This window comes from Acidimicrobiales bacterium (genome assembly GCA_035294085.1).
GTDB lineage: Bacteria > Actinomycetota > Acidimicrobiia > Acidimicrobiales > Bog-793 > DATGLP01.
Genome location: DATGLP010000029.1, coordinates 1 through 83,743 on the forward strand (window position 1 = coordinate 1; position 83,743 = coordinate 83,743).

The following is an 83,743-nucleotide window of genomic DNA, read 5'->3' on the forward strand; positions in this document are numbered from 1 at the left end:
TTCGCCCTCGAGACCCAGCACGGCAAGGTGCACGAGTTCGGCGTGCGCATCGAGGAGATGCTCATCGTCCACGAGGACCGCACCGAGATCATCTCCACCTTCCCGGTACAGGAGATCACCCTCGCTGGCTGAGGAAGGCGCTGCGCCCGAATCGGGGCCAGCTGGCCGCGGCGCGGTCGGCGGTGGCTGGAACCGCGCCGCCGCGCTGCGTTCCTTCTCGCCCGGCGACGGCGCGCGCGTGAGCTACCTGCCCGACGGCTACCTGCAGCTGTCGCCGCTGCGCTTCCTGCCCGACTCGGACGTCGGCCTCTGGTCGTCGTACTCCGGCGCGCTCGACGCCGAGGGCTACCTCGTGGCGAGCGTCGGAAGCCTGCTCGTGGAGGCAGGAGAGCGAGCCCTGCTCGTCGACGCCGGCTTCGGGCCGGTGAGCGAGCCGGCGGAGCGCACCCCCGCCGAGCTCGGTGCCATCCGCTGCGGCGCGCTGCTCGACAGCCTCGCCGGGGTGGGTCGCGACCCGGCGAGCATCGAGGCCGTCGCCTTCACCCACCTGCACGACGACCACGTCGGGTGGGCGCGCACCGGCTCTCCGTTCGCGAACGCGACGTGGCTCGTGCCCGCCGAGGAGGTCCGGCACGCGCTCGCCACCGCCGGCTTCCTGCCCCTCGGCGAGCCCGAGGACCGCGTGCGTCCGGTGGAGGCGGGCGAGGAGGTCTTCCCCGGCGTGAGCGCGCTGCCGACGCCGGGCCACACACCCGGCCATTGCAGCTACGTCGTGGAGGTGGGCGGCGTGCGCATCGTCGTCATCGGCGACGTGATGCACTCGCCGGTCCAGGTAGCGCGCCACGACCTGCGGGCGGCGAGCGACTGGCACCCAGAGCTCGGCCGGGCGACGCGACGCCGCCTCCTCGGTCGCCTCGAAGCCGACGGCAGCGTCGGCTTCGCCGTCCACTTCGGGAGTGTCGTCTTCGGGCGGGTCGAGCGGGCCGGCTCGGTGCTCGCCTGGCGCGGCTCGGACCCGGTGCCGCCCGAGGCCACGGGAGGGGAGGAACCATGACCACGACCGATCCCGGCGCGAACCCCACGACGGCGCGCGCGCTCTGGTTCACGGCCGCCCGCAACGCCGAGCTGATCGAGGAGCCGGTGGCGGCGCCGAGGGGCGACGAGGTGACGGTGCGGGCGATCGTCTCGCTCGTCAGCGCCGGCACCGAGCTCCTCGTGTACCGGGGCGAGCTTCCCGCCGAGGACGACCTCGGGCTCGCGACGTGCAAGGGCAGCTTCGGCTTCCCGGTGAAGTACGCCTACCAGGTCGTGGGGCAGGTGGTCGCCGCGGGGGAGGACGCCGACTACCGCCCGGGCGACGTCGTCTTCGCGCGTCACCCACACCAGGAGCTGTTCACGATGACGAGCACGGGCTGGCTGCTGCGGCGCGTGCCGGCCACCGTCTCGCCCGAGCGCGCCGCGTTCGTCAACCTCCTCGAGGTGGCGCTCAACTGCATGCTCGACGTGCCCGTCCGCTTCGGCGACGTCGTCGCCGTCTACGGGCAGGGCGTCGTCGGGAGCTTCTGCGCGCAGCTGGCGCGCCGCACGGCGGGCGTGCTCGTCGTGGTCGACCCGATCGCGCAGCGGCGCGAGGCGGCGCTGCGCTGGGGCGCTGACGCCGCGGTGACCCCCGAGGAGGCGCCCGAGACCATCGCCCGCCTGAGCGGGGGACGCGGCGCCGACGTGTGCATCGAGGCGAGCGGTGCGCCGCCGGCACTGCAGGACGCCATCCGAGCCGCCGGCCAGGAGGCCACGATCGCCGAGGTGTCCTTCTTCGGCGCTCGCGACGTGCACCTCCGGCTGTCGCCGGAGTTCCACTACCGGCGGCAGCGGATCGTGAGCTCCCAGGTGAGCAGCGTCGGCTCCGGACTGCAGCCGCGGTGGGACTTCGCCCGCCGGAACGCCGCCGCCTTCGGCATCCTCGAGCAGGAGTGGCTGGAGACGCCCGTCTCCCACAGGATCCCCTTCGACCGAGCGCCCGAGGCCTACCGCATCATCGACGAGCGGCCGAACGAGGCCACCGGGATCCTCCTCGTCTACGGCACGGACGGCTGAGCGCTCAGGAGCCCGCCAGGGCGTCGAGCGCGGCGAGCTGGCCCTCGGAGAGCTCCAGCCCCGCTGCCGCGCAGTTCTCCTCCAGGTGGGCCACCGAGCCGGTGCCGGGGATCGGGAGCATGACCGGCGATCGCGCGAGCAGCCATGCCAGGGCGACCTGCGCCGGAGTGGCGCCCGTCTCGGCCGCGATCGCCAGGTGCACCGGGCTCCGCTGGGCGAGCGCCCCGTTGCCGAGCGGCCACCAGGGGATGAAGCCGAGCCCCTCGCGCTCGCAGTAGCGCAGGACGTCCTCGGCGGCGCGGCTCTGGAGGTTGTACTCGTTCTGGACGGTCACCACGTCGACGAGCTGCTGGGCGGCGACCACCTGGTCGAGGGTCACGCTGGACAGCCCGATGGCTCGCACCTTGCCCTCGGCCTGCAGCTCGCCGAACACGCCCACCTGCTCCTCGAAGCTCACCTTCGGGTCGACCTTGTGGAGCTGGAACAGGTCGATGCGCTCGAGGCCGAGGCGCCGCAGGCTCATCTCGCACTCCTGGCGGATGAACTCGGCCCGCCCCACCGGCACGTAGACCCCCGGGCCGGTCCGCACCGTGCCCGCCTTCGTGGCGATGACCAGTCCTTCGGGGTAGGGCCACAGCGCCTCGCGGATGAGCTCCTCGCTCACGTAGGGGCCGTAGGAATCGGCCGTGTCGATCAGGTCGACGCCGAGCTCGACCGCTCGGCGCAGGACGCGGATCGCCTCGTCGCGGTCGGCCGGTGGGCCCCAGCAGCCGCTGCCCGTGAGCTGCGCCGCGCCGAAGCCCAGACGGTGGACGGTTAGGCCGGCGATCGTGAAGGTCCCAGCCGCCGCGACGCCAGCCGAGTGATGACCGGTCAAGAAGGCCCCCTTCGAGGTCGGTAGCACAGAGATTGTATGATGCACGATCCATCGCTGCAGAACCCGTGCCCCTGCGTGGCGGCTGCGGGGCGCGCCTGGAGGTCCTGCATTTGTCCCGGTGGGCGATCCTCGGAACGAGCAGCTTCGCCGATCACGCCGTGGCGCCGGCGATCCTCGCGCTCGATGGCGCCAGCATCGCCGCGGTGCTGAGCCGGGACCGCTCCCGCGGCGAGGCCTTCGCGGCTCGTCACGGGGCCCGCCGGGTCTACACCTCCTACGAGGAGCTGCTGCGAGACGAGGACGTCGACATCGTCTACGTCGCGACGCCGAACGCGCTCCATGCCGACCAGGTGGTCGCTGCTGCCGGTGCGGGCAAGCACGTCCTGTGCGAGAAGCCGCTCGCGACGTCGGTGCGGGACGCCCGGCGCGCGCTCGAGGCGTGCCGGGCCGCGGGGGTCCGGCTCGGCGTGAACTTCCAGGCCCGACACCACCGCTTCGTCCCCGAGCTCAAGCAGCTCCTCGCGGCTGGCCGCATCGGGGAGGTCGTCACCGCCGAGGTCTGGGCGTGCCCCGGGCGTTTCCCGTCGCTCGGCTGGCGCGCCGACCCGCGCCTCGCCGGCCTCGGCGCCGTCCACAACCTCGGCGTGCACTGCTACGACCTGCTGCGCTGCCTGCTCGAGGTGGAGATCGTCGAGGTGACGGCGCTGCTCGACGTCGGGCGCACGGCGGCGCTCGAGCACGTCGCGCTCGTCCTGGCCCGGCTGTCGAACGGCGCCCTCGCCTACGTCAACGCCGGCGACGCCTCTGCCGAGCCGTCCGGCGACCTCGTGCTGCGCGGGAGCGAGGGCTCCGTGGTGGGCCGCTCGGTGACGCCGCCGGGCGGCGACCTCGTCGAGGTCGTCGTCACCTCGGCCGCGGGCTCCGCCGAGCGGCTCACGGGCGCGACGGACGAGACGCACCTCGGCGCGGTGGCGGCGTTCGAGCGAGCGGTGCACGAGGGCCGGGAGCCCGACGCGTCCGGTCTCGACGGGCTGCGCGCCGCTCAGGTGGTTGAGGCCGTCGTCGCCTCGGCGCGAGAGGGGCGGACGGTGCAGGTCGACCTGGACGACTGAGGGGCGCCGAGGCGCTGGCGCCGATTCCCCCTCAGGCGAGGAGGCGTTCGTCGTAGTCGACCCGGCTGAGCACCCGGGGGGCGCCGTCGGTGACGAGCACCATGTCCTCGATGCGCACGCCGACCCCGCCGGAGTCCTCGACCCAGACGAGGGGCTCGAGCGCGAAGACCATGTTGGGCCGGAGCTCGTCGGCCGTCGCGCCGGCGAGGGTCTCGCCGACGTAGGGAGGCTCGTTCGCACCGGCGCCGATGCCGTGGCCGATGAAGAGGGAGAAGAGGTGCTCCTCGAGGCCGTGGCGGGCGACGGCGGCGCGCACGGCGCTCGCCACGTGCGCCGTGGTGTTGCCGGGGCGGAGCGCGTCGATCCCCGCCATCAGCCCCTCGTACACGGCGGTGTAGACCTGCCGCTGACGATCCGAGGGGCGCCCGACGACCGTCGTGCGCCCGATGTCGGCGAAGTAGCCGTTCCACATGGCGCCGATGTCGATGAAGCACAGGTCGCGGTTGCGGATGATCTTGTCGGTCGCGAGCCGGTGCGGCGGCGACATGTGCTCACCGGACGCGACGAAGGGGGTGATGACGTGCGCCATCTCGCCGCCGAGGTAGAAGAGGGTCTGCATCGCGTCGCCGGCGACCTCGCACTCGCGGGCACCGGCGCGCGCCGACTCGATGGCTCGGATGGTCACGCTGTCCCCGATCGCGCACGCCTCCTCGATGAGCGCGATCTCCTCCTCGAGCTTCACCATGCGCGCGCGCTGCATCGGCGCGTCCCCGTCGACGACCCGAAGCGACGGAAGCTCGGCGGCGAGGCTCTCGAGCAGGGCCATCCCGACCTGGTCCACACCGAGGCGGCCCCGGTCTGCCCCCGCCTCGCGAAGCAGCGGCGCGAGCGTCGTGCGCACGAACCCTTCGACGAGCTCCCGCTGCTCCATGATCGGGACGGCGTGCACGGCGCCGAGCCAGGGCATGAAGCGGTTCGCCTTGTCCACCTCCCCGCCCGACGCGAGCAGCACGGGCGCGCCGCCGGGCAGGAGGAGGGCGCCGTTGAGGATCGAGGCCTTGCCGGCGATCACCTGGCTGCGCAGCGCCGTGAGGTAGCGGACGTTCTCCATCTTCCACACCAAGAGCGCGTCGAGGCCGGCCAGCGCCATGGCGTCGTGGGCGCGGGCGACGCGCTTCGCGCGCAGCGCCTCGAAGTCGAAGCGCGCCTCCCAGTCGACGGCCGACGTTCCGCGCGCGTAGCCCGGCTGCCGGCGCTGGTCCACGGTGCTCACCCTCGCTGCCGGCTGGACGCGGTGCGCCGAGCCCGGCACGTCGCCGACGAGGCGCCCCCAGGGCCCAGCGCCCCGTCGGGGAGGCAGCCGGCGGTAGCGGAGGGCGGGCGCCGCGTCGCAGCGCGCGCCTGCCTCGACAGCAGGTGGCTGCTCGGGCGTCTCCTCGGCGCGCGGCCCGGACCGACGTGCCGCGGGCGCGTCTCGGGGCGGCCGAGCGGTGCGCTCATCGCGTCAGCCCACGACCTCCTCGGCGATCGCTCGGAAGTCCGCGTCGTCGATCAGGCCCTTCAGCTCGATCGAGCGCTGCTTGACTCGCGCGAGGATCGCCTGCTTCTCCTCCTCGGAGGCCTTGATGCCCGTGCGCTCGAGCGCCTCGTTGACGTTGTCGATCCCGCTCCCCTTGCCGAGGACGATGCGGGGCCCGCTCTGGCCCACGAGGCTCGGCACGTAGGGGAACGACTCGGTGAGGTCGACGTCGCGCACGTTGCGCACCCAGGTCGTGATGATCCCGGACTCGACGTCGAACAGGCGCGAGCCGGAGATCGGTCGGTTGCTCGGCTGCTCGACGCCGGCGATCTCGCAGACCGTGCGCGACAGGCCGGCCAGCTTCTCCGTGCGGATCCCGATGTCCACGCCGTAGCAGGTGAGGAGCGCGAGCACCGTCTCCTCGAGCGGCGTGTTCCCGGCGCGCTCGCCGAGGCCGGACACGGTCGTCTGGATGACGTTCGCGCCGAGCGCGGCGGCGATGAGGCTGTTCGCGACCCCGAGGCCGTAGTCCATGTGGAAGTGCGTCTCCACCGGCACGTCGAGACGCTCGCGGCTGACCGTGACGAAGCGCTCCACGGCGTGGGGCATGAGCGAGCCGAAGGTGTCGACGAGGCCGAGTCCGTCGAGGTGGCCCTCGCGGGCGACCTGCTCCACGAGATTCAGGTAGTCGGCGAGCGAGGCACGCGTGGCGTCGATGGGGAAGAACGAGACCTTGAGCCCGTTCTCGTGGGCGAGCGCGGTCGCCTCGACCGAGAGCGCGATCGCCCGCTCGACCGACCAGCGGTAGCCGAGCTCGATGAGGTGGCGGCTGGAGGGCACCTCGGTCACGACGCCGTCGACGCCGCAGTCGACCGCCTTCATGATGTCGTCGGTCATGCAGCGGGAGAAGGCGTAGACCTCGGCGCCGAGGCCCGCCGCGGCGATCCGCTTCACGGCCTGGAAGTCCTCGTCCGAGACCGCCGGGAGGCCGGCTTCGATGCGCTGCACGCCCGCCTCCGCGAGCGCCTCCGCGATCCGGACCTTCTCGTCCGCGGTGAAGACCACGCCGGCCTGCTGCTCACCGTCCCGGAGCGTGACGTCGTGGATCTGGAGCTCCGGGCTGAAGCGGTAGGAGCTCGCGACCTCGTCGTCGTGGTTCCACGGGCTCGTGAACCACCGGTCCGTATGCCATCGCTCCTCGGCCACCGTGAACCTCCAGTCCTGCCTGCCCCACTGGAACGAGACCGACGCGGCCACGCGCCGACGCGGCCGAGGTCAGAATCGATCCTGCACGTTACACGATGTCAGGAACGCGGCTCGCCTGCGAGGTGCGTGCGGCGGTACGGCGATCGGCCCCTTCGGAGGAGAGCCGTCCTCCGCCCGACCGCACCGGTCGGCACGCGACGGGTGGCGGCGTCGAGCAGCTGGCCGAGGCCGGGCGCACGAGCGTTGGTGCGGGCCTCGCGCGCTGCGTGGCCGCTCGGCGCGGCGGGGCGTCGAGGAGGACGTCGTGCCCGCACGGGAGCTCGCGCCCGAGGCGAGGCGACCTCGGCCGGTCCGGTGGGCCGGCCACGCCAGGCGCTCTCGGCGCCCGCCTCCGTCTCCCCCCGGATCGGGCCGGCCACCGAGGTTCGCCCCCGGCCGGCCGGCCGGCGGGCCCGACGCCTCCGAGGCACGGGCTCGCCGGGCGGGAGCCGAGCGGGACGTCGGGCGGGTTCGCAGCGCCCTCCTACGGCGAGGTGGGGCGCGCTCCTCGAGCCGCCGGCGTGCCTCGCAGCCCGCGAGCTGGCGAGGGCGTCTCGCGCACCTGCGCCCGAGGCGCGGCGACGAGCGCCACGGTCCCGGCCCAGATCGCCGCGGCGAGCGCGAGGTGGAGGTCGGCGATGGTCGGCGTCGTGTGGAGCGCCGACGCGGCGCCAGCGGCGACCTGCGCGCCGAGGGCGGCGAGCAGGGCCCCGGCGAGCGCCGTCGAGCCGCGCATCCCCTCGGCCGCGCGGATCGTGCGCAGGGCCAGCCTGGCCACGAGCACGGCGGCGAGCGCGGCGAGGCTGCGGTGGAGGAGCTGGAGCGCGACGAGCGGCCCGAGGGTCCCGCCCGCGAGCCTGCACAGCGGCCACGACGGGCACGCGCCCATCGCCCCGGCGTTGACGACGGCGGCTCCGGAGGCGAGGAGGGCGAGGAGGGCGCCGAGCGCGCCGAGCGCGAGGGGGTCGTGCCGGCGAGGCCGCTCGCCCGGAGGAACAGGATCGACGACGCTCTCGACGACGGTCACGGCAGCGGCTCCGAGGAGCAGGAGGGCGCACACGAGGTGCGCCGCGACCGTCGCGGGTGCGTTGTGGGTCACCACCGTCACCGCTCCGAGGAGCACCTGGACGCCGACGAGGACCACCATCGCGAGCGCGGGCCCGAGCGCGCGCGCCCGCTGGCGCCAGGCGGCGAGCGCCGTGGCGAGCACGGCGACGGTCACTCCCGCCGCGACGTAGCGGTGGACCTGCTCGAGGAGGGCGTGGTAGCTGTCGACCGGCCCGAGCTTGCCGTAGCACAGGGGCCAGCCCGGACAGCCCATCCCCGACTCCGTCACGCGCACGGTGCTGCCGAGCACCACGAGGAGGTAGGTCGCGACGAGCGTCGCCACGGCGAGGGCGCGCAGCCCCGCACGGCGCGGGCTGGCGCGCCCGGAGGGGGCGGCCGTCGTGGGGGCCTCGCCGGTCACCGGTGCGCGCCGTTCGCCGGGGCGAAGATCGTGCAGGCGCCGGGCGGCAGGCCGGGCGCGCACCGCAGCGTCGGCGTCGGCAGCCAGGAGGCCTCGCGCTCGAGCAGGGAGTAGGGCGGCGCGAGGTCCACGCCGTCGGGTTCGTCGAGGTAGCCAGGTCGGCGGCCGGGCACCCCGTCGTGGCCGTACTGCCAGACGATCCGGTTCGAGCGCGGGTCGATCACGACGACGCGATCGTTGCCGTCGTCGTTGCACAGGAAGTCGCCGCTCGACGGCACCGGCTCGCACAGCGAGGGGTTGCGGAGCATGCCGGGACCGCTGCGGGGACCGTAGCGCCACAGGAGGTTCCCATGGCGGTCGAACTCGACGACCTGCCCTGGCGTGCTGTAGTCCGCGGTGACGTAGCGCCCCGGGGCGACCTCGTTGGTGTCGGAGGGGTACGAGACGCCAGGCGGGTGGGTGGACCATCGGACGCGCCCGGCGAGGTCGAGGGCGTCGACCCAGTCGCCGTTGATCTCCGTGACGAGCTCCTCGCCACGAGGGAGGGGGAACGCGCCGTTCGGGCTTCCGAAGCGGAGCGGCGGCGCGTGCAGGCAGCCCCTGTCGGCCGCTCCGAGGCGCTCGAGCGGGGTGTGGGCGCCGATGCGGGTGAGGAGCAGGCTGCAGTTCCTGATGTCCGCGATGAGCACGTGGTTGCCGGGCAGCACCATCGCGTCGTCGGGGTTCGAGAGGCGGTTCGGCCCGGCGCCTGAGTCGCCGAGGCGTCCGTAGCGCCACGTGAGGCGCCGCTGTCGCACGTCGAGCAGGGAGACGACCTGTGCCGCCTCCTCGGTGACGATGATGCTCCGACCGCCGCGCGCGAAGAATGCGTCGTCAGGCGAGGCGAGGCGCGCGCTCGCGCCCGGGGGCGGGAACTGCCACACGACCTGGCCCGTCCGGCTGACGAGCAGGAGGCGGTCGTTGCCCTCGTCCGCGATGAGGACGTCACCGGGCAGCGCCGACGGATCGGAGCCGGGCGCGAGGTTCGGGCTCGGCCGCGGCGCGACCGGGCGACTCCGAGGGCGCGCGACGGCACGCTGGCGCGCCGGGGCGCCGTGCGCGAGCACACCCGCCACGGCGAGCGGAACGAGAAGGCCGAGGCCGGTGCGTGCGACGAGCACGGCCAGCCTTCGGCGTCGGGCGCGCCGAGCGTGCAGGGCCGCGGTCTCCTGCGTGACGGTGGGCACGCTCCCTCCCGGACGCGGCTGGCATCGGACGATGACCGTAAGACACTACGTCAACTGCGACACCTGAGGTGAGTCCGAGCGAGGGGCGGCGACCTGGCGCCACCTCGGCGGGCGGCGCCACCTGCAGCGGTGCCGGAGGCTCCGGGCGCGGCCGCCGTCCCTAGCCCTCGGTGGGGACGACCGCGCGAACCACCGTCCCGGCGCCGGGCGAGGAGCGCAGCTCGAGGCGCCCGCCGAGCAGCACCGCCCGCTCGCGCATCCCGATCACGCCGAGGTGGGCCCCGAGCTCGTCGAGATCGGCGGGCGAGAACCCGCGCCCGTCGTCTGCGACGGCGAGGTCGACGCTCGCTGGGTCGAAGCGGACGCTGATCCGAACGTGGCTGGCGGCGGCGTGGCGAGCCGCGTTCCGCACGGCCTCCTGGGCGATGCGGAACACGCCGAGCTCGACCTCCGCGTGCAGGCGTCGCTCGCGGCCGTCGACGGCGAGGTGCGTCGTGGGCCCGTCTTCCTCTTCGAGCTCGGCGAGCATGCTGCGCAGGGCGGCGACGAGACCGAGCTGGTCGAGCGCCGGCGGGCGCAGCCCCCGGGCCAGCCCCCGCAGGCAGTCCGCGACCTGCAGGGTCTGCAGGCGCGCCGCGACGAGGCCACCGGCGATCGCCTCGGGGAGCTCCGGTGCCTCGGCGAGGGTCTCGAGGCACCTGTTGAGGTGCAGGACCTGCTGGAGCGGCTCGTCGTGGAGCTCGCGGGCGAGCCGTCCACGCTGCTCCTCCTCCGCCTTCACGACGAGCTCGGCGTAGTGGCGCACGCGGCGCTGCTCGGACCGCTCCTCGGTCACGTCGACGAGCAGGATCTGGACCGGCGCGCTCGTCGCGCTCGGCGTGACGACGCGCACCTGGTAGTCGCGCCCGCCGGGCGCCGAGACGACCCATCCGGAGCCCTCGTCCGGCTCGGGCGGGCTGCCGAGCAGGTCGGTGGCGGGGCGCCCGATGAGTCCGTCCCCGAGGAGCGCCGCGGCGGCCGGATTGGCGTCTTGGATGCTCCAGCCGTCGTCGAGGACGAGGATCGGCGCCGCATTGGCGTCGAAGAGCTGCCGGTAGCGTGCCTCGGCGGCGAGCTGGCGGCGGACGGCCGACTGCGCGCGCGCGTGGGAGAGGCGTTCGGCCTCGATGTGCCGCCCGACGAAGATCGCGACGGCGTCCACGAGCACGAGGCTGACGAGGTCGTTGCCGACGTGGCCGCGGTCGTGGGGCAGGAGCAGGTCGGGGAGCCACAGCAGCGTCGCCCAGACACCGGTGGCGGCGGAGCCGGACAAGCCGTAGCGCAAGGCCGCGTAGCCGACCGGGAGGATGAGCAGCGCGACCGGGATGCCCTCGGGGAACGCGCGCGTCTCGAGCGAGGAGGTGAGATCGACGCCGAGGTGCGTGGCCGCGAGCGCGAGCACCGCCGCCTGGAGGGCCCAGAAGCGGGGATCGCGAAGCGGCGGGTGCAGCGCCCGGCGGAAGACCGTGGCGAGGTCAGCGCCGCGGCAGTCCGACGTGCCGTTCCTCATGGTCGACCAGGTGGGTGGCCGCGTACAGGGCTGCCTCGGTCCTCGAGGCGAGGCCGAGCTTCGCCCGCAGGTTCGAGACGTACCCCTCGATTGTCCGGGTCCCGAGACCGAGCTCGACGGCGATCTCGCGGTTCGTGAGCCCGCGTCCGAGCAGACGGAGGACGGACGTCTCGCGCCGCGTGAGGGGCGAGCGTGCATCTCGCGGGTCGGCCCGCCAGCGGCGCGCGAGCCGGCGGGAGATCGCCCGGTCGAGGACGAACGTGCCGCTCGCGACGGCGCGCACGGCGTCGACGAGCTCGCGCCCCGAGCTCGTCTTCAGCAGGTACCCGGCGACGGCGACTTCGAGCGCCTCGACGACGTAGGCGTAGTCGTCGTAGGCGCTCACGATGAGGACGCGCAGGTCAGGGAACCGCTCGGCGGCGAGGCGGGCGAGCGCCAAGCCGCTCAGCCCCGGGAGGTTCACGTCGATCAGCGCGACGTCGGGACGGAGGTGGTCGAGCAGTTCGAGCGCGTCCTCGGCGGTGCCCGTGGCGCCGACGACTTCGAAGTCGCGCTCTCGCGCGAGGAGCTGGACGGTGCCGTCGCGCAGCAGCGCGTGGTCGTCGACGATGAGGACGCGGATCCGCGGTGGCGGGTCGGGCGCGACCACACGGTGGTGCGTGGCGGCAAGCTCGGCGTGCTCCCAGGGGGTCGACCGGTGTTCACCGTCGGCCGTCGGGCGGATGATGGGTGCGTGACCAGGATCGCCAGCGAGGCCGCTGCGTTCGCCCTCCTCGCCTCGCTCGCCACCCTCGTCCTCTACGCAGCCGCTGCCGTGGCAGTCGCCCTCCTGGCCGTCTCGAGCGGCCTGCGGAGCAGGCACCTGCGCCGCGAGCTCGACCGAGTGCTGCGCGAGATCCTCGGGTCGGGCGAGCTGGCTGGCGGGCGGGGCCGCCGCTGAGCTCGCCTCGCCGACGCGCCCGGCGAGGGCGCCTCCGGGCGTAGCGAGCGCCGCCTCGAGGGTCGTGGCGCCGAGCACCTGGCGGAGGGCCTGCGCGGCAGCGTTGAAGGTCCGCTGCACCGAGCCGCCGGCCTCGCCGAGCGGCGGTGGGTCGGGCGTCGCGGGGCGCGGCCGCTGACGCCCGCCGAGGGCGCCCTCGGCCGCCTCGACGACCTCGAGCAGCGTTATGGCAGCCGGCGAGCGCGAGAGCCAGTAGCCACCGCCCTTGCCCGCCTTCGAGCGCACGAGACCCGCTCGCACGAGGTCGGCGAGGACCTGCGAGGCGAAGGCGCGCGGCAGGCCGGCCTCGGCCGCCACCTCGCGGATCTTGCGCCCCTGCCCTCCTCGCGCCGCGCTCGCGAGGCACACCGCGGCCCGCAGTGCGTAGTCGCCACGCCTCGAGAGGGTGAGGTCCACCAAACAAAAGTTTAGTGAGTAGCTTGACGTTAGATCAAGGGATCAATAATCTGAGCCGAGAGCGGGGCGCCCGATCGAGCAGGGGAGGAGCGACATGACGGTCCTCGACGACAGCGCCGCGGTGCGAACGATCACGACGGGCGTGCCCGCTGGTGACGAGCGGGCTCCCGACCCGGTCAACGCCGCGATCCACCTCCGCCCCAGGCGGCGAGACGGCGTCGGGGAGCGCTTCGCCGCGACGGATCCCGCGAGCGAGTTCGAGCTGACGCGCTTCCCACGGGTCGCCACCCTCGTGCGCAGCCGGCGATTCCAGTTCTTCCTGATCCTCCCGAACCAGATCATCTTCTGGCTCGTCATCTTCGTGGGGATCCTCGGCACGGTCGACCCCGTCCTCAACTTCGGCACCGCCATCACCTGGTTCGTGTGGTTCTGCCTCGTGTTCGTGCTCATGGTCGTCGTCGGACGAGCCTGGTGCGCGATGTGCCCGTTCGGCGGGTTCGCCGAGTGGATCCAGCGTCGAGCGCTGTGGCAGCGGGTTCAGCGCCAGCTCGGGCTCGGGCGGAAGATGCCGGCGCGCGTCGCCCAGTACGGGCTGCTGCTGTCGGTGGCGTCCTTCCTCGGCCTCACCTTCGTCGAGGAGTACTTCAACATCGCGGGTCCGGGGTCTCCGGTCGCAACGAGCATCATGGTCCTCGGGATCGTCGCGACGGCGCTGGCCTTCTTCCTCGTGTTCGAGCGGCGGACCTTCTGCCGCTACATCTGCCCGCTGTCTGCGCTCATCGGATCGGTCGGGGCGATGGGCTCGGTGGCCGGGTTCCGGACACGAGACCGCGACCGCTGCCTCGAGTGCAAGACGAAGGACTGCATGCGAGGCGGCACGCGCGGCTACGGGTGCCCCTGGTACACGTGGCCGGGCAGCGCGGACTCGAACCTGACGTGCGGGCTGTGCAGCGAGTGCTACAAGGCGTGCCCGTCGGGCAACGTGGGGCTCTTCCTCCAGAAGCCGCTGACGTCGGTGATCGCTCCGGTCAGGCGCCGGGCAGACGTCGCCTGGGCGGTCGCGATCCTGCTCGGCCTCGTCGTCTTCCAGCAGGTGAACGCGCTGGGCTGGTACTCGACGCTCGATGCCCGGCTGAACAGCGCGCTGCACTTCCCCGGCTACCCGAACCCCGTCGACTACTTCGGCATCATCGCCGTGGTCGCCGGGGCGCTCGCGGCGCTCGCGGCGCTCGCGAGCCGCGCGCTGCTCGACGGATCGGCCGTCGGGTCGAGCACCGGCGGCGATTTCATGACGCGCACCACACGCTTTCGCCGGTTCTTCCTCCCCGCCTCCTACGGCCTCATCCCGGTCGTTGGCGCCGACTACTTCGCGCGGCAGCTCCCGAAGTTCTTCCAGCACTCACCGGCCGTGGTGCCCGCCGTGCTGAACATCTTCGGGCACGGTGCCGTCGCCGGGAGGCTCGGGCACGTCGCGCTCTTGCCGGTCGGCGGGATCGTCACGGCGCAGGTCGTGGTGATCGGCCTCGGCACGCTCGGTGCGATGTGGTCGAGCTGGCGCATCGCGGGACGAGACCTGGCGCCCGTGGCTCGCCGCCCGCTCGCCGTGCGGGTGGCGACCACCTCGTTCGCGCTCTCGCTCGGCCTCGGCCTCGCTGTCCTGTACGTCCTCATGCACGGCGCCAACTAGGAGGTCGATCATGTCGATCACGGCGGCCATCCCCACCCGTGCCGAGGAGCCGGCGATGGCTCTGGAGGTCACGGTGGTGAAGGAGCGCTGCGCGGGTTGCCAGGAGTGCGTCGTCCGCTGCCCGACCGAGGCGCTGCGGATGGACGTCGCAACGTGGACCGTCGTCGCGGACGACGACGCGTGCGTGGGCTGCCGCCAGTGCGAGCGGACCTGTCCGTTCGCGGCCATCCGCGTGCAGGGCGCACCGCGCGTCGCCGCGCGGACGCCTGCGCGTGCCAGCCAGCCGGCACAGCTCGTGGGCGACCTGAGCGAGACGCGCCACGGCTTCGCGAGCCTCGACGAGGCCCGCCGGGAGGCGGCGCGCTGTCTCGCGTGCCCAGACCCGACCTGCGTGCGCGGCTGCCCCGCCCACAACGACATCCCCGGCTTCATCGCGGCGATCGCGGCCGGGGAGCTCGGAGCTGCGCACGAGGTGCTCCGGCGCACGACCGTGCTCCCCGACGTGTGCAGCCGCGTGTGCGACCAGGCGATCCAGTGCGAGGGCGCCTGCTCCTGGTCGCTCGCGGGGGGGTCGCCGGTGGCCATCGGGGCGCTCGAGCGGTTCGTGGCCGACAGCGCGCCCGTTCCGCCCCCGACGCGCCGCAGCGCGCGCGGGCGCTCCCTGTCGGTGGCCATCGTCGGCTCCGGTCCCGCGGCCATCGCCGCGGCATGGGAGCTCGTGGAGCACGGCGCCGCGGTGACGGTGCTCGAGCGGTCGTCGAAGCCGGGAGGGCTCCTCGGGTGGGGCATCCCGGCCTTCACGCTCCCTCGCGCGGTCGCGGGCCGGGCCTGGGACCAGCTCCTCGCCGCGGGGGTGGCGCTGCGGTGCGGCGTCGAGGTCACCCCCGCCGACCTGGACGACCTCTTACAGCGGTACGACGCCGTCGTCCTCGCGTTCGGCGCCGGCGAGGCGCTCCGCCTGCCGGTGCCTGGCGGCGACCTCGACGGCGTCGTCGACGCGACGGCCTTCCTGACGCGAGCCGAGGAGGCGCTTCGCGAGGGCGGCGCCCTGCCGGGGCTCGACCCGGCGAGGGCCTCGCGCGACGGCGCGCCTCCGCTCGTGCTCGTGATCGGCGGTGGCAACACCGCGATGGACGTCGCCCGCAGCGCGCGCCGGTTCGGGGCCCGCGCGCTGTGCGTCGAGTGGATGGACCGGCGCTTCGCACCGGTGCGACCGGACGAGCTCGCGGAGGCAGAGGCCGAGGGGGTGGAGGTGCGCTTCGCGACGACGCTCGCCGGCCTGGAGGGCGAGGGGGGTCGGGTCAACGCCGCGCTCCTCGGCCGCACGCTGCAGCGCCACGCCGGCGAGCGGCCGAAGCTCGTTCCGGGCTCCTCCGAGCGCGTTCGTGTCGACCTGGTGGTCATGGCCATGGGCTACCGAAACGACCCGGTCTTCTCCGCGGTGTTGCCCGGCATCCCCTTGCGGCGGATCGACGAGCGGCTCGCCGATCGGACGTGGCAGGCGAGCGGCCTCCTCGCGGTCCCGGCTCCGACCTTCGCTCGCGGCCGGCCCGTCGGCCGGCTCGCGCTCGGGCGCGAGGCGGGGCGCGTCGCGGCAGGCCTCCCGCGGCGCGACCGGGTCTGGGTCGTCGGCGACGCGCTCGTCGGTCCGTCCACGGTGGTCGAGGCGATGGCGCACGGACGGCGAGCCGCCCAGGCGATCCTCGCCCGCCAGCCGTCGCGCCCAGGCGCATCTCGCCGGGGAGGGCCGGCGGCGATCCTCGTCGCGGTCGAGAGCCGCGCCGGCAGGACCCGTGCACGCGCCGAGCAGCTCGCCGAGGTGCTTCGGCGCGACGGCGCCCAGGTCGCCGTCGCGCCGCTCGACGAGGTCGGCGCAGCGCAGCTCGCCTGGGCCGACCTCCTCGTCGTCGGGACGTGGGTCGAGGGGGCCGTGGTCGCGAACGTCCGCGCCGCGCGCGCCACGAGGCGATGGATCGCGAGCCTCGGCGAGCTCGGCGGCCTCCCGGTCGGGATCTTCTGCACCTACGGTCTGCACCCACGAGGGGCTCTCGCCGAGATGCGGCGTTCCTTCGAGGCACGCGGCGCGCGGGTCGTCGCCGAGGCGGCGTTCGGTCCGCGCTCGCGTGCCGATGTCGACGAGTACGCGCGGGAGCTCGTGCGCTGCAACTGACCGGCGGTGCCGGGTCGGCCGCGCCCTCGCTCCCAGCTTCGACCCCGACCTGCGGGGCGGAGGGGGTCGACGGGGACCAGACCGGCTGCGCCGCTACCCGCGTGGAACCCCGAGGGGCCGGCGCGCGCGGATCCGTCCGTCATCGAGCTCGTCCGCTCGGCGGGATCCGCCTGGCCCCGGCGCAGCGGCTCGCGGCCGCTTGCGTCAGCGGCGCGCTCGAGTCGGACGCCGGCTGGGCGCGGGCCGCTCCAGCTGGCTGGCCAGGCGCCGGAGGAAGGCACGCAGGATCTGGCGCGTCTCGCGCTCGCGCTCGGTCCGGACGGGCGCCGGGTACTCGTCGTGCCAGGTGCCCTCGACCCGCAGCTCGCTTCGATCGGCGTCGAGTGCCGCGACGGTCGCGTCTGCCTCGAAGCGGCACGCTCGCGCACCGCCGATCCGCCAGGCGAGCAGGTAGCGCGCGCTGTCCTCCGTCGCGGGGTCGTCGGCGGCGACCGGGGCGAGCGAGACCTCGACCGGTGCGGGGCGAGGCCGGGCGCTGCGGCTCGGCTGCTTCCCGTCTGCTGCGGCGCCGAGGGACCCGGCGAGGACGCTCCCGAGGTGACCCGCGACCCGCGCCAGCGCCACCTGGGCGTCGCGGAAGGACAGCTCGACCTGGACGTGATCCGAGCAGGCGTAGGCCGAAGGGTGGAGACGGTGCGAGTCGTCGGGGACGGGGTAGCTGCCCGCCGTGATGGCCGTGTCCCTCGCCGCGACCTCGGCGAGGGAGGTCCTCGCCAGGAGCTCGCGCAGCGCCACGGTCGCCTCCGTCCAGGTTGCATGCAGCGGACACACCGCGTCCCAGCGGCACGGACCGTCGCCGAGGGCGCACCGCTCGGCGTGCAGCGGTCCCTCGCCGGCTTCTATGACCTCGAGGACCGTGATCTGGTCCGGCGACCGGCTGAGCCGGAAGCCGCCGGCGCGCCCTGCCTTCGATGTCGCGAGCCCGGCCCGCACGAGGTCGGCGAGGATCTGCGACGCGAACGTCGCGGGCACCTCGGTGTCCGCCACGATCTCCCGGATCTTGCGAGCGACTCCTGCATCGTGGCCCTTGGCAAGCGCGATCGCCGAGCGCATCACGTAGTCGCCTCGCTTCGACAACGTCAGGTCCATGGCTGGGAGGTCAGCTCCAAGGCTCGAGGTTCTGCACTCGCCCAAGCGCAACCCTAACGCGGGCGCGATCCGCTGTTGCGCTCCGGGCCGATCGGCGGGGGTGCGGCTCCCGCAGCCTTCGTGTAGTGTTCGCAACTATACGTTAAGTAGTAGACATCTCTTACTATGAGCTGGCGCGCCACAGGGGAGCGACGGTGACCGCAGCGCCGTACGCGTCGGGGGTCGGCCGGGCAACGGAGCAGGCGCGCGCGCGATCGCCCCGCCAGTCGGTGGAACGGACGGACCTCTCCCCGGTCGGGCGGGTGCGGCGCCTCCGCTTCGACGTGCAGGTCCGTCCGTTCCTCGTCCTGTTCGAGCTGACGCGCGCGTGCGACCTTGCCTGCCTCCACTGCCGGGCGGAGGCGGTGCCGCGCCGTCACCGCGAGGAGCTCACGACCGCGGAGGCCCGCGCCGTCCTCGACGACCTCGCGCAGCTCGGCCCGCCTCGACCGGTCGTCGTCTTCACCGGTGGGGATCCGCTCCAGCGTCCCGATCTGGCCGCCCTCGTCCGGCACGCGTCACGCGCCGGGCTGGCGGCCGCGGTCTCACCTGCAGGGACGCCCCGTGCCACCAAGGGGCGCCTCTCGGCGCTGCGTGCGGCCGGTGTCCGCACGGTCTCCTTCTCGCTCGACGGTTCGAGCGCGAGCGTCCACGACGGCTTCCGGCAGGTGGCCGGGTCGTTCGCCTGGACCCTGGCAGCGTGCAGATCGGCGCGGTCGGCAGGCCTTCGGCTCCAGGTGAACACGACCGTCAGTCGGGAGACGGTGCTCGAGCTGCCGGGGATCTGCCGGCTCGTCGCCGAGCTCGGCGCGGACCTGTGGAGCGTCTTCTTCCTCGTGCCGACCGGCCGCGGCCGCGTCCTCCAGGCGCTCTCCGCCCGAGAGACCGAGGATGTCCTGGCCATCCTCTACGACGCGGCGGCATTCGTCCCGCTGAAGACGACGGAGGCGCCCGCGTTCCGGCGCCTCGTCCTTCGGGGGGGGCCAGCGACCGGAGGACTGCCGCCAGGCCCGCTCTACCGGGCGCTGCGTCGTCGCTTCGACCGGATCATCGCCGAGGGGTTCGCCGGCAACGGGCACGCGACGCGCACGCGCTCGCCGCTCGCGCTCGGCGACGGCAGGGGCGTGGTCTTCGTCTCCCATCGCGGCGACGTCCAGCCGAGCGGATTCCTGCCGCTCGTCGCCGGCAACGTCCGTCAGGCCACGCTGTCGAGCATCTACGCGTGTTCGCCGCTGCTGCGCACGATGCGCGATCCCGCGGCTCTCCAGGGTCGCTGCGGCCGCTGCGAGCTGCGGGAGGTGTGCGGTGGCTCTCGGGCGCAGGCGTTCGCGCGCCTCGGCGATCCGCTCGGCGAGGATCCGACGTGTCCGTACGAGCCACCGCCCCCGGCACGGGTCGGCGCGGGCTCGGGGAGGTAGGCGATGGGATTGCGCATCCGCTTGGTCGAGCCGCGACCGGCCGGTCACAACGTCTACGACCTCGCCCTGCTGCCGCGCCTCGGGCTGCCACTCATGGGCCGTCTGCTCGCCGACGCCGGCCACGACGTCCGCATCTACTGCGAGGTGCTGGCCCCGGTCGACCTCGAGGACTGCCTGCGCGCCGACCTCGTCGGGATCTCCTCGACGACCGCCACCGCCCCCGCCGCGTACCGCCTCGCGGACCTGCTCGCCTCCGCGGGCGTCCCCGTCGTCCTCGGTGGTCCCCACGTCACGTTCTGCGCCGATGAGGGGCTGGCCCACGCGCCCTACGTCGTGCGAGGGGAGGGTCAGCAGACGATCGTCGAGCTCGTGTCGTGCATCGAGCGCGACGAGGATCCGTCAGGCGTGCTCGGCCTCTCCTACCTCGATGGTGCCGGCGAGCCGCGCCACAACCCGGACCGGCGGCGCGCGACGCAGGCCGAGTTCGAGGCGCTCCCGATCCCTGACTTGCGCTTGATCGAGGGCCACGCGCGCCTCGTGACGAAGCCGATCATGACCCAGTGGGGCTGTCCGTTCGACTGCGAGTTCTGCTCGGTCACGGCGCTGTTCTCCCGGGCGGTCCGCTACCGGCGGACCGACCAGGTGATCGCCGAGCTGGGCGAGCTCGGCGCACAGCGGGTCTTCTTCCACGATGACAACTTCGTCGTGAACAAGCGCCGTAGCGCCGAGCTCTTCGAGGCAATGCTCAGGAGAGACCTGTGTCCCACCTGGTTCGCGCAGGTGCGGGCCGCAACTGCTCTGCGTTCTCCGGCGCGACCCGAGGCCGACCACGACTTCCTGGCGCTGATGCGGCGCGCGGGTTGCCAGATGGTGATGATCGGCGTCGAGACGATCACCGACGAGGGCCTCGCCAGCATCGGCAAGCACCAGAGCGTCGACACGATCGAGCGAGCGGTCCGCGCCTTCCACGAGCACGGCATCGCCGTGCACGGGATGTTCGTCGCCGGCCTCGACGGCGACACGTCCTCGAGCGCCGAGGCCGCCGCGCACTTCGCCCGCCGCCTCGGCATCGACACCTTCCAGCTGATGGTGGAGACCCCACTGCCGGGTACGGCGCTCTGGCGGCGCGTGGGCGACCAGGAGCGCCTGCTGAGCGGGGACTGGTCGCTGTTCGACGGGCATCACGTCGTCATGCGGCCCGCCCGCATGACGCCGCTCGAGCTGCAGCTCGGCGTGCTCGAGGCCATGCGCCAGTTCTACTCGTGGCCGAGGATCCTCGCCTCGGGGATGGTGGGTGGGCTCCGCCGGCTGCCCGACCTCGCTGCAGCCTGCCGCCCGGCACTGCTGGGTCGCGTGCCTGCCATCTCCCGGGCCGTCCGGTCCCGGCGCTTCGAGGAGGTCGTGCCCGTGCTGCGGGCGATCCTCCCGCCCGAGCGGTGGCATCGTCTGGCAACGGATCTCTGGCTGCCCGCCCTGCGCTTCTACGCTCGGCGCCAGCTCGCTGCCTGGCGCCGGCAGGAGCAGTCCCGACGCCACCTCGAGTTCCTCGCGTCGCTTCCGTAGGTTGGTGGAGGAAGGCGCAGCGTGGCGTTCTCGTGTACGAGGTCGCGACGGTCCCTGCGACCGGTTCGCGGCGGCGTTCCCGCCGGATGCGCCGTCGGAGGTGGATGGCGCCGGCTCGGCGCTGCAGTGCCTGCCGACCGGAGAGTGCCCGCGCGCCTCGCGAGCCACCTCGGCCCAGCGGAAGAGGCCAGGCTCGGAGAGCCGGCGCTCACCTGAGCCTCCTCGCCTCCACCTCGACGCGCGGGTGCTCGCGTGGCCGCGCGTCGAGGACGGCGGTCGGCTCAGTCACCACGCTGCCTTCCCAACCTGCCGGCCTGCCGCCAGATCGATCCCAGCGTACCCTTCGGCACCTCGTCACTCGGCTTGCCTGCCACCGTCATCGTTCGCGGCCGGTCGGGATCGCGGAACCGGCGGCGAGAGCCCACCTGTCTGTCCAGGCGCCAGCCGTCACGCTCCAGGGTACGGATGACGTCTCGCACCTTCACGAGTTCAAGGTACGGGATCGATGTGACGATCTCCTCGAGCCGTCGCACCCGCTGCGCGACCGCCGCTCTCCGATTGCGCGCCGTGGAAGGGAGTCCCCAGCGAAGTCGCTGTTCGTCGGGTCGGCGCCCCCGGCAGGACTTGAACCTGCGACACGCGGTTTAGGAAACCGCTGCTCTATCCCCTGAGCTACGGGGGCGGCACCGTGAGGAAGCTCACGCGCCCGGCGATCCTACCCGCCCGGGCGCGTGCGGCTCGGCGCCGCTCGCCCGCGATGGAGCGGCTCGCGCCGCCATCGATCGGCGCGTCGCGAGCGTCCTCGTCCCTCGGGGCGCGCCGTCGCACCGCCGCCGCGGAGCGAGAGGCGCTGAGTCCCTGCCCACGCCTCGTCGCGCGGACACCGACCGGGTAGCACGGCTCCCGCGCCCCCGCCGGGACCCTGCGAGGTCCTACAGCGCGCGCACGAAGCTCGCGTACTGCTGGCTCAGACGGACGAAGGTGCTCTCGAGCGCGTAGGCGTCGCGCACGACGACTGTGGCGGAAGCCGCCGTGACGATCCCGCGGGCCTCGGTCGCGGCCACGCCGGCGCTCGAGGCGAGCGCTGCTCTCGCCTCGGCCGCCGAGGGCGGGACCGTCATCGACTCGATGGCGTCCTCGAAGGCGACGAGGGCCCGCTGCAGCGGCGCCGTGGCGCGGGCGACGCAGGCGACGGCGGCGCTCGAGCTCGCGCAGGGCCGGACCGCACGGGACCAGTTCGTGAAGGCGTCCGAGAGCCTCGAGTAGGCGAGCTCCGCGCGCGGCGCCGCCGAGTAGGTGGACTGCGCGACGAGGTCGAGGAGGGAGTAGCACAATCCGAGGAGGATGAACACACCGAGGAGGAGGCGCGCGCCTCCCGACAGGTGGCCGGGCAGCGGGCGCGCCGCGCTCTCGTCGTCCACGCCGCCCGGCCGCTCGCCGACCGGGTCACCGAAGAGCCCTGCCGGGTAGGCGGGGGTGACGAGCAGGAGGTACGCATTGGTCCTGGCATGGAAGCGGAGCGCGGCCGCCTCGGCCTGGAACAGGGCCCGCGGGAGGCGCCCGCCGACGAGTGCGACGAGCCAGGCGATCGGCGAGAACACGGTGGCACCGAGGTCCACCACCGTCGCGAGGAGGTACGCGGGGAGCCCGAGGAAGGCGCGCAGCAGCACGGCGAGCCGGTTGAGGCGCTCGCGTTCGAGGACGAGCCGCGGCAGCTCGTCCCGCCACGCGAGCCGGAAGCCGGGGAAGCGCCCCGTCACGAAGCTGAGGTAGGCAGCGCAGCGCAGCCCGAGGTTCACGTAGCCCTCGAGGAAGTCGGCGAGCGGACCGGGCACACGTCCGAGCACGAGCGCCGACAACCAGGCGATCGGGACGACGACGACGGCAGCGATGCCGCACACCCCGAGCCACAGCACGCTCGGAAGGGCGAGCAGGAGCCGCACGAGGATGGAGAGGCGGCTCTGGTGGGCGTTCGCCGGGCCGATCAGCGGCGGCCTCGTCGGCGGCGTCGCACTCGTCGGTGCCCCCTGCGTCTCGGTCGGCGTCAGTGACATGGACCCACCTCCTGTCGGGATGCCACGGGCTGTCGGGATGCCACGGGCTCGTCGCCATTCCGGCGCGTGGTCGCGAGCGCTGCTCCGGACCGGCCTCGGCGCTGCAGCCGGCGCCCGGGCGTCGACCCCTTCGTCACGGCGAGCGCTCGCTAGGCCAGCGCACGCTGTCGACGGAGTTGTCGGCGAGGAGCGCGGAGAACTCGTCGGCGATCGTGGCGTGGTGGATGATGGCTGGGATCCCGTCCTGGCTGAAGTCGAGGTAGGGGCCGTCGGCGAGGGCGAACACGGCGAGGCCGGCGTGCACGGCGCACAGCACGATGAGCCGGTACCGCTCGGCTGTGCCGGCTCCCGTGCTCGGGTAGTAGTCGTACGCGGCGCCGTAGCCGGGCACGTAGCCGACGCTGGCGCCCGGCAGGACGTACGCGAGCGCAGCACCGGGGGCGAGGCGGCCGACGACCTGCGCGACGAGCTGTTCGGGGCTCGCCCCCTGCGCCTCGAGCGCGAAGAACTGCAGCTGCCCGTAGTAGGCGCCCGCCGGGCTGCCCGGCGGCATGTTCGCGAGGCTCGCGAAGCTGAGCTCGAGCTCGTTCCCCGCCGTGGACGCGCTGCCGGTCGCGGGGAGGAGAGGTGGGATCCAGTAGCGGACCGAGAAGCCCGACGTCGGGTTGACGTAGAGCGAGCCGCTCGCAACCGGCGGGCCGACGGGCTGCCCGCTGCAGGCGAGGACCGTGCAGCGGACGGGTGCGCCGGGGCGGGCGAGCAGCGCGACCGCGACGAGCAGCACGCTGAACCCCGCGAGCGCGCCGAGGAGGATCCCGAGCAGCTGCGGTCGAGACAGCCGCACCGTGCGCCCCACCTGGTCGGGCGTGGCAGCGGGGTAGGAGAACCACCCGTGGGCGTGCGCGACGGCGCGCCAGCCAGCGCTCACCGGACTGCTCGACGGGCGGCGCGCGCGGCGCCGCCCGTCACTGGCGGACGGTGCGCTCCTCGGGCGGCGCGGGGCGCGGGGGAGCTCATCGGCTGGCTCGCTCGTAGGCGAGGAGGTCCTGGGCGAGGACGGCGGTGTCCGGGGAGCCGAGCCCGGTGGCGAGGTCGTAGCCGGGGGTGGCCCGGTAGAAGTCGTTCCCGCCGACCACGACGTCGTGGAAGGGCGGCGGCTCGAGCGCGCGCTCGGCGCCGAGGGCGTAGAAGGCGGGGTTCGCGAAGCCGAGCGGGCGAGCGCCCGACCGGACGAGGAACTCGTCGACGAGGGCCGTGAGACCGGCCCAGACCGGGGCGGCGAGCGAGGTCCCCGAGCCTTCTGCCGGCTGGCCGTGCACGACGATCGCGTTGCCGGTGAGCACGTCGGCGACCGCCGAGACGTCCGGGACCTCCCTGCCCGAGGGACCGGCCCCTAGAGCGGTGGGCTGCCAGGCGGGACGGGGGACGAGCGTCGAGACGCCGCCGCCGGTCCCGAGCGAGAGCATCGGCAGCGTCCAGGCCTCCTCGCCGAGGTAGTCGCCGCGCGTCGTCACGTCGAGCGTCGTGCCACCGACGCCGGTGACGGCGGGCAGGTCCGCCGGGAAGTCGACACCCTCGCCGGGGCTCACGGAGTCCTCCCCGAACTGCAGGCAGTCGGCGCCGCCCTGGTCGCCGCTCGAGGCGTAGGCGGTCGTCCCTCGCGCCGCCGCGGCGGCGACGGCGTCCTCCATCGCCGCGAGGTCGGCGGCGCCGAGCACCTTCTCGCAGGCGGCGAGGCTGATGCTCCAGATCGCCCCGGGGAAGCGCTGCGCCGCGTCCGCGAAGCTCGCCGTGAGCGCCGTCGCGAACTCAGCGTACGTCGTGCGCAGCCCGACGCCGATGTTGTAGTAGACGAGGTGGGCGAGCGGGGCGATCTCGTGGACCGTCTCGAGGTCCATGTCCGCCTCCACCATCTCCGCGGCGAACGCGCCCTGGCCGTTCACGACCTGGACGTCGAAGGGCGGGAGGCCGAAGCGGCGCGCGAAGGCCGCGAGGTCGCTGGGCGAGTAGGGGCTGTCCTCGAAGAGGACCACCGTCTCCCCCGCGCCAGCGATCCCGCGCTCGAGGAGCGGGCCGGCGTCGTAGGCGGTGCGCAGGCCCGTCGGGGTCAGCCCACCCGCCGGGACGTAGGCGGCGACGGGCTGACCGTAGGAGCTGATGCGCCCGAGTCCTGCGACGGTTCGTGCGAGCGCCGGCGGGATCGCCGGCGCTCGCACGCTCGCGTAGAAGCGCTCGCCGCTGCGTGCCCGGAAGTCGTCGATCCGCACCCGGAGGGCGCGCCCGAGGCGTGCGGGCGAGCCGAGGACGATGGCGAAGCGCTCGCCAGGCCAGCTGCGCACGGCGAGACCCGCCGACGCCGCCCAGCGCCGCACCGGACCCGGTCCCGGCGCGCCCGCCGCCAGCGCCATGACGACGGAGGCGATGCGCGCCCGGCTCGGCCCGAGATCGGTCGAGGCCTCGAGCAGCCGGTGCCACGCGGCGCTGGCGCTCGGGGGCCGCCCCGCGCCGGGCGCGCGCGCCACGGCGGGCAGCGCGGCCCCGGCGAGCAGCGCCAGCGCGACGGCGCCGAACCCTGCGGGCACCCGGCGCGCGCGAGCGCAGGCGGCGCCGACGCGACGCGAGCCGAGCGCCACCCGCCTCCAGCCGGGCACCTCGTGCCCCGTGGCGCTCTCGGCCATGCGCAGGAAGCTCCCGGATCGTGTGGTGGCGGACGCTACCAAGCGGGCGCGCGATGAGCAACGATCGTTCTCGCGCGCTTTCGTGGCGGGCCTGCCGCAGCGCGCCGGTGGTCGTCGGCGCGCGACGCACCGCCCGGCACCGTACGCTCGTCGGGGGGCCAGCCGTGCGGCTGGCGAGGCCGGTCGGTCGGTCGAGGGGCGCCGGGATGCACGCGAACGGGACGTTGCTGGGGGACCACGCCGCAGGCGCGCCCCTCGCGCCGCGCCTGCCGGGCCGTCGCTCCCGGGCGCGCCGGGCCGCCCTCGCCCTCGCCGCGGCGGCGCTGGCGGCCTTCGCCGCCGTGGGCAGCTTCGGCGCCTTCCGCTACGTGTGGACGTTCCTCCTCTACCGCGGCGAGCCGCCGCCGTCGGTGCCGAGTCGCGTCGCGCTGCCGGGCGCGAGGCACCGGGTCGTCTCGGTCGTCCCGGCGCAGGTCGTGCACATCTCGGTGCGCAGCCCGGCGCTCGGCGGGCGCGCGGTGCCGGTCGTCGTCGTCCTGCCGCCCGGCTACGCGTCGCACCCGGCGCAGCGCTACCCGACCTTCTACCTCCTCGAGGGCTACCCCGCCTTCGGGGGGCCGCAGTCGTTCGTCAACGTCGGCAACATCGCCGGCCTCGAGTCCGTCCTCGTCGCCGAGGGCCGCATGTCCCCCACGATCCTCGTGATGCCGTCCGGCTCGCCGAGCCTGCTCGTCGACACGGAGTGGGCGAACGGCGTACGCCGGGACAACGGGTGGGAGACCTTCGTCGCCCGGGACCTCGTGCGGGCGATCCAGGCCCGCTACCGCGCCCTGCGGTCCGGGGCGAGCCGGGCGATCGGCGGCCTGTCCGAGGGCGGCTACGGGGCCCTCAACATCGCGATCCACCACCCCGGCGAGTTCCGGGTCGTCGAGAGCTGGTCGGGCTACATGCTCGCCGACGACATCCCGGCGGTCTTCGGCCGGAACCCGGCGCGCCGACGCCTCAACAGCCCGGCCATCCAGGTCGTGGCGGCTGCCGCGCGCCTTCGGGCTGCGAGGACCTACATCTGGTTCTACTGCGGCACCGCCGACTACGACGTCGCCCAGAACCGGTCGTTCGCCGCGCTCTTGACGAGGCTCGGCATCGCGCACCGCTTCCGCATCGTGCCGGGCAACCACAACTGGGGGCTGTGGCGCTCGCAGCTGCCCGCCGCCCTCCTCGCGGCATCCTCCCACCTCGCCCATGGCTGAGCGTTCCCGCTACCTCGCGCTGCGCGGCCTCGCCTTCGCCGGCCTCGCCGCGGCGACCCTCGCCATGCCGGCGATGGCGCTCGGCTGCCTCTACCTCCTGCGCCCCGTCGTGAGCGGCTGGCCCGGGCCGCAGGTCTCGCAGGCCCTCGAGCTCGACGCGATCCCGCACCACGCGAGCGTCCCGCTCGTCGCCTTCGTCGCGGTCTTCGCCGTCGGCAGCGCCGGGCTCGCGCTCGTCACGAGGGCGATGCGCCTGAACCGGCTGTCCGCGGCGCTCGTGCTGCTGAGCGGCGTCGGCCTGTGGACGTACCTCATCGAGGCGGGGTCGGTCTTCGTCGTCCTGCAGGTCTCCCTCGCCGAGGCGCTGCGGCATGCCGCCTCGATGCAGTCCGTGTACCTGGCTGGCGCGCTGGCGGGCCTCGCGGGCGCCCTCGTCGCGCGCGAGCCCACCGGGAGCCGGCGCGCCGTGACGCTCATCGTCTACGCCGTGACGGTCGGGGCCCTGCTCGACCTGCTCGCCGTCGTCGTACCGCACGGGCGCGAGGGCGGCGTGGTCGGGGAGGTCGCGACGAGCTTCGTGCCGCCCGTCGCCGCCGCGCTCATCGTCCCGACCGCGGTGCTCCTGCTCATCACGTCGCGCGGCCTCAGCCGGCGGAACCGCAGCGCCTGGCGGATCGCGCTCGCGCTCCTCGGGCTCTCGGCGCTGCTGCACCTCCTGCACGGCCTCGACTACGCGGACGCCTCGGTCACCGGCGTCATCACGATCGCGCTCGTCGCCCGCCGCCGCGACTTCGTCTCGAGGACCGATCCGCACGCACGCCTGCCGGCCCTCGAGCGCATCGCGGGGTTCGTCGCCGCAGCGTTCGTCTTCGGCTTCCTCGCCATCGTCGTCAACCGGGTCGCCGCCGACCTCCCGGTGCACGCCGGCAGGGCGGCCGTGGCCGCGCTGCGTGCCCTCGTCGGCCTCGCCCCGGGCGGGCGGTCGTTCTTCCGAGGGAACTTCGGCGACTGGCTCCCGTGGGCGGTGGTCGGGATCGAGGCCGTCGGCGTCGCCCGCGGCGTCGCGGCGTGGCTCGCGCCCTGGCGCCACCAGCTCGGCGCGGACGAGCGGGCCGCGAGCCGCGCCGCGGACCTCGTGCGCCGCTACGGCGTCGACACGCTCGCGCCCTTCGCGCTGCGCGCCGACAAGGACCGCTTCTTCTACGAGGACCCGGCGGCGAGCCCCGACGCGGGCACCGTCCTCGTCGCGTACCGGGCCGTGCGCGGCGTCGCCATCATCACCGGCGACCCCGTCGGGCCGCCGCAGCTCGTCGAGGCCGCGCTGCGCTCGTTCCTCGACGGCGTCGTGCGCGAGCGGGGGTGGCGGCCCACCGTGCTCGGCGCGTCGTCCCGCTACCTCGACACCTACCGCGCCCTCGGGCTGAAGACGCTCTACCACGGCGACGAGGCCGTCCTCGACGTGAAGACGTTCAGCCTGGAGGGACCGCCGATGCGCACCGCGCGCCAGGCCGTCCACCGCGTCGAGCGCCGGGGCTACCGCGCGGAGGTGCGCTACGCGGGGGACGTCCCTCCCTCGCTGTGGGACGAGCTCCGGGAGATCGAGGCGGAGTGGCTCGGCGGCCGGCCGAAGACGGGGTTCGTCATGCAGCTCGACGACCTCGGCGCGCTCGGCGGCACGGACGCCCTGTTCGTCATCGGGCGCTCCCCCGACGGTGCCGTCGCCGGCTTCCTGCACCTCGCGGTGTGCCCGGCGAGCCGGAGCCTGTCGCTCTCCTCGATGCCGCGGCGCCGGACGACGCCGAACGGCTTCAACGCCTTCCTCATCTCCGCGGCCGCCTCGTGGGGGCGCGAGCACGACTTCGTGGCGCTGTCGCTGAACTTCTCGCCCTTCGCCGGCCTGCTCGCGTCGGGCGCCGAGCCCTCGGGGGTCCGCCGGCTGGAGCGGCGCGCGCTCCTCGCGGTGAAGCGGCGCCTCGAGCTCCAGCTCGACAACCTGGCCGTGTTCAACCGCCAGTTCGCACCGCACTGGGAGCCGCGCTTCGTCGCGTTCGAGCGGCACTCGGACCTGCCACGGGCGCTCGTCGCGATGCTCGCCGCCGAGGGCTACCTGCCGTTCGCGGCGCGGGTGCGGGGCCGCAGCTGGACCCCAGTCCGCGTCCCCCCGATGGCGCCCGCGCCGGTCGCCTAGGGGCCGCGGTGGCCCTCGCCGCGGGGCTCCTCCTCGCCGTCGCCTCGGCCGTCGCGTTGAGCTGGGGCTTCTTCGTGCAGCACGGCGTCGCGAGCGGCCTGGAGACCCTCTCGGTGCGCCGGCCCGTGCGCTCGCTGTGGCTCCTCTTCTCGAACCTCCGGTGGCTGAGCGGCTACCTCGTCGGCTGGCTCGGGTGGGGGCTGTACGTCGCCGCGCTGCACTTCGTGGCGCTGTCGGTGGTGCAGGCGATCGCGGCCGGCGGGATCGGCGTCCTCGCCCTCCTCGTGCGGCGCGCCGCACGGCTCTCGCGCCGCGAGCTCGCGGCCTCGGCGGTGTCGGTCGTCGGCCTCGCGCTCCTCGGGGCCAGCCTGGTCGGGAACGTCCCGCGCTCGCAGCACGTCGGCTGGGCACCCGTCGCCGTGGCCGTCGGCGCGTCGCTCGCAGCCGCGCTCCTCGGCGTCCTCGTCTCCTGGCGCACCGGTGCGCTCGCCTTCGCACTCGGCGCCGCGTCCGGCCTGTGCTACGCGGCCGGGGACATCGCCACGAAGGGGGCGCTCGGCGGGAGCGGCCTCGTCTTCGTGCCGATCCTGCTCGCGTGCCACGCGAGCGGCTTCGTGGCGCTCCAGCTCGCCTTCCAGCGCGGCGGTGCGATCTCGACGGCCGGCGCGTCGACGCTGCTCACGAACTCGGTCCCCATCGCCGCGGGGGTGGCCCTCTTCGGCGAGCGCGTGCCGGCCGGCGCGCTCGGCGTCGCCCGGGTGGCGAGCTTCGCCCTCGTCGTCGCCGCCGCCGTCCTGCTCGCTCGCGCGGACGGCCGCTGAGGGCGCCGCGCCGGGACAGAGCGCACCGCCAGGCGCCAACATGAGGCGGTGCGCGCCGTCCCTCCTCGGCAGGTCGCGCGCCGCGCGCGGGCGGCGGTCCGGCCGCGATCGCTCGCCAAGGGCGCGCTCGCGCTCGCGGCCGCGGCGCTCCTCGGGGGCATGCCCTCGGCCGCCGCGGCGCCCCCCCGGGCGCGACCGCGCCGGCCCGGCCCGTTCGCCGAGCTTGCGGGGCCGGCGGTCGTCTCGGTCGAGGTGCCCTCCGCCGCGTTGCACCGACTCGTCCCCACCCTCGTCTACCTGCCACCGGGCTACCCGAGGGCGCGCGCACGCTACCCGACCCTCGTCCTCCTCCACGGGGTGCCGGGCAGCGGCCACCAGCTGTTCGCCAAGCTCGACCTGGCGAACGTGCTCACCGCGCTCGTGCGGGCCCGCCGGATGCCGCCGACGATCGTCGTGGCCCCGAGCGACGGCCCGTCGTCGGGCACCGACACGGAGTGGGAGGACTCGCCGGTGAAGCCGAGCTCTCGCTGGGGGACGTTCGTGGCCGACGACCTCGCGCGCTACCTCCAGGGCAACCTGCCGGTGTGCACGTCGCGCGCGGCGCACGCGATCGGCGGCCTGTCGATGGGCGCCTTCGGCGCGGTCAACCTGGCGCTGCGCCACCCCGACGAGTACGGCGCGGCGACGCTGTGGTCGGGCTACTTCGTCGCCAACACGCCTGCCATCGACGGTCCTCGCAACTCGCCGGAGTGGCGCGACGACTCGCCGCTCTACTACCTGCCGACGATCGCGAGACGGGTGCGCGAGTCGGGGCTGCGCCTCTCCTTCTACACGGGCAGGAAGGACGAGTTCTACGCCGAGAACGTGGCGTTCGCGCGCCTGCTCGGCGCCGAGCGCATCCCCTACCGCTTCCAGGTCCTGCCGGGGCGCCACTCCTGGCGGCTCTGGCGCGCCGAGCTCGTCCCCCAGCTCACCTGGGTCGGCGCCGTCGAGCACTGCTGACGCTGCGGCCCGCGTCCTCGGGCGAGCGCCTCACCTGCCGCCGGCGCCCTCGCCGAGGAGGGCGAGCACGGCCTCGAGCTCGAGGTGCTCCTCGAGGGCATCGGCGAGGCGGTCGATCCGCGCCTCACGCAGGGCCGCGAAGCGGACGCTCGAGGGCCCGAGCGGCCTCCCGCGCCGTGCCGCCGCGGCGGCGAGGAAGCGGTGCCGCAGCTCGTCGGACTCGAACAGGCCGTGCACGCTCGTGGCGTAGATGCCCCTCGCCTCGTCGGCGACGCCCTCGCCCGCAGGCTGCCCGTCGGTCACGAGCCAGGCCGGCACGCCCGGGCGCGGGACGGGGCGGCCGTGGCGGATCTCGTAGCCGACGACCGGCTCGCCCGACGACGAGCGGCCGACGACCCGGCGCGTCACCTTCTCCTCCTCGAAGGTCGTCACGACGTCGAGGAGGCCGAGCCCGGGCACCGTGCCGGCCCTCGACTCGACCTCGTCGTGGATCTCGACGCCGAGCATCTGGTAGCCGGCGCAGATGCCGAGGAGCGTGCTGCGCCGGGAGAGGGCCCTCGCGAGCGCCTCGTCGAGGCCCACCGAGCGCAGCCAGGCGAGATCCGCGACGGTCGCCTTCGAGCCCGGCAGGACGACGAGATCCGGGTCGCCGAAGGCGCTCGGGTGGCGCACGTAGCGCACGGCGACGCCCGGCTCGCAGGCGAGCGGGTCGAGGTCGGTGAAGTTGGCGAGGTGGGGCAGCCCGATGACGGCGACGTCGAGGCGGTCGCCCGCGCCGCCGGCGGGCGCCTCGCCTGCGAGCGAGAGGGAGTCCTCGGCATCGAGGCCGAGCGCGCCGAGGTGCGGGAGGACCCCGAGGGCGGGGAGCCTGCAGCGCCGCTCGAGCTTAGCGATCCCGGGCGCGAGGACCTCCTTGGCGCCGTGCAGCTTGTTCACCACGAAGCCGCGCAGCGTGCGCCGCAGGGGCGCCGGCAGGAGCGCGACGGTGCCGTAGAGCGAGGCGAAGACGCCGCCGCGCTCGATGTCGCCGACGAGGATCGCCGGGATGCCCGCCGCGCGCGCGAGCGGGAGGTTGGCGAGGTCCGCCTCGAGCAGGTTGATCTCGGCTGCGCCGCCGGAGCCCTCGACGAGCACGGCGTCGAAGCGGCTGCGCAGGTCGGCGAGCGCCGCCTCGACGACGCCCGCGAGGCGCGGGCGCGCCCGGGGCCAGTCGCCGGCGAGCGGGTCCGCAAGCGGCCGCCCGAGCACGACCACCTGGCAGTCGCCGTCGGCGCCGGGCTTGCACAGGACCGGGTTCATCGCCGCCTCCGGCTCGACGCGGGCCGCGGCCGCCTGGAGCGCCTGGGAGCGGGCGATCTCGTGGCCCGCAGCGGTGACCGCGGCGTTGAGCGCCACGTTCTGCGCCTTGAACGGGGCGACGCGCACGCCCCGCCGGGCGAGGACGCGGCACAGCCCCGTGACGATGCTCGTCTTGCCGACGCCGCTCGCGGTGCCGCAGACCAGGAGCGCGCCGGCGGACGCGGCCATCAGAAGTCGATGCCCCGGCGCGCCGCGATCCCCGCGTCGAAGGCGTGCTTCACCTTCACCATCTCGGTGACCGTGTCGGCGATCGCGACGAGCGCCTCGCTCGCGTCGCGCCCGGTGACGATGACGTTGACGCCGGGCGGGCGGCTCGCGATCGCCGCCAGCACCTCCTCCTCGTCGATCCAGCCCCAGTTGCACGGGTAGGTCACCTCGTCGAGGAGCACGAGGTCGAACGCGCCCGACGCGATCGCCTCGCGTGCCGTGGCCCAGGCCGCCCGGGCGAGCTCGGCCGAGCGCGCGAGGTCGTCGACGACCCAGGTGAAGCCGTCGCCGGTGGTGTGCCACGTGGCCCCGAGCTCGCGCAGCAGCCGCTCCTCCCCGGTGCGGAAGCGGCCGGACTTCACGAACTGGACGACGCACACGCGCCAGCCCCGGGCGAGGGCGCGCAGCGCGGTGCCGAGGGCAGCGGTCGACTTGCCCTTGCCGTCCCCGGTGTTCACGAGCACGAGGGAAGCCGCTCGCCGGCGGGCGCGCGGGGGCGGCGTCGTGGGCGGGGTCGACCTCACGCGCCGCCCGCCTCCGCCGCGACCGGCCCGGGGACCTCGAGGTCCTTCGGCCGCGCCGGCACGACTGCGCGCCCCGAGCGCGCCGGCAGCACCTCGACGCTCGCGGCGAAGAAGCGTCCGACGTTCGCCTCGGTGAGCACCTCGTCCGCCGTCCCGGCGGCGACGGCTCGCCCGCCCGCCAGCACGAGCAGCTCGTCGGCGTACTGGGCGGCGAGGGTGAGGTCGTGGATCGCGCACAGCACGCTGAGGGAGCGCTCGCGCCGCAGCTCGTCGGCGAGCTCGAGGACGCGCTGGCCGTGGCCGAGGTCGAGCGACGCGGTCGGCTCGTCGAGGACGAGCACGGGGGCCTCCTGGGCGAGGGCCCGTGCCAGCACCGCCCGCTGCGCCTCGCCGCCGGAGACCTCCCCGAGCGTGCGCCCGGCGAGGCCGGCGAGGCCGAGCCGCTCGAGCACGGCGGCCGCCACGAGGCGATCGCGCCTCGTCTCGCCCCCGAGGTAGGGGCGGTGGGGCGCGCGGCCGAGGAGCACGTAGTCGGTGACGGTCATCCCGGGCGGGAGCACGGGGCGCTGGGGGACGTAGGCGACGAGGCGCGCGGCGCGCCGACGGCTGGCGAGGTCCCGGCGCTGGCCCGCGACGCGGACCTCGCCCGCGTAGGGGACGAGGCCGGCGACGGCGCGCAGCAGCGTCGACTTGCCGGCGCCGTTCGGCCCGATCACCCCGAGGAAGCCGCCGTGCCGGACGCGCGCCGTGACGCCGGCGAGCACGACGCGCCCGCCGAGGGTCACCGACACGGCGTCGACCTCGAGGGTCACGCCAGCCTCCTCGCCTGGCGCAGCACGACGAGGAAGAAGGGAGCGCCGAGGAAGGCGGTGACCACCCCGAGCGGCACCTCCCCCGGGGCGAGCACGGTGCGGGCGAGCAGGTCGGCGAGGATGAGGAAGCCGGCGCCGAACAGCAGCGACAGGGGCAGGATGCGCTGGTAGCTCGGCCCGACGAGCAGGCGGATGGTGTGCGGCACGATGATCCCGACGAAGCCGATGAGGCCGCTCACCGAGACCGCCGCGGCGGTCCCCAGCGTCGCCGCCGCGATGACGACGAGGCGGACGCGCTCCGCGCGCACCCCGAGGCTCGTCGCCTCCTCGTCGCCGACGCTGAGGACGTCGAGCAGGCGCCGACAGGCGAGGAGCGCGACCGCCGCGACGCCGACGTAGGGCAGGACGAGGGTGACGTCGCTCCATCCCGCGGTCGACAGGCCGCCGAGGATCCACGTGTAGACCTGCTGGAGGACGGGCGTGTTGCGCTGCTGGAGGAAGGTCTGCGCTGCGGTGAAGAAGGCGCCGACCGCCACGCCGGCGAGGATGAGGTTGCCCGCCGGCCCACCCCGGCGGGAGCGGCCGAGGGCGAAGGTGGCGAGCACGGCGAGGATCGCGCCGGCGAAGGCCAGGGCGGGCACCGGGCCGGCGGGGAGCTGGGCCAGCCGGGGCAGCTCGATCACCGCGACGGTGGCGCCGAGGCCGGCCCCCGAGGCGACGCCGAGCAGGTACGGGTCGGCGAGCGGGTTCGAGAAGACCCCCTGGTAGGCAGCGCCGGCGAGGGCGAGCATCGCCCCGACGACGCCGCCGAGCACGATCCTCGGGGCTCGCAGCTGCCAGACGACGGCGACGCCCTCGGGCGACAGGTGCGGGTGGAGCGCGACGAAGGGCAGCCGACTGACGACCTCCTCGAGCACGGCGCCGGGAGGCAGGTCGGCGGGCCCGACGACGACGCTCGCCACCGCCGCGCCGAGGAGGAAGGCGATCCCCGCGACCACCTGCACCGGCCTCAGGCGCGTCGGCTCGACGGTGGCCGTGGCGGCGTCGTCGATCTCCCACAGGCGCAGCGCCGGTGCTCGGGAGGCCTCACGCGCCTCCCGGCGCTCCCGCCGAGGGGCGAGGCTCACGTCCCGGCCGGCCGTGCGGCCCTCGCGTGCGCGCCTCGGGCCGTCAGGATGCGATCGAGGACGGCGACGAGCGTCTCGAGGCTGTGGGGTCCCCACTCCGAGGCGAGCGAGTCGGGGATCCCGTAGACGTGGTGGAGGCGGACGGCCCGCAACCGGGCGAAGCCGGGGCGGTGGGCGAAGGTCGCGGGGCTCTGCCTGCAGCAGTCGGTGTCCGCGAGGAAGACGTAGTCGGGGTTGGCCCGCAGGAGGTACTCGGCGGACAGCTGCGGGTAGGCGGAGCCGTGCGCCGCCGCGTCCGCGATGTCGCGCAGCTTCAGTCGGGCGAAGATCGCGCCGACGAAGGTCTTCGAGGTGGCGCTGTACAGCGTCGGGTCGAGCTCGAGGTAGTAGGTCTTGCCGCGCGCCGCCGAGCCGGCAGCGCTCGCGGCGCGGGCGATGCGCTGGGCGAGCGTGCGGGCGACGCGGGACGCCGCGGCGACGTGCCCCGTCGCTCGGCCGAGCTCGGCGAGCTGGGCGTCGACGCCGGCGAGCGAGGTCGCGGGAGGCAGCAGGAGCGCCGGGATGCCGAGCGTGCGCAGCTGGGCGACGAGGTGGCTGGCGTCGAAGGCGAGCAGGACGAGGTCCGGCCGCAGGCTCAGGTAGTCCTCGGCGCTCGTCTCCCCGCCGGTGAAGCTGGTGCGGGGGGCGTTCGGCGGGTACGTCGAGTAGCGGTCGACGCCGACGACCTGGGGGCCCGCCCCGATGGCGTAGAGCATCTGGGTCGCGCTCGGCGAGAGCGAGAGGATCCGCGTCGGTCGCGCCGGGATGCGCGCGACCCCCTCGGGCGTCGCGATCGCCACCGGGAAGCCGCGCCGGTGCGCGCCAGCCCCTCGGGGCGCCGCGCTCGCGACCGCGCCGGGCGCGAGCAGCCCGACGGCGAGGGCGAGAGCGAGGGCTCGGGCAGAAGGTCTTCTCATGGCACTCCTCCTCGTGGTCGAGGGCTCGTGCCGCCAGCAGGAGAGGACCCCTGCGACCTGCCCGTTACCTCGACGCGCCTGGTCGCTGCCGACTGGCCAGGCGACCTGGCTCGTCCTCCCTCGAGAGCTCGGAGGAACGACAGTTGCGGGACAGCGCCGGACTCCCACCGGACTTCGCTGACCAGCCGGTTGCTGCGTGCACCCTAGGCGCGCGCCGCGCGCCGTGGCAAGGAGTCGAGCGCCGCGCGCACGAACCGCTGCGCGAGCACCGGGCGCGCCGCGAGGTGCTGGTGCAGGTAGCTGGCGAACAGGGTCGGCGACGAGAACCCTGCCCGCCCGCGGCCGAAGCGGCCCTCGAGCTCGAGGGCGTCGCCCGCGGGTTCGACGGTCGAGCGGTGGAACTCGTGGCCGACGAGCTCGGTGCCCGCGGGGCCGAGGAGCCCCGGCACCCGCGTCGTCGCTCGCCGGTAGCCGATCGCGAGGGTGTCGCCCAGGCGCGCCCGCACGCCGGCCAGCGCGCCGGCGAGGGGGACGCCGTCGAGCGATTCGCACAGGAGGAGGAAGCCCCCGCACTCGGCCCAGGTGACGAGGCCCGCCGAGACCCGAGCGGCGAGCTCGTCGAGGAGCGGTCGGTTGGCTGCGAGCTCGGAGGCGAAGACCTCCGGGAAGCCGCCACCGGCGTACAGCGCCGCCGCGCCGTCCGGCAGGCGCGCCGCGCGGCACGGGTCGAAGGGGACGAGCTCGGCGCCGGCCTGCTCGAGCAGCTCGAGGTTCTCGGGGTACACGAAGCTGAAGGCCGGCCCGGCGCACAGCGCGACGACGCAGCGCCCGACGAACGAGGCGCTCGGCGGGTCGACGGCGCGCCGCGTCGGCGCGGCGCGCGCCAGGCGGAGGAGGGCCTCGAGGTCGACGTGGCGCGCGACCACCTCGCCGAGGCGGGCGATCGCGGCCTGCGTCTCGGCGGGCCGCTCGGCGACCGGCACGAGGCCGAGGTGGCGCTCGCGCCAGACGAGGTCGTCGCGTCGGGGGATGGCCCCGAGGACGGGCAGGCCGAGGGGTGCGAGCGCCTCGCGCAGCAGCTCGGCGTGCCCCGCGCCGCCGACCCGGTTGAGCACGACGCCGGCGACGTCGAGGGACGGGTCGTAGCTCGCGTAGCCGTGGACGAGGGCGGCCACCGAGCCGCTCATGGCCGACGCGTCGACGACGAGGACGGTGGGCGCCTCGAGGACCCGGCTGACCTCGGCGGTCGAGCCGTCCACGCCGGGGAGCCCCGCCCCGTCGAAGAGCCCCATCACCCCCTCGACGACGAGGAGGTCGGCGCCGCGGGCCGCGGCGGCGGCGAGCCCCGGCAGGAGCTCGCGACCGGCCAGGAAGGCGTCGAGGGAGCGCCCCGGCCGCCCCGTGGCGGCACGGTGGTAGCCGGGGTCGATGAAGTCGGGCCCGACCTTCGCCGCGCCGACGCGCAGCCCGCGTGACGCGAGCGCGGCCATGATCCCGGTGGCGACCGTCGTCTTGCCGACGCCCGAGTGCGTGCCGGCAACGACGAGGCGCGGGCCGAGGAGGGCCATGGCTCGATCCTTGCACCGACGCGCCCGCCGTCGGGCACGATGTGGCGTGCGCATCGTCTCGCTCCTGCCCTCGGCGACCGAGATCGTCTACCTCCTCGGCCTCGGTGGCGACCTCGTCGGGGCGACCCACGAGTGCGACTGGCCACCCGCGGCGCGCCGGGTCCGGCGGGTGTCGGCGTCCAACCTGCCGCCGGGCGCGTCGCCGGCCGAGATCGACCGGCTCGTCAGCGCGAGCGTCTCGGGCGGCGCGCCGGCCTACGTGCTCGACCACGAGGCGATCCGCGAGCTCGCCCCCGATCTCGTCATCACCCAGGACCTGTGCGCGGTGTGCGCGGTGCCCGCTGGCCACCTGCGCGCCGCGCTGGACGTGCTCGGGATCGAGGCGCAGGTCCTCTCGCTCGATCCCTCCTCGCTCGGCGAGGTGCTCGACTCGATCGTCGCGGTCGGGCGCGCGACGGGGACCGAGGCGCGCGCCCGGGAGGCCGTGGCCGCGCTGCGCGAGCGCCTCGAGGCCGTGCGCCGCGCCGTCGCGGCGCGACCTCGGCCGGCGACGCTCGCCCTCGAGTGGAGCGACCCGCCCTACAACGCCGGCCACTGGGTCCCCGAGATGGTGCGTCTCGCCGGTGGCGAGCCGCTCCTGGCGTCCGCCGGGGTGCCCTCGACGCGCCTCGCGTGGGAGGCGATCGGCCGCTCGCGCCCGGAGGTCGTCGTCTTCCTGCCCTGCGGCTACGGGCTCGACGCGGCGTGCGAGGAGGCGAGCGCGCTCCTCGCCAGCCGGCCCGAGCTGGCCGGCGCGCGGCGCCTGTTCGCGGGCGACGCCTCCGGGTACTTCTCCCGGCCCGGACCGCGCCTCGTCGACGGCACGGCCGCCCTGGCCGCGGCGCTGCACGACCGCTGCGGGATCGAGGCGCCGGCGGGGGTCCTGGCGAGGCTGCGCTGAGCCAGCTCGCCGGCGGGCCGGTGGTGCCACCGGCGAGCGCCGCGGCGTGGCGCTCGCTACGACCGGACCCGCGCCACGGCCGTGGGCGCAGCGCTCTCGTGCCGCCGGCCTCCGCCCGTGGGGGACTCGAGGGAGCCCGGCGGGCGCGCCCCGGGAGGCGGCGGTCCGCACGGCGGCGGCGCCGATCGCCGGCGGGCGACCGCCTTGCGCAGCTCGTCGGCGCCTGCGACCACGACGGGGAAGGGGAGGAGCAGGGCGAGCTGCGCGGGGGACAGCGACGCGGTCCCGAAGAGCGCCTCGAGCGGCGGCGCGTAGGCGAGGAGCAGGGCGAAGGCGACCTCGAAGGCGACCCCCGCGAGCAGCGCACGGCTGCGCCGCAGGCCGAGCGACCAGATCGGCGCCCGCTCGGCGCGCACCGCGAAGGCGGTGCCGACCTGGCACGCGACGATCCCGAGCCAGGCGACCGTCGTCGCCTGCCGGTAGGCCTCGTGCAGCGGCGTGCCTGGCCCGGTCGGCGTCCCCGGGTGCCAGCCGGCACGCAGCAGGACGAGGAAGAAGCCGCCGAGGACGAGCGCGGCCGACACGACGCCGAGGAAGCCCCACGAGCGCGCGAGCATCGACCGGCGGACGACGCTCTCGTGCCGGCCCCGCGGCGGCCGCTGCATGAGTCCGGGCTCGGCGGGCTCGCGGCTGAGGGCGAGGGCGGGGAGCGTGTCGGTGCCGAGGTCGATGGCGAGGATCTGCATGACCGTGAGCGGCAGGGGGATCGTGCCACCCGACAGGGCGAAGGCGAGGAAGGGGACGATCTCCGGTACGGCGTGGGTGAAGATGTAGACGATGAACTTCCGCACGTTGTCGTAGACGCGCCGTCCCTCTTCGATCGCGGCGACGATCGTGGCGAAGTTGTCGTCCGTCAGCACCATCGTCGCCGCCTCGCGGGCGACGTCGGTGCCTGCCCTGCCCATGGCGACGCCGATGTCGGCGCGCCGCAGCGCCGGGGCGTCGTTCACCCCGTCGCCGGTCACGGCGACGACCTCGCCGAGCGCCCGCAGCGCGTCGGTGATCCGCAGCTTGGCCTCCGGCGAGCTGCGGGCGAAGATGATCTCGTCGCCGCTCGTGAGCAGCGCGTCGAGCTCGTCCTCGCTGAGGCGGTCGAGCTCCTCGCCGCTGACGACCCTGCTCGCCGCCGAGCCGATGCCGACCTGCCGGGCGACGGCCGCGGCCGTGAGCCCGTAGTCGCCGGTGACGACGTGGATCCGAACCCCCGCGGCGTGGGCCTTCGCGACCGACGCCGCCACCTCCGGACGGGGCGGGTCGAAGAGCGCGACGAGGCCGAGGAAGCACAGGTTGCGCTCGACCTCGTCGCGCCGGGGCGTCCCCTCGAGCCCCGCCGGCGCGGCGCGCCGCGCGACGGCGAGGACGCGAAGGCCCGCCCTCGCCTGCTCGGCGACGACCTCCTCGACGCGCTCGCGCCAGCTCGCCGTCATCGCCTCCTCGGCGCCGTGGCGCGTGGCGATCCGGTCGCACAGCGGGAGCACGCTCTCGGGCGCGCCCTTCGTGTGCACGACGAGGGCGCCATCCACCTCGTCGAGCGTCGACATCCGCTTCAGGTGGGGGTCGAAGTGGTAGAGGGCGCGGCGCGACCGGTCGCGCTCGGCGGGCCGGACCGGGACGCGTGCCCCGGCGGCGAGCTCGAGGAGGGCGAGCTCGGTCGGGTCGCCGGTCGGGCCGGCGAGCCCGTCCCCGCGGCTCGCCGTCGTGCACGTCGCGCCGGCGCGCGCGAGCGCCCGCAGCTCGGGAGGCGCTGCGGCGAGCTCCTCCGGCGATGCCGTGCCCGCGGCGGTCCACACGGCGGCGGCGCGCATCTGGTTGGCCGTCAGCGTCCCGGTCTTGTCGGTGCAGATGACCGTCGTCGACCCGAGCGTCTCGACCGCGGAGAGGCGCTTCACGACGGCGCCTCGCCGCGCCAGGTCGCGCGCGCCGACGGCGAGTGCCAGCGTGATCGTCGGCAGGAGCCCCTCGGGTACGTTGGCCACGATCAGGCCGACGGAGAAGCTGACGGCCGCCCGCAGGGAGAGGCCGGCCGCGGCGCCGAGGGGCAGGAAGGCGATCGCCGCCGCGAGCGCGACCGAGGCGATCAGCCACGCCACCCGCTTCACCTGCCGCTCGAGCGGGCTCTGCTCCCGGACGGTGCGCTGGGAGAGCGAGGCGATCCGCCCGAGCTCCGTGCGCATCCCCGTGCGCGTCACGACGGCGCGCGCCTCGCCCCCGGTGCAGGTCGACCCGCTCAGGACGAGGTTCCGGGCGCTGAGGAGCGGACCGTGCGTCTCGACGACGTGCGCCGCGCGGTAGGCGGGGAGCGACTCGCCCGTGAGGGTCGACAGGTCGACCTCGACCTCGCCTTCGATGAGCCGAGCGTCTGCGCTGATCCGGTCTCCCTCCTCGATGAGGACGACGTCACCGGGCACGAGCCGGCTCGCCTCCACCTCGGTGGGCTGGCCGTCGCGAAGGACGCGGGCCCGCTCGGGCAGGTAGGCGGCGAGCGCCTCGACCGCCCGCTCCGCCTGCTCCTCCTGGGCGAACGCGACGACGGCGTTGAGGACGATGACCGCGGCGATGGCGCCCGCCAGGAGCGCGCTCCGGTTGACGAGCGCGAGGGCGGCGGCAGCGGCGAGGAGGAGGGCGAGCGGGTGCGTGAACTGCCGGGCCAGGTCGCCGGGCCAGTGCCGGCCGCCGCGGCGGGCGAGCTCGTTCGGGCCTTCGGCGACGAGTCGACGGGCTGCCTCGCGCTCCGAGAGGCCCGTCGGCGAGGTGCGCAGGCGCCAGAAGAGCTCGGCGAGGGGCTGGCGCGGGTCGAGGGGGGCCTCGCGACCGAGGCCGTCCGCCCCTCGCGACGGCTCGTTCGCGTCCCCGGTCACGTCGGTCTCCCGCCGCGACGGCGCCGCCTCCGCTCGCGGCGCGACCCGCCGCTCGGTCGGAGGGAGCGGGCCGCTCGAGGCCCCGCTCGCACCCCGGGTGGAGCTCCGGGCGCTGCGGCGGCCGCGCCGACGGCGGTCATGGTGTGCTCCTCTCGTCACACGCCGGTCCGGGCGGCTGCTCCAGGCTCGCGAGGGCGCCCGCCCGCGCTGTAGGGGCGAAGGTCACGCCGGCAACCGAGCGGCCGTGCCGGCGCGAGCCGCTACACGCGATCGCCGAGCAGGCCGGAGAAGACCTGGCGCATCGAGAGGATGCCGGCCACGCGGCCTTCGGGCGTGACGACGAGGAGGTGGCGTACCTCATGGGCGAGCATCATCCTCGCCGCGTCGACGAGGTGGCTCGTCGTCGTCACCCAGTAGGGCCAGGGCGAGGCGACGGTCTCGACCTGCTCGTCGCCGCCGAGGCCGAGCGCGAGCGCGCGCGTGAGGTCCCGCTCGGTGACGAGCTCGCGCGGGAGCTCGCCGACGAGCAGCGCGGACACGTCCGCGGCCCGCATCACGCGGGCCGCCTGCCGCAGGCTGGCGCCGTGCGGGACGTGCACGACCGGGCGCAGCTCGAGCTCGCCGACCTCGACGTCGAGTCCGCGACGCCCCCGCCCGCCCTCCTCGCCTGCGGCGGCCGGCTCGCCACCGGCCGCGCCGGGAGCGCTCATCGCCGCGCGCCGGGCAGCTTCGGCCGGTGCCGGGGCGCGAGCGGGCTCGGGATCGCGGGCTGGTCGCGACGCGCGCCCGCGAGGACGAGACGCCACTCGGCGTCGGCGACCGAGCGGCGCACGGCCTCGACAGCGTCGGGGTTCACCGAGATCGAGGTGATGCCGAGCTGCACGAGGTACTCGGCGAACTCGGGGCGGTTCGACGGCGCCTGGCCGCACAGCGACGAGGTGATGCCAGCCGCCTGGCAGGCCGCGACGATCCGGCCGATCGCGTCGAGCACCGCAGGGTCGGCCTCGTCGAAGAGGGGGGCGAGGACCTCCGAGTCACGATCGACGCCGAGTACGAGCTGGGTCAGGTCGTTGCTGCCGATCGACACGCCCTCGACGCCCATCGCCGCGTAGGTAGGGATCCAGGAGGCGGCCGAGGGCACCTCGGCCATCACCCACACGGGGAGCGCGCTCGCCTCGGGGTGGGCCGCGACGAGCTCGAGGCAGCGCTCGAGCTCCCAGGCCGTCCGGACGAAGGGGATCATGAGGCGCAGGTTCGGGCTCGTCGTGGCCACCGTGCCGAGCACGTCGAGCTCGAGGCGGAACAGGTCGGGCTGGTCCACGTAGCGGAAGCAGCCCCGGTAGCCGATCATCGGGTTGTCCTCCTGCGGCTCGACGTCGCCGCCGTCGAGCTTCCGGAACTCGTTGCTGCGGAAGTCGATGCTGCGGTAGACGACGGGACGGGGGGCGAAGGCCGTCACGATGCGCGTGAGGTGGGCCGCCATCGTGTCGACGAACGATCGGGCCTCGCCGCGCTCGAGCAGCTTGCGCGGGTGGACGCCGCGCAGCGCGTCGGTCACCATGAACTCGGCGCGCAGCAGGCCGACCCCGTCGACGGGGAGCGCGGCGACCTCCTCGGCGTGCTCGGCGACGGCGAGGTTGACGTACAGGCGCGTCGCCAGCGGCTGCGTCGCGGCCGGTCGTGCCGGCGCCGCCGGCGGTGGCGGCGCCTCGCCCACCACGCCCTCGAGGACCTGGCCCTTCGCGCCGTCGACCGTCACCACCTCGCCGTCGCGAAGCACGGTCGTCGCGTTGCGCGTCCCGACGACGCAGGGCACCTGCAGCTCGCGCGCCACGATGGCGGCGTGGCAGGTCATGCCCCCGCCGTCGGTGACGAGCGCGGCCGCACGTCGCATCACCGGTACCCAGTCCGGGCTCGTCATGGTGGCGACGAGGACCTCGCCGTCGCGCAGCCGGTCGCCCTCGTCGGGCGAGGCGAGGACGCGCACGGCGCCCGACGCCCGCCCCGCGGAGGCGGCGAGGCCGTTCAGCAGGACCCGTCCGGGCGCACCCGCCTTCGCCGCGCGGGCGTGCAGGGTCGTGATGGGTCGTGACTGGACGAGGAAGGTCCTGCCGGCCGCCATGGCCCACTCGGCGTCCTGCGGGGACCCGTAGTGGCGCTCGAGGGCGAGGCCGAGGCGGGCGAGGTCGACGACCTCCTCGTCGCTGAGGACGCGACGCGCGCCCGTCTCGGCGTCGAGCTCGACCTCGCGATCCGCGCCGTCCGGCCCGCGCACGACGGCCACTCGCTTGCGGCCGACGCGCACGCTCACGAGCGTGGGTCCGTCCTTCGAGACGACGTAGGTGTCGGGCTCGACCCGGCCGGAGACGACGACCTCGCCCTGGCCGAAGGCGGCCTCGATGACGATCCGGTCGGCGCGGTCCGAGGCGGGGTCCGCCGTGAACATGACCCCGGAGCGCTCGGAGGGGACCATCTCCTGGACGATCACCGCCAGGGAGGGCTCCTCGGTCACGCCCTCGAAGGCTCGGTAGGCGACGACGCGCTCGCCGTAGAGGGACGCCCAGCAGTCGACGATCGCCGCGAGGAGCGCCTCCTCGCCTGCGACGTTCGTCCGGGTGAGGTTCATCCCGGCGAAGGAGGTCCCCGCGGTGTCCTCGCTCGTGCCCGAGGAGCGGACGGCGACGCTGGCCTTCTCGCCGAGCTCCCGGTAGGCGGCGAGCACCTCCGCGGCGAGTTCGGGCGGCACCGGGGTGCGCCGCAGGAGCTCCTGCGCCTGCGCCGCGGTCGAGGCGAGGCTCGCCGGGTCCTCCGGCCGCACGTCGGCGAGGAGGCGGCGCAGGGCGTCGCGCTGGCCGGAGCGCTCGACGGCCTCGAGGTAGGCCTCGCTCGTGATCACGAACCCGGGCGGCACCGGCAGGCCGGCCCGGGTCATCTCGCCGAGGTTGGCGCCCTTGCCGCCGACGAGGCCCACGTCCTCGAGGCCGACGTCCTTGAACCAGCGGATCCGCTCCATGCGTCCTCCTTCGAGAGCCCTGCCTCCAGCCTGTCGGCGGCGCCGGGCGCCGCCAGGGTCGAACGGCACCTCCCGCCCGCGCGTCGCGCGCCGCGGCGCGCGCGCCGGTGCCGGGTACGCTCCCCGCGGACGTGCGCGCGATCGATGTGCTGAGCGTCGGAGACGTGACCACCGACGTCTTCATTCGCCTCCTCGAGGCGCGCGTCGTCGACGCCGGCGAGGGGGACCGCCGTCTCGAGCTCCCCTACGGGGGCAAGGTGCGCTTCGAGCACGCCGAGACCGTGGCCGCGGGGGGGAACTCGTCGAACGCCGCGGTCTGCTTCGCCCGTCTCGGGCTCGCCGCCGCGCTCGTCGCCAACGTCGGCGGCGACCAGGTGGGTCGCGACGTGCTCACGGCGCTCCACCGCGAGGGCGTGGACACGCGCTTCGTGCGCATCGACCCGGGGCTGCCGACGAACCGCAACTTCGTGCTGTGGTACGGGGACGAGCGGACGATCCTCGTCCACCACGAGTCGTACGAGTACCACTGGCCGCACCTGCGCCCCTCGGAGGTGCCTCGCTGGCTCTACCTGAGCTCGCTCGGCGACGAGACCCTCGAGTACTACGGGCAGCTGGCCGACTGGCTCGAGGCCGAGCCCGCGGTGCGCCTCGCCTTCCAGCCCGGGACCTTCCAGATCCAGCTCGGCACCGAGCGGCTCGCCCGCCTCTACCGGCGGGCCGACCTCCTTGTGTGCAACCGGGAGGAGGCAGCGGTCATCGGCGGTGGTCGCCACGCCGACGTCGCCGACCTCCTCGACCACCTGCACGCGCTCGGGCCTCGGGTCGCCGTCGTCACCGACGGCCCGGCGGGCGCCTACGCGTCGGATGGCCGGCGCCGCTACCGGGTCCCCTGCTACCCCGACCGCGAGCCGCCCCTCGAGCGGACGGGGGCCGGCGACGCCTTCGCCGCCACGCTCGTCGCCGCGCTCGCGAGGGGGCTCCCCCTCGAGGTGGGACTCGCCTGGGCGCCGGCGAACGCGATGAGCGTCGTCCACCGCGTCGGCTCCCAGGGCGGCCTGCTCACCGAGAAGGAGCTCGAGGCGGAGCTCGAGCAGGCGCCGCCCGGCTACGCGGTGCGCCCCCTGTAGTGGCCTAGCGCAGCGGCATCCCCTCCGCGATGCGCTGCAGGTGCTCGAGGATGAGGATGTGCTTCCTCGTGTCGAGCTCCATCGTCTCGACGAGCAGCGGCCACAGCGTGGTCTGCGCAACCGGCTTGAGCGACCTGCGCAGCAGCTTCAGGCGGCGCGCGTCCTCCCGCTCGAAGCGAAGGAGGGCCGCGGTGGCCTCCCGCAGCGCCGCCGCGTCGGCGCGCCGCACCGGCACGTCGGGAACCGCGTCGGCGCGCTCCCCGAGCTCGATGTCCGCCCGAAGCGTCTCGGCCAGCTGCTCGAAGAGGCGGTGGTGGCGCTGCTCGTCCTCGACGATGAGGTCGACGAGGTACGCGACGTCCGGCGACTCGAGGCTCGCGCCGAGACGCAGGTACGAGTCGAGGAGGTCGCTCTCCTCCTGGACGTGGGCGCGGAAGGCGTCGTAGAGCTCGACGTCCCACGAACGCGTCTCGCTCGGACCGGTCTGCGTGCTCATCGCGCCTCCTCCCCCGGGGCTGGCCACGAGGCTCGGGCCGCTCCCACCCCGGCCTGCGCAACCATCGAAGCCGCTCGAGCCGGAACGGGACAGGGACGAACGGCCTCTTCGGCCGGCCCGCTTCGGGCGCCGCGGCGCGCCCGCCCCGGCTCGCGTCCTCGCCGGCGGCTACGAACGGACGATGACGACCGGGCAGCTCGCGTGGTGCGCGACCTGGGTGCTCACCGAGCCGAGGAGCAGGCCCGCGAAGCCGCCCCTGCCGCGCGAGCCGACGACGACGAGCAGGGCGTCCTTCGCCGCGCCGAGGATGACGTTCGCTGGCGGGCCGCTCTCGATCTCGTAGTCGACCGGGACGTCCGGCTCGTCGCCGAGCACCTCGGCGACCTGGCGCCTGACGAGGCGCTCGGCGTCCTCCGCCACCCCCTCGAAGGCTTCCGGGGGCAGGTAGGCGGTCGTGCTCAGTGCCGGGAGGCTCCAGGCGTAGACGACCCTGAGCGACGCCCCCCGGAGGCGGGCCTCCTCGGCCGCGAAGGCGAGCGCCCTCGAGGACGGCTCCGACCCGTCGACGCCGACGACCACGGCGCGCCGGCGTTCGCTCGCCGTGGCCGCCTCCGCCGTCCCCTCGTTCGCTGGCATGGTCGCGCTCCACCTCCAGGTCGGCGTCGGTGCTGCCGGTGCGCCCGATCCCCGTCGTCAGCCCGGCCGGCGCGCGGCGTGGCTGCGACGCTCGGCGAGGCGTGCCGCGTACACGGCGGCCTCGGTGCGCCGGCCCATGCCGAGCTTGGCGAGCAGGTTCGAGACGTAGTTCTTCACCGTCTTCTCGGCGAGGTAGAGCTCGGCGCCGATCTGGCGGTTCGTCTTGCCCTCGGCGATGAGGTCCAGGATCTGCCGTTCGCGGGCGGTGAGCCGCTCCACGTCCTGGCGCTCGGCCTGGGCACGCCGCAGGCCGTCGAGCACGCGCCGCGTCGTCGCCGCGTCGATGAGGGAGTGGCCGTTCGCGACGGCCCGGATCGAGGCGACGAGCTCGTTGCCCTGGATCTGCTTCAGGACGTAGCCGGCGGCCCCCGCCATGACCGCCTCGGCGAGCGCCTCGTCCTCGGCGAAGGAGGTGAGGATGAGGCAGGCGGTCTCGGGGTGGCGCGAGCGGATCTCGCGGCACACGTCGATCCCGTCGCCGTCGGGGAGGCGCACGTCGAGCACGGCGACGTCCGGGCGCGCGGCGTCGATCCGCTCGAGCGCCTCGGCGGCGGTCGCCGCCTCCCCGACGACCTCGATGTCCTGGTCGGTCTCGAGGACGCGCCGCACGCCCTCGCGCACGACCTGGTGGTCGTCGAGGAGGAAGACGCGCACGGGCACCGCCATAGTCTGCCCGATGCGTCAAGCGACCGTACGTGCCACGCGAGGTGGCAGGATGTCGCGGTGGCCTTCGAGGCGCTGCACGACCCGGCCCGGCTGCGAGCGCTGCTCGCGTCCGTCCTCGCCGTCGAGTCCGACCTCGAGCTGCCGGGCGTGCTGCAGCGCGTCGTCGACGCGGCGCGCGAGCTCACCGGTGCCCGCTACGGCGCCCTCGGCGTCCTCGACCCACAGGGCAAGGGGCTCGCCGAGTTCGTCTACACGGGGGTCGACGAGGAGGTGGCGCAGGCCGTCGGGCACCTGCCGGAGGGCGCCGGGATCCTCGGGCTGCTGATCGTGGACCCGCGGCCGCTGCGCCTCGCGGACCTCACGAAGCACCCCGACTCGGTCGGCTTCCCCCCCGGGCACCCCCCGATGCGCTCGTTCCTCGGCGTGCCGATCCGCGTGCGAGACGAGGTCTTCGGCAACCTCTACCTCACCGAGAAGGTGGGGGCGCCGGAGTTCTCCGAGGAGGACGAGGCTCTCGCCGTCGCGCTCGCGGGGGCCGCCGGGCTCGCCGTCGGCAACGCCCGCCTGTACGCGCGCGTGCGCGAGCTCAGCGTCGCGGCGGACCGCGAGCGCATCGCGCGGGACCTGCACGACCGGGTCATCCAGCAGCTGTTCGCCACGGGCCTCGCCCTGCAGTCCGTGCTGCCGGTCACCGAGGTGCCGGAGGTGCGCGAGCGCATCCAGGAGGCGGTCGCCGAGCTCGACGACACCATCCGCCAGATCCGCACGACCATCTTCGCCCTCGAGCCGCCGCCGGCCGCCGCCAAGGGCGTGCGCGCCCAGGTGCTCGAGGTGTGCGCCGAGGCGACCCGGAGCCTCGGCTTCGAGCCCGAGGTCCGCTTCGTCGGCACCGTCGACCGCAGCGTCGACGGCGCGGTGGCGCCCGAGCTCCTCTCGACGCTTCGCGAGGCGCTGTCGAACGTGGCGCGCCACGCCAGGGCCCGCCACGTCGAGGTGACGCTGTCAGCGATCGACGGCGGCGTCGAGCTCACCGTCGCCGACGACGGCGTCGGGATCCCCACGGCGAGGGCTCCGGGCGGGCGCGGCCTCGCGAACATGGCCGAGCGTGCCGCGGCGCTCGGCGGCGACCTCGCGCTCGCCTCGCGTCCGGGCGGCGGGACCGCGCTGTCCTGGCGGGTGCCGGTCCGAGGCTGAGGCGGCGGGGCGCGCGAGCCCGGACGCGCCGCCGCCCGGCCGGGTGGCCGGGCGGCGGGAGCTCGGGAGGCAGCGCTCAGGCGGCGCGCAGCCCTCCGGAGGAGCGCCCGAGGAGCTCGGCGTCCTCGCGGGTGCGCGAGGCGTGCCAGAAGCCGAGGACGACGAGGACGGCCAGCACGCCGGCGAGGCAGAACGAGGCGACCGACGCCCACAGGGCGATCTGGCCGAAGGTCCAGAAGCCGTAGGCCTCGAGCAGGAGGCCGCGCAGCGTCGTTCCCCGGAACACCGTCTGCACGAGCCCTGCGAGCTTCGCGTCGTTCGGGTGCGCGAGCGACGCCGCGCTCACCTTCGAGTAGACGCCGTGGTAGGGCATCTCGGACAGGTGCACGGCGATGAAGTGGTCAGCGTAGGCCTCCGCCTGCGGGCCGGTGAGCACCTGCTGCCCGGCGTACTGCTCCAGGTAGGGGCGCATCCCCGGCGTCACCTCCGTCCCCGGCTTGGCGTGGGCGAAGGCAGCCTTCGACGGGAAGAAGATCTGCTGCTCGGCCAGCTGGTTGTGCACGTTGCTGTTGGCGAAGGTGTAGCCCCACATGAGCAGCGCGCCGGCCACCACCAGCACCACGACGAGCAGCGCGCCCCCGGCGCTGACGAGAACGTCGAAGACCTTGCGTCGCATCTCGTGCTCCTCTCACTCGCTCCCTGGTCGTGACCACCATCCCCGCTGGACGCCGCTCGCCGACAGGGGAGAACGACCCGGCCGGAGGGCCCCACTTCGACGCCCCCGCTCGATGCTCAGCGCAGCCGGCGCCGGTCGTCGGGTGGGGCCGGCGGCGTCGACGCGACCCGCAGGCGCGCGTCCACGACGACGACGCCCGCCGGCGTGGCGATCGCCGGGTTGCAGTCGGCCTCCGCGACCTCCGGGAGGTCCTCGGCGAGGCGGCTGACGCGCAGCACGAGGTCGACGAGGGCGTCGACGTCGACGGGGGACGAGCCCCGGTAGCCGGTCAGCAGGGGGGCGCCGCGCACGCCGAGGACCATCTCGCGCGCCTCCTCGGAGCTGAGCGGCGCGAGGCCCACCCGGTGGTCGGCGAGGAGCTCGACGGCGACGCCACCGAGGCCGAAGAGGACGACGGGCCCGAACTGGGGGTCCTGGACGAAGCCGGCGATCACCTCGACGCCGCCGTGCACCTGGGGCTGGACGACGGCGCCGGTCATCGCCGAGCCGATCGAGCGCGCCATGCTCTCGAACGCGGCGCGTGCCGCGGCCGGGCCCTCGACGCCGAGGCGCACCCCGCCGACGTCGCTCTTGTGGATGATCCCCGGGCCGAGCGCCTTCACGACGACGGTCCCGCCGAGCTCCTCGGCGGCCCGCGCGGCGTCCTCGGCGCTCGCCACCTCGACGGTCGCGAGCGCGGGGATCTCGTAGGCCTCGAGCACGGCGAGCGCGCGCCGGCCCGTCAGCCAGCCGTCGGGGCCGGCCGGCGCGAGGCGCCGGCGGGCCTCGTTCGCGTCGGTGCCGGCGACGACCGCCGGCAGGCGTGCCGGCAGCGACCGCCAGCGGCCGTAGGCGACGGCGTGGGCGAGCGCCCGGACGGCGGTCTCCGGGTAGGTGAAGGTCGGCACCGGCCGGCGGGCGTTCGCGAGGATGCTGCGCCCCGCGTGGGTGCCGAACAAGGTGGCGAGGACGGGTCGGTCGATCCCCCGCGCGCCGGCCGCGTCGACCGCCGCGGCGATGGCGGCCGCGACGTCCACCGCCTCGGTCGTGAGCGGCGGGGTGAAGATCACGACCGCGGCATCCGCCTCCCCGCTCGCCAGGACGAGCTCGAGCGCGCGGCCGAAGGCGTCCGCGCTCGCCGAGGCGACGAGGTCGATCGGGTTGCGCACGCTCGCCGCGGCGGGGGCCGCCTGGCGCACCAGCGCCTGCAGCTCGTCGGACAGCGCCGGCACGGACAGGCCCGACCGCACGCAGGCGTCGGCCGCGAGCACCCCGGGACCGCCCGCGTTCGTGATGATGGCCACCCGCTCGCCTGCGGGCACGGGCTGGTGCGCGAGCAGCGAGGCGACGTCGAAGAGCTCCTCGACGGTGTCGACGCGCACCACGCCGCTCTGACGGAACAGCGCCTCGACGGCCTGCTCCGAGCTCGCCATCGCCGCGGTGTGCGAGGACGCCGCGGCGATGCCCGCGCGCGTGCGCCCCGCCTTCACCGCCACGATCGGGGTGCGCCGCCCGACGCGCCGGGCGAGGCGGGCGAACTTGCGGGGGTTGCCGAAGGACTCGAGGTAGAGCAGGGCGACAGCGGTGGCCGGGTCCTCGTCCCACCAGACGAGGAGGTCGTTGCCGCTGACGTCGGCCTTGTTGCCCATCGACACGAAGCTCGAGATGCCGAGCCCCCGGGCGCTCGCCTCCGCGAGGATGGCGATGCCGAGGCCGCCCGACTGCGACGCGAAGCCGACCCGGCCGGCGAGCGGCCGCTCGGGGGCGAACGTGGCGTTCATCTGGACGGCGGGGTCGGTGTTCACCACGCCGAAGCAGTTCGGGCCGACGAGGCGCATCCCCCATCCGTGGGCGAGCCGGGTGAGGGCCGCCTGCGCTGCTTCCCCGTCGCTCCCGACCTCCGCGAAGCCGGCCGAGACGACGACGAGCGCGCCTACCCCCTTCGCGCCGCACTCGCCGACGACCCCGAGCACCGCCGGGGCCGGCACGGCGATGACCGCGAGGTCGACCCTCGCGGGCACGTCGGTCACGCTCGGCCAGCACGGAAGGCTCGCCACGGCCTCCGCCCTCGGGTTGACGGGGTAGACGGCCCCCTGGAAGCCGCCGGCGACGAGGTTGCGCACGATCTCGTGGCCGATCGAGCCGGGCCGGCGCGACGCGCCGATCACCGCGATCGACCTCGGCCGCAGGAGGCGGCTCATCGAGCGCAGGACGGCCTCGCGGTCGCGGCGCTCGGTGGCCTCGATCGACGCCTGGGAGGGGGCGATGTCGAGCACGACGTGGACGGCGCCGTCGGACCGGCTCGAGACGGTCGCGAAGCCGGCACCGTCGAAGACCTGGCGCATGCGGGCGTTCGACGGCAGCATGTCCGCGACGAAGCGCCGCACGCCGCGCAGCCGGGCCTCGCTGGCGAGGTGCTCGAGGAGCAGCGTGCCGAGGCCCCGCCCCTGGTAGGCGTCGTCGACGACGAGGGCGACCTCGGCCTCCTCGTGGCCGACGACGCGGTGGTACTCGGCGAGGCCGACGACGCGGCCGTCGCGCTCCGCGACGAGCGCGAGGTCGTCCGGGCCGCCCGAGGTGACCCGGGCGAGGTCGGCCTCGCTGAGGCGGGGGTGGGCCCCGAAGTAGCGGGAGGACGCGCTCTCCGGCGAGAGGCGGGCGTGGAAGTCGACGAGGGCAGCGCGGTCCTCCGGCGTCGCGGGGCGCACGCGCGCCGTCGAGCCGTCGGCGAGGAGCACGTCGACGGGTGCCAGCGCGGCCGGCGGCGGGCTCGCCGGCGCCCCCGTGGGACGCGTCCCGGGCATCACGCAGGCCTCCTCGTCTGGGCGGTTGCGCCCAGCTTGCAGGTTCGAGCTCGCAGCGCCGCCAGGGTCGATCGTCACACGCCTGCCGGTGTGACGATCGACCCTATCGATTCAGGCCGTGCGCTCTGGCAGCATCGCGCCATGATCAAGAAGCGGTCGACCGAGGCCCTGTCCAACGACTGGCAGCTGCGCATCGCGCACGCCTTCAGCTCGCACGTGCGCGAGGAGACGCACGTGCTCGACGCCTACGAGCTCGTCGCCCAGACGACCGGGGACGAGGGGACGCGCTACCTGCTGCGGCTCATCCTCGACGACGAGCGCCGCCACCACGAGATCTTCGAGCAGCTCAGCGCGTCGCTCGATCGCGGGGAGGCTCCGAGGATCCCGGATCCGCCGAACCCCGCGCCCGCCGACCGCCCCGCGCTGAGCGCGCAGACCCGCCGCCTGCTCGAGCTCGAACGCTCCGACGAGCGCTCCCTGCGGGAGCTCGCTCGCGAGCTGCGCCCTGCCGAGCGAGCGACGCTGTGGCGGCTGCTCGTCGACCTCATGGAGCTCGACACGACGAAGCACATCAGGATCCTCGAGTACCTCCAGGAGCGGCTGGACGCCCTGGGGTGAGCCCGCCCGAGGGCGCGCGCGCCGCACCGGGCGCCCACCGCTCACAGGTGGAGCGTCACGGCGTGGCCCTCCCTGGTCGCGATGTGCTCCTCGGCCTCGTAGACGAGGCGGTGGACGAGCTGGGAGAGCGCCCTCGCCGCGGCGAGCTCCTCGCCGATGAGCGGCACGTCCGGGTCGGCCGGGTGGCGGCGCGCCGCGCCCCATCCTGCGAGGTCGCGCCCGCCTGCGTGCAGGTGCGCATCGGCGCGGGTGCGATCCTCGTCCTCGGTGAAGACCACCTCGATCGTCCACACTCGGTTCTCGGACATCGCGCTCCTCCTCGCCTCCGGGCCGGCGAACGCCGCGGCTCGCCCCCGCCAGCTCCCTGGCGTCGCGAGCATGCCTGCCGGCGCCGAACGCCGACAGGGCTGGAGGTCCCCTCCGAGCGTCCCCGCAGGCGCCGCGCGGGGCCACCACCGCCGTGAGCGGCCCGTCGAGAGGGACGGGCGTGGCGCGCCACGCTCGGCGTGCCGCCCGGCTGGGTCGCCGCCTTGCGGCGCGCTTCGGCCTTCCCGGCGTCGGCCTGCTCCGGGCGCGCCCGGTCCCGGGCGCGGGGATCGCCACCCTGTGGCCGTTCGCCAACGCCCTCGCCGCGCTCTGCGCGCTGGCCGGTACCTGGCCGGCTCGCTCGGCCTCGCGGGACGAGGCCGTCGAGCGGCTGGAGCACGCCGTCGCGGCCCTCGACGCCTACCGACGGGGGCCCGGCGCCTACTGCTCGGTCGTGCTCCCGCCGCTCGGTCCGGGGGGCGACCTCTACTTCGACGACAACGCCTGGGTCGGGCTCGCGCTGCTGCACGAGCACGACCTCACCGGCGCCGTCGCGTCCCTCGAGCGCGCCGCGGCGATCTTCGAGCTCCTCGCCCGCGGGTGGTCCGACGAGGAGGGCTGGGCGCACCCCGGCGGCATCCGCTGGGCCGAGCCCGCCTGGAGCACGGGGCGTACCGCCTGCTCGAACGCTCCCGCTGCCGCGCTCGCGCTGCGCCTCTACCTCCTCGGCGGTGCGACGCGGCACCTGGAGTGGGGGAGACGCCTCTATGGCTGGGTGCGCCGGAGCCTGCTCACGCCGGCGCAGCTGTACGCCGACCAGATCGCGCCCGACGGCCGGGTCGACGGCCGGATCTACAGCTACAACCAGGGGGCGATGATCGGGGCCGGCGTCCTCCTCGCGAGGGCGTCGGGCCGGCACCGCCACCTCGAGGAGGCGGCGAGCACCGCGCGCGCCTGCCTGGCGCGCCTCCGTGCCGTTCGGGCGCTCGACCAGCAGGGACCGGCGTTCAACGCCATCCTGGCGCGCAACCTGCTCCTCCTCGACGCCGCGCGGCCCGTGCCGGAGGCCGCCGACCTCGTCCGGCGGTACGCGGCGAGGCTGTGGCGGCGCCAGCTCGCGGGGAATCTCGCCGCGAGCCTCAACGGCGCGGCGGCGCCGATCGCCCTGAACGCCCTCCTCGCCGGGAGCGCGCCGACGCCGTAGGGTCCGCCGCAGATGTTAGGGAAGTGTTACGATGCCCCTCCCGCGGCCTCGGCGCAGCAGGGCCGCGCCGTCCAGGGAGGGGAGGAGCGTGTCGCCGACGCCGCGCGAGGCGCGGGCGAAGCGGCTCGCGGCGCGAGCGGCCTGCGGGCGGCGGCCATGAGCCTCCAGGCGCTCGCGCAGCCGCTCGAGCTGCGGCCGAGCGCCGCGGGGGCGCCGGCGCGCCGGCGCGTCCGTCTGGTCGGCCCGGGACTGCTCGCTGCCGTGGTCTACGCGGGTCTGGCGCTGGCGGCCGACTGGCCGATCTGGCCGGGCGATCCGTCGGCGCTGCCGACCCAGCCGGGCGGGGACATCACCCAGACGGTCTGGTTCCTCGCCTGGACGCCCTTCGCCCTGCTGCACGGCCACAACCTGTTCGCGACGAACTGGCTGAACGCCCCGGTCGGGGTCGACCTCGCCCAGAACACGGGGATACCGCTGCTCGGCCTGCTCGGCGCCCCCCTCACCGTGGCCGTGAGCCCCGTCGCCACCTTGAACCTGCTGCGGTTCCTCGCCTTCCCGCTGTCGGCCGGCTCCGCCTACCTCGTGTTCCGCCGCTGGGGCTGCTCGGCTGCTCCGGCCTTCCTCGGCGGCCTGCTCTACGGCTTCTCCCCCTACATGGTCACCCAGGGATCGGTCCACCTCGACCTCATCTTCGTCCCGATCCCGCCGCTGCTCCTCTACGCGTCCTACGAGCTCGTGGCGGGCGAGCGGGGGAGCGCCGTCGGCTGGGGGCTCTCGCTCGGGGCGCTCGCCACGGCGCAGTTCTTCATCTCGGCCGAGGTCCTGGCCACGACGACGCTGCTCGTCGCGATCGGGACCGTCTACCTGCTGGTCCTCCGGCCGGCGGCGGCCCCCCGGCGCTGGCGGCGCGTCGCGACCGGGCTCGCGTGCGCGGCGGGCGTCGCGGCGCCGCTCGTCGCCTACCCGATCTGGATGATGTTCCACGGCCCGGCGCACTACGTCGGCCCGGCGCAGGGCTACTCGAACGTCTACAACGCCGACCTGCTCGGCCCCATCCTGCCGACGAAGGCCCAGCTCGTCGCGCCCGTGCGGCTCGCCAGGCTCGGCACGTCCCTCGTCGGCGGACCGCTCAACGTGGACGAGAACGGGAGCTACCTCGGCCTGCCGCTCCTCGTCAGCGCCGCCTGGCTCGTCGTCCGCCTCCGCCGTCGGCGCTGGCTCCCCTTCCTCGCCCTGATGGCGGCCACGGCCTTCGTCCTCTCCCTTGGGCCGAGCCTCCACGTCGACCGGCGGGCCGAGCGCCTGCCGGTGGGCCTGCCGTGGCGCGCGCTCGGCCGCCTGCCGGTGCTCTCGAACGTGCTGCCCGTCCGTTTCTCGCTCTACGTCGCCTTCTTCGTCGCGGCCATCGTCGCCCTCGGCGTCGAGGCGCTGCGCGCCGAGGGCGCGCTCGGCTGGCGCGAGGCGACGGGGCGCCCACGCGCCCGTCGCGCCGCGACGGGCGTCGTCGCCGCGCTCGCGGCGTGCGCGACGTGCGCGTCGCTCGTCCCGCGCTGGCCGTACCGGACGGTCCGTCTGGCGCCGAACGACGCCGTCGGACCGGCGGCGTGGCGCGTCCTGCGGCCGGGCACGGCCGTCCTCGCCTACCCCTACCCGACGGCGTTCCGCGACAACGCGATGCTCTGGCAGGCGCTGTCGGGCATGCGCTTTCGGCTCCTCGGCGGCTACGCCCTCGTGCCGGACCGCCACGGGCGCGCCTGGCTCCTCCCGTCGGTCCTCGCGCCCGAGCGTGTCGAGGCGATGTTCATCGACTCGATGCTGCCCTTCGCCGCCCCGGGCTTCCCGGCGGCGCGCGTGCCGTCCGCGATCACCCCGTCGCTCGTGGCCGAGCTGCGGCGGTTCCTTCGCGACCAGCGCGTCGGCGCCGTCGTCGTCCAGGTCGGCCCGCGCGACTGGTCCGGCATCGCCGCCTGGGTGGGCGCCGCGCTCGGGCCGCCGACGGCGGCCTTCGCGCGCGCCGAGGTCTGGACCGACGTCGGGCGACTGGCCGGAGCCGGGCGCCGTGCGCCGCCGCGCCCGCGCCTCGCGCTCGCCGGCGGCGCGCCGTCGGGTGGGGCACGCGCCTACCGTTAGGTCTGCGGGCACCGAGGGCGGTGCCCGTCGAGGACGGAGCGGCATGACGACGGGAGGCAGCGAGGCTCGAGCCGCCGTCGAGGCGGTGGCGCGCCTGCGCGAGAGCTTCGCGGCCGGCATCACGCGGCCGCTCGGCTGGCGGCGCGCGCAGCTCGCCGCCCTCGAGCGGCTCCTCGCCGAGCAGGCAGGGGCGATCGAGGCGGCGGTGGGCGCCGACCTCGGCCGGCCGTCGATCGAGGCCTTCCTCGCCGACGTCGCGTCGGTGCGCCGGGAGCTCGCCGCCCTGCAGGCCGGCCTCGGGCGCTGGGCGCGACCCGAGCGCGTCCGGGTCCCGCTCGCCCTGTTCGGGGCGCGTGCCTGCGTGCGGCGCGAGCCCCTCGGCGTCGTGCTCGTCGTCGCGCCGTGGAACTACCCGGTCAACCTCGTGCTCGCGCCGCTCGCCGCCGCGCTCGCGGCGGGCAACTGCGTCCTGGCGAGCCCCTCGGAGCACGCGCCGGCGTGCTCGTCGCTCCTCGCCGAGCTGCTCCCCCGCTACCTCGACGAGCGCTGCGTGGCGGTCGTCGAGGGCGGCGGGGAGGTGACCCAGGCGGCCATCGCGGCGCGCGTCGACCACGTCTTCTTCACGGGCAGCGCGACGATCGCCCGCTCGGTGATGGCGGCCGCGGCCGCCACCCTCACGCCGGTGACCCTCGAGCTCGGCGGCAAGAGCCCGGCCCTCGTCTGGCACGACGCCGAGGTGCGGGCCGCGGCGCGCCGCATCGCCTGGGGACGGTTCTTCAACGCCGGCCAGACCTGCCTCGCCCCGGACTACGTCCTCGTCCACCGCTCGGTCGCCGGCGAGCTCGTCGAGGCCCTCGCGCAGGAGGTGGCGCGCTTCTACGGGCCGGACCCCGCGGCCAGCCCCGACCTCGCCCGTATCGTCGACGACCGCCACGTCGAGCGGCTCGCCGCCCTGCTGCGCGACCACGGCGGCACCGTCGTGACCGGCGGCAGCGTCGATCGCGCCCGTCGGTACGTGGCGCCGACGATCCTGCTCGGGGTCGACCTCGACGCCCCGGTGATGCGCGAGGAGATCTTCGGGCCGATCCTGCCGGTCGTCCCGGTCGCCGACCTCGAGGAGGCGCTCTCGATCATCGACGACCGCCCGACCCCCCTCGGCGTGTACGTCTTCGCGCGGGACCGCGCCCTCCTCGAGACGGTGCTCGAGCGGACGCGCTCGGGCGCGTTCGTCGTCAACTCCGTGCTCGAGCACTTCGCCGTGCCGGGCCTGCCCTTCGGGGGCCTCGGCGAGAGCGGCACCGGCGCCTACCACGGGCGGTGGGGCTTCGAGACGTTCTCGCACCGGCGGGCCGTGCTGCGGCGCCGATCCGCCCGCGACCTGCCCGTCGTCTACCCCCCCTACCGGCGCGCCCGCGCCGCCCTACTGCGCCGCTTCGCCTGAGCGCGTCCTCGCTCGCGCGGCCGTCGTCGCGTGCACCGGCGTGGCGCGAGCGCCGCAGGACGGCGAGCGCGCCGCTACTGGTAGCTCGCCTGCTCGGGCACGAAGGAGATGACGACGCGCTCGTCGCCCGGCTGGTCGAAGGGGTAGGCGTCCTCGCCGAGGTACTTCCTCGCCATGGCGTCGATGAAGGCGTTGCCCGGGTCGTCCGAGATCGTGGCGCGGCCTCGCAGCTCGAGGTAGCGGTAGGGGTTCGCCGGGTCCACGATCGACACGGCGACGGCGGGGTTGCGCCGCACGTTGCGGTACTTCTGGCGACGCGTCGTGGTCGAGAAGGCGACGCGCCGACCGTCCCAGTCGAACCAGACGGGGGTCGAGTGCGGCTCGCCGGACGGTCCGACCGTCGCGAGGTGGGCGATGACGGTCGCCCCGAGGAGGTCGGCGTGGCTGTCGGGGACGACGGCGTCGCTCGGCTCGGGCACGTTCCACCTCCTCTCGCGCTCGGACCGCGAGGCTAGCGGCGGCACGGTGCCGATGGCCGTCCGGGCGCGCGCCTGGGTAGCGTCGGCGGGTGCGCGTCGCGAGCTCCGAGGCCGCCTCGAGCGGGTCAGGCGTCGACCTCGACCGCTACGGTGCGCCGGAGCTTCGCGCCCGCGCCGGCGCGAAGTGGTCCTCCGTCGGCCCGGACGGCCTCGCGGCGGGCCTCGCGGACATGGACTTCCCCCTCGCCCCGGCGGTGCGGGATGCGCTCATCGACGCGGTGCGGCGCGACGACCTCGGGTACCCCTCGCCCCGGCTCGCCGAGTCCTGCCGCCAGGCGTTCGCCCGCCGGTACGCCGAGCGGCACGGGCTCGAGGTGGACCCCGGCTGCGTCGTGCTGACGAGCGACGTCGTCCAGGCCATCTACGCGGCCGTCTGGTCCCTCACAGCCGAGGGCGACGGCGTCGTCTTCCTCACCCCCTCCTACCCGCCGTTCTTCGACGCGGTGCGCGAGACGCGCCGGCGGGTGCTCACCGCCGATCTCGTCGCCGGACCCAGCGGCTACGAGCTCGACCTCGAGCGTCTCGGCGACCTCGTGGCCAGGGAGCGCCCACGCTGCCTCCTGCTGTGCAACCCGCACAACCCGACCGGCCGGGCCTTCCGGCGAGAGGAGCTCGCCGCGCTCGGCGCGCTCGCCTGCGAGCACGACCTCCTCGTCGTCGCCGACGAGATCCACGCCGACCTCGTGCTGCCCGGGGCTTCCCACGTCCCGATCGCCTCGCTCGACGCCGAGGTGGCGCGCCGCTGCGTGACGCTCTCGTCGGCGAGCAAGGCCTTCAACGTCGCCGGCCTGCGCTGCGCGTTCGCCGCCTTCCCCTCGCGCGACCTGCTCGAGGCCTTCGACGTCCTGCCGGCCGCGATCCGCGGGAGCGTCTCGGTGGCCGGGATGCACGCCACCCTGGCGGCCTTCTCGGCGGGGGACGCCTGGCTCGACGCCGTGCTCCGTCGGCTCGCGGTCAACCGAGCGGAGGTGGTACGCGCCCTCGGGTCGCTCGCGGGCGTGCGCGTGCACCCGCCCGAGGCCACCTACCTCGCGTGGCTCGACCTCCGGGCGGCGGGCCTCGGCGACGACCCGGCCGAGGTCATCGCGCGCCGCTCGGGCGTCGTGTGCTCCTCGGGGCCGAGCTTCGGGCCGGCCGGGAGGGGCCACGTTCGCCTCAACTTCGCGACGAGCGCGCCCGTGCTCGAGGAGATCTGCCGGCGCGTCGCCGCGGTGATCCGCTCGTCCGCCCCGTCGAGCGCGTCCCGTTCGGATCGCGGCGGCGCCTGAGCCGGCGAGCGCGCCGGCCCGCCGCTAGCCGCGCCCGGTCCGCTTCGGCGCGAAGGCGGCCCGCCAGGCGTGGCGATCGAGCGGCGCGAGCACCGGGTTCTCGCGCCGAAGCGTGCCGAGGCGACCCGAGGGGGCGGCGTCGTAGGCGTGGCCGGGGAAGACCCGGGTCCCATCCGGGAGCGGCGCGAGACGGCGCGTCAGGCTCTCGTAGAGCTCGTCGGGGTCGCCGCCGGGAAGGTCGGTCCGGCCGCAGCCGGAGAGGAAGAGGGTGTCGCCGGTGCACAGGAGGTCGCCGACGAGCAGGCACTGGCTCCCGGGCGTGTGCCCGGGGGTGTGCACGAGCGTGACCGCCAGGGCGCCGACCCGGAGGACCTCGCCGGGCTCGCAGGGCCGGAAGGCACGCTCCGGGAGCCCGGTCGAGCGCGCCAGCCAGGCGACCTCGCTCGCCTGCGCGTACACGGGCACGTCGCGCGCCTCGAGCAGCTCGGCGACGCCGCGGATCGCCGTCGGGCCGAGCGCCCCGCCGGCGTGGTCGGCGTGGTAGTGGGTCACGACCGCGCCGACGAGGGCCATCGAGTCCTCCTCGAGGAGCGCCACGAGCTCCTCGGGGTCGTAGGCGGGGTCGACGAGGACGGCCTCGCCGCTCGAGCGGTCCCCCAGCGCGTAGACGTAGTTCGCCATCTGGCGGGCGACGGGGTCGTCCCTCGCGAAGTCCGAGCCGGCGAGGAGCTGGCGGAAGTAGCGCCGCGGCGCGTCCTCGCCGGTCACGAGGCGCTCGACGCGGCCGGCGGCTCCCCGCAGAGGGCGTCGAGGTCGCGCAGGCGCGGGTCGTTCGAGAAGATCTCCACCATCGGTCGGCGCAGCCCGAGGCGACGCTGGAGGCGCTCGGTGCTCAGCTCCTGATCCCACAGCACGAGGGTGACGGCGATGCCGCGCGCCCCGGCGCGCGCCGTGCGCCCCGAGCGGTGCAGGTAGGCCTTGTGGTCCTCGGGCGGGTCGTAGTGGACGACGACGTCGACGCCCTCGATGTGCAGGCCGCGCGCCGCCACGTCGGTGGCGACGAGGGCGGGCAGCTTCCCCGCGGCGAAGGCGGCGAGGGCCCGCTCCCGCATCGGCTGGCGCAGGTCGCCGTGGACCGCCGCGGCGCGCACCCCGGCCTGGCGCAGCTCGGCGACGAGCCGGTCCGCCCCACGCTTGGTGCGGCAGAACAGGATCGTCTTGCCGGCCCCCGCCACGATCGCGGCGGCGACCCTCGCCTTGTCCATCTGGTGGACCTTCAAGAAGACGTGCTCCATGGCGCGCACGGTGACGGTGTCGGAGCGGACCTCGTGGAAGACGGGCTCGTGCAGGTAGCGGGCGACGAGGCGGTTCACCGCCGGCTCGAGGGTGGCGGAGAACAGCAGCGTCTGGCGCCGGCCGGCCATCCGCCGCAGCAGCCACTCGACCTGGGGAAGGAACCCCATGTCTGCCATGCGGTCGGCCTCGTCGACCACGAGGGTGCGTACCGCCTCGAGCGCGACGGCGCCGCGCGCGACGAGGTCGATGAGGCGTCCCGGCGTGGCGACGACGAGGTCGAGGCCCGTGTCGAGCGCCGCCACCTGGCGGTCGAGGTCGGCGCCGCCGTAGACGACGCCGACGCGGCGCTCGAGCGCGCCCGCGAGGGGGGCGAGCACGCCGGCGACCTGGAGGGCGAGCTCGCGGGTCGGCACGAGGACGAGCGAGGCGGGGCGCTTCGCCTCGGCCGGCGGCGTGCGCATCAGCAGGGGCAGGCCGAAGGCGAGCGTCTTGCCGCTGCCGGTCTTCGCCTTGCCGCACACGTCCCGCCCGGCGAGGACGTCGGGGATGGCGAGCGCCTGGATCGGGAAGGGGCGTTCGATCCCCTGCGAGGACAGCTGCCTGACGAGCACCTCGTCGACGCCGAGGTCGGCGAAGGTCACGGTGGTCACGCGACGAGTCTGCCACCTCGCGGCGCGACCGAGGACGTTCGGGCCGTGGGCCGGTATCCTCGCGCCGGCTGGCGCCGAGGGAGGGAGCGACGATGGCGAGGCTGGCACCCGGAGACGTTGCGCCGCCGTTCACGCTCGCGGACGAGGAGGGACGTCCCGTCTCGCTCGCCGACTTCGCCGGCCGCCGCGTCGTCGTCTACTTCTATCCGGCCGACGACACGCCGGGCTGCACGAAGGAGGCGTGCCAGTTCAACGAGCTGCTCCCCGACTTCGCCTCCTCCGGCGTCGAGGTGCTCGGCATCTCGCCGGATCCGGCGGCCTCCCACCGCCGCTTCAAGGAGCGCTACGGGCTCGGGCTCACCTTGCTCACCGACGCCGACCACTCGGTGATGGAGGCCTACGGCGCCTGGGGCGAGAAGACGCTCTACGGGCGCACGACCCTCGGCGTCATCCGTTCGACCTTCCTCGTCGGCCCCGACGGGCGCGTGGAGCGGGTCTGGTACGGCGTGCGGGTGGACGGGCACGCGGAGAAGGTCCTCGCTGCGCTCGGGTCGGGGAGCTAGCTCCGCGCCAGCCGGCCGTCGCCTCGGAGGTCCACCACTCGACGAGCGCCGTCGCGCGCTGCGCCTTCGACACGGTCCACGTCGAAGCGTCACGGTCGACGAGTCGGTGGCGAGGGCGCTGGTGTCGCGAGGAGGGCTGCGGGCGGTCGGGGTCCCGGTGCCGCGTCGAGCCCGGTCTCGACCCGGCAGGTCTCAGCGCAGGAGCGCTCGTGCCCGGTCGAGCACGGCGTCGAGCATCGCGGCGCTCAGGCGGCCGGTGAAGACGTTGCGCTGGCTCGGGTGCAGCGAGCAGATGAGCGTGCGCCCGGCTCCCGTCGGCCCGGGCAGGAGCGGCGCCTCGAGCAGGTGCCGGAAGGGCGGCCGGGGCCCGGCGGCGAGCGAGGGCAGGCGCCAGAGGGCGCCGAGGGCGAAGGACCCGAGGGCGACGACGACCCGTACCTCGCCGAGCAGCGCGAGCTCGCGCGCGAGGAAGGGCGCGCAGGCGTCCCGTTCCGCCGGCGTCGGCCGGTTCGCCGGCGGCGCGCAGCGGACGACCGCGGTGACCCAGGCATCCTTCAGGACGAGCCCGTCGTCGCGGGCCCGGCTCTCGGGCTGGCTGGCGAAGCCGGCTCGGTGGAGCGCGGCGAAGAGGAAGTCGCCGGAGCGATCGCCGGTGAACATCCGGCCCGTGCGGTTCCCCCCGTGCGCGGCGGGGGCGAGGCCGACGACGGCGAGGCGAGCGGCCGGGTCGCCGAAGCCGGGGAGCGGGCGAGCCCAGTAGGTCTCGTGCGCGAAGGCCGCTCGCGGGTGCGCGGCGACCTCCTCCCGCCAGGCCACGAGCCGCGGGCAGGCCCGGCAGGCCACGATCTCCTGCGCCAGGTGCTCGAGGTGGCGGCGCTCGTCGCGTGGCGCCGTCCTCCCGTCGGGAGCCATCGCCGGCAAGGCTACGGTCTTTGGCGATGGCCGAGCGGTACGACGCGTCCTTCGGGCGGGCCTGATGGTCACCCGCCGCCGCCTCGCGCCCCCGACCGTCGTCTGCCTCGTCCGCCACGCCTCGACCCCGACGACGGGCAAGGTGCTCCCGGGCCGCGCGCCCGGCCTCCACCTCTCGGCCGAGGGGAGGGAGGAGGCCGAGCGCACCGCCACCCGCCTCGCCGGGCTGCGCGGCCTGGCCGCGCTCTACACCTCCCCGCTCGAGCGCGCGAGGGAGACGGCGGCGGTGATCGGCCGGGCCACGGGCCTGCGTCCTCGCGTCGAGCGCGGCCTCCTCGAGTGCGACTTCGGCGAGTGGACCGGCGCCGAGCTCGCCGTACTGAGCCGCTCGCCCGAGTGGCCGGTCGTCGTCTCGCGCCCCTCGACGTTCCGCTTCCCCGGCGGCGAGTCCTTCGTCGAGCTCGAGGCGCGCGTCGTGACGACCATCGAGCGCCTCGTCGGCCGCCACCAGGGCGAGGTGATCATCGCGGTGAGCCACGCCGACCCGATCAAGGTCGCGCTCGGCCACGCCCTCGGCGCGCCGCTCGACGCGATGCAGCGCATCCAGGTCTCGCCCGCCTCGGTGAGCGCGATCGCCTACGGCCCGCGCGGCCCCCTCGTGCTCGCGCAGAACGTCGCCGACGGCCTCCAGACGCTTCGCGTCCTCGGCGCCCACGGCGCGACGCGAGGGCGCAGCCGATGAGGGCTCGCTTCGAGTTCGCGCAGCCGGAGCGCGTCAGCGTCGGCACGATCGGGCCGGTCGGCCAGCGGGCGTTCTTCCTCCAGGCTCGCCAGGGTGCCGAGCTCCTCACGCTGAAGCTCGAGAAGCAGCAGGTGGCTGCGCTGTCCCAGCGCCTCGGCGAGCTGCTGCAGCGGCTCCCGCGCGCCGGCGAGCTCCCGGCGGACGCTGCCGGGACCCTCGAGGCCTTCGGCGAGGCGGACTTCGTCGTCGGCGCCCTCGCCCTCGCCTACGACGCGCGCGACGACCGCATCGTCGTCCTCGCGGAGGAGCTCGTCGGCGAGGACGAGGAGGGCGCCGAGGCGCGCCTCGCCCTCACCCGGGAGCAGGCGGGCGCCCTCGCGATCGAAGGGGTCCGCCTCGTCGAGGCCGGTCGCCCGCCGTGCCCGCTGTGCGGCTTCCCGCTCGACCCGAGGGGCCACGCGTGCCCGAGGACGAACGGCCACCGGCCGCCGCTGACCTGAGCCCGGCGGAGTGGTTGGCGCTGCTGCGGCGCGGCGCCCTCGAGCTCGTCGGCCGGATGCCCTGGAGCTCGAACGCCACCTTCCTCGTCACGGTCAGGGGGGATCGGCTCGGTCGGGCCGTGTACAAGCCGGCGGGCGGCGAGCGCCGCCTGTGGGACTTCCCCGCCGGCCTGTACCGCCGGGAGGTCGCCGCCTACGAGCTCTCCGAGGCCCTCGGTCTCGGCGTCGTCCCCGAGACGGTGCTGCGGAGCGACGGGCCGCTCGGCGAGGGATCGCTCCAGCGCTTCGTCGAGGCGGACTTCGAGCAGCACTACTTCTCGCTGCTCGAGGACGAGCGGTACCACGCGGCGCTTCGTCGCGTCGCCGGCTTCGACCTCCTCGCCAACAACGCCGACCGCAAGGGCGGCCACCTGCTCGTCGACCGGGCCGGACGGGTCTACGCCATCGACAACGGCCTGTGCTTCCACGCGCAGGCCAAGCTGCGCACCGTGATGTGGGACTTCGCCGGCGAGCCGCTGCCGGGCGAGCTCCTCGCCGGCTGCGAGGCGCTCGCGCGCCGCGTGCCGGAGGCCGTCGCCAGCCTCCTCAGCCCCGAGGAGTCCGAGGCGCTCGCGCGCCGCGCACGCGCCCTCCTCGAGCTCGGTACCTTCCCGGCGCCCGCCAGCGGCGAGCGCCCGTACCCCTGGCCGCTCGTGTGAGGCGACGGTAGCGGCGGCGGTAGGCGGGCCGGGGACCCTCGCGCCGTGCGGACGCCACGGTGCGGACGGGCGCGCGGCGCGCCCCTGCTCGACGCGGCCCCGCCCCGGCCCGTCCGCTTCGTCGATGCCCTCGTCGAGGCTGCGGTCGCGACGCAGCTCCTCGCCGGTCTCGGCGCCGTCTCCCGCCTCGCGCGCCCGTCGCTCGGGGCGCGGGTCCGTGCCGAGCAGGACCGGCTCGAGGCGGCGATCGCGGCCACGGCGGGCTCGCTGCCGCGCCAGGCGACCCTCGACGCGGTCGCGGCGCTGGAGGGGCTCGCCGGCGAGCTGCACGACGCGGGTGACCACCTCGCCGGCTTCGCGCTGGAGGGGATCGGCCAGCGCCTCCTCGAGGCGACGCTCGCCCCCCGGTCCGGCGGCCCGGGTCGCCGGCCGGGACCGAGGCGCTAGCCTGCCGCCGATGGCGGGCGTGGAGCGCCTCGAGCTGAGCGAGGAGGAGTGGCGCCGCCGGCTCACGCCGGCCCAGTTCCACGTGCTGCGCGAGCGGGGAACGGACCCGCCGTTCACCGGCGAGTACATCCACCCCGGGCGCCCCGGCACCTACCGGTGCGCGGGGTGCGGGGCTGCGCTGTTCGACGCGGCGTCGCAGTACGACTCGGGGTCGGGCTGGCCGAGCTTCACCCGGCCGATCGACGCGTCGCTCGTCGAGCTGCGCGAGGACCGTAGCCACGGGATGGTGCGCACCGAGGTGGCCTGCGCCCGCTGCGGCGGCCACCTCGGCCACGTCTTCGACGACGGGCCGGCGCCCGAGGGCCGGCGGTGGTGCATCAACTCGACGAGCCTCGAGCTCGCCTAGGCGCAGCGGCGCGAACTGTCACGCAACTGCAACCTCGCCGCGCTCACGCCGTCGTGCTGGTCCGTCATGATCGTGGTGTGGAGTTGCGAGAGCTATCGGTTGGAGGGCACGAGGACCCGGTGACGGCGCTGCCGACCCCGGCCGAGATCCTGGCCAACCCGGACCGCGACCGTTTCCTCGTGCTCGAGTCCTGCCACAGCACGTGGCTGTTCGACACCGTCGACCGCCGCTTCTGCCGGGTGCTCAAGTCCGCTCGCCAGCAGTCGTCGGTGGTGACCGACTGGCGCCCCTACGACCGCCTCGTCCTGCAGGACGACTCCGACGCGTTCGTCGTCTTCCTCGACGCCTCGGGGACGCGGCTGCTGCGGTCCTGGCGTCACACCGCGCACTGCGACCAGTGCGGTGGGGAGGTCACCGCCGAGATGTCCCTCGAGGACCTCCGCCGCGTCGCGCGCGCCTGAGCGGCGCTCCCCCCCTAGCCGCCGCGCGCCTCCCCCGGCCCCCGACCACTCGGGGGCCGGGGGAGTCCCGTTCCGCACCGGCGGTGCGGCCGCACCCACTCGGCGCGCGAGACTCGGAGCCATGAGCGAGAACGAGAGCGAACCCCGCCAGCCCTTCGTGGTCGTGCAGCCGGGCGTCGAGGAGCGGCGAACGGACGCGCCGGGGGAGGACGCCGAGCGGCGCGAGGAGTCCGTCGAGGCGGTCGAGCAGCCTGCCAAGGTGATGCGGATCGGCTCGATGATCAAGCAGCTCCTCGAGGAGGTGCGCCAGGCCCCGCTCGATACGGCGAGCCGCCAGCGCCTGAAGGAGATCTACGAGCACTCCGTCCACGAGCTCGCCCAGGGACTGTCCCCGGACCTCGTCGCCGAGCTCGACCGTCTCGCGCTGCCGTTCAGCTCCGACGAGCCGAGCGACTCCGAGCTGCGCATCGCCCAGGCGCAGCTCGTCGGCTGGCTCGAGGGCCTCTTCCACGGCATCCAGGCGGCGCTGTTCGCCCAGCAGGTGGCGGCCCAGAGCCAGCTCGCCGAGATGCGCCGAGCGAGCCTGCCCGCGGCCGCGGCGCCGGAGCAGCGGCCGCGCACGGGGCCGTACCTCTAGCACCTCGGGCGCCTCGGCGAGCCCGGGCCGGCGCCGCGAGGGCGCGCTATCCTCGCCGCGGCTCGAATGACAGCGCTGTGATTCGTCCACAGGCGGTGGACCGAGCGTGTGGACGGGCTGTGGAGGGGCGGGGATGACCGGGTCGGGAGGGGCGAGGTCGTTCGCCCACCTGCACCAGCACACCGAGTACTCGATGCTCGACGGGGCGGCCCGCGTGGCCGACCTCGTCGCTGCCGCCGCGGCGGACGGCCAGCCGGCCCTCGCGATCACCGACCACGGCAACATGTACGGGGTCCTCGACTTCTACAAGGAGTGCCGCTCGCGAGGCGTCACCCCGATCATCGGCACCGAGGCGTACATGGCCGCCAACTCGCGCGCCGAGCGGCCGGTGCGGCGCGGCCGGCTGGACGACACGGGCGGGGAGGGAGAGCGCGGCGAGAAGCTCTACTACCACCTCACGCTGCTCGCCGAGACGACCGAGGGCTACCGCAACCTCATGAAGCTCTCGTCGGCCGCCTACCTCGAGGGCTACTACTACAAGCCGCGCGTCGACTGGGAGCTCCTCGAGCGCTACCGCGGGGGGATCATCGCGACGACCGGCTGTCTCGGGGGCGTCGTCCTGCAGGCGCTGCTCGCCGGCGACGTCGCCGAGGCTCGCCGCCTGGCGGGCCGCCTGCAGGACATCTTCGGGCGCGACGGGCTCTTCGTCGAGCTGCAGGACCACGGCCTGCCCGACCAGCGGCGGACGAACCCCCAGCTCCTCGAGATCGCCCGCTCGATCAGGGCGCCCATCGTGGCGACGAACGACGGCCACTACTGTCGGCGCGAGGACGCGGCCGCGCACGACGCCCTGCTGTGCGTGCAGACCGGGGCGACGATCGACGACCCGAAGCGCTTCAAGTTCGAGGGCGAGGAGCACTACCTGAAGAGCGCGGCCGAGATGCGCCAGCTCTTCGCCGAGCTGCCCGAGGCGTGCGACAACACCCTGTGGATCGCGGAACGGGCCCGGGTCGAGATCGAGCTCGGCAAGCCCACGCTGCCCGAGTTCCCGGTGCCCCCGGACTTCGTGCGCGACACCTACGAGGCCTCGGCGACCGCCTACCTGCGGCACCTCACCTTCGAGGGGGCCGCCGAGCGCTACGGGACGCCCCTGCCGAGCGCGGTGTCCGAGCGGCTCGACTACGAGCTCGACGTCATCGCCTCGATGGGCTTCTCCGCCTACTTCCTCGTCGTCTGGGACCTCATCCGCCACGCGCGGGAGCAGAAGATCCGCGTCGGCCCGGGGCGCGGGTCGGCTGCCGGCTGCTGCGTCGCGTACTGCCTGCGCATCGTCGACCTCGACCCGATCCGCTACGACCTGCTCTTCGAGCGCTTCTTGAACCCCGGCCGCAAGCAGATGCCGGACATCGACATGGACTTCGACGAGCGCTACCGGGGCGAGATGATCCGCTACGCCTCCGAGCGCTACGGCTGGGACCGGGTGGCCCAGATCGTGACCTTCTCCACCATCAAGGCGCGCGCCGCCGTGCGGGACGGGGCGCGGGTGCTCGGGCTGCCCTACGCGGTCGGCGACCGGGTCGCGAAGGCGATGCCACCGCTCATCATGGGGCGAGACACGCCGCTGCGCGCCTGCCTCGAGCGCGTGGAGGGCTACGAGGACGGCTACGCCGCCGCGAGCGGCCTGCGCGAGATGTACGAGTCGGACCCGGAGGCCCGCCGGGTGATCGACATCGCGAAGGGCCTCGAGGGCCTCCGGCGCCAGGACGGCATCCACGCGGCGGCCGTCGTCATCACGCACGAGCCCCTCACCGAGTACCTCCCGATCCAGCGCAAGCCGGAGCCGGGGGGCGCCCCGGAGGACGCGCCGATCGTCACCCAGTACGAGATGCACGGGGTCGAGGAGCTCGGCCTGCTGAAGATGGACTTCCTCGGCCTGCGCAACCTCTCGGTCATCGAGACGGCGCTCGACCTCATCGAGGAGTCCACCGGCGAGCGCCCAGACATCGACGCCATCCCGCTCGACGACGAGGCCACCTTCGAGATGCTGCGCCGGGGCGACTCGATCGGCGTGTTCCAGCTCGAGGGCGGGCCGATGCGCGCCCTCATGCGCTCGCTCGCGCCGACCTGCTTCGACGACGTCGCCGCGCTCGTCGCCCTCTACCGGCCCGGGCCGATGGCCGCCAACATGCACCGCGACTACGCGGAGCGGAAGAACGGCCGCCAGCCGGTGACCTACCTCCACCCCGACCTCGAGCCGATCCTGCGCGAGACCTACGGGCTCATGATCTACCAGGAGTCGGTGATGCGCGTCGCCCAGCGCTTCGCCGGCTACAGCCTGGAGGAGGCCGACAACCTGCGCAAGGCCTGCCTGCCGGCGGGCACCCTCCTGCTCACCACGGCGCGCGGCTACGTCCCGATCGAGCGCCTCCTCGACCTCGAGGACCGCCGCGTCCAGACCGTCGACCTCGAGCGCGCGAGCGCGCGCCACGCCGAGGTCGCCGACGTCTGGCCGGTCGGGGTGAAGCCCGTCTACGAGCTGCGGACCTCGACCGGCTACGCGATCCGCGCCAGCGCCGAGCACCGCTTCCTCGTGGAGGGCGAGTGGCGCGAGCTGCGCTCGCTGTCCCCCGGCGACCTCGTCGCGGTCGCGGCGCGCACGCTCGGCGGCGGCGCGGCCGCACCGGAGGCGCCCGAGGTCGACCTCGCCGCGCTGTGGCTCGGCCAGCTCGCCGCCGACGGCGAGCGAGCCGCCCGCTTCGAGCCGGGGGACCCCGAGCTCCTCGAGGCGTTCTGCGCTGCGTTCGAGCAGCACTTCGGCAGGCCCGCCGGCCGCTCGGGCGCTGCGGACGGCCGTCCCGGCGTCGTGCTCGAGGAGGCGGAGCTCGCCGAGCTCGGCGCCCTCGCCGGCGGGCCGGGCGCCCCGGCGGGGAGGTCGGTCCCCGCCAGGCTCGTCGGCGCGCCGCTCGCCTCGGTCGAGCGCTTCCTCGGCCTGCTCTTCTGCGCGGGCGGCCGGGCGCAGCCCGACGGCGCCCTCCTCCTCGCGCCGAGCGAGGCGCTCGGTCGGACGCTGAAGCGCCTGCTCCTGCGCTGCGGGCTCCTCGCTCGCCTCGAGCCGTGCGAGGCGCCCGGCGCGAGCTGCGCGGTCCGGATCCTTCGCGCCTCGCAGGCGAAGACGTTCGCCCAGCTCGTCGGGCCGCACCTGACCGACGCGGCGGCCGCCCGCCTCGGCGCCTGGCTCGCGCACGACGCCGAGGGCAAGGACGCGCCGACGATCGGCATCCCGGCGTCGCTCGTCGAGCACTCCCTCGGTCGCCACGAGGCGGCGCTCGCCGGCCTGCCCGCCGGCCAGCGCGTCCTCGAGCGCGACGCGCTGCGTCGGCTGTGCGCCTCCGAGCGGCTCGAGGAGCTCGGGAGCGGCGACCTCGTCTGGGACACGGTGGTGAGCGTCTCCTACGTCGGCGAAGCGCCGTGCTTCGACTTCGAGATGGCCGACGGGTCGCGGCCGTACGCGCTGGCGGAGGACTTCCTCGTCCACAACTGCGGCAAGAAGGACCGGGCGCTCATCGCCGCCGAGCGCGAGAAGTTCGTCGCCGGGTGCGTCGCCAACGGCTACGGCGAGCGGCTCGGGACCGAGCTGTTCGACATCATCGAGCCGTTCGCCGACTACGCCTTCAACAAGTCCCACTCCTACGGCTACGGCCTCGTCGCCTACCAGACGGCGTGGCTCAAGGCGCACCACCCGGTCGAGTACCTCGCCGCCCTGCTGTCCTCGGTGAAGGACGACAAGGACAAGACCGCCACCTACCTCGCGGAGTGCCGCAGCCTCGGTATCGCGGTGCAGGTCCCGGACGTGAACGTCTCGGCGCTCAACTTCAGCGCGCGCCGCGGCGACGCCGGGAGGGGGGAGGGCGCCTCGATCGTCTTCGGCCTCTCGGCTGTGCGCAACGTGGGCGAGGGCCTCGTGTCGCTCATCATCGAAGAGCGCGAGCGCAACGGGCCCTTCGCCGACTTCCACGACTTCTGCTGTCGCGTCGACCCCTCGGTCCTCAACAAGCGCACCGTCGAGTCGCTCATCAAGGCGGGCGCGTTCGACTCGCTCGGCCACCCGCGCCGCGGGCTGTGCCTCGTCTTCGAGGAGATCATCGACCACGTCCTGGCGCTGCGCCGCCAGGCGGAGCTCGGCATCTCGACGCTGTTCTCGCTGCTCGCGGACGCCGACGCGTCGCCGGCCGCCGCCTTCGACGAGGCGCGGCGCGAGATCCCCGACGTCGAGTTCGACAAGGCCGAGCGACTGGCCTTCGAGAAGGAGATGCTCGGCCTGTACGTGAGCGACCACCCCCTCCTCGGCGTCGAGCGGGCGCTCCGACGCAGGACCGACGGCACCGTGCGGGAGCTGCTCGACCAGCTGGCAGCCGGCGGCCAGGTCGGGGACGCCGGGGGGTTCTGCACGCTCGGGGGCGTCGTCACGAACCTGTCCCGGCGCTACACGAGGCGCGGCGAGCTGATGGCGACCTTCGTCCTCGAGGACCTCGAGTCCTCGATCGAGGCCTTCGTCTTCCCGAAGGTGATGCAGGAGTACGGGATGCGCCTCGAGGACGACGCGGTCGTGGTCGTGCGCGGCCGCCTGGACCTGCGCGAGGAGACGCCTCGTCTCGTCTGCTCGGAGATCACGCGCCCCGAGCTCGGCGCCGACGGCCCCGCGGCCCCGCTCGAGGTGCGGGTGCCCCTCCACTCGCTCACCGAGTCCCTCGTGGCGAGGCTGAAGGAGATCGTCGTCGAGCACCCCGGCCCCGTCCCGCTCCACCTGAACCTCGGCTCGAAGGTCCTGCGGCTGCCCGCCGAGTTCAACGTCGACCCGGCGGGGGGCTTCGTCGGCGCGCTGCGCGAGCTGCTCGGCATGCACGCCGTCGGCTGACCGGCGGGGCCGGGTGCTTGGCGAGCGCGCCGGCGGCTCCCGTAGACTGGTGAGGTCCGTGAGCGGGCCGCGAGCCGTCCTCACGGCCCCACCGGGTGGCCGAGTGCCCGGGCGCCCGGCAGGTCGAGCGCGGGCACCGAGCTTAGAGGGACATGGCCAGCGTGATCGAGGTCGCGACGAAGGACTGCACGGCGCTGAGCGACGCGGAGCTCGCCGAGATGGCGGACCTGTGCGCCGGCGGCTCGACCGGCTACGAGGCCGGCTTCCTGTCCAAGGAGCGCGACGCCTGGGTCCTCGTCACCCAGGCGCGGGCCGGAGCCGAGCTCGCCGGCTTCGCCTTCTCGACGCTCGAGCGGATCGGTGGCACGCCCTGCCTGCTGCTCGGCGTCGCCGCCTTCGCCGAGGGCGCACCCGGCGAGGCCGCGATGCGGTCGGTGATGCACGACCTGTACCGGCGGGCGGTCCTCGCCTTCCCCGACGAGGATGTCCTCGTCGGCACGCGCCTCACGCGCGCCGCCGCCTTCGACGCCTACGCCGGCCTCTCCGAGGTCGTGCCCCGCCCGGGCCACAAGCCGACGGGCGAGGAGCGCGCCTGGGGGCGCCGGCTGGCCAAGCGCTTCGGCGCCGAGGGCCGGCTGGACGACCGGGCCTTCCGCATCACCGGCGACGGCAACGTCGTCGGGACCTTCGACTACGGGCCGGCGTCTGCCCCGGACGAGCTCGGGGCGCTCTTCGCCGGGCTCGAGCCTGCTCGGCGCGACACCCTCGTCGCCTTCGGCTGGGCGATGGCCGAGGACCTCGCCGCCGGGTCGCTGCCGGCCTGACCAGGATCGGGGCGCCGGCGCCGCGCTAGCGCGGGAGGAGGGCGAGCACGGCCTTGGCGACGTGGCCGTCGCGCACCGGTCCGAGGCCGGCGAGCACGTAGCCGGGCGCGAAGCCGAGCGCTCGGGCGAGCGCCCCCGGTTCGAGCGGTCCCGTCCGAGCGGCGCGTGCCGCCGCGCAGGCGAGGGGGTCGAGGACCGGGAGGACCTCGACGCGCCCGCCCCAGGCGAGGGAGCAGCGGACGCCGTCGCCGTGCGCGGCGAGCGCGGGGGCCCGGCGCACGACGAGCAGCTCGAGCGACGGCCTCGTGCCGTCGAGGTCGACGTAGGCGATCGAGGGCCCGTGCGTGCCGAGGATCGGCGCCCCCGTCTCGGGCGCCACGAGCGCGCCGAGGAGGCGGCGCAGCTGTCGCGCCCTCGGCCGGCCGACGACGCGGGGCGCGCTCGCGCACGCGACCGCCTCCGGTCGCGCCGGGTCGAACGGGTCGTCGTCCGGCGCGACCGTCACCTCGACGACGTCGAGCGGACGCGCCGCGCCGTCCCCGTCCGGCTCGCCCGGGGGTCGCCTGAGCCGCGCGAAGGCTCCCGAGGCGAGGTCGATCGCGACCCACTCGCCGGGCGGCGTGGCGAGCACGAGGCAGGTGAGGACGCCGGTCTCGGCTCGCACCGCGCCCGCGCGCACCCGGCGCGGAATGCGGGGGGTGCGCGCGCGCCCTCTGCTCACCAGCGCTCGAGGCAGCGGCTCGTGGCCGCGTCGAGCGCGGCGGCGAGCTCGGCGGGGGTCGCGGCCGGGGCGAGGCAGGTGCCGCGCTCGCAGACGTAGGCGAGGCCCGGCTCGCGTCCCTCGACGAGCGGGCTCGTGCCCGGTGCGCCGGTGGCGAGCACGACCTGGGGGCGGTGCGCGCGCCGGGCGACCGCCGCGAGCTCGGGCTGGTCCCCCGGGATCGCCACCTCGACGATGCCGCCCTCCAGGAGGAGCGCCGCCTGCAGCAGGTGGGGCAGCGCGAGCGGCGCCCGGGCGAGGGCGGGGCGCGCCGCGTCGAGCGCGGCGCGGGCCCGCTCGCCGAGCTCGTCGTCGGCGAGCAGGGCGCCGAGGCGAGCGAGGGCGAGCGTCGCCACCGAGGAGGCCGCCGGCGTGGCGCCGTCGTAGAGGTCGCGTGGCCGCACGACGAGGGCCGGGGCGTCGCGACCGGACTGGTAGAAGCCGCCGTCCTCGGCCGAGAAGAGCTCGATCAGCCCGTCGGCGGCGGCCTTCGCCTCGGCGAGGTAGGCCGGCTCCCCGGTCGCCTCCGCGAGGCGGGTGAAGCACTCGACGAGCCAGGCGTAGTCGCCGGCAACCGCGAGGTGGGCGCCGCGCCCGCCCTGGACCGAGCGCAGCCAGCGCCCGTCGGGCCGCCGGGCGTGGGCGAGGAGGTAGCGGGCGACGTCGACGGCCGCGTCGAGGTAGCGGCGCTCGCCGGTGGCGCCGGCCGCTTCGGCGAGGGCGGAGACCGCCATCGCGTTCCACTCGGTGAGCACCTTGTCGTCGAGGCCGGGGCGGACCCGCCGGGCGCGCGCGGCGTGCAGGGCGGCGCGCGCCGCCTCGATCTCGGGGGGGCGCAGCAGGTCGCCGCGCTCGGCCCGGTGCAGGATGTTCCGCCCCGACTCGAAGTTGCCGGCCTCGCTCACCCCGTACCAGGCGGCAGCCAGTGCGCCGGCGCGCTCGCCGAGCACCTCGTCGAGCTCCGCGCGCCGCCAGGTGTAGAAGCGGCCCTCCTCGCCCTCCGAGTCGGCGTCCTCGGCGCTGTACAGCCCGCCGTCCGGGGCGCGCAGGTCGCGCAGCACGTACGACAGCGTCTCGTCGACGACCTGGCGGAAGCGCTCGTCGCCGGTCACCTGCCAGGCGTGCAGGTAGAGGCGGGCGAGGCCGGCCTGGTCGTAGAGCATCTTCTCGAAGTGCGGCACCTGCCAGGCGCGGTCCACGGCGTAGCGGCAGAAGCCGCCCCCGAGGTGGTCGTAGATGCCGCCCGAGGCCATCGCCTCGAGCGTCGTCACCACCTTGTCGAGCATGCCCTCGTAGCCGGCGAGGTGCGCCACGAGGGCCAGCTCGAGCAGCGGCGCCTGCGGGAACTTCGGCGCGCGCCCGACGCCGCCGTGCTCGGGGTCGTACACCGCGGCGAAGCGCTCCACGGCCGCCTCGAGCGTCTCGCGCACCTGCGACGGTTTCCCGCCGGGCGGCGGGGGGCCGAGGCGGGCGGCGACCGAGGCGGTGAGCTCCTCGGCCTCGGCGAGGACCGCGTCGCGTCGGTGCGCCCACGCCTCCGACACGGCGTCGAGCACGGCTCGGAACGAGGGGGCACCGGGGCGCGGCTCCTTCGGGAAGTACGTTCCGCCGAAGAAGGGCCGCCCGCGCGCGTCGGTGAACACGGTGAGCGGCCAGCCGCCCGAGCCGGTCAGCGCCTGGACGGCCTCGAGGTAGACGGCGTCGACGTCCGGCCGCTCCTCGCGGTCCACCTTCACCGCGACGAACCCCTCGTTGAGCTGGCGGGCGGTCGCCTCGTCCTCGAAGGACTCGTGCGCCATGACGTGGCACCAGTGGCACGCCGAGTAGCCGATGGAGACGAGCACCGGGCGGTCGAGCGCCGCCGCCGCGGCGAAGGCCTCCTCGCCCCACGGGTACCACTCGACGGGGTTGTCGGCGTGCTGGCGCAGGTAGGGGCTGGGCTCGGCGGCGAGGCGGTTGGCCACGGCCTCAGCGTACCGAGGCCGCTCGCGCCGGCTTCAGTCGCGCCCGGTGCCGCCGGCGAGCGCGGCGCGGCGGACCTTGCCGAGCGCGGAGCGCGGCAGGGCGTCGCGAAGCTCGAGCTGCCTCGGCGCGGCGACGGGCCCGAGCTCCTCGGCCACGAGGCGGCGCAGCTCGGCGAGCGTCGGCGGCGAGCCCGGCCGGGGCACGACGTAGGCGACGACGCGCGCCCCCCACTCGGGGTCGGGCACGCCCGCCACCGCCACCTCGAGGACCTTCGGGTGCCGCCCGAGGACCGCCTCGACGGCGGCGGGCCAGACCTTCTCCCCGCCCGTCACGACGACCTCGGCGATGCGCCCGTGGACGACGAGGCGGCCGTCCGCGCCGAGGGTGCCGGCGTCCCCCGTGCGCAGCCACCCCTCGGCGTCCTTCGGGTCGTGCCCGTCTCGGTAGCAGCGGAGCAGCATCGGGCCGCGCACCTCGATCTCGCCGTCGGGCGCGACGCGCACCTCGACGCCGTCGAGGGGCCGGCCGTCGTAGACGACGCCGCTCGCCGTCTCGGTCATGCCGTAGGTGGTGACGACGTTGCCGGGCAGTTCCGCTGGCGGCGCCTGCCCGCCGAGCACGACGGTGCGGAAGGCGGCGGCGCCCGGGCCGAGGCGGCCGAGCGCCGTCGGGACGAGCGAGACGAGCGTCGCGCCCCGCCGCGCCTCGGCGAGCACCGCGTCGGCGTCGAAGCGGGGCAGGACCGTGAGCGGCGTCTCGGTGACGAGCGCCCGCACGATGACCATCAGGCCGCCGACGTGGGCGGCTGGCAGGCAGCACAGCCAGCGGTCCCGGCCGGGGTCGACGCCGAGGCGCGCGCTCGCGGCGAGCGCCGAGGCGCGCAGCGCGTCGGCGCCGAGCACGACGCCCTTCGGCTCGCCGGTCGTCCCCGAGGTCGCGACCACGAGGGCGTCGCCGTCCTCGAGGGGCCGAGCAGAGCGGCGCCGCTGCGAGGAGCCGTCCGGACCGACGACGGCGTGCGGCGCGAGCGCCTCGACGAGGCGCGCCTTCGCGGCGGTCGGGAGGCGCTGGTCGAGGGGGAGGACGGCGTCGCCCCCGTCGAGGCAGCGGCGCAGCGCCGCCACGAGCTCGTCGCCGGCGGGCAGGTCCAAGGCGACGAGCCGGCGCACGCGGGTAGCGTAACGCCCGTATGGGAGACGACACGGGGGGCCTCCCCGCCTGGAAGGCGGCGGGCAGCTACCAGGACATCCGCTACGAGACCGCCGAGGGGATCGCGAAGGTCACGATCGCCCGCCCCGAGGTGCGCAACGCCTTCCGGCCCCAGACGCTCTTCGAGCTCGCCGACGCCTTCAACGCGGCGCGCGACGACCCGGGGATCGGGGTCGTCATCCTCACCGGCGAGGGCACGGAGGCCTTCTGCTCCGGCGGCGACCAGCGCATCCGGGGCGACGACGGCTACCTCGGCGACGACGACGTGGCCAGGGCGGGGATCGGGCGGCTCAACGTCCTCGACCTGCAGGTGCAGATCCGCCGCCTCCCCAAGCCCGTCGTCGCCATGGTGGCGGGCTACGCCATCGGCGGGGGCCACGTGCTCCACCTCGTGTGCGACCTCACGATCGCGGCCGACAACGCCCGCTTCGGGCAGACCGGCCCGCGCGTCGGGAGCTTCGACGCCGGCTACGGCGCGGGCCTGCTGGCGCGCACCATCGGCCTCAAGCGCGCGAAGGAGATCTGGTTCCTCTGCCGCCAGTACGACGCGCGCCGCGCCTACGAGATGGGCCTCGTCAACGCCGTCGTCCCGCTCGAGCGCCTCGAGGCAGAGACGGTGGCGTGGTGTCGCGAGATGCTCCGCCTCTCGCCGATCGCGCTGCGGATGCTGAAGGCCGGCTTCAACGCGGCCGAGGACGGCCTCGCCGGGATCCAGCAGCTCGCCGGCGACGCGACCATGCTCTTCTACATGAGCGAGGAGGCCCAGGAGGGTCGGAACGCCTTCGTCGAGAAGCGGCCCCCCGACTTCTCGCGCTTCCCCCGCCGCCCGTGAGCGGCTCGGCGCCCGCTCGGACCTGATGGCGAGCCGGCGCGACTGGCTCGGCGCGGCGCGGCCGCGCACGCTGCCGGCCGCCGTCGTGCCCGTCCTCGTCGGTGCCGCCGTGGCGCGTGCCGGGGGCACGGTCGCCTGGGGCAAGGCCGCCCTCGCCCTCGTCGTCGCCCTCGCCCTCCAGGTCGGGACGAACTACGCGAACGACTACGCCGACGGCGTGCGCGGCACCGACGCGGCCCGCGTCGGGCCCGTGCGCCTCGTCGCCGGCGGTCTCGCCCCGGCGCGCGCCGTACGCGCCGCGGCGCTGGCGGCCTTCGCCGTCGCGGCCGTGGCCGGCCTCGCCCTCTCGCTGTGGACCTCCCCGGTCCTGCTCGCGCTCGGGGCCGCCTCCATCGCGGCCGGCTGGCTCTACACCGGAGGGCCCCGGCCCTACGGCTACGTGGGCCTCGGCGAGGTCTTCGTCTTCGCCTTCTTCGGTCTCGCGGCGGTCGTGGGCACCGCCTACGTCGCGTCGGGCCACCTCGCCGCGCTCGCCTTCGCCGCGGCGTGCCCGGTCGGCCTCGTCGCCGTCGCCCTCCTCGTCGTCAACAACCTGCGCGACCTGCCGAGCGACGCGGCCGCGGGCAAGCGCACCCTCGCTGTGCGCCTCGGCGCCCGGCGGACCCGCCTCGCCTACACCGCGAGCCTCGGCCTCGCGCTCGCGCTCGGCGCGCTCCTCGCCCTGGCACGCCCGCTCGCGCTGCTCTCCCTGCTCGCCGCGCCCCTCGCGCTCCGGCCGACGCGCGTCGTGCGGAGCGGCGCCGAGGGCCGCGCCCTCGTCCCCGCCCTCGCCATGACTGGGGCCTTCCAGCTCGCCTTCGGAACCTTGCTCGCAGTGGGGATCGCGCTGTGACCGAGGGGTCACGGCGCTGCGGCGAACGCCTCGACGAGCGCCGCGAAGGCCGCCGGCTGCTCGAAGGGGACGGCGTGCCCGGCGCCCTCGACGACGGAGAGGGTCGCGTTCGGGCCGATCGCCGCCGCCATGCGCTCGCCGATGGCCACGAACTTGGCGTCGAGCCGGCCCGCGCACACGAGGACGGGCATCTCGAGCTCGCCGAGGCGGTCCCACCACGACGGCTGGCTCCCCGTCCCGAGGACCCGCAGCGCGCTGGCGAGCGCGGCCGGGTCGTTCTCCCGGCGCGACGCCAGGTCGGCCGCCCCGTCGTCGAGGTGCGCGAAGAGCGGTCCCGCGAGCCACGCCTCGAGGAAGGGCTCGAGCCCTCCCGCCTCGAGGCGGGCCGCGAGCGCCTCGTCGGCGGCGCGCCGGGCGCTGCGCTCCTCGGCCGTCGCGAGGCCGGGCGAGGCGGAGACGAGGACGAGGCGCTCGACGCGCTCGGGCTCGGCGAGCGCGAGCGCGAGGCAGACGCGCCCGCCGAGGGAGTAGCCGACGTAGACCGAGCGCCCGCAGGTCGCGCCGAGGGCCGCGGCCGCCGCCTCCAGGCTGCCCACCGCCGTGGCGGCCGAGCGCCCGTGGTAGGGGAGGTCGACGGTGACGACCTCGTGGCGCTCGCCGAGCAGCTCGGCGAGCGGCCGCCAGGAGCGGCCCGTCTGCGTGAAGCCGTGGACGAGCGCGAGGCGCGTGCCCGCACCCGTGCTCACTGCGTGGAGCGGGCCGGGCGTCGCGTCGTCGCGAGGCACCATCGCCGGTGACGCTACAGGCCACCTTCGCCGCGACGCTCGTCGACGAGTGGGTGCGCGCCGGCGTGCGCCACGCCGTGGTCGCGCCCGGCTCGCGCTCGGCGCCGCTCGCCGTCGCGCTCTTGGCCGACGGACGCATCGCCGTGCACGTGCGGCTCGACGAGCGCTCCGCGGCCTACTTCGCCCTCGGGATCGGTCTCGCGTCGGGCGTCCCGGCCGTGGTCGTCACGACGAGTGGCACGGCGGCGGCGGAGTGCCACCCGGCCGTCCTCGAGGCCGACCTCGCGGCGGTGCCGCTCATCGTCTGCACGGCGGACCGCCCGCCGCGCCTGCACGGCGTCGCCGCGCCCCAGACGCTCGACCAGACGAAGCTGTTCGGCGCCGCGGTGCGCTGCTTCGTCGAGCCGGGAGTCCCGGCCGCCCTGCCGCCGTCCGCGTGGCGCTCGATCGGGAGCCGGCTCGTCGCCGAGGCGACCGGGTCGCCGCCGGGACCCGTCCACGCCAACCTCGCCTTCGACGAGCCGCTGGCCGGGGTCGCCGAGGAGCTGCCACCGGGGAGGCCGGACGGCGAGCCGTGGCACCGACGCGTCGCCGGCAGGCGCCTGTCGCCCGAGGCCCTCGCCGCGGCGCGCCGCGCGCTGGCCGGCGCGAGCCGGGGGATCGTCGTCGCGGGCGCGGGGCTCGCCGACGCGCGGGAGGCGGTCGCGGCCCTCGCCGCGGCACGCGGCTGGCCGGTGCTCGCCGAGCCGCGAGCCTTCCCCCGCTCCGGCCCGCTTCGAGGCGAGGTCGTCGTCGGGGCCTTCGACGCGCTCGCGCGCGCTCGCGTGCTGCGGGAGCGGCTCGCGCCCGACCTCGTCGTGCAGCTCGGCGCGCCGCCCGCCTCCAAGGCGCTCCAGACCTGGCTCGAGGAGCTCGCCGGGAGCACCTGCCGGCTCGTCGTCGTCGACGCGCACGGCCGGTTCCTCGACCCGGCGCGCCTCGCCTCGCTCGTGATCGCGGCCGACCCGGGCGAGCTGTGCGGCGCGCTCGCTGCCGAGGACGCGCCGGGGCGCTGCGCCGACCCCGGCTGGGCGGCGGCGTGGGCACGCGCCGATGCGGCCGCCGCGGCGGCGATCGACGCGGAGCTCGCCCGCGAGGAGCGGCTGAGCGAGCCGGCGATCGCTCGCCGCCTCGTCGCCGCGCTGCCCGCCGGGGCGACCCTCGTCGCGTCGTCGTCGATGCCGGTGCGCGAGCTCGAGTGGTTCGGTGCCGCGCGCCCGGGAGCGCCGCGGGTGCTCTCGAACCGCGGCGCGAACGGGATCGACGGCGTGACCTCGACGACCCTCGGCGTCGCGGCCGCCACGGCCGGCCCGGTCTTCGGCCTGCTCGGGGACCTCGCCTTCCTCCACGACCTCTCGGCGCTCGTGTGGGGGGTGCACGAGGAGGTGCCGCAGGCGACCCTCGTCGTCGTCGACAACGGGGGCGGGGCGATCTTCTCCTTCCTCGAGCACGCCTCGGTGCTCGACGCCCCCACCTTCGAGCGCGGGCTCGCCACCCCGCAGCGGCCGGACGTCGCCACGGTCGCACGTGCGCTCGGCTGCTCGGTGCGCGAGGCCACCTCGCTCGACGGCCTCGAGGCTGCCCTCGAGGCCTCCCGGTCCACTCCCGGCGTCTCGGTCGTGCTCGTGCGCGTCGCGCGCGAGGCGACGCTCGGGGCGCACCGCGCGCTCGACGCGGTGGTGGCGAGCGCCGTCGAGGCGGCGCTCGCCTGATCGCGCCGCGGCCCGGCGCTCGCGAGCACGGGCCAGGGCGAGGCCGCCTCGCCGTCGGGGGCGTACGAGCGACGCGCCGGTCGTCCCCGCCTACCGGGCCAGCACGTGTGCTTTCGCGCTCGGAGCGCCTCGCCGGCGCCGACGCTCGCGTCCCGCGGTCTGGGGAGGTGCCGACGAGGCGCGCGCGTTCAGGACGGGCTCGGGCTCGGTGACCGCGATGTGCCGCGGCGGCTCACCACCGAGCTCAGCGAGGAGCTGGACGACTGCGGCCCTGCCCATCTCGGCGAGCGGCATGCGGACCGTCGTGAGGGGCGGATTGAGCTGCTCCGCGAACCAGGCGTCGTGCATCGCGACGATCGAGATGTCGTCCGGCGCCGACAGGCCGGATGCGTCCACCATGCGGAGGGCGCCGACCGCGGCGTTCAGGTTGGCGACGAAGACTGCGGTCGGGCGCGGGCGCGTCCGGAGGAGGGCTGCCATTGCGTCGCGGCCTGCGGCGGTCTCCGCCCCGCCTCGCACGATCCATTCGTCACGCACGGGAAGAGCGGCCTCGCGCAGCACCGAGAGGTAGGCGCGCCGACGCTCCGTGGAGCGGTAGGAGGTGCCGACGCCGATGAACGCGACGCGCGTGTGGCCGAGCTCCAGCAGGTGGCGCACGGCCAGTGCCGCCCCGGCACGGTCATCGAGCGCAACGGAGGACAGCGGGCCCGTGCTGCGGTCATTGAGGAGGACGATCGGGAAGCCCTCGGGCCGGTGCTTCATGATGAGCCGGTCCGAGACGTAGGTGGAGCGCTGCAGCAGCAGTCCGTCGATCCTCCGGCCACCGAGGAGCTGGCGGACCGCCTCGTCGCCGCGCGCCAGGGCGTCCGCGTCGCCGAGCAGCAGCGTGTAGCCCGCCTCGGTGGTCGCCTGCTGGGCACCGCGCATGATCTCGCCGTAGACGGGGTTCGTGATGTCGTGCATGACGAGTCCGAGCGTCGAGGCCTTGGCGAGACGCAGGGAGCGGGCAGCGGAGTTCGGACGGTAGTCGAGCTCTCTCACCGCGGCGAGGATCCGGCGCTCGGTCGACGGGCGGATGCGCAGGCGGGGATCGTTGTTCAGCAGGCGGGACACGACCGAGGCCGCCACGCCAGCCTGGTCGGCTACGTCGTTGATGGTCGCCACGGCTCCACCATTACCAAGACATGGACCTCGGTTCCAGCGACGAAGGCGTCAGGCCGCGACCGCAGGACCGGTGGTGCTGCGCTCACCTGGGGACCCGCGAGAACATTACTAACACTTGACAGAGCGTCGAGCAGGCGTGATGGTCGCGGAGCAACGATTATCTACACCTAGCGGGCGGCTTCACGGACGAGGTCGACGCCGTCGCTGCGCAGCGCGTCGAGCGGCTCGGACACGACAGATTCCGCGAGGTTCACTGGGGTCTCCTTGGGGTGGGTTCTGGTCACGAACACACCGAGGATCACTCAAGTGGCCCACCCCGTGGTGGATCTCTCCGGCTTAGCTCAAAGCCCACCACTCCAGAGCCTGTTGCACCGAACCCCCGCGCCGATCTGCGAACTCCCTGGTAGCGCGCGCGTGAGATCCACCACCTGACCAGGCGCGATGACCACGATGGGGAAATGGCCTACAACTTCGTCGCCCCAGAACGCGATCAGCTCTAGCTGCTCTCGCCGTCGATCGCCGACTGGCTCCCAGAAGATCACCTCGCGTGGTTCGTCCTCGACTGCGTCGACGAGATGGACGTTCAGGCCTTCTACGCCGACGACCGAGCCGATGGCTGGGGCGGCGCAGCCCATCACCCAGAGACGATGGTCGCCCTTGTCGTCTACGCCAACTGCCTCAGGGTGCGCAGCGCTCGCCAGATCGAGCGCGCCAGGTACGTCGACGTCGCCTTCCGAGTGATCTGCGCGGGACTCTTCTCCGATCACACGACGATCGCTCGGTTCCGAGCTCACCATGAAGACGCGCGCAGGTCCATCGGTGGTGTCTCAGCGCTGGTGTAAACGGCTCCGGACGCAGGCTCCGCTGTGATGCTACGCGGCGGCTGTCTCGGCGTCGACGGCCGCCTCCTCGACGGCGTCGGGTTGCAGCGCCGTTGGCGGCTCGAGGAGCTGGCGCCGGAGGTCTTGCAGGTGTCGCAGCGCGTCCGGCGTCATCGTGAGACCCCGCCAGCCCTTGGATGCCCGGTCGAGGACGGCCCAGACGAGACTGAGGCAGCTCTGCTCGCCGGGGAGTCGGCCGATCACCTTGACTCGGCGTCTGGTCTCCCCGAAGGTCCGCTCGATGAGGTTGGAATGCCGGATGCGCTTGTGGTGCTCGGCGGGGAAGGCCAGGTAGACGAGCAGCGCCTCGAGGTTCTCCTCCACGCAGGCGACGGCCGAGGGGTAAAGCGGCTTCCACTTCGCGATGAAGCGCCGGGCGCGCCGGCGGCCCTCGGCGAGCGCCTTGTCCCCCGATCCCTCGATCTTGTCGAAGATCGCCCAGTAGTCGCCCTTCACCTCGGCCTGCGCGTGCTTGGGCACCTTGGCCAGGACGTTCCGGCAGACATGGATCGTGCATCGCTGGTGCACGCTGTGCGGGAAGCAGCGCTCGATCGCGGCGCACAGGCCCTTGCCGCCGTCGGAGATGACGAGGAGCGGGGCGGGCATCTTCCGCTCGGTGAGGTCGGTGAGGAACGCGATCCACGCGTCGGCGGACTCGGTCGCACCGGGGCCAAGGCCCAAGAAGACGGGCTTGCCGTCGGTGTCGATGCCCCAGGCGACAAGCACCGGCTCGGCCTTGGCCTTCGGGTGCATCTTGAAGTAGCTCCCGTCCAAGTAGAGATAGTCGATGCGGGTCCCCGACAGGTCCCGCCGGCGCCAGTCCTCGAACTCGGAGCGAAGGCGCTGGCAGATGCGGCTCACCGTGCTCGGGCTGATAGCCGCCTCCTTGCCGAAGACCTCGGCGAGCATCGCCTCGACGTCCCGGTCCGAAACGCCCCGCACCCAGGCCGAGATGACGAGGGTCTCGAGGGCGTTCGTCCGGCTCACGGTGGCACCGAAGAGCTGGTCGCACAGGGCCGAGTGGGCGTGGCGCAGCTTCGGGCGGCGGAGCTCGACCGGACCGAGGGTGGTCTTGATCGTCCGCGGCGGCTGGAAGCCGTTGCGAAGCCCCTCTGGGCTGTCCTCGCCCCGGCGCTCGTAGCGCTTACGGCAGAGCTCCTCGACCATGATCTCCTCGATGACGGACTGGAACGTGAGGCGCACCGACAGGCGTGCGACCTGCTCGATCGCGGAGAGCAGGTCACCCTCACCGTCGAAGGCGGCGTGGATCTCGGCGCGGATGGTCTCGGTGGGCGATACTCGTGGTGCCACGGGCGTGGG

General features: G+C 75.1%; 71 protein-coding genes and 1 tRNA gene. 32 read left to right on the forward strand and 40 right to left on the reverse strand.

What is annotated here, in order from left to right; translation table 11 throughout:
- The first annotated feature begins 238 nt into the window (after window positions 1-238).
- The gene (locus VKV23_10645; protein ID HLI16491.1) at window positions 239-1,054 is read left to right on the forward strand and encodes an MBL fold metallo-hydrolase; all 816 of its coding nucleotides are present in this window, start codon (window positions 239-241) and stop codon (window positions 1,052-1,054) included.
- Window positions 1,051-2,094 (forward strand): zinc-binding alcohol dehydrogenase, encoded by a 1,044-nt coding sequence (locus VKV23_10650; protein ID HLI16492.1) that lies wholly within the window; start codon window positions 1,051-1,053, stop codon window positions 2,092-2,094. The genes VKV23_10645 and VKV23_10650 overlap by 4 nt, the downstream gene beginning before the upstream one ends.
- Before the next feature lie 4 nt (window positions 2,095-2,098).
- On the opposite strand, the gene VKV23_10655 is transcribed toward VKV23_10650, so the two are convergent.
- Window positions 2,099-2,971, reverse strand: coding sequence for an aldo/keto reductase (locus VKV23_10655; GenBank protein HLI16493.1), 873 nt, complete (start codon window positions 2,969-2,971; stop codon window positions 2,099-2,101).
- Between the two features lie 65 nt (window positions 2,972-3,036).
- Here VKV23_10655 and VKV23_10660 point away from each other — a divergent pair, with 65 nt between their 5' ends.
- On the forward strand, window positions 3,037-4,083 hold the full coding sequence (locus tag VKV23_10660; GenBank protein HLI16494.1) for a Gfo/Idh/MocA family oxidoreductase: 1,047 nt from the start codon (window positions 3,037-3,039) through the stop codon (window positions 4,081-4,083).
- A gap of 31 nt (window positions 4,084-4,114) precedes the next feature.
- Here the strand turns inward: VKV23_10660 and VKV23_10665 are convergent, their stop codons facing one another.
- From VKV23_10665 to VKV23_10690, 6 genes are all read right to left on the reverse strand, one after another.
- Window positions 4,115-5,347 (reverse strand): Xaa-Pro peptidase family protein, encoded by a 1,233-nt coding sequence (locus VKV23_10665; protein HLI16495.1) that lies wholly within the window; start codon window positions 5,345-5,347, stop codon window positions 4,115-4,117.
- Window positions 5,348-5,587: 240 nt separating this feature from the next.
- Window positions 5,588-6,808 carry a hypothetical protein gene (locus VKV23_10670; GenBank protein HLI16496.1) on the reverse strand — a complete coding sequence of 407 codons (1,221 nt, stop codon included), beginning with the start codon at window positions 6,806-6,808 and terminating at the stop codon, window positions 5,588-5,590.
- A 523-nt stretch (window positions 6,809-7,331) separates the two neighbouring features.
- Window positions 7,332-8,315 (reverse strand): COX15/CtaA family protein, encoded by a 984-nt coding sequence (locus VKV23_10675; GenBank protein HLI16497.1) that lies wholly within the window; start codon window positions 8,313-8,315, stop codon window positions 7,332-7,334.
- Window positions 8,312-9,475 (reverse strand): hypothetical protein, encoded by a 1,164-nt coding sequence (locus tag VKV23_10680; protein ID HLI16498.1) that lies wholly within the window; start codon window positions 9,473-9,475, stop codon window positions 8,312-8,314. The genes VKV23_10675 and VKV23_10680 overlap by 4 nt, the downstream gene beginning before the upstream one ends.
- Window positions 9,476-9,701: 226 nt before the next feature.
- Complete coding sequence (locus VKV23_10685) at window positions 9,702-11,090, reverse strand: ATP-binding protein (protein ID HLI16499.1); 1,389 nt, start codon at window positions 11,088-11,090, stop codon at window positions 9,702-9,704.
- Window positions 11,056-12,486 carry an Rrf2 family transcriptional regulator gene (locus tag VKV23_10690; GenBank protein ID HLI16500.1) on the reverse strand — a complete coding sequence of 477 codons (1,431 nt, stop codon included), beginning with the start codon at window positions 12,484-12,486 and terminating at the stop codon, window positions 11,056-11,058. The genes VKV23_10685 and VKV23_10690 overlap by 35 nt, the downstream gene beginning before the upstream one ends.
- Before the next feature lie 94 nt (window positions 12,487-12,580).
- Between VKV23_10690 and VKV23_10695 the strand changes: the two genes are divergently transcribed.
- Together VKV23_10695 and VKV23_10700 are read left to right on the forward strand one after the other, a co-directional pair.
- Window positions 12,581-14,173, forward strand: a complete 1,593-nt coding sequence (locus VKV23_10695) for a 4Fe-4S binding protein (protein HLI16501.1) — start codon at window positions 12,581-12,583, stop codon at window positions 14,171-14,173.
- A gap of 10 nt (window positions 14,174-14,183) precedes the next feature.
- Window positions 14,184-16,343 carry an FAD-dependent oxidoreductase gene (locus tag VKV23_10700; protein HLI16502.1) on the forward strand — a complete coding sequence of 720 codons (2,160 nt, stop codon included), beginning with the start codon at window positions 14,184-14,186 and terminating at the stop codon, window positions 16,341-16,343.
- A gap of 204 nt (window positions 16,344-16,547) precedes the next feature.
- On the opposite strand, the gene VKV23_10705 is transcribed toward VKV23_10700, so the two are convergent.
- Window positions 16,548-17,492, reverse strand: coding sequence for an Rrf2 family transcriptional regulator (locus VKV23_10705; protein HLI16503.1), 945 nt, complete (start codon window positions 17,490-17,492; stop codon window positions 16,548-16,550).
- A gap of 194 nt (window positions 17,493-17,686) precedes the next feature.
- Between VKV23_10705 and VKV23_10710 the strand changes: the two genes are divergently transcribed.
- Window positions 17,687-18,949, forward strand: coding sequence for a TIGR04053 family radical SAM/SPASM domain-containing protein (locus VKV23_10710; GenBank protein HLI16504.1), 1,263 nt, complete (start codon window positions 17,687-17,689; stop codon window positions 18,947-18,949).
- A 3-nt stretch (window positions 18,950-18,952) separates the two neighbouring features.
- Window positions 18,953-20,512 carry a radical SAM protein gene (locus VKV23_10715; GenBank protein HLI16505.1) on the forward strand — a complete coding sequence of 520 codons (1,560 nt, stop codon included), beginning with the start codon at window positions 18,953-18,955 and terminating at the stop codon, window positions 20,510-20,512.
- A gap of 281 nt (window positions 20,513-20,793) precedes the next feature.
- Here VKV23_10715 and VKV23_10720 read toward each other — a convergent pair whose 3' ends face one another.
- The 5 genes from VKV23_10720 to VKV23_10740 form a co-directional block, all read right to left on the reverse strand.
- Window positions 20,794-20,997, reverse strand: coding sequence for a type II toxin-antitoxin system HicA family toxin (locus VKV23_10720; GenBank protein ID HLI16506.1), 204 nt, complete (start codon window positions 20,995-20,997; stop codon window positions 20,794-20,796).
- Window positions 20,998-21,121: 124 nt separating this feature from the next.
- Window positions 21,122-21,194 (reverse strand) — tRNA-Arg (locus tag VKV23_10725).
- 250 nt (window positions 21,195-21,444) lie between these two features.
- A complete protein-coding gene (locus VKV23_10730; GenBank protein HLI16507.1) occupies window positions 21,445-22,566 on the reverse strand; it encodes a DUF4389 domain-containing protein in 1,122 nt (373 codons plus the stop codon).
- A 133-nt stretch (window positions 22,567-22,699) separates the two neighbouring features.
- Window positions 22,700-23,494 carry a hypothetical protein gene (locus tag VKV23_10735; protein HLI16508.1) on the reverse strand — a complete coding sequence of 265 codons (795 nt, stop codon included), beginning with the start codon at window positions 23,492-23,494 and terminating at the stop codon, window positions 22,700-22,702.
- Between the two features lie 85 nt (window positions 23,495-23,579).
- The gene (locus VKV23_10740; protein ID HLI16509.1) at window positions 23,580-25,244 is read right to left on the reverse strand and encodes a S53 family peptidase; all 1,665 of its coding nucleotides are present in this window, start codon (window positions 25,242-25,244) and stop codon (window positions 23,580-23,582) included.
- 206 nt (window positions 25,245-25,450) lie between these two features.
- Here VKV23_10740 and VKV23_10745 point away from each other — a divergent pair, with 206 nt between their 5' ends.
- Genes VKV23_10745 through VKV23_10760 form a run of 4 tightly spaced genes read left to right on the forward strand, consistent with a single transcriptional unit; the run spans window position 25,451 to window position 30,505 of the window.
- Window positions 25,451-26,494, forward strand: coding sequence for an alpha/beta hydrolase-fold protein (locus tag VKV23_10745; GenBank protein ID HLI16510.1), 1,044 nt, complete (start codon window positions 25,451-25,453; stop codon window positions 26,492-26,494).
- Window positions 26,487-28,682: a phosphatidylglycerol lysyltransferase domain-containing protein gene (locus VKV23_10750; protein ID HLI16511.1), complete on the forward strand. Its 2,196-nt coding sequence runs from the start codon at window positions 26,487-26,489 to the stop codon at window positions 28,680-28,682. The genes VKV23_10745 and VKV23_10750 overlap by 8 nt, the downstream gene beginning before the upstream one ends.
- An 8-nt stretch (window positions 28,683-28,690) precedes the next feature.
- Window positions 28,691-29,503 carry a hypothetical protein gene (locus tag VKV23_10755; protein HLI16512.1) on the forward strand — a complete coding sequence of 271 codons (813 nt, stop codon included), beginning with the start codon at window positions 28,691-28,693 and terminating at the stop codon, window positions 29,501-29,503.
- Between the two features lie 48 nt (window positions 29,504-29,551).
- A complete protein-coding gene (locus VKV23_10760) occupies window positions 29,552-30,505 on the forward strand; it encodes an alpha/beta hydrolase-fold protein (GenBank protein ID HLI16513.1) in 954 nt (317 codons plus the stop codon).
- 30 nt (window positions 30,506-30,535) lie between these two features.
- Here the strand turns inward: VKV23_10760 and VKV23_10765 are convergent, their stop codons facing one another.
- The 6 genes from VKV23_10765 to VKV23_10790 form a co-directional block, all read right to left on the reverse strand.
- Window positions 30,536-32,032: a cobyric acid synthase gene (locus VKV23_10765; GenBank protein HLI16514.1), complete on the reverse strand. Its 1,497-nt coding sequence runs from the start codon at window positions 32,030-32,032 to the stop codon at window positions 30,536-30,538.
- A complete protein-coding gene (gene cobO, locus VKV23_10770) occupies window positions 32,032-32,595 on the reverse strand; it encodes a cob(I)yrinic acid a,c-diamide adenosyltransferase (protein HLI16515.1) in 564 nt (187 codons plus the stop codon). Before cobO ends, VKV23_10765 begins: the two co-directional genes overlap by 1 nt.
- The gene (locus VKV23_10775) at window positions 32,592-33,407 is read right to left on the reverse strand and encodes an ABC transporter ATP-binding protein (protein HLI16516.1); all 816 of its coding nucleotides are present in this window, start codon (window positions 33,405-33,407) and stop codon (window positions 32,592-32,594) included. The genes cobO and VKV23_10775 overlap by 4 nt, the downstream gene beginning before the upstream one ends.
- Window positions 33,404-34,534, reverse strand: coding sequence for an iron ABC transporter permease (locus VKV23_10780; GenBank protein ID HLI16517.1), 1,131 nt, complete (start codon window positions 34,532-34,534; stop codon window positions 33,404-33,406). Before VKV23_10780 ends, VKV23_10775 begins: the two co-directional genes overlap by 4 nt.
- Entirely contained in the window at window positions 34,531-35,490 is a 960-nt protein-coding gene (locus VKV23_10785) for a helical backbone metal receptor (protein ID HLI16518.1), read from the reverse strand. Before VKV23_10785 ends, VKV23_10780 begins: the two co-directional genes overlap by 4 nt.
- Window positions 35,491-35,693: 203 nt before the next feature.
- Window positions 35,694-37,058 carry a cobyrinate a,c-diamide synthase gene (locus tag VKV23_10790; GenBank protein HLI16519.1) on the reverse strand — a complete coding sequence of 455 codons (1,365 nt, stop codon included), beginning with the start codon at window positions 37,056-37,058 and terminating at the stop codon, window positions 35,694-35,696.
- A 46-nt stretch (window positions 37,059-37,104) separates the two neighbouring features.
- Here VKV23_10790 and VKV23_10795 point away from each other — a divergent pair, with 46 nt between their 5' ends.
- Complete coding sequence (locus tag VKV23_10795) at window positions 37,105-37,998, forward strand: ABC transporter substrate-binding protein (GenBank protein HLI16520.1); 894 nt, start codon at window positions 37,105-37,107, stop codon at window positions 37,996-37,998.
- Between the two features lie 56 nt (window positions 37,999-38,054).
- Here VKV23_10795 and VKV23_10800 read toward each other — a convergent pair whose 3' ends face one another.
- From VKV23_10800 to ppsA, 3 genes are all read right to left on the reverse strand, one after another.
- Complete coding sequence (locus VKV23_10800) at window positions 38,055-40,916, reverse strand: cation-transporting P-type ATPase (protein ID HLI16521.1); 2,862 nt, start codon at window positions 40,914-40,916, stop codon at window positions 38,055-38,057.
- 260 nt (window positions 40,917-41,176) lie between these two features.
- Window positions 41,177-41,626, reverse strand: coding sequence for a CBS domain-containing protein (locus tag VKV23_10805; GenBank protein HLI16522.1), 450 nt, complete (start codon window positions 41,624-41,626; stop codon window positions 41,177-41,179).
- Complete coding sequence (gene ppsA / locus VKV23_10810) at window positions 41,623-43,929, reverse strand: phosphoenolpyruvate synthase (protein HLI16523.1); 2,307 nt, start codon at window positions 43,927-43,929, stop codon at window positions 41,623-41,625. The genes VKV23_10805 and ppsA overlap by 4 nt, the downstream gene beginning before the upstream one ends.
- 164 nt (window positions 43,930-44,093) lie before the next feature.
- Between ppsA and VKV23_10815 the strand changes: the two genes are divergently transcribed.
- Entirely contained in the window at window positions 44,094-45,056 is a 963-nt protein-coding gene (locus VKV23_10815) for a carbohydrate kinase family protein (GenBank protein HLI16524.1), read from the forward strand.
- A 4-nt stretch (window positions 45,057-45,060) separates the two neighbouring features.
- Here VKV23_10815 and VKV23_10820 read toward each other — a convergent pair whose 3' ends face one another.
- From VKV23_10820 to VKV23_10830, 3 genes are all read right to left on the reverse strand, one after another.
- Entirely contained in the window at window positions 45,061-45,552 is a 492-nt protein-coding gene (locus tag VKV23_10820; GenBank protein ID HLI16525.1) for a hypothetical protein, read from the reverse strand.
- Window positions 45,553-45,720: 168 nt separating this feature from the next.
- Window positions 45,721-46,188, reverse strand: coding sequence for a universal stress protein (locus tag VKV23_10825; GenBank protein HLI16526.1), 468 nt, complete (start codon window positions 46,186-46,188; stop codon window positions 45,721-45,723).
- Between the two features lie 57 nt (window positions 46,189-46,245).
- Window positions 46,246-46,908, reverse strand: coding sequence for a response regulator transcription factor (locus VKV23_10830; GenBank protein ID HLI16527.1), 663 nt, complete (start codon window positions 46,906-46,908; stop codon window positions 46,246-46,248).
- A 63-nt stretch (window positions 46,909-46,971) separates the two neighbouring features.
- On the opposite strand from VKV23_10830, the gene VKV23_10835 reads away from it, so the two are divergent.
- Window positions 46,972-48,108, forward strand: a complete 1,137-nt coding sequence (locus tag VKV23_10835; protein ID HLI16528.1) for a GAF domain-containing sensor histidine kinase — start codon at window positions 46,972-46,974, stop codon at window positions 48,106-48,108.
- 76 nt (window positions 48,109-48,184) lie between these two features.
- On the opposite strand, the gene VKV23_10840 is transcribed toward VKV23_10835, so the two are convergent.
- The gene (locus VKV23_10840) at window positions 48,185-48,784 is read right to left on the reverse strand and encodes a hypothetical protein (protein HLI16529.1); all 600 of its coding nucleotides are present in this window, start codon (window positions 48,782-48,784) and stop codon (window positions 48,185-48,187) included.
- Window positions 48,785-48,900: 116 nt separating this feature from the next.
- Complete coding sequence (locus VKV23_10845; protein HLI16530.1) at window positions 48,901-51,627, reverse strand: GNAT family N-acetyltransferase; 2,727 nt, start codon at window positions 51,625-51,627, stop codon at window positions 48,901-48,903.
- 141 nt (window positions 51,628-51,768) lie between these two features.
- On the opposite strand from VKV23_10845, the gene VKV23_10850 reads away from it, so the two are divergent.
- Window positions 51,769-52,245, forward strand: coding sequence for a hypothetical protein (locus tag VKV23_10850; GenBank protein ID HLI16531.1), 477 nt, complete (start codon window positions 51,769-51,771; stop codon window positions 52,243-52,245).
- A 41-nt stretch (window positions 52,246-52,286) separates the two neighbouring features.
- Here the strand turns inward: VKV23_10850 and VKV23_10855 are convergent, their stop codons facing one another.
- Complete coding sequence (locus tag VKV23_10855; GenBank protein HLI16532.1) at window positions 52,287-52,553, reverse strand: DUF1876 domain-containing protein; 267 nt, start codon at window positions 52,551-52,553, stop codon at window positions 52,287-52,289.
- 179 nt (window positions 52,554-52,732) lie between these two features.
- On the opposite strand from VKV23_10855, the gene VKV23_10860 reads away from it, so the two are divergent.
- The 3 genes from VKV23_10860 to VKV23_10870 all read left to right on the forward strand — a co-directional run bounded on the left by VKV23_10860 (window position 52,733) and on the right by VKV23_10870 (window position 57,326).
- Window positions 52,733-53,755 carry a glycoside hydrolase family 76 protein gene (locus VKV23_10860; GenBank protein ID HLI16533.1) on the forward strand — a complete coding sequence of 341 codons (1,023 nt, stop codon included), beginning with the start codon at window positions 52,733-52,735 and terminating at the stop codon, window positions 53,753-53,755.
- Between the two features lie 156 nt (window positions 53,756-53,911).
- The gene (locus VKV23_10865; GenBank protein HLI16534.1) at window positions 53,912-55,885 is read left to right on the forward strand and encodes a hypothetical protein; all 1,974 of its coding nucleotides are present in this window, start codon (window positions 53,912-53,914) and stop codon (window positions 55,883-55,885) included.
- Between the two features lie 43 nt (window positions 55,886-55,928).
- Window positions 55,929-57,326, forward strand: coding sequence for an aldehyde dehydrogenase family protein (locus tag VKV23_10870; GenBank protein HLI16535.1), 1,398 nt, complete (start codon window positions 55,929-55,931; stop codon window positions 57,324-57,326).
- A 74-nt stretch (window positions 57,327-57,400) separates the two neighbouring features.
- On the opposite strand, the gene VKV23_10875 is transcribed toward VKV23_10870, so the two are convergent.
- Window positions 57,401-57,805, reverse strand: a complete 405-nt coding sequence (locus tag VKV23_10875; GenBank protein HLI16536.1) for a PPOX class F420-dependent oxidoreductase — start codon at window positions 57,803-57,805, stop codon at window positions 57,401-57,403.
- Between the two features lie 89 nt (window positions 57,806-57,894).
- Between VKV23_10875 and VKV23_10880 the strand changes: the two genes are divergently transcribed.
- Window positions 57,895-59,133 carry an aminotransferase class I/II-fold pyridoxal phosphate-dependent enzyme gene (locus tag VKV23_10880; GenBank protein ID HLI16537.1) on the forward strand — a complete coding sequence of 413 codons (1,239 nt, stop codon included), beginning with the start codon at window positions 57,895-57,897 and terminating at the stop codon, window positions 59,131-59,133.
- Window positions 59,134-59,157: 24 nt separating this feature from the next.
- Here VKV23_10880 and VKV23_10885 read toward each other — a convergent pair whose 3' ends face one another.
- Together VKV23_10885 and VKV23_10890 are read right to left on the reverse strand one after the other, a co-directional pair.
- On the reverse strand, window positions 59,158-59,901 hold the full coding sequence (locus VKV23_10885; protein HLI16538.1) for an MBL fold metallo-hydrolase: 744 nt from the start codon (window positions 59,899-59,901) through the stop codon (window positions 59,158-59,160).
- Window positions 59,898-61,079: a DEAD/DEAH box helicase gene (locus VKV23_10890; GenBank protein HLI16539.1), complete on the reverse strand. Its 1,182-nt coding sequence runs from the start codon at window positions 61,077-61,079 to the stop codon at window positions 59,898-59,900. The genes VKV23_10885 and VKV23_10890 overlap by 4 nt, the downstream gene beginning before the upstream one ends.
- A 92-nt stretch (window positions 61,080-61,171) precedes the next feature.
- Between VKV23_10890 and bcp the strand changes: the two genes are divergently transcribed.
- Window positions 61,172-61,642: a thioredoxin-dependent thiol peroxidase gene (bcp, locus tag VKV23_10895; protein HLI16540.1), complete on the forward strand. Its 471-nt coding sequence runs from the start codon at window positions 61,172-61,174 to the stop codon at window positions 61,640-61,642.
- Window positions 61,643-61,834: 192 nt separating this feature from the next.
- On the opposite strand, the gene VKV23_10900 is transcribed toward bcp, so the two are convergent.
- Window positions 61,835-62,554, reverse strand: a complete 720-nt coding sequence (locus tag VKV23_10900; protein HLI16541.1) for a uracil-DNA glycosylase — start codon at window positions 62,552-62,554, stop codon at window positions 61,835-61,837.
- Window positions 62,555-62,618: 64 nt separating this feature from the next.
- Between VKV23_10900 and VKV23_10905 the strand changes: the two genes are divergently transcribed.
- The 9 genes from VKV23_10905 to VKV23_10945 all read left to right on the forward strand — a co-directional run bounded on the left by VKV23_10905 (window position 62,619) and on the right by VKV23_10945 (window position 72,184).
- Window positions 62,619-63,296, forward strand: coding sequence for a histidine phosphatase family protein (locus VKV23_10905; protein ID HLI16542.1), 678 nt, complete (start codon window positions 62,619-62,621; stop codon window positions 63,294-63,296).
- Window positions 63,293-63,796, forward strand: a complete 504-nt coding sequence (locus VKV23_10910) for a DUF3090 family protein (GenBank protein HLI16543.1) — start codon at window positions 63,293-63,295, stop codon at window positions 63,794-63,796. Before VKV23_10905 ends, VKV23_10910 begins: the two co-directional genes overlap by 4 nt.
- Window positions 63,757-64,494 (forward strand): SCO1664 family protein, encoded by a 738-nt coding sequence (locus VKV23_10915; GenBank protein HLI16544.1) that lies wholly within the window; start codon window positions 63,757-63,759, stop codon window positions 64,492-64,494. The genes VKV23_10910 and VKV23_10915 overlap by 40 nt, the downstream gene beginning before the upstream one ends.
- Before the next feature lie 45 nt (window positions 64,495-64,539).
- Window positions 64,540-64,941 (forward strand): hypothetical protein, encoded by a 402-nt coding sequence (locus VKV23_10920; GenBank protein ID HLI16545.1) that lies wholly within the window; start codon window positions 64,540-64,542, stop codon window positions 64,939-64,941.
- A gap of 10 nt (window positions 64,942-64,951) precedes the next feature.
- Window positions 64,952-65,347 (forward strand): peptide-methionine (R)-S-oxide reductase MsrB, encoded by a 396-nt coding sequence (gene msrB, locus VKV23_10925; protein ID HLI16546.1) that lies wholly within the window; start codon window positions 64,952-64,954, stop codon window positions 65,345-65,347.
- A gap of 119 nt (window positions 65,348-65,466) precedes the next feature.
- On the forward strand, window positions 65,467-65,808 hold the full coding sequence (locus VKV23_10930) for a hypothetical protein (protein HLI16547.1): 342 nt from the start codon (window positions 65,467-65,469) through the stop codon (window positions 65,806-65,808).
- Between the two features lie 121 nt (window positions 65,809-65,929).
- Complete coding sequence (locus VKV23_10935; protein HLI16548.1) at window positions 65,930-66,445, forward strand: bacterial proteasome activator family protein; 516 nt, start codon at window positions 65,930-65,932, stop codon at window positions 66,443-66,445.
- A gap of 133 nt (window positions 66,446-66,578) precedes the next feature.
- Window positions 66,579-71,360 (forward strand): DNA polymerase III subunit alpha, encoded by a 4,782-nt coding sequence (dnaE, locus tag VKV23_10940; GenBank protein ID HLI16549.1) that lies wholly within the window; start codon window positions 66,579-66,581, stop codon window positions 71,358-71,360.
- Between the two features lie 152 nt (window positions 71,361-71,512).
- Window positions 71,513-72,184: a hypothetical protein gene (locus VKV23_10945; protein HLI16550.1), complete on the forward strand. Its 672-nt coding sequence runs from the start codon at window positions 71,513-71,515 to the stop codon at window positions 72,182-72,184.
- 25 nt (window positions 72,185-72,209) lie between these two features.
- Here VKV23_10945 and VKV23_10950 read toward each other — a convergent pair whose 3' ends face one another.
- The 3 genes from VKV23_10950 to VKV23_10960 are packed head-to-tail and all read right to left on the reverse strand — an operon-like array spanning window position 72,210 to window position 76,078.
- Complete coding sequence (locus tag VKV23_10950; protein HLI16551.1) at window positions 72,210-72,863, reverse strand: hypothetical protein; 654 nt, start codon at window positions 72,861-72,863, stop codon at window positions 72,210-72,212.
- Window positions 72,864-72,901: 38 nt separating this feature from the next.
- On the reverse strand, window positions 72,902-74,908 hold the full coding sequence (locus tag VKV23_10955; GenBank protein ID HLI16552.1) for a thioredoxin domain-containing protein: 2,007 nt from the start codon (window positions 74,906-74,908) through the stop codon (window positions 72,902-72,904).
- Window positions 74,909-74,941: 33 nt separating this feature from the next.
- On the reverse strand, window positions 74,942-76,078 hold the full coding sequence (locus VKV23_10960; GenBank protein ID HLI16553.1) for a fatty acid--CoA ligase family protein: 1,137 nt from the start codon (window positions 76,076-76,078) through the stop codon (window positions 74,942-74,944).
- A 20-nt stretch (window positions 76,079-76,098) separates the two neighbouring features.
- On the opposite strand from VKV23_10960, the gene menB reads away from it, so the two are divergent.
- Entirely contained in the window at window positions 76,099-76,950 is an 852-nt protein-coding gene (gene menB / locus VKV23_10965; GenBank protein ID HLI16554.1) for a 1,4-dihydroxy-2-naphthoyl-CoA synthase, read from the forward strand.
- Window positions 76,951-76,975: 25 nt separating this feature from the next.
- Window positions 76,976-77,842: a 1,4-dihydroxy-2-naphthoate polyprenyltransferase gene (locus tag VKV23_10970; protein ID HLI16555.1), complete on the forward strand. Its 867-nt coding sequence runs from the start codon at window positions 76,976-76,978 to the stop codon at window positions 77,840-77,842.
- An 8-nt stretch (window positions 77,843-77,850) separates the two neighbouring features.
- On the opposite strand, the gene menH is transcribed toward VKV23_10970, so the two are convergent.
- On the reverse strand, window positions 77,851-78,630 hold the full coding sequence (menH, locus tag VKV23_10975; protein HLI16556.1) for a 2-succinyl-6-hydroxy-2,4-cyclohexadiene-1-carboxylate synthase: 780 nt from the start codon (window positions 78,628-78,630) through the stop codon (window positions 77,851-77,853).
- A 5-nt stretch (window positions 78,631-78,635) separates the two neighbouring features.
- Here menH and menD point away from each other — a divergent pair, with 5 nt between their 5' ends.
- Window positions 78,636-80,378 (forward strand): 2-succinyl-5-enolpyruvyl-6-hydroxy-3-cyclohexene-1-carboxylic-acid synthase, encoded by a 1,743-nt coding sequence (menD, locus tag VKV23_10980; GenBank protein ID HLI16557.1) that lies wholly within the window; start codon window positions 78,636-78,638, stop codon window positions 80,376-80,378.
- Window positions 80,379-80,468: 90 nt separating this feature from the next.
- Here the strand turns inward: menD and VKV23_10985 are convergent, their stop codons facing one another.
- From VKV23_10985 to VKV23_11000, 4 genes are all read right to left on the reverse strand, one after another.
- A complete protein-coding gene (locus VKV23_10985; GenBank protein HLI16558.1) occupies window positions 80,469-81,542 on the reverse strand; it encodes a LacI family DNA-binding transcriptional regulator in 1,074 nt (357 codons plus the stop codon).
- A 167-nt stretch (window positions 81,543-81,709) separates the two neighbouring features.
- The gene (locus tag VKV23_10990; protein HLI16559.1) at window positions 81,710-81,844 is read right to left on the reverse strand and encodes a hypothetical protein; all 135 of its coding nucleotides are present in this window, start codon (window positions 81,842-81,844) and stop codon (window positions 81,710-81,712) included.
- Window positions 81,845-81,883: 39 nt separating this feature from the next.
- Complete coding sequence (locus tag VKV23_10995) at window positions 81,884-82,309, reverse strand: hypothetical protein (GenBank protein ID HLI16560.1); 426 nt, start codon at window positions 82,307-82,309, stop codon at window positions 81,884-81,886.
- 105 nt (window positions 82,310-82,414) lie between these two features.
- Window positions 82,415-83,743, reverse strand: a 1,329-nt coding sequence (locus VKV23_11000; protein ID HLI16561.1) for an IS256 family transposase, incomplete at its 5' end; no start/stop codon positions are given.

Bases quoted from the DNA above. Each gene is read 5' to 3' on its own strand.
- VKV23_10650 (HLI16492.1), top strand. From the start codon at position 1,051: ATGACCACGACCGATCCCGGCGCGAACCCCACGACGGCGCGCGCGCTC.
- VKV23_10685 (HLI16499.1), bottom strand. From the start codon at position 11,090: ATGAGGAACGGCACGTCGGACTGCCGCGGCGCTGACCTCGCCACGGTC.
- VKV23_10695 (HLI16501.1), top strand. From the start codon at position 12,581: ATGACGGTCCTCGACGACAGCGCCGCGGTGCGAACGATCACGACGGGC.
- VKV23_10700 (HLI16502.1), top strand. From the start codon at position 14,184: ATGTCGATCACGGCGGCCATCCCCACCCGTGCCGAGGAGCCGGCGATG.
- VKV23_10705 (HLI16503.1), bottom strand. From the start codon at position 17,492: ATGGACCTGACGTTGTCGAAGCGAGGCGACTACGTGATGCGCTCGGCG.
- VKV23_10715 (HLI16505.1), top strand. From the start codon at position 18,953: ATGGGATTGCGCATCCGCTTGGTCGAGCCGCGACCGGCCGGTCACAAC.
- VKV23_10730 (HLI16507.1), bottom strand. From the start codon at position 22,566: ATGTCACTGACGCCGACCGAGACGCAGGGGGCACCGACGAGTGCGACG.
- VKV23_10740 (HLI16509.1), bottom strand. From the start codon at position 25,244: ATGGCCGAGAGCGCCACGGGGCACGAGGTGCCCGGCTGGAGGCGGGTG.
- VKV23_10745 (HLI16510.1), top strand. From the start codon at position 25,451: ATGCACGCGAACGGGACGTTGCTGGGGGACCACGCCGCAGGCGCGCCC.
- VKV23_10750 (HLI16511.1), top strand. From the start codon at position 26,487: ATGGCTGAGCGTTCCCGCTACCTCGCGCTGCGCGGCCTCGCCTTCGCC.
- VKV23_10765 (HLI16514.1), bottom strand. From the start codon at position 32,032: ATGGCCGCGTCCGCCGGCGCGCTCCTGGTCTGCGGCACCGCGAGCGGC.
- VKV23_10785 (HLI16518.1), bottom strand. From the start codon at position 35,490: ATGAGAAGACCTTCTGCCCGAGCCCTCGCTCTCGCCCTCGCCGTCGGG.
- VKV23_10790 (HLI16519.1), bottom strand. From the start codon at position 37,058: ATGGCCCTCCTCGGCCCGCGCCTCGTCGTTGCCGGCACGCACTCGGGC.
- VKV23_10805 (HLI16522.1), bottom strand. From the start codon at position 41,626: ATGAGCGCTCCCGGCGCGGCCGGTGGCGAGCCGGCCGCCGCAGGCGAG.
- ppsA (HLI16523.1), bottom strand. From the start codon at position 43,929: ATGGAGCGGATCCGCTGGTTCAAGGACGTCGGCCTCGAGGACGTGGGC.
- VKV23_10820 (HLI16525.1), bottom strand. From the start codon at position 45,552: ATGAGCACGCAGACCGGTCCGAGCGAGACGCGTTCGTGGGACGTCGAG.
- VKV23_10825 (HLI16526.1), bottom strand. From the start codon at position 46,188: ATGCCAGCGAACGAGGGGACGGCGGAGGCGGCCACGGCGAGCGAACGC.
- VKV23_10840 (HLI16529.1), bottom strand. From the start codon at position 48,784: ATGCGACGCAAGGTCTTCGACGTTCTCGTCAGCGCCGGGGGCGCGCTG.
- VKV23_10845 (HLI16530.1), bottom strand. From the start codon at position 51,627: ATGCCCGGGACGCGTCCCACGGGGGCGCCGGCGAGCCCGCCGCCGGCC.
- VKV23_10850 (HLI16531.1), top strand. From the start codon at position 51,769: ATGATCAAGAAGCGGTCGACCGAGGCCCTGTCCAACGACTGGCAGCTG.
- VKV23_10855 (HLI16532.1), bottom strand. From the start codon at position 52,553: ATGTCCGAGAACCGAGTGTGGACGATCGAGGTGGTCTTCACCGAGGAC.
- VKV23_10865 (HLI16534.1), top strand. From the start codon at position 53,912: ATGAGCCTCCAGGCGCTCGCGCAGCCGCTCGAGCTGCGGCCGAGCGCC.
- VKV23_10870 (HLI16535.1), top strand. From the start codon at position 55,929: ATGACGACGGGAGGCAGCGAGGCTCGAGCCGCCGTCGAGGCGGTGGCG.
- bcp (HLI16540.1), top strand. From the start codon at position 61,172: ATGGCGAGGCTGGCACCCGGAGACGTTGCGCCGCCGTTCACGCTCGCG.
- VKV23_10900 (HLI16541.1), bottom strand. From the start codon at position 62,554: ATGGCTCCCGACGGGAGGACGGCGCCACGCGACGAGCGCCGCCACCTC.
- VKV23_10905 (HLI16542.1), top strand. From the start codon at position 62,619: ATGGTCACCCGCCGCCGCCTCGCGCCCCCGACCGTCGTCTGCCTCGTC.
- VKV23_10910 (HLI16543.1), top strand. From the start codon at position 63,293: ATGAGGGCTCGCTTCGAGTTCGCGCAGCCGGAGCGCGTCAGCGTCGGC.
- msrB (HLI16546.1), top strand. From the start codon at position 64,952: ATGGCGGGCGTGGAGCGCCTCGAGCTGAGCGAGGAGGAGTGGCGCCGC.
- VKV23_10935 (HLI16548.1), top strand. From the start codon at position 65,930: ATGAGCGAGAACGAGAGCGAACCCCGCCAGCCCTTCGTGGTCGTGCAG.
- dnaE (HLI16549.1), top strand. From the start codon at position 66,579: ATGACCGGGTCGGGAGGGGCGAGGTCGTTCGCCCACCTGCACCAGCAC.
- VKV23_10945 (HLI16550.1), top strand. From the start codon at position 71,513: ATGGCCAGCGTGATCGAGGTCGCGACGAAGGACTGCACGGCGCTGAGC.
- menB (HLI16554.1), top strand. From the start codon at position 76,099: ATGGGAGACGACACGGGGGGCCTCCCCGCCTGGAAGGCGGCGGGCAGC.
- VKV23_10970 (HLI16555.1), top strand. From the start codon at position 76,976: ATGGCGAGCCGGCGCGACTGGCTCGGCGCGGCGCGGCCGCGCACGCTG.
- menH (HLI16556.1), bottom strand. From the start codon at position 78,630: ATGGTGCCTCGCGACGACGCGACGCCCGGCCCGCTCCACGCAGTGAGC.